104 protein-coding genes and 3 pseudogenes (2 of these 107 cut by a window edge) are annotated in these 115,343 nt (G+C 68.3%); 45 read left to right on the top strand and 62 right to left on the bottom strand.

Annotation, left to right across the window (positions count from 1 at the left end):
• The 4 genes in view from ASD37_RS24630 to ASD37_RS24615 are tightly spaced (at most 14 nt apart) and all read right to left on the bottom strand, a layout consistent with a single transcriptional unit that may run on beyond the window.
• Window positions 1–502, bottom strand: the 5' portion of a protein-coding gene (locus ASD37_RS24630; protein WP_056557851.1) for an ABC transporter ATP-binding protein. It extends 326 nt beyond the left edge of the window; only the first 502 of its 828 coding nucleotides appear in the window; the start codon lies at window positions 500–502; the stop codon falls past the left edge of the window.
• Window positions 503–516: 14 nt separating this feature from the next.
• The gene (locus ASD37_RS24625) at window positions 517–1,575 is read right to left on the bottom strand and encodes an iron chelate uptake ABC transporter family permease subunit (protein ID WP_056557849.1); all 1,059 of its coding nucleotides are present in this window, start codon (window positions 1,573–1,575) and stop codon (window positions 517–519) included.
• On the bottom strand, window positions 1,572–2,615 hold the full coding sequence (locus ASD37_RS24620) for an iron chelate uptake ABC transporter family permease subunit (protein ID WP_235568539.1): 1,044 nt from the start codon (window positions 2,613–2,615) through the stop codon (window positions 1,572–1,574). Before ASD37_RS24620 ends, ASD37_RS24625 begins: the two co-directional genes overlap by 4 nt.
• A 3-nt stretch (window positions 2,616–2,618) precedes the next feature.
• Entirely contained in the window at window positions 2,619–3,428 is an 810-nt protein-coding gene (locus ASD37_RS24615) for a siderophore-interacting protein (protein ID WP_056557847.1), read from the bottom strand.
• Between the two features lie 168 nt (window positions 3,429–3,596).
• Here ASD37_RS24615 and ASD37_RS24610 point away from each other — a divergent pair, with 168 nt between their 5' ends.
• The 4 genes and pseudogenes from ASD37_RS24610 (at window position 3,597) to ASD37_RS24595 (ending at window position 7,482) form a co-directional block, all read left to right on the top strand.
• A complete protein-coding gene (locus ASD37_RS24610) occupies window positions 3,597–4,448 on the top strand; it encodes an NADP-dependent oxidoreductase (protein WP_255354936.1) in 852 nt (283 codons plus the stop codon).
• A 52-nt stretch (window positions 4,449–4,500) separates the two neighbouring features.
• On the top strand, window positions 4,501–5,685 hold the full coding sequence (locus ASD37_RS24605; RefSeq protein WP_200959990.1) for an FAD-dependent monooxygenase: 1,185 nt from the start codon (window positions 4,501–4,503) through the stop codon (window positions 5,683–5,685).
• Window positions 5,686–6,146: 461 nt separating this feature from the next.
• Window positions 6,147–6,694: pseudogene (locus ASD37_RS32410) on the top strand (DUF222 domain-containing protein); the annotation flags it as partial.
• A 44-nt stretch (window positions 6,695–6,738) separates the two neighbouring features.
• A complete protein-coding gene (locus ASD37_RS24595) occupies window positions 6,739–7,482 on the top strand; it encodes an HNH endonuclease signature motif containing protein (RefSeq protein ID WP_082570395.1) in 744 nt (247 codons plus the stop codon).
• 32 nt (window positions 7,483–7,514) lie between these two features.
• Here ASD37_RS24595 and ASD37_RS24590 read toward each other — a convergent pair whose 3' ends face one another.
• Genes ASD37_RS24590 through ASD37_RS24560 form a run of 7 tightly spaced genes read right to left on the bottom strand, consistent with a single transcriptional unit; the run spans window position 7,515 to window position 14,665 of the window.
• Window positions 7,515–8,696, bottom strand: coding sequence for an acyl-CoA dehydrogenase family protein (locus ASD37_RS24590; protein WP_056557836.1), 1,182 nt, complete (start codon window positions 8,694–8,696; stop codon window positions 7,515–7,517).
• 58 nt (window positions 8,697–8,754) lie between these two features.
• A complete protein-coding gene (locus tag ASD37_RS24585) occupies window positions 8,755–9,528 on the bottom strand; it encodes a TauD/TfdA family dioxygenase (protein WP_056557835.1) in 774 nt (257 codons plus the stop codon).
• Window positions 9,507–10,553: a D-alanine--D-alanine ligase gene (locus ASD37_RS24580; RefSeq protein ID WP_056557833.1), complete on the bottom strand. Its 1,047-nt coding sequence runs from the start codon at window positions 10,551–10,553 to the stop codon at window positions 9,507–9,509. The genes ASD37_RS24585 and ASD37_RS24580 overlap by 22 nt, the downstream gene beginning before the upstream one ends.
• Window positions 10,554–11,891 (bottom strand): ATP-grasp enzyme, encoded by a 1,338-nt coding sequence (locus ASD37_RS24575; protein WP_235568538.1) that lies wholly within the window; start codon window positions 11,889–11,891, stop codon window positions 10,554–10,556.
• Complete coding sequence (locus ASD37_RS24570) at window positions 11,888–12,733, bottom strand: O-methyltransferase (protein WP_235568537.1); 846 nt, start codon at window positions 12,731–12,733, stop codon at window positions 11,888–11,890. The genes ASD37_RS24575 and ASD37_RS24570 overlap by 4 nt, the downstream gene beginning before the upstream one ends.
• Window positions 12,730–13,953 (bottom strand): sedoheptulose 7-phosphate cyclase, encoded by a 1,224-nt coding sequence (locus ASD37_RS24565; RefSeq protein WP_056557831.1) that lies wholly within the window; start codon window positions 13,951–13,953, stop codon window positions 12,730–12,732. Before ASD37_RS24565 ends, ASD37_RS24570 begins: the two co-directional genes overlap by 4 nt.
• 34 nt (window positions 13,954–13,987) lie before the next feature.
• Window positions 13,988–14,665, bottom strand: a complete 678-nt coding sequence (locus tag ASD37_RS24560; protein WP_056557829.1) for an HAD family phosphatase — start codon at window positions 14,663–14,665, stop codon at window positions 13,988–13,990.
• Window positions 14,666–14,873: 208 nt separating this feature from the next.
• Here ASD37_RS24560 and ASD37_RS24555 point away from each other — a divergent pair, with 208 nt between their 5' ends.
• Complete coding sequence (locus ASD37_RS24555; protein ID WP_056557826.1) at window positions 14,874–15,467, top strand: TetR/AcrR family transcriptional regulator; 594 nt, start codon at window positions 14,874–14,876, stop codon at window positions 15,465–15,467.
• Between the two features lie 16 nt (window positions 15,468–15,483).
• Here ASD37_RS24555 and ASD37_RS31680 read toward each other — a convergent pair whose 3' ends face one another.
• Together ASD37_RS31680 and ASD37_RS24550 are read right to left on the bottom strand one after the other, a co-directional pair.
• Window positions 15,484–15,627, bottom strand: coding sequence for a hypothetical protein (locus ASD37_RS31680; RefSeq protein WP_156721075.1), 144 nt, complete (start codon window positions 15,625–15,627; stop codon window positions 15,484–15,486).
• A 26-nt stretch (window positions 15,628–15,653) separates the two neighbouring features.
• Window positions 15,654–16,598, bottom strand: coding sequence for an ankyrin repeat domain-containing protein (locus ASD37_RS24550; RefSeq protein WP_056557824.1), 945 nt, complete (start codon window positions 16,596–16,598; stop codon window positions 15,654–15,656).
• Between the two features lie 46 nt (window positions 16,599–16,644).
• Here ASD37_RS24550 and ASD37_RS24545 point away from each other — a divergent pair, with 46 nt between their 5' ends.
• Window positions 16,645–17,010, top strand: a complete 366-nt coding sequence (locus tag ASD37_RS24545; protein WP_056557822.1) for a hypothetical protein — start codon at window positions 16,645–16,647, stop codon at window positions 17,008–17,010.
• On the opposite strand, the gene ASD37_RS24540 is transcribed toward ASD37_RS24545, so the two are convergent.
• A complete protein-coding gene (locus tag ASD37_RS24540) occupies window positions 17,007–17,738 on the bottom strand; it encodes a TrkA family potassium uptake protein (protein ID WP_056557820.1) in 732 nt (243 codons plus the stop codon). The two genes, ASD37_RS24545 and ASD37_RS24540, sit on opposite strands and share 4 nt — an antisense overlap.
• A gap of 128 nt (window positions 17,739–17,866) precedes the next feature.
• Here ASD37_RS24540 and ASD37_RS24535 point away from each other — a divergent pair, with 128 nt between their 5' ends.
• Both ASD37_RS24535 and ASD37_RS24530 read left to right on the top strand, forming a co-directional pair.
• The gene (locus tag ASD37_RS24535) at window positions 17,867–19,363 is read left to right on the top strand and encodes a potassium/proton antiporter (RefSeq protein WP_056557818.1); all 1,497 of its coding nucleotides are present in this window, start codon (window positions 17,867–17,869) and stop codon (window positions 19,361–19,363) included.
• Window positions 19,364–19,477: 114 nt separating this feature from the next.
• The gene (locus ASD37_RS24530; RefSeq protein WP_056558258.1) at window positions 19,478–20,491 is read left to right on the top strand and encodes an alpha/beta fold hydrolase; all 1,014 of its coding nucleotides are present in this window, start codon (window positions 19,478–19,480) and stop codon (window positions 20,489–20,491) included.
• On the opposite strand, the gene ASD37_RS24525 is transcribed toward ASD37_RS24530, so the two are convergent.
• Window positions 20,488–21,057, bottom strand: a complete 570-nt coding sequence (locus ASD37_RS24525; RefSeq protein ID WP_156721074.1) for a sigma-70 family RNA polymerase sigma factor — start codon at window positions 21,055–21,057, stop codon at window positions 20,488–20,490. The two genes, ASD37_RS24530 and ASD37_RS24525, sit on opposite strands and share 4 nt — an antisense overlap.
• 140 nt (window positions 21,058–21,197) lie before the next feature.
• Here ASD37_RS24525 and ASD37_RS24520 point away from each other — a divergent pair, with 140 nt between their 5' ends.
• The gene (locus ASD37_RS24520) at window positions 21,198–22,124 is read left to right on the top strand and encodes an alpha/beta hydrolase (protein WP_056557816.1); all 927 of its coding nucleotides are present in this window, start codon (window positions 21,198–21,200) and stop codon (window positions 22,122–22,124) included.
• A gap of 32 nt (window positions 22,125–22,156) precedes the next feature.
• Window positions 22,157–23,050 carry a LysR family transcriptional regulator gene (locus tag ASD37_RS24515; protein ID WP_056558253.1) on the top strand — a complete coding sequence of 298 codons (894 nt, stop codon included), beginning with the start codon at window positions 22,157–22,159 and terminating at the stop codon, window positions 23,048–23,050.
• Window positions 23,051–23,053: 3 nt separating this feature from the next.
• Here the strand turns inward: ASD37_RS24515 and ASD37_RS24510 are convergent, their stop codons facing one another.
• Entirely contained in the window at window positions 23,054–23,824 is a 771-nt protein-coding gene (locus tag ASD37_RS24510) for a CDP-diacylglycerol diphosphatase (RefSeq protein WP_235568536.1), read from the bottom strand.
• Window positions 23,825–23,837: 13 nt separating this feature from the next.
• Window positions 23,838–24,455 carry a DJ-1/PfpI family protein gene (locus ASD37_RS24505; protein WP_056557814.1) on the bottom strand — a complete coding sequence of 206 codons (618 nt, stop codon included), beginning with the start codon at window positions 24,453–24,455 and terminating at the stop codon, window positions 23,838–23,840.
• Between the two features lie 62 nt (window positions 24,456–24,517).
• Here ASD37_RS24505 and ASD37_RS24500 point away from each other — a divergent pair, with 62 nt between their 5' ends.
• Both ASD37_RS24500 and ASD37_RS24495 read left to right on the top strand, forming a co-directional pair.
• Window positions 24,518–25,852 (top strand): PLP-dependent aminotransferase family protein, encoded by a 1,335-nt coding sequence (locus ASD37_RS24500; protein WP_056557812.1) that lies wholly within the window; start codon window positions 24,518–24,520, stop codon window positions 25,850–25,852.
• A 34-nt stretch (window positions 25,853–25,886) separates the two neighbouring features.
• Complete coding sequence (locus ASD37_RS24495) at window positions 25,887–26,309, top strand: nitroreductase family deazaflavin-dependent oxidoreductase (protein WP_056557810.1); 423 nt, start codon at window positions 25,887–25,889, stop codon at window positions 26,307–26,309.
• 1 nt (window position 26,310) lies between these two features.
• On the opposite strand, the gene ASD37_RS24490 is transcribed toward ASD37_RS24495, so the two are convergent.
• Complete coding sequence (locus ASD37_RS24490; RefSeq protein WP_056558248.1) at window positions 26,311–27,465, bottom strand: Rieske 2Fe-2S domain-containing protein; 1,155 nt, start codon at window positions 27,463–27,465, stop codon at window positions 26,311–26,313.
• An 83-nt stretch (window positions 27,466–27,548) separates the two neighbouring features.
• Between ASD37_RS24490 and ASD37_RS24485 the strand changes: the two genes are divergently transcribed.
• Window positions 27,549–28,148 carry a TetR/AcrR family transcriptional regulator gene (locus ASD37_RS24485; RefSeq protein ID WP_056557807.1) on the top strand — a complete coding sequence of 200 codons (600 nt, stop codon included), beginning with the start codon at window positions 27,549–27,551 and terminating at the stop codon, window positions 28,146–28,148.
• A gap of 15 nt (window positions 28,149–28,163) precedes the next feature.
• A complete protein-coding gene (locus tag ASD37_RS24480) occupies window positions 28,164–28,616 on the top strand; it encodes a hypothetical protein (protein ID WP_056557806.1) in 453 nt (150 codons plus the stop codon).
• 3 nt (window positions 28,617–28,619) lie between these two features.
• On the opposite strand, the gene ASD37_RS24475 is transcribed toward ASD37_RS24480, so the two are convergent.
• Window positions 28,620–29,645: an alcohol dehydrogenase catalytic domain-containing protein gene (locus ASD37_RS24475; protein WP_056557804.1), complete on the bottom strand. Its 1,026-nt coding sequence runs from the start codon at window positions 29,643–29,645 to the stop codon at window positions 28,620–28,622.
• Window positions 29,646–29,729: 84 nt separating this feature from the next.
• Here ASD37_RS24475 and ASD37_RS24470 point away from each other — a divergent pair, with 84 nt between their 5' ends.
• Window positions 29,730–30,017, top strand: coding sequence for a YiaA/YiaB family inner membrane protein (locus ASD37_RS24470; protein ID WP_056557802.1), 288 nt, complete (start codon window positions 29,730–29,732; stop codon window positions 30,015–30,017).
• Window positions 30,018–30,023: 6 nt separating this feature from the next.
• On the opposite strand, the gene ASD37_RS24465 is transcribed toward ASD37_RS24470, so the two are convergent.
• The gene (locus ASD37_RS24465; RefSeq protein WP_056558244.1) at window positions 30,024–30,812 is read right to left on the bottom strand and encodes a metalloregulator ArsR/SmtB family transcription factor; all 789 of its coding nucleotides are present in this window, start codon (window positions 30,810–30,812) and stop codon (window positions 30,024–30,026) included.
• 170 nt (window positions 30,813–30,982) lie between these two features.
• On the opposite strand from ASD37_RS24465, the gene ASD37_RS24460 reads away from it, so the two are divergent.
• The 3 genes from ASD37_RS24460 to ASD37_RS24450 all read left to right on the top strand — a co-directional run bounded on the left by ASD37_RS24460 (window position 30,983) and on the right by ASD37_RS24450 (window position 34,326).
• Window positions 30,983–31,960 (top strand): aldo/keto reductase, encoded by a 978-nt coding sequence (locus tag ASD37_RS24460; protein WP_056557800.1) that lies wholly within the window; start codon window positions 30,983–30,985, stop codon window positions 31,958–31,960.
• 25 nt (window positions 31,961–31,985) lie between these two features.
• Window positions 31,986–33,449, top strand: coding sequence for a YdiU family protein (locus ASD37_RS24455; protein WP_056557798.1), 1,464 nt, complete (start codon window positions 31,986–31,988; stop codon window positions 33,447–33,449).
• Window positions 33,450–33,519: 70 nt separating this feature from the next.
• Entirely contained in the window at window positions 33,520–34,326 is an 807-nt protein-coding gene (locus ASD37_RS24450) for a cutinase family protein (RefSeq protein ID WP_082570394.1), read from the top strand.
• A 13-nt stretch (window positions 34,327–34,339) separates the two neighbouring features.
• On the opposite strand, the gene ASD37_RS24445 is transcribed toward ASD37_RS24450, so the two are convergent.
• Together ASD37_RS24445 and ASD37_RS24440 are read right to left on the bottom strand one after the other, a co-directional pair.
• On the bottom strand, window positions 34,340–34,924 hold the full coding sequence (locus tag ASD37_RS24445) for a DUF998 domain-containing protein (protein ID WP_056557795.1): 585 nt from the start codon (window positions 34,922–34,924) through the stop codon (window positions 34,340–34,342).
• Complete coding sequence (locus ASD37_RS24440) at window positions 34,921–36,129, bottom strand: CdaR family transcriptional regulator (protein WP_056557793.1); 1,209 nt, start codon at window positions 36,127–36,129, stop codon at window positions 34,921–34,923. Before ASD37_RS24440 ends, ASD37_RS24445 begins: the two co-directional genes overlap by 4 nt.
• Window positions 36,130–36,214: 85 nt before the next feature.
• Between ASD37_RS24440 and ASD37_RS24435 the strand changes: the two genes are divergently transcribed.
• The 6 genes from ASD37_RS24435 (at window position 36,215) to ASD37_RS24410 (ending at window position 42,211) form a co-directional block, all read left to right on the top strand.
• The gene (locus ASD37_RS24435; protein WP_056557791.1) at window positions 36,215–37,300 is read left to right on the top strand and encodes a ferredoxin reductase; all 1,086 of its coding nucleotides are present in this window, start codon (window positions 36,215–36,217) and stop codon (window positions 37,298–37,300) included.
• Window positions 37,301–37,319: 19 nt separating this feature from the next.
• A complete protein-coding gene (locus ASD37_RS24430; RefSeq protein WP_056557789.1) occupies window positions 37,320–38,486 on the top strand; it encodes an acyl-CoA desaturase in 1,167 nt (388 codons plus the stop codon).
• Between the two features lie 100 nt (window positions 38,487–38,586).
• Window positions 38,587–40,371 (top strand): amidohydrolase family protein, encoded by a 1,785-nt coding sequence (locus ASD37_RS24425; RefSeq protein ID WP_056558241.1) that lies wholly within the window; start codon window positions 38,587–38,589, stop codon window positions 40,369–40,371.
• Complete coding sequence (locus tag ASD37_RS24420; RefSeq protein WP_056557786.1) at window positions 40,371–40,973, top strand: TetR/AcrR family transcriptional regulator; 603 nt, start codon at window positions 40,371–40,373, stop codon at window positions 40,971–40,973. The genes ASD37_RS24425 and ASD37_RS24420 overlap by 1 nt, the downstream gene beginning before the upstream one ends.
• A complete protein-coding gene (locus ASD37_RS24415; RefSeq protein ID WP_056557784.1) occupies window positions 40,966–41,793 on the top strand; it encodes an alpha/beta fold hydrolase in 828 nt (275 codons plus the stop codon). Before ASD37_RS24420 ends, ASD37_RS24415 begins: the two co-directional genes overlap by 8 nt.
• A gap of 58 nt (window positions 41,794–41,851) precedes the next feature.
• Entirely contained in the window at window positions 41,852–42,211 is a 360-nt protein-coding gene (locus ASD37_RS24410; protein WP_056557782.1) for a hypothetical protein, read from the top strand.
• Window positions 42,212–42,215: 4 nt separating this feature from the next.
• Here ASD37_RS24410 and ASD37_RS24405 read toward each other — a convergent pair whose 3' ends face one another.
• Together ASD37_RS24405 and ASD37_RS24400 are read right to left on the bottom strand one after the other, a co-directional pair.
• Window positions 42,216–43,526, bottom strand: coding sequence for an NtaA/DmoA family FMN-dependent monooxygenase (locus tag ASD37_RS24405; protein WP_056557781.1), 1,311 nt, complete (start codon window positions 43,524–43,526; stop codon window positions 42,216–42,218).
• A gap of 11 nt (window positions 43,527–43,537) precedes the next feature.
• Complete coding sequence (locus ASD37_RS24400; protein WP_156721072.1) at window positions 43,538–43,927, bottom strand: hypothetical protein; 390 nt, start codon at window positions 43,925–43,927, stop codon at window positions 43,538–43,540.
• A 101-nt stretch (window positions 43,928–44,028) separates the two neighbouring features.
• Between ASD37_RS24400 and ASD37_RS24395 the strand changes: the two genes are divergently transcribed.
• The 3 genes from ASD37_RS24395 to ASD37_RS24385 all read left to right on the top strand — a co-directional run bounded on the left by ASD37_RS24395 (window position 44,029) and on the right by ASD37_RS24385 (window position 46,359).
• Entirely contained in the window at window positions 44,029–45,186 is a 1,158-nt protein-coding gene (locus ASD37_RS24395) for an acyl-CoA dehydrogenase family protein (protein ID WP_056557776.1), read from the top strand.
• Between the two features lie 10 nt (window positions 45,187–45,196).
• The gene (locus ASD37_RS24390) at window positions 45,197–45,949 is read left to right on the top strand and encodes an SDR family NAD(P)-dependent oxidoreductase (protein ID WP_370073093.1); all 753 of its coding nucleotides are present in this window, start codon (window positions 45,197–45,199) and stop codon (window positions 45,947–45,949) included.
• 128 nt (window positions 45,950–46,077) lie between these two features.
• Window positions 46,078–46,359 carry a GlsB/YeaQ/YmgE family stress response membrane protein gene (locus tag ASD37_RS24385; RefSeq protein WP_056557772.1) on the top strand — a complete coding sequence of 94 codons (282 nt, stop codon included), beginning with the start codon at window positions 46,078–46,080 and terminating at the stop codon, window positions 46,357–46,359.
• Between the two features lie 98 nt (window positions 46,360–46,457).
• Here ASD37_RS24385 and ASD37_RS24380 read toward each other — a convergent pair whose 3' ends face one another.
• The 9 genes from ASD37_RS24380 to ASD37_RS24340 all read right to left on the bottom strand — a co-directional run bounded on the left by ASD37_RS24380 (window position 46,458) and on the right by ASD37_RS24340 (window position 56,718).
• Window positions 46,458–47,693 (bottom strand): fatty acid desaturase, encoded by a 1,236-nt coding sequence (locus ASD37_RS24380; protein WP_056557770.1) that lies wholly within the window; start codon window positions 47,691–47,693, stop codon window positions 46,458–46,460.
• An 8-nt stretch (window positions 47,694–47,701) separates the two neighbouring features.
• A complete protein-coding gene (locus ASD37_RS24375; RefSeq protein WP_056557768.1) occupies window positions 47,702–48,838 on the bottom strand; it encodes a ferredoxin reductase in 1,137 nt (378 codons plus the stop codon).
• A 109-nt stretch (window positions 48,839–48,947) separates the two neighbouring features.
• Complete coding sequence (locus ASD37_RS24370; protein WP_056557767.1) at window positions 48,948–49,853, bottom strand: alpha/beta fold hydrolase; 906 nt, start codon at window positions 49,851–49,853, stop codon at window positions 48,948–48,950.
• A gap of 98 nt (window positions 49,854–49,951) precedes the next feature.
• Window positions 49,952–50,653 (bottom strand): Crp/Fnr family transcriptional regulator, encoded by a 702-nt coding sequence (locus tag ASD37_RS24365; RefSeq protein WP_056557765.1) that lies wholly within the window; start codon window positions 50,651–50,653, stop codon window positions 49,952–49,954.
• Between the two features lie 172 nt (window positions 50,654–50,825).
• Entirely contained in the window at window positions 50,826–51,119 is a 294-nt protein-coding gene (locus ASD37_RS24360; RefSeq protein WP_056557763.1) for a putative quinol monooxygenase, read from the bottom strand.
• A 37-nt stretch (window positions 51,120–51,156) separates the two neighbouring features.
• Entirely contained in the window at window positions 51,157–52,392 is a 1,236-nt protein-coding gene (locus ASD37_RS24355; protein ID WP_056557761.1) for an NAD(P)/FAD-dependent oxidoreductase, read from the bottom strand.
• Window positions 52,389–53,774 carry an NAD(P)/FAD-dependent oxidoreductase gene (locus ASD37_RS24350; protein WP_056558237.1) on the bottom strand — a complete coding sequence of 462 codons (1,386 nt, stop codon included), beginning with the start codon at window positions 53,772–53,774 and terminating at the stop codon, window positions 52,389–52,391. The genes ASD37_RS24355 and ASD37_RS24350 overlap by 4 nt, the downstream gene beginning before the upstream one ends.
• Complete coding sequence (locus tag ASD37_RS24345) at window positions 53,768–55,207, bottom strand: FGGY family carbohydrate kinase (RefSeq protein WP_056557759.1); 1,440 nt, start codon at window positions 55,205–55,207, stop codon at window positions 53,768–53,770. The genes ASD37_RS24350 and ASD37_RS24345 overlap by 7 nt, the downstream gene beginning before the upstream one ends.
• On the bottom strand, window positions 55,204–56,718 hold the full coding sequence (locus tag ASD37_RS24340; protein ID WP_056557757.1) for an APC family permease: 1,515 nt from the start codon (window positions 56,716–56,718) through the stop codon (window positions 55,204–55,206). Before ASD37_RS24340 ends, ASD37_RS24345 begins: the two co-directional genes overlap by 4 nt.
• Before the next feature lie 151 nt (window positions 56,719–56,869).
• Between ASD37_RS24340 and ASD37_RS24335 the strand changes: the two genes are divergently transcribed.
• Window positions 56,870–57,601, top strand: coding sequence for a GntR family transcriptional regulator (locus ASD37_RS24335; protein WP_056557755.1), 732 nt, complete (start codon window positions 56,870–56,872; stop codon window positions 57,599–57,601).
• 66 nt (window positions 57,602–57,667) lie between these two features.
• On the opposite strand, the gene ASD37_RS24330 is transcribed toward ASD37_RS24335, so the two are convergent.
• From ASD37_RS24330 to ASD37_RS24305, 6 genes are all read right to left on the bottom strand, one after another.
• Entirely contained in the window at window positions 57,668–59,011 is a 1,344-nt protein-coding gene (locus ASD37_RS24330) for an FAD-dependent oxidoreductase (RefSeq protein WP_056557754.1), read from the bottom strand.
• A 59-nt stretch (window positions 59,012–59,070) separates the two neighbouring features.
• Window positions 59,071–60,666, bottom strand: coding sequence for an AMP-binding protein (locus tag ASD37_RS24325; RefSeq protein WP_056558234.1), 1,596 nt, complete (start codon window positions 60,664–60,666; stop codon window positions 59,071–59,073).
• Window positions 60,667–60,701: 35 nt separating this feature from the next.
• The gene (locus ASD37_RS24320) at window positions 60,702–62,405 is read right to left on the bottom strand and encodes an AMP-binding protein (RefSeq protein WP_056557752.1); all 1,704 of its coding nucleotides are present in this window, start codon (window positions 62,403–62,405) and stop codon (window positions 60,702–60,704) included.
• A gap of 115 nt (window positions 62,406–62,520) precedes the next feature.
• Window positions 62,521–64,449 (bottom strand): primary-amine oxidase, encoded by a 1,929-nt coding sequence (locus tag ASD37_RS24315; protein WP_056557750.1) that lies wholly within the window; start codon window positions 64,447–64,449, stop codon window positions 62,521–62,523.
• Window positions 64,446–65,915: an APC family permease gene (locus ASD37_RS24310; protein ID WP_056557748.1), complete on the bottom strand. Its 1,470-nt coding sequence runs from the start codon at window positions 65,913–65,915 to the stop codon at window positions 64,446–64,448. The genes ASD37_RS24315 and ASD37_RS24310 overlap by 4 nt, the downstream gene beginning before the upstream one ends.
• 30 nt (window positions 65,916–65,945) lie before the next feature.
• Complete coding sequence (locus ASD37_RS24305) at window positions 65,946–67,451, bottom strand: aldehyde dehydrogenase family protein (RefSeq protein WP_056557746.1); 1,506 nt, start codon at window positions 67,449–67,451, stop codon at window positions 65,946–65,948.
• A gap of 360 nt (window positions 67,452–67,811) precedes the next feature.
• Between ASD37_RS24305 and ASD37_RS24300 the strand changes: the two genes are divergently transcribed.
• Together ASD37_RS24300 and ASD37_RS24295 are read left to right on the top strand one after the other, a co-directional pair.
• A complete protein-coding gene (locus ASD37_RS24300; RefSeq protein ID WP_056557744.1) occupies window positions 67,812–69,281 on the top strand; it encodes an APC family permease in 1,470 nt (489 codons plus the stop codon).
• Window positions 69,278–70,027: an IclR family transcriptional regulator gene (locus ASD37_RS24295; RefSeq protein ID WP_056558231.1), complete on the top strand. Its 750-nt coding sequence runs from the start codon at window positions 69,278–69,280 to the stop codon at window positions 70,025–70,027. Before ASD37_RS24300 ends, ASD37_RS24295 begins: the two co-directional genes overlap by 4 nt.
• Here the strand turns inward: ASD37_RS24295 and ASD37_RS24290 are convergent.
• Complete coding sequence (locus ASD37_RS24290) at window positions 70,008–72,782, bottom strand: AAA family ATPase (RefSeq protein ID WP_056557742.1); 2,775 nt, start codon at window positions 72,780–72,782, stop codon at window positions 70,008–70,010. The genes ASD37_RS24295 and ASD37_RS24290 overlap by 20 nt on opposite strands.
• Before the next feature lie 425 nt (window positions 72,783–73,207).
• Between ASD37_RS24290 and ASD37_RS24285 the strand changes: the two genes are divergently transcribed.
• Window positions 73,208–74,653, top strand: coding sequence for a hypothetical protein (locus ASD37_RS24285; protein ID WP_056557740.1), 1,446 nt, complete (start codon window positions 73,208–73,210; stop codon window positions 74,651–74,653).
• 73 nt (window positions 74,654–74,726) lie between these two features.
• Here ASD37_RS24285 and ASD37_RS24280 read toward each other — a convergent pair whose 3' ends face one another.
• Window positions 74,727–75,902 (bottom strand): alpha/beta fold hydrolase, encoded by a 1,176-nt coding sequence (locus ASD37_RS24280; protein WP_056557738.1) that lies wholly within the window; start codon window positions 75,900–75,902, stop codon window positions 74,727–74,729.
• Between the two features lie 99 nt (window positions 75,903–76,001).
• On the opposite strand from ASD37_RS24280, the gene ASD37_RS24275 reads away from it, so the two are divergent.
• Window positions 76,002–77,663 carry an acetolactate synthase large subunit gene (locus ASD37_RS24275; RefSeq protein WP_056557736.1) on the top strand — a complete coding sequence of 554 codons (1,662 nt, stop codon included), beginning with the start codon at window positions 76,002–76,004 and terminating at the stop codon, window positions 77,661–77,663.
• Here ASD37_RS24275 and ASD37_RS24270 read toward each other — a convergent pair.
• The 3 genes from ASD37_RS24270 to ASD37_RS24260 form a co-directional block, all read right to left on the bottom strand.
• Window positions 77,623–78,126: a hypothetical protein gene (locus tag ASD37_RS24270; RefSeq protein WP_056557734.1), complete on the bottom strand. Its 504-nt coding sequence runs from the start codon at window positions 78,124–78,126 to the stop codon at window positions 77,623–77,625. The two genes, ASD37_RS24275 and ASD37_RS24270, sit on opposite strands and share 41 nt — an antisense overlap.
• Entirely contained in the window at window positions 78,126–79,388 is a 1,263-nt protein-coding gene (locus ASD37_RS24265; RefSeq protein ID WP_235568552.1) for a molybdopterin-dependent oxidoreductase, read from the bottom strand. Before ASD37_RS24265 ends, ASD37_RS24270 begins: the two co-directional genes overlap by 1 nt.
• Before the next feature lie 168 nt (window positions 79,389–79,556).
• Window positions 79,557–80,450, bottom strand: coding sequence for a LysR family transcriptional regulator (locus ASD37_RS24260; RefSeq protein ID WP_056557732.1), 894 nt, complete (start codon window positions 80,448–80,450; stop codon window positions 79,557–79,559).
• A gap of 71 nt (window positions 80,451–80,521) precedes the next feature.
• Between ASD37_RS24260 and ASD37_RS24255 the strand changes: the two are divergent.
• Window positions 80,522–81,370 (top strand): annotated as a pseudogene (locus tag ASD37_RS24255) (DMT family transporter); the annotation flags it as partial.
• Between the two features lie 29 nt (window positions 81,371–81,399).
• On the opposite strand, the gene ASD37_RS32405 reads toward ASD37_RS24255, so the two are convergent.
• The 3 genes from ASD37_RS32405 to car form a co-directional block, all read right to left on the bottom strand.
• A complete protein-coding gene (locus ASD37_RS32405; RefSeq protein WP_056557730.1) occupies window positions 81,400–81,912 on the bottom strand; it encodes a TIGR02444 family protein in 513 nt (170 codons plus the stop codon).
• Window positions 81,913–81,914: 2 nt separating this feature from the next.
• Window positions 81,915–83,144 carry a hypothetical protein gene (locus ASD37_RS24245; RefSeq protein WP_056557727.1) on the bottom strand — a complete coding sequence of 410 codons (1,230 nt, stop codon included), beginning with the start codon at window positions 83,142–83,144 and terminating at the stop codon, window positions 81,915–81,917.
• An 88-nt stretch (window positions 83,145–83,232) separates the two neighbouring features.
• Complete coding sequence (car, locus tag ASD37_RS24240; RefSeq protein WP_056557725.1) at window positions 83,233–86,763, bottom strand: carboxylic acid reductase; 3,531 nt, start codon at window positions 86,761–86,763, stop codon at window positions 83,233–83,235.
• Between the two features lie 117 nt (window positions 86,764–86,880).
• Here car and ASD37_RS24235 point away from each other — a divergent pair, with 117 nt between their 5' ends.
• Entirely contained in the window at window positions 86,881–87,360 is a 480-nt protein-coding gene (locus tag ASD37_RS24235; protein WP_056557723.1) for a helix-turn-helix domain-containing protein, read from the top strand.
• A gap of 1,047 nt (window positions 87,361–88,407) precedes the next feature.
• Here ASD37_RS24235 and ASD37_RS24230 read toward each other — a convergent pair.
• Complete coding sequence (locus tag ASD37_RS24230; protein WP_056557721.1) at window positions 88,408–88,818, bottom strand: helix-turn-helix domain-containing protein; 411 nt, start codon at window positions 88,816–88,818, stop codon at window positions 88,408–88,410.
• A 484-nt stretch (window positions 88,819–89,302) separates the two neighbouring features.
• Between ASD37_RS24230 and ASD37_RS32560 the strand changes: the two genes are divergently transcribed.
• The 3 genes from ASD37_RS32560 to ASD37_RS24215 all read left to right on the top strand — a co-directional run bounded on the left by ASD37_RS32560 (window position 89,303) and on the right by ASD37_RS24215 (window position 92,101).
• Entirely contained in the window at window positions 89,303–90,997 is a 1,695-nt protein-coding gene (locus tag ASD37_RS32560; RefSeq protein WP_056557719.1) for a PGRS repeat-containing protein, read from the top strand.
• 105 nt (window positions 90,998–91,102) lie between these two features.
• Complete coding sequence (locus tag ASD37_RS24220; protein ID WP_056557717.1) at window positions 91,103–91,672, top strand: chorismate mutase; 570 nt, start codon at window positions 91,103–91,105, stop codon at window positions 91,670–91,672.
• 201 nt (window positions 91,673–91,873) lie between these two features.
• Window positions 91,874–92,101, top strand: coding sequence for a hypothetical protein (locus ASD37_RS24215; protein ID WP_056558225.1), 228 nt, complete (start codon window positions 91,874–91,876; stop codon window positions 92,099–92,101).
• Window positions 92,102–92,137: 36 nt separating this feature from the next.
• Here ASD37_RS24215 and ASD37_RS24210 read toward each other — a convergent pair.
• From ASD37_RS24210 to ASD37_RS24190, 5 genes and pseudogenes are all read right to left on the bottom strand, one after another.
• Window positions 92,138–93,489 (bottom strand): annotated as a pseudogene (locus ASD37_RS24210) (HNH endonuclease signature motif containing protein).
• A gap of 39 nt (window positions 93,490–93,528) precedes the next feature.
• On the bottom strand, window positions 93,529–94,779 hold the full coding sequence (locus ASD37_RS24205) for a threonine/serine exporter family protein (RefSeq protein WP_056557715.1): 1,251 nt from the start codon (window positions 94,777–94,779) through the stop codon (window positions 93,529–93,531).
• On the bottom strand, window positions 94,779–96,242 hold the full coding sequence (gene fumC / locus ASD37_RS24200) for a class II fumarate hydratase (protein ID WP_056557713.1): 1,464 nt from the start codon (window positions 96,240–96,242) through the stop codon (window positions 94,779–94,781). The genes ASD37_RS24205 and fumC overlap by 1 nt, the downstream gene beginning before the upstream one ends.
• Window positions 96,243–96,262: 20 nt before the next feature.
• A complete protein-coding gene (locus ASD37_RS24195; RefSeq protein ID WP_056557711.1) occupies window positions 96,263–96,949 on the bottom strand; it encodes a YoaK family protein in 687 nt (228 codons plus the stop codon).
• Window positions 96,950–97,012: 63 nt separating this feature from the next.
• The gene (locus ASD37_RS24190) at window positions 97,013–98,830 is read right to left on the bottom strand and encodes a bifunctional sugar phosphate isomerase/epimerase/4-hydroxyphenylpyruvate dioxygenase family protein (protein ID WP_056557709.1); all 1,818 of its coding nucleotides are present in this window, start codon (window positions 98,828–98,830) and stop codon (window positions 97,013–97,015) included.
• A gap of 95 nt (window positions 98,831–98,925) precedes the next feature.
• Here ASD37_RS24190 and ASD37_RS24185 point away from each other — a divergent pair, with 95 nt between their 5' ends.
• From ASD37_RS24185 to pcaC, 7 genes are all read left to right on the top strand, one after another.
• Window positions 98,926–99,573, top strand: coding sequence for a TetR/AcrR family transcriptional regulator (locus tag ASD37_RS24185; protein WP_200959997.1), 648 nt, complete (start codon window positions 98,926–98,928; stop codon window positions 99,571–99,573).
• A gap of 97 nt (window positions 99,574–99,670) precedes the next feature.
• Window positions 99,671–100,540 carry a shikimate dehydrogenase gene (locus ASD37_RS24180; RefSeq protein WP_056557705.1) on the top strand — a complete coding sequence of 290 codons (870 nt, stop codon included), beginning with the start codon at window positions 99,671–99,673 and terminating at the stop codon, window positions 100,538–100,540.
• A 46-nt stretch (window positions 100,541–100,586) separates the two neighbouring features.
• Complete coding sequence (locus ASD37_RS24175) at window positions 100,587–101,945, top strand: MFS transporter (RefSeq protein ID WP_056557703.1); 1,359 nt, start codon at window positions 100,587–100,589, stop codon at window positions 101,943–101,945.
• 18 nt (window positions 101,946–101,963) lie between these two features.
• Window positions 101,964–102,764, top strand: coding sequence for a protocatechuate 3,4-dioxygenase subunit beta (gene pcaH, locus ASD37_RS24170; protein WP_056557700.1), 801 nt, complete (start codon window positions 101,964–101,966; stop codon window positions 102,762–102,764).
• Entirely contained in the window at window positions 102,764–103,324 is a 561-nt protein-coding gene (gene pcaG, locus ASD37_RS24165; RefSeq protein WP_056557698.1) for a protocatechuate 3,4-dioxygenase subunit alpha, read from the top strand. The genes pcaH and pcaG overlap by 1 nt, the downstream gene beginning before the upstream one ends.
• Complete coding sequence (locus ASD37_RS24160; protein WP_056557696.1) at window positions 103,321–104,517, top strand: lyase family protein; 1,197 nt, start codon at window positions 103,321–103,323, stop codon at window positions 104,515–104,517. Before pcaG ends, ASD37_RS24160 begins: the two co-directional genes overlap by 4 nt.
• Complete coding sequence (gene pcaC, locus ASD37_RS24155; protein WP_056557694.1) at window positions 104,514–105,671, top strand: 4-carboxymuconolactone decarboxylase; 1,158 nt, start codon at window positions 104,514–104,516, stop codon at window positions 105,669–105,671. The genes ASD37_RS24160 and pcaC overlap by 4 nt, the downstream gene beginning before the upstream one ends.
• Before the next feature lie 6 nt (window positions 105,672–105,677).
• On the opposite strand, the gene ASD37_RS24150 is transcribed toward pcaC, so the two are convergent.
• Both ASD37_RS24150 and ASD37_RS24145 read right to left on the bottom strand, forming a co-directional pair.
• Window positions 105,678–106,127, bottom strand: coding sequence for a nitroreductase/quinone reductase family protein (locus ASD37_RS24150; RefSeq protein ID WP_056557691.1), 450 nt, complete (start codon window positions 106,125–106,127; stop codon window positions 105,678–105,680).
• Between the two features lie 23 nt (window positions 106,128–106,150).
• Complete coding sequence (locus ASD37_RS24145) at window positions 106,151–106,774, bottom strand: DUF3159 domain-containing protein (protein ID WP_056557690.1); 624 nt, start codon at window positions 106,772–106,774, stop codon at window positions 106,151–106,153.
• A gap of 36 nt (window positions 106,775–106,810) precedes the next feature.
• Between ASD37_RS24145 and ASD37_RS24140 the strand changes: the two genes are divergently transcribed.
• Window positions 106,811–107,824, top strand: coding sequence for a GTP-binding protein (locus tag ASD37_RS24140; RefSeq protein ID WP_056557688.1), 1,014 nt, complete (start codon window positions 106,811–106,813; stop codon window positions 107,822–107,824).
• Here the strand turns inward: ASD37_RS24140 and ASD37_RS24135 are convergent.
• From ASD37_RS24135 to ASD37_RS24105, 7 genes are all read right to left on the bottom strand, one after another.
• The gene (locus ASD37_RS24135; RefSeq protein WP_082570392.1) at window positions 107,821–108,672 is read right to left on the bottom strand and encodes an endonuclease/exonuclease/phosphatase family protein; all 852 of its coding nucleotides are present in this window, start codon (window positions 108,670–108,672) and stop codon (window positions 107,821–107,823) included. The genes ASD37_RS24140 and ASD37_RS24135 overlap by 4 nt on opposite strands.
• Before the next feature lie 17 nt (window positions 108,673–108,689).
• Window positions 108,690–109,871, bottom strand: a complete 1,182-nt coding sequence (locus tag ASD37_RS24130; protein WP_056557685.1) for a metallophosphoesterase — start codon at window positions 109,869–109,871, stop codon at window positions 108,690–108,692.
• Window positions 109,872–109,940: 69 nt separating this feature from the next.
• Window positions 109,941–111,653, bottom strand: a complete 1,713-nt coding sequence (locus ASD37_RS24125; RefSeq protein ID WP_056557683.1) for a BCCT family transporter — start codon at window positions 111,651–111,653, stop codon at window positions 109,941–109,943.
• 178 nt (window positions 111,654–111,831) lie between these two features.
• Complete coding sequence (locus tag ASD37_RS24120; RefSeq protein ID WP_235568534.1) at window positions 111,832–112,233, bottom strand: nuclear transport factor 2 family protein; 402 nt, start codon at window positions 112,231–112,233, stop codon at window positions 111,832–111,834.
• A 108-nt stretch (window positions 112,234–112,341) separates the two neighbouring features.
• Window positions 112,342–113,787: an aminotransferase class I/II-fold pyridoxal phosphate-dependent enzyme gene (locus tag ASD37_RS32615; protein WP_056557681.1), complete on the bottom strand. Its 1,446-nt coding sequence runs from the start codon at window positions 113,785–113,787 to the stop codon at window positions 112,342–112,344.
• Window positions 113,784–114,959 carry an amidohydrolase family protein gene (locus ASD37_RS24110; protein WP_056557679.1) on the bottom strand — a complete coding sequence of 392 codons (1,176 nt, stop codon included), beginning with the start codon at window positions 114,957–114,959 and terminating at the stop codon, window positions 113,784–113,786. The genes ASD37_RS32615 and ASD37_RS24110 overlap by 4 nt, the downstream gene beginning before the upstream one ends.
• Window positions 114,946–115,343, bottom strand: the 3' portion of a protein-coding gene (locus ASD37_RS24105) for an aspartate aminotransferase family protein (RefSeq protein WP_056557677.1). Its footprint extends 910 nt past the window's final position; the window shows 398 of its 1,308 coding nt (coding positions 911–1,308); its start codon lies off the right edge, out of view — the gene reads right to left on this strand; the stop codon is at window positions 114,946–114,948. The genes ASD37_RS24110 and ASD37_RS24105 overlap by 14 nt, the downstream gene beginning before the upstream one ends.

Here is a 115,343-nt window from a genome sequence, read left to right as displayed (position 1 = left end):
CGTCGAGCAGGATCAGCGGTGTCTGCTGAGCCAGCACCATCGCGATCCAGACCCGTTGCCGTTGGCCGCCCGACAACTGGTCGACGGGACGGCCGGCTATGGCGGTCACACCGGTGGCCGCCATCGCGTCGGCGACGGCCTGCTGATCGGTGCGGCTGAACTGCCGCAGCATCGTCTGATGGGGAAAGCGCCCGCGCGTCACCAGGTCTGCCACCGTGATGCCCTCCGGGGCGATCGACGACTGCGGCAGCAGGCCGAGCCTCTTGGCGACGTCCTTGGTCCGCAGACGACTGATGTCGGATCCGTCCAGGATCACCTGTCCCGCAGCAGGGCTCATCAACCGGGCCAGCCCGCGAAGGAGCGTCGACTTGCCGCAGGCGTTCGGCCCGACGATCGCGGTGACGGCCCCCGGGGCGACGTCGACGGTGAGACCCTCGACGATCGGTGCCGCACCGTATCCGAGCGACAAATCACGAGCACCGAGGCGTACTTCATCGGTCATGTGCGTCCCACTCCCTATCGACGACGAGCCTGGACGACGAGAAGGTAGACGAGGTACAGCCCACCCAGGGTCACGGTCACCGCGCCCACCGGCAACTCCGCCGGCGCGAAGATCTTCAAGGCGATCAGGTCGCTGCCCAACAGCAAGAAGGCGCCCATCGCGGCGGCCGACACCAGGCCGACGCCGGGGGCGCCGGTGAGACGCCGCGCCAACTGAGGTGCCGCCAGCGCCACGAACGATATCGGCCCCGCCGCCGCGGCGGCCACCGCGATCAAGAGAACACCAATCCCGAAGTAAGCCAGGCGGACCCGGCCGGGGCGGATCCCGAGGGCGCCTGCCGCGTCGTCACCCATCTGCAGGATGGGAAGCTGCGGGCCGACGACCATCAGCATCACGACGCCGACCGCGAGCCCGCCGAGGACGGGGTAGACCTGCGCCCACTCCAGGCCGTTGAGTGACCCCTGCTGCCAGACGGACGCCGTAATCGCCTGATGAAGCCGGATCTTCAGGATGATCCACTGGCAGACCGAGCTCAGCACCGCGCTGACGGCGATCCCGACGATGATCAGCCGGAAGCCCGCCAGACCGTTCTTGTAGGACAGCAGGTAGACGACGACGGCCGTGGCCAGGCCACCGATCACCGCACTGATGGACGTCGTGTAGTAGCCACCGCCGAGCGCCGCGATGGCGATCAGCGCGCCGGTGTATGCGCCGAAGTCGAAGCCGATCACGTCGGGACTACCAAGCGGGTTGCGGGTCAGCGCCTGAAAGATCGCACCAGAGACGCCAAGGGCCGCACCGATCAACAATGCCAACAGGATTCGCGGCATCCGCCACTCGAGAACCAGCACGCTCGCAAACGACGTGTCCTGGCCGAGCAGGATGGCGACCACCTGCCCTGGCGGCACGGGATACTGCCCGACGCCGAGCGCCAGCACGGCAAGCACCAGGGCGGCCACCCCGAGAATGGACAGCACCACGACGCTGCGCCACGCCGCCCGCAGCGCGAGTCCCGGCTCGCGGCGGACGATCAACTGACGGTGACCGAAGTCGACCGTGTCGACGGGGCTCACAGGGCCGCCGCGTCTCTGCGCCGCACCAGCCAGATCAGGACCGGGGCGCCGACGAATGCCGTCACGATGCCGGCGGGCAGCTCGCCCGGTTTCACGACCACCCGGCCGACGACGTCGGCGGTCAGCAACAACGCGGGTGCGAGGAAGACCGAGTAGGCGCAGATCCACCGCCAGTCCGGACCGGTGAACCACCGCACCGCGTGCGGCACCATCAAACCGACGAATCCGATCGGCCCGGCACCCGCGGTGGCGGCACCGGCCAGCAGGGTGACGGCAAGCAAGCCGACCACCCGGGTTCGAACGACGTTGCCGCCCATGGCGACGGCCAACTCGTCGCCGAGCGCGACGGCGTTGAGCCCCCGGCTGACGTAGAGGCACATCGCCGCCCCGAGCACGACGAACGGGGCGACCGCGCCGACGACGGCCAGCGTGTGACCGTCCAACGCGCCGGCGTCCCAGTACCGCATCGAGTCGAACGCCCGCGGGTTGCGCAGGCGGATGCCATAGGAGAGGCCCTCCATCACGGCGCCCGCCGCGACGCCGGCGAGCAGCATCCGCACCGGGGTGGCGATGGCGCGTCCCGTCATGCCGATCAGATACACCAACGCCATCGCGACGAAGGCTCCGATGAAGGCGAACCACACGTACGACCACACGGAGCGGAGCCCGAGGAAGGCGATCGCCGCGACGACGAACAGGCCCGCACCGGAATTGATGCCGAGAATTTGGGCGTCGGCCAACGGGTTTCGCGTCACACCCTGGATCAGGGCCCCGCTGAGTCCGAGGGCGATTCCGACGACGATGCCGAGAAGGGTGCGCGGGATCCTCAGCTCGTACACGATCCACTGGTTGCCGGTGTCGGTGTAGTCGACGATCGCGTGCCACACCGTGGACAGGCCCACGTTCTCGGTGCCGACCGCGAGGCTGAGCACACACGTGAGAGCCAGCACGGCCGCGGCGCCCAGCAGGCCGATGGCGTGGCGCCGACCCTCCGACGCGTGGTCGGTGTGGGTCTCTTCGTCCAGCGCGGCGACGTTCAACGTCTAGAGCCCGATGCTCTCGAGGGCGAGGTCGAACTCCTCGGCGGCGACCTTGTCGCTCTTGCCGTCGGCAAGCGCCTTCTCGTAGACGGCGATCATCTCGTCGCTCACCTCCTCGAACTTGCGGTCCCAGGTCTCGGAGTCGAACCGCCAGTAGCCGACGATGTCGTACTGGTTGGCGATCCAGCCGTGGGTGGCGCGCAGATACTTGCGGACCTCGCGGGTGGTTTGGGCCTCGCCGGCGAACCAGCAGTAGCCGCGGCCGTCGGCATGGGTGTGTGCCTTGGCGAGCTCGGTGAGACGGCTTGCGGCGTAACCATTTCCGGTTCCGACCGACGTCACGACCGGGATACCGGGCGGCACGGTCAGGTAGTCGAGATCGGACTCGTCGGCGACCTCGACGATGACCGAGGCCTTGGTGTCGTCGGGCAGCTCGTCGAGGATGCGCGCCAGAGCGGGCAGTCCGGAGAGGTCGGCGATCAGCAGTTGCCAGTCGCTGGCGGCCTCCGGCCGGTACCAGCTGCGGGCGTGATCGAGCATGACGCGGTCGCCGACGGTCGCCCGCCGCGCCCAGCCGCTCGCGACGCCCCTCTCGTGCAAGACGAAGTCGCACGTCAGCTGGTGGTCGCCGGGACCGCGGCGCCGGACGGTGTAGTTGCGACCCTCGTCGTCGCCTGGAACGTAGAGACCAACGGCCTCGTCGCCCACCCCTGGCATGGTCAGCGCGGCCAACTGCGGAACGTCGAAGACCACGCGCCGCATGCGGGGTCCGGCGTCGACCACCTCGGCGACGAATGCCTCCACCGAGCCCATGTCGTCATCCACGCAGTGCAGGCTAACCTAATCGGCATTCGCGACGCGACCTCACGTCCGGCTGCGGTTTACCCGCCCACGCCCACCGGGTAAGCCCCGTCAATGGTCAAAGCATTTGGATACCGCAGCAATGGTGGGCCCGAGGTTCAAGAATTTCTCGATCTCGACATGCCGACGCCGATGCCCGGCGAATTGCTGGTCGAAGTCCGAGCCGCCGGGGTCAACCCCGTCGACTGGAAGATTCGCTCCGGCATGTTCGGCAACGCGAGCGAGGGTGATCTGCCCGCGGTCCTGGGCAGCGAGGTGTCCGGTGTGGTGCGCGGCGTCGGCAAGGACGTCGACGGCTTCGCCGAGAACGACGAGATCTTCGGCTCCGTTGCGCCCGGTTCCGGCGCCTTTGCCGAGTACACCCTGGTGACCGCCGGGGCTGCCGCGCGCAAACCGCCGCAGGTGTCGTTCAACGACGCCGCGACCCTGCCCGTGGCCGCTGCCACCGCCTACGACGGTGTCACGCAGCTCGGCCTCAAGGAGGGCCAGACGTTGCTGATCAACGGCATCGGTGGTGGCGTCGGAGTGGCGGCCGCCCAGATCGCCAGGGATCTCGGCATGAACGTCATCGGCACCGGCAGCGAGGACAAGCGCGCCATGGTGGAAACCCTCGGTGCCACCCTGATTCCGTCGGGTGACGGCATCGCCGACCGAATCCGCCAGATCATGCCCGACGGCGTCGACGCCATCTTCGACCTCGCCGGGGGCGACGCGCTCCGTTCCGTCGCCGAACTCGTCTCGGACAAGACCAAACTCATCAGCGCAGGCGACTTCTCAGTCGACGAGCTAGGCGGTCACGTGATCGAGCGGGACCGCACCAGCCGTGTTCTCGAGATCGTGGTGGGCCTCGTCGCCGACGGCAAGCTCGACCCTCATGTGGAGGACGTCCGGCCGTTAGACGAGGCCGCCGACGCCGTGGCCGCCGTCGAAATCGGCCATGCCAGAGGCAAAGTGGTCGTCGAGGTCAGCTGACTAGACTGAGCCCACCTTCCCACCTCAGGAGTCCTTCATCACCGAACGAACCGTGCTGATCAGCGGGGCTGGCATCGCAGGACCCGTGCTTGCGTATTGGCTGAAGCGACACGGTCTTTCGTCGATGCTCGTCGAACGCGCCCCGCAGCTGCGTGACAGCGGCCATAAGGTCGACGTGCGCGGAATCGGTCGCGAGGTGCTGCACCGGATGGGCCTGGTGGATCGGGTGCGGGCGTCGGGCACCGGTGAGGTCGGTTTGCGCTTCGTCGACGACAGCGGCCGCTCTCTCGGCGAGTTCCCCGTTGGCGACTCTGCCACCGGGGACGGCCCCACCGCCGAGCTGGAGATCCTGCGGAGCGAGCTGTCGCGCCTGCTGGTCGACGAAGCCGGCGACGCGGAGTACTTGTTCGGTGAGCGCATCGTGTCGGTCGCCCAAGACGAGAGCGGAGTCGACGTCACCTTCGCCGGGGCGGGCACCCGCCGCTTCGATCTGCTGATCGTGGCGGAGGGCATCCGCTCGACGACGCGCAACATGGTCTTCGGCGCCGAACCGGACTATCGCGACCTCGGTTTCTACACCGCGTACTGCACCATCCCGAGAACCGCCGACGACGACCAGTGGTGGCGCTGGTACACCACCACCGGCGGACGATCCGTTCAGCTTCGTCCCGACAACGTCGGCTCCACCAGGGCGAGCCTCAACTTTCGTTGTCCGCCAACGGGTTTGGACTACCAGGACCGCGACAGCCAGGTACGGCGGCTGCAGGAGGTGTTCGCCGACGTCGGCAATGCCGCGCCGCGCGTCCTCGAGGCACTGGCCGACGACCCGTCGAGCCTGTATCTCGACAGGATCGCCCAGGTTCGGTTGCCTTCGTGGTCAACGGGCCGCGTCGTGGTGGTCGGTGACGCCGCCTACTGCGCGACCCCGGTCAGCGGGATGGGTACCAGCCTGGCTCTCGCCGGCGCATATCTCCTGGCGGGAGCGATCGGCACCAACGCCGACCACGTGGAGGCCTTCGCGGCCTACGAGCGCGAGATGCGGCCGTTCGTCGCCGAAGCGCAGAAACTGCCGCCCGGGGTGCCGCGGATCGCCAACCCGACGAGCCGAGTCGGGGTGCGCGTCTTCCGCACCGCCGTGAAGGTGGCCGCCAGCGCGCCCGTCCGTGCGCTGACGTCGCGGCTGGCGTCGTCGTCGACCGCCACCGCGCCCACCTTGCCGGAGTATCAGACGTCCTGACCCGGCGGCACCCCGCGCTAGGGGCCCCCTGCCCCCGGCGTGAGCGTGCGTGTCTGCGGGCGACGGGCCGGGTGGACGTCGGAGTTTGTGCACGCTCGCGCGGTGGTCAAATCCTTTATGCCAACCGGGGAAGCTCTCCGCCGGGGAGTGCGAGTGCCCGCCTCTGAGCGAATTGGGGACGGCCCCAATCCTCTTGTGTACCTTTGGTTTCAGGTGTCACAGATCCGAATGTCCTGTCGGTGGGTCGCACTAGTATTCGGGTATGAGTTCGGATCGGGTCACCGCAGCAGTTGCGGGGATCCGTGCTGCCGTTGCCGAACTCGTCGACCTGGATTGTGACCAGTTCACCCACCTCGAGTTGGTGGAGTTGTTGGGGGAACTGGAAACGGTGACGTGGCAGCTGCCGGCGGTGGGGCATCAGGTGATCGCCCGGTTGCAACGNGTTCACCCACCTCGAGTTGGTGGAGTTGTTGGGGGAACTGGAAACGGTGACGTGGCAGCTGCCGGCGGTGGGGCATCAGGTGATCGCCCGGTTGCAACGCGAAGCCTCCCCGGTGGAGTTGGGCGCGAAGTCCTTGGGCAGCGTGCTGACCCAACGGTTGCGGATCTCGGGCAAGGAGGTCCGCCGACGGATCTGCGACGCGGAGGATCTCGGACCGCGGACCACGCTGCACGGGCAACCGTTGGACCCCAAGCTGGCACCCACCGCGAGCGCGCAAGCCCGCGGAGCGTTGGGGCCCGAGCACGTCACCGAGATCCGGTCGTTCCTCGACACACTGCCTACCTGGGTGGACCCGGAGGTCCGGGAGCTCTCGGAGAAGGCGTTGGTGCAGATCGGGTCCGGGACCGGGCCGGAGGAGTTGGCCAAGGCGGCCAAGGAACTGGCCACGGCGATCGACCAGGACGGCCCCAAGCCCGACGACGTGGAGCGGGCCCGCAAACGCTACGCCCGGATGGGTCCGCAGCAGGCCGACGGCATGACCACACTGACCGCACTGCTCGATCCCGANCAAGCCCGACGACGTGGAGCGGGCCCGCAAACGCTACGCCCGGATGGGTCCGCAGCAGGCCGACGGCATGACCACACTGACCGCACTGCTCGATCCCGAGGCGCGGGCGATCGTCGAACCAATCCTCGCCAAGTACGCAGCGCCGGGGATGTGCAACCCGGAGGACTGCGAACCGCGAACGTCGGGGACACCGCCGCAGGAGCAGATCGACGCCGATGACCGCACCGTCGGGCAACGCAACCACGACGCGCTCATCGCCATCGGACGGTCCGTCCTGGCCTCGGGTGAACTGGGGCAGCACAACGGGTTACCGGTCACCGTCATCGTCACCACCACCCTGCAAGACCTGGAAGCCGCCCGCGGGTCAGGTGTCACCGGCGGTGGATCACTGCTCCCGATGGCGGATGTGATCCGAATGGCGTCCCACGCTCACCACTACCTGGCGGTGTTCGACAAGCACACCAACGAAGCCCTCTATCTCGGCCGGTCGAAGAGGTTGGCGTCGGTGGGGCAGCGGATCATGCTCCACGCCCGCGACCGCGGGTGCACCAAACCCGGGTGCACCGTCCCCGGCTACGGCACCCAGGTGCATCACACCAACGGCTGGGCGGTCTTCGCCTGCGGAGGCGACAACCGCCTCGCCGAAGAAGGCTGGACCGTCACCGTCGGCCCCGACGGCGTCCAATGGATACCCCCACCGGCCATCGACGTCGGCCAAGCCCGGCTGAACTACCTCCACCACCCCGAACGACTCCTCGTCGAACCGGGGGACGAGAGCGCGGCGTAACCGCTTGGCGCCCAGGCAACCTCGGCCCGCTCCTACAGCGAGAAGTGGTCGTCGACGATGCCGAGCCACACCTGCGCCGAGTCGATCGCGACCTTCTCGCTGATGAACGCGTGCTGGGTTCCGGTGTACACGTCACGGAACGCCCGCTCGAGCCTGCTGCCCTCGCGGATCGAGGTGGTGCCCGCGGCCAGATGCGCCCACTGCGCACACTCCCGCGCCACGTCGGTGGCGTAGACCGCGGCGACGCGCATGTCGACCCGCAGCGTCGGAGTCAGGTCGTCACCCGCCGCGACCGCCGCCTCGGCGGTCGTGAAGGCGTCGAGCACCAGCAGGCGCGCGGCCCGCCACGCGGCGACGTGATGGGCCAGATCCTTCTGGAAGGTGGGCCGACTGGCGAGCGACGCCATGTCGCTCATCCGGTACTTGGCCGCAGCCAGGTCCTGCAGATCGTCGAGCATGCTCTTGGCGACGCCGAGCGCCCACGCGGCGTGGCCCGCCGCGGTCACCGGCATCATGCCCATTCGGCCAGCCGGGGACGACCCGCGCAGCGGCGTGGTGGTGAACAGCCGAAAGGTGCGACGTTCCGGCACGAACACGTCCGCGACGTCGTAGTCATACGATCCGGTTCCCTTGAGCCCCTGCACGTTCCAGCCGTCGGTGAAGTTCACCTCGTCGCGTGGCACCAGTGCGATCATCAGTTCGGGGATGCCCTCGCTGATCCAGCGCATCTCGCCGCCGTCCATCGGGATGAACCCGGCCGCGACGTACTGCGAGTGACCGGTGCCCGACCCGAAGCTCCAGGACCCGGTCAGCCGGTAGCCGCCCTCGACCACGACCCCTTGTCCGTTGGGTGCGAACTGCCCACCCATGGTGACGTGGTTGTCGTTGGCGGTGAACACCTCCGCAAAACCCTCGTCGGGAAGGTAGGAGGCAGCGGCGAACGACGACGGCAGATTCGCGATTCCGGTCCAGCCGAACGAGCCGTCCTGCCAAGCCATTTCGATCCAGGTCTCGATCATCTCGGCGAACGACGGCTCGACGCCGCCGGCCTCCACCGGATTGAAGGCCGACATCAGGCCGCAATCCCACATCGCCTCCACGATGGGCGCCGACATCGTGCGCAGCCGCTCCGACTCGACGGCCTCGCCGCGCACCAGGTCGCGCAGCCCGCGCGCCGTCGTCTCCAAGTCCTCCACCTGCATCTGCGTGGTCATGTCGGCACGCTACCGCCGCCGAAAGCGGTGGTGGACAGTTTTGGAAAACTGTTCACAATCAGGGCTGAGCGGCGACCATTCCGCGATGCAGCACGCGATCGCCGACCACGCCGTCGTGGTCGGCACGGTGCAGGACGCAGCGGTTGTCCCACATCACGACGTCACCGGGCGACCAGGCGTGCCGGTAGACGTTGGCGTTGCGGGTCGAATGCTCGAACAGGTACTTGACGGTGATGGCGGCGAGTTCCGGCGTCATCCCGCTGACCTCCACGCAGCGCTCGGGCGTCGACAGGTAGAGCGCGGTCCGGCCCGACACCGGGTGCACCAGGAAGATCGGGTGCGTCGCCGCGGATTCCTGCGTCCCGTCGGGCGTCACCCCCGTGACGACGTGGGTGATCGTGCGCCCCTCGAGGAACGTACGGAGGCGCTCCGGCAACGACTCGTAGGCCGCGTACTGGTTGGTGAACAGGGTCTGCCCACCCCGTTCGGGAACGGTGACCGCGCGCAACGCCGTGTAGGCAGGCGGATTCCGGATGTAACTGGTGTCGGTGTGGAAGCTGGACCTGGGCGGACGGGTGCGCCCGACGTTGGTGACGACGTTGAGCTCCGGCCGGTCGGGGACGGGCGTCTCCCCGACCGTGAAGACGGTCTCGCCGAACCGGCCGATGAAGCGCAGGAACGCGTCGTCGTCGACCTTCTGGCCGGGCATGACGACCACACCGTGGGTCGCCAAAGCGGTTCGGAGATCGTCGATCTCGGCGTCGTCGAGGTGGTCGACCGCGATGTCGGTGAGCCTGACCCCGACGGGTGTCAGCGGGATGAACGCAGGCATGGCGTCCCCTCGTCGTCGAGTTCGGTGAGTGCGGTCGCGAACAATTCGGTGACGTCCATGCCGGCCGCGGCTGCCATCACGGCGATCACGCTGGTCGGGGCGAACGAGCAGTAGGGCCCCGCTTCCAGGAACCACGGCATGCCGTCCGGGTCGATCCGGAAGTCGAACAGGCTGTAGTGCCGACATCCCAGCGCGACGTGGCACTGGCGCGCGGCCTCCCAGACGCGTTCGGTGATCGGGTCGTCGGTCGGCACGATCCAGGCCCTGGCCGCGTCCTTGGCCACCAGGTACAGCTCTCCGTCGGCGGTGCGGTCGAGTTTGTCGTCACCGAGCCGGACCGGCTTGGCCGCGCTGACGGCGTACTCCTCCAGCGGTAGGCAGACCAGCTCACCGTCGACGACGACGATGCCGCACCGCACTTCGCGACCAAGTTCGACGTAGGACTCGACGAGGGCGGCGCGGCCCCGAGAACACGCGAGGTCGATGGCGGCGTCCAGCTCGCCGGCCTCGTGCACCAGGGTCACCCCCGCCGAGTTGTCGGCGTCGACCGGTTTGACGACCACCGGCAGCGCGAGCGTCGACCGCTCGCCGGCCGCCAACACCTCCCCGGCGGGCACCGCGACACCGGCGGCGGCGACGATCGCCCTCGCCTTCGCCTTGTCGGCGGCGATCGCCATCACCTCGGGCGGGTTGCCGACATACGGGATGCCGAGCACGTCGAACAGCGCACGGTAGGCGGTCATGCCTGGGAGACAAAACATTTGGGGAACGACCACGTCCGCGGCAGCGGCCTGCAGATGGTCGATCGCCTCGGCGAGCGTCATCGGAGTGGCCGCGGCCAGCGAGCCGGCGTCGAGTCCGTGGGGGAATCGCCAGCAGCCGTCGGGTGCCACGTAGGCCACCCGCATGTCGTACCGCTCGTCACCGGCGAGGGCGGCGAGGCACGCGCCCGCGTACAGCCGCGAGAGCTCGGCGTGGAACTCGTCGACCACGGAGCCGACGAGGTGCAGGACCGTCCGCGTCATTCAGTCACCCCCTGGTTCGACGAGCTTGCCGATGTTGAAGTCGATTCGGCTCCACCCGCGGCGGGCCCGAAGGTTGGCCACCAGCAGCGACGGGATCTGCAGATGGTGGACCATGAAGTACGGCAACGGATCCCACCACGCGAAGATGGCGTCCGTGCCGCGAAGGATCGTCGCGAGCCTGGCCGCCCTCTTCGGTTGGGTCAGCAGCCGCCAGACCTCGTGGTAGATCCAGTAGGTCGGGCGGGCCTCGGGACGCGGGGTGATCACCGGGTGCCCCTCGTCGAGATAGGCCGCAGCCACGTCGGGGTGGTCGTAGAACATCGTGATGGCCGAGTGGGTGCGGGGATTGCATTCGATCGCGTACGGGTGCCCGTCGGCACCCTCGATGAAGTCGAAGGAGGCCTGCCCGGTGATGTCGAGTGCGGCGACGAACGCCTCGACCCACGAAAGGATTTCGGGCTTGTCGACGTGTGCGTAGTTGATCTGAAAGGCCGACGACTCGCAGCAGCCGTACACCTGAAGCCGACCGTCGCGGACGGTGCCGTGCGTGCAATATTCCTGACCCTCGACGAATTCCTGGAGGATCCACGGGTCGTCAGGGGAAATCCGCAGCGAGCGTGCAACGGTGGCGTTGTGCTCGGGCGTCTCAGCGGACAGCGGCACGAGGTCCATCCGACCGACGGGGTTGTAGGCCAGCCGCTTGAGGATGTAGATGCGGCCCGGCGGGAAGTCGAAGTCCACGACCTGTTGCGCGTCGGTGATGCGGCGAAAGTCGGGTACGCGCAGGCCGAGCGAGGCTGCGGTGGTGGAGAACTCGGTCTTGTCGTCCAGCATGCGCACCGTGGCGGCGTCGACGTGCACGACGTCGCAGAACTCGCGGAGTAGGTCGCCGGCGCGGGCGTCGTGGACGCTGCCCGCCGGGCTCGAGACGGGGACGAACACGTCGACGCGTTCGACGACGGCGACGTCTCGAAGCGCTTCCGCGTAGCCGGGAGCGGTGGGCTCGGGTACGCAGTGAAACGCGTCCACCGCGCGGGAGAATCGATGCCCGGTGAAGCGGTACTTCCTCGATTCGACGAGCACCACCCGATGTCCGGCCGAGTGAAACGACCTGGCCAGCTGCAACGCCTTGGTCATCTTGCCACCGGTGATCAGCACCGTCCGCGGAGGACCGTCATCGCTGTGCGCCAAAGGATTTGGCCGTCGCATCGCCAGCGCCACCGCGACCAGGGCCAGGTCGACGGGGAGCGTGAGCAGCAGGGCGCCTAGGGTGGCGACGGTCCTGCCGGCGTTCGCTCTCGCGCCGGTGGGTGCTCCGAGGTCGAGCAGTGCCGTCACGGCACTCGCCGGATCAGAGTCAGTCCGTCCCGCAGTGGTATCAACACCTGCTCGACGCGCGGATCGTAGGTCAGGGCCGCGTTGAACCCGGCGATCGCCGCCCCGTTCACCGAAAGCTCGGTGTCGGCGTACGGCTGCCCCTGCATCAACGTGTTGTCGACGGCGATCACCGCCCGCGGCGTGAGCAGGTCACTGGTCAGAAGGAACTCGACGTAGTCCAGGTATCCCGACTTGTCGGCGTCGACGAACACGAAGTCGAACTTCGCCTCCGTCGACCGTTCCGCCAGCCGTCGCAGCGAGTCGATCGCCGGCCCGACCTCGACGGTGATCTTGTGACCGGCCGCCGACTGGTCGAAGCACTCCCTCGCGAATGTCGCGACGCCCTGGTCTATTTCGCAGGCCACCACCTCGCCGTCGTCCGGCAGCGCCTCGGCCATCGCCAACGCCGAATAGCCGGTGAACATGCCGATCTCCAGTACCCGTCGGGCGTCGGCGAGGTGCAGCAGGAACTTCAGCGTCTGACCCTCGACGTGGCCGGACAGCATTTCCTGCTCCAGCCGGCCGCTGCCGGCCTCCGGTGCCGCCCAGTCGGTGCCGCGGGTGCGGCGGGCCAACTCGGTCAGCGCCGGCGACTCCGGGGTGGTGCACTGGTCGAGATAGGGATCGAGACCCGCCGCCAGATCCCTGGCGCGTCGAAGCCGGTCAAGCGTCACCCCGTCGACCCCGCCTGCCTCGGCGAGTTGGCGGCACAACTCGTCGAGTTCACGGGCCAGGATGGTCGACGGCGTCACCGGCCGCGCCGTCGACGCAGCGCTGTCGTCAAGCACCGCAGCGTCGTTCACGACTCGTCACGCGGGTCGGCCAAGGTGAACACGTCGACGCCCTCGCCGCCCCGCGGATAGTCGAGGCAGACCTTCTTGTGCAGCGTCAACGTGTCGGCGAGCTCGGCGACCGTGAGGTCGTTGACGAAGCTGCACCGACCGATCGGCGTGGGAATCGCCGCCCGCAGCAGACCGTCGCGGGTCTTGAGGATCGACGCCGTCGCCTGCTCCAGCAGCTCGGGAGTCAGGTACTTGCTGTCCAGCGACAGCCCGAGCCCGCTCATCACGCCAAGAATCCGGTCGCGATCCTCGACCGACAGGTGGCCGCGCTGCTCGGCGAGTGTCGTCGACAAGGCCATGTCGACGTTGATGGCATGACCGTGGAAGAACGGCACCGGTGGAGTGAGTTCCAGTGTCGGACTCCAGGTGTGACCGAATGCGATCACACGGTCGAGGTCGATCTCGTGCAAGTTGGGCGCTTCGAGCTCCAGCATCGTGGCAATGGCCTGATGCGTCAGTCGGTCGGCGGCGTCGCGCAATTCGGCGGTGCCGTCGAGGTATCCGAACCGGGTGGCGAGCAACTCGGGACCGTACTTCTCCATCAGACCGAAGATCTCGGCGTTGCCGACGACGGCGATCTTGATCAGCTCGGCCATGCCGTTGCGAACCTGGTCCTCCGGCAACGTCTTCAGAAACGAGAAGTCGAGCAGCACCTTCTGAGACGCGTGGTAGGCGCCCAGCCGGTTCTTGTGCTTGCCGTAGTTGACGGCCACCTTGATCGACACGCTGGCGTCGATCAAGCCGATCAGGGTGGTCGGGATTCGGATGTAGGGAGTGTTGCGCCGATAGCTGGCACAGGCAAATCCGGCGACGTCGGTGGTCAGTCCACCGCCGACCACCAACACGGGTTCGGTTCGGACGAGCCCGAATTCGTCGAACCGGCCGACGATCATCTCGAAGGTCTCCAGCGACTTCGCCGTTTCACGGATCTGCACGGGGACGACCGTCAGTGCGATGCCGTAGTGGTCGAAGTACGTCTGGATCGCGTCACCGTAGATCTCGTGCACCGACTCGTCGACGACCATCAATGCGCGGCCGTACTGACGATAGCTGTCCGCCAGCTCTGGGTTGTCGACGGCGAATACGCCGTCGACGTACACCAGGTCGTACTCGATCTTTTCGTAGCCCTTGACGTGAAAGGTCCGGTCGCTCACCGTCACCGAGGCCTGCATGTTGCTCATCGTGTTACTCCGCTGTCGAAGGAAATGGACGGGATCAGGATCGCGAGTCGGGGGCGCTCAATCCGAGGATCTTGGTGGCGTCGAGGGAGTCGACGGTTTCGTCGGCGGCGCTGAAGTCACCGCCCGAGGTGTTCTCGTTCGGGAAGGCGACGCACGGAATCCCGGCCGCCCGCGCCGCGCTGACCCCGCCGACGTTGTCCTCGATCGCGACGGCGTCACTCGCGTCGGCCCCCAGCGTCTGCAAGGCGAACTTGTACACCTCGGGATCCGGCTTGGGGCTGGATACCGAATCGCGGTTGACGATGAGGTCGAACATCTCGGCGCTGATGTGCGGTTGCAGCGCAGCCAGCAGTGCGTCGATGTTTCCCTGCGAGGTCGTCGTGACGAAGCCCAGTCCGTGGCCGCCGCGCTTTGCCTCTTCGACGACGTCCACCACACCCGGCCGCGGTGAGACCGAGGACGATCCGAGGAGCTCCTGGAAGATCTGCGACTTCTTGGCGTGCACCGCCGCGGCGTCCACGTCGAGCCCGCGGGACGCGGCGTACTCCTCGATGCGCTGGGCGCCCCCGTTGGAGCCGAGCATCCCCGCGTAGTCCTCGCGGGACCACTCCCAGTCGAGACCATAGGCCTGGAAGGCGTCGTTGAAGGCTTGACGCTGAAGTTCTGAGGTGTCGGCGAGGGTGCTGATCGAGCCGAACAGGATCGTTGCCATGGGATTCCTTCTTGCCTCTGGAGTGGGGAGACACCGCGCCGGTAATGGGTTGCCGGCCGTCGAGATGTCAAATTCCCAGTACACTAGTGGTCTAAACGTTCAATAGTGGAAGGCAAGACCAATACTGGATTGGGAGTGCATAAGTTAACTTCTCGTTCAGGTCCACCGGCGACGGTGGCCAGACACTCAGAGAAAGTGACGGACTCCGATGGCATCCGGCGACGGCAGCAAGGCAGGCGACAGCGGCGAGGACGCCAGGGTCTCGCGCACGCGTGCCGATGTCGCGCGCGCCGCACTCGAGGTGCTCACGACCGACGGGTCAGACGCGGTCACCCATGCGCGCGTCGCCGAAATCGCCGGCTACTCCAAGACCACGCTCTACACCCACTGGCCCGCGCGCATCGACCTCATCGCCATGGCGATCGAGAGCCTCGGCGACATGCCACACCACGAGCGCACGGGCGTGCTGCGCGACGACCTGATCGGGGAACTCAAGGTCTTCCGGGCCGGTGTCCTGGAGATGCGGCTGGATCGCGTGCTGTCCGGGATGGCGGAATGGGCGTCGGTCGAGCAGATGGCGCGCATCAGGAACAAGGTCAACACCGACGGGCAGCACCAGATGTACGAGATTCTCGGAGAACTCTTCTCCGGCGCCGCGTTGGACGCGGCGGTCTCGATGCTCACCGGTGTCGTCGCGTGCCCGGCGATCATGTTCGGGACCGTCCCCGACGACGCGGTCATCGAGGCGGCGGTCGACGTCGTCCTCCAAGGATCAGCGGGTGCAAGTCAGCCTCGGAGTTGACGTTTCGCGGCGCGCGCTATTCCGGCGGCGACGCCGCGTCCTGATCGGGTGGCGGCGGGGGCGGCGCCTTGCCAAGCCATTCCTTGAGGCGGACGAGCTGACTGACGACGAGACCCGCTCCGAGAAGCAGTGCGATCGAGATGACGATGACGGCAGTCAACGGGCCCTCCTAGATTCCCTCTCAGCCTAGGCACCCACGGCGTCGACGACGGCGGAAACGCCCGCCTCGTTCGCGAGCTCCCGGTCGCGCGCGGTGACCACGGCCCCGCCGGCCCGCAGGATCTCGACGACGCGGACGACCTCGCCCGCCCGATAGCCGGCCCAGCGCACGTTCGTCACCCACCACGTCAGCAGTGCCGTCAAGGCCATGGCCGGTTCGGCCCCACGCTCGAGCAGCGCCGCCACGGTCGCCGGCAGCAGCTGCCGGGCCGCCTCCTCGATCGGTCGCGCGCCGCTCGGAGTTTCGGCGTCGACGTCGGCTCCGGCGTCGTGCAGAAGCCCGACCAGTTCGGGGTTGAGGTGGTCGGACCGCTCGTCGAGACGGTGCATGGGCGTCGCGCCGTCCGAGTCGACGAGTGAGGGGTTCGCCCCGGCGGCCAGCGCGCGCCGCAGTCCCTCGGTGCGGCCCAGCAGCACGATCTCGTGCAGGATCGTCGTGAACCGATCACCCCGCGCCGACAGGTCGACGCGCCGGCCAGCGTCCGCGCCTGCATCGATCAGCACCAGTGCGGCGTGGTGGTCGAGCGCACGCACCGCGTACCAGAGCGGCGTCGCCCCGCATGGGTCGAGCACGTCGGGGTCGAGCCCCTCGAGCCGATCGACGACCGACGCCCAGCCGTTTCGGGCGGTGTCGAAGAGCGCGAGCACCCCGGGTGCGAGCGGCTCCGTCCACGGCTGAGACCCGGCCCCGAGCGCGTCGAGAACCATCAGCGCACCCTCGCGGCGTTCGCCAAGGTCGAACCACGGCCACGGCCCCTGGCCCCGCGCGACGAAGTCGGCGACCGGCATCCGGGTCTCGTCGACGATCGAGCGTCCGTTGTCGTCGAAGTCCGACCGGATCACCAGATCGTTGCCATCGCGGTGGACGACGATCTCGGTGTAGGGCTCCCGGTAGGAGACGAGTCGCTGCATTCGGTCATCCTCCCCGCCGCCGACGGTCCCCGTGGATACTCGACGGGTGCCGGTCGTGGACGTCGTTGCGCTCGTCCTCGGCGGCGGCATCGCCTTGGCCGTCGGCGCGATGGCGTCGACCGTCGCCGATTCGCCCGATCAGTCGATGCGCTGGGAGGGCGGCGTCGCCGTCGGCTTCACGGGCATGGTCCTGCTCGGGCCGTTCTGGCTCGCCCAAATCGTGCTGACCGTCGTCGCCACGTTCGGCGACGGAGGCATCGCGCCCGGCTGGCTGTGGGCGTGGGTGTTCCTCGCCCCCGCGATCGGGGCCTCACCGCTGGTCACCGCGCCCATGCGGCTACTCAAGCGGCTCACGCGGCTCACGCCGATGCGCCGACTCACGCGGCGACGGCCCACCACCCCGCCGCACTAGAAGCCGTACAAACCCTTCAACGCCCGAATCGGCTCGGCGCCGTGGATCGCCGCGCGCATCGAGCTCTCGATCGAACTGTCCGAAACGAACAACATCTCGTCACCCGCCTGGAGCACCTCGTCTGGCGTCGGCACACGGACGCTGCCGTCGCGGACCAGGGTGACCATGGCGGTGTTCTCGGGCAGGTCCAGATCGCCGATGCGCTTGCCCACCAGCGGGTTGTCCTGTGGCAGAGTGAGTTTCGCCAAGTCGGCCTGGCCCTCGCGCAGGCCCATCAAGCGCACCAGGTGCCCGACGTCGATGGCGCCCTCGACGCCCGCGACCATCGCGCCGGGAGTCGAGACGGCGACGTCGATCCCCCACGCCTTGGTGAACAGCCACTCGTTGCTGATCTCGTTGATGCGGGCCACGACCCGCGGCACGCCGAACTCGGACTTGGCCAAGAGCCCGACGACCAGGTTGGCCTTGTCGTCACCGGTCGCCGCGATCAGGACGTCACAGGTCTCGGCACCCGCCTCCTCCAACGTCGCCACCTCGCAGGCGTCGGCGAACAACCAGTCGGCCTCCGGCACGACGTGCGGTTCGAACTTGCGGCGTTCGCGTTCGATCAGCAGCACCTTGTGACCGCTGTCGAGGAGTTCCTGCGCCACCGAGCGACCGACGTTGCCCGCGCCGGCGATCCCAATGCGTGTCTTTCGCTCCCCCGCCACCCGTCCATCTTCGTCCATCCGGGGCCTCGGCGTCGCCAGCACGCACGACGATCCACTGTCCTACTGAAATACTGGCCGCACCGCCCGTTCCCCGCAACGGGTCGGCGTCCCTCTCCCGAGCCCGTCCCACGTCCGAACGGAACCCATTGAGCCTGCACGAGCTGTACCTGGCATTGCTGATCGGCGGCTTCGTGCTGCTCGCCAGCATCGTCGGTACCCGGGTGGCGACGAGGGTCGGCTTCCCAAGCCTGCTGCTGTTCCTTCTGGTCGGCGTCGCCATCGGTGAAGACGGCTTCGGGTTGCAGTTCGACGACGTCGAACTCGCGCGCAACGTCGGGACCGCCGCCTTGGCGGTCATCCTGGTCGAGGGCGGTCTGACGACGCGCTTCGCCGACATTCGCAAGGTGATCGCGCCCGCCGGTGCGCTCGCCACTCTCGGCGTGGTGATCAGCATGATGGTGACCGCCGCGGGCGCGCATCTGCTGCTGCGGATGGACTGGCAGCTCGCGCTTCTCCTCGGCGCCATCGTGTCGTCGACGGACGCGGCGGCGGTGTTCTCCGTGCTGCGCGTGCTGCCGCTGCCACGGCGGGTGGCCGGTCTGCTGGAAGCAGAGTCGGGCTTCAACGACGCGCCTGCGGTCATCTTCGTGCTGATGTTCAGCGCCGTGCCGTTCGTGTTCGAGCCGGAGACCGCGGTCGCCAGTCTGGTGTACGAGTTGCTGGCCGGTTCGGGCATCGGGCTGGGGTGCGGATACCTCGGGGCGCTGCTGCTGCGCCGGGTCGCCCTGCCCGCGTCGGGGCTGTACCCCATCGGAACGTTCGGGCTGGGCATCGTGGCGTTCGCCGCGGCCGGTGCCGTGCATGCCTCCGGTTTCATCGCCGCTTACCTCGCCGCGGTGGTGCTGGCCAACTCCGGACTGCCGCACCGCTCGGCGACCCGGTCGTTCGCCGAGGGGCTCGGCTGGTTGGCGCAGATCGGCCTCTTCGTCCTGCTCGGCCTGCTGGTGGATCCGAGTGCGCTCGCCGCGGACATCGTCCCCGCGATCGTCGTCGGACTGGTGCTGCTGCTCGTCGCGCGGCCGCTGTCGGTGATCGGCTCGCTGGCGGGGTTCAACGTTCCGCTGCGCGAGAAGGTGTTCCTGTCGTGGGCGGGTCTGCGCGGCGCGGTGCCGATCGTCTTGGCGACGTTCCCGATCGTCGCGGGCGTTCCCGACAGCGACCGTCTGCTCAACATCGTCTTCGTCCTGGTGCTGGTGTTCACCCTGGTGCAGGGCCCCAGCCTGCGGCCGTTGGCGCACGCGTTGCGGCTGATCCCCCGCGACTCCCCTCGCGAGATCTACGTCGAGGCCGCGCCGCTGGACGTGCTCGAAGCGGAACTGCTGACGCTGACCGTGCGACCCACCTCGCGGCTGCACAACGTGACGGTCCTCGAGCTGCGACTGCCCGACCCCAGCGTCATCACCCTGATCATCAGGGACGGCCACACCTTCGTCCCGCTTCCGGACACCCGCATCGAAGCAGGCGACGAGCTGCTGATCGTCACCACGACCAAGACCCGCGCCTCGGCCGAGCGCAGGCTCCGCGCGGTCAGTCGCCGCGGCAAGCTGGCGTACTGGTTCGACGAGTACGGCGAGCCGGACTAGCACCGCGCGCGTCGTCGACTCTGCGGCCACTGCGCAAAAGTGCGAGAAGCCACCACGGTGAACGCAGAGTCGCGCGCAGAGAATTCGGCAGACCCGCGCGGCGTTCCACCGGGCATGATCAACAGACGCCAATTCTCCGTGCTGGCCGGCGTGGCGGCAGCCGGGACCGCCGTCGCCGCCTGCGCACCAGCGGCCACGTCGGCGCCGTCGACCCCAACTCCGACCGGTCACACCACCTTTCGGAACTTCGCCCAGGTCGACGCCGGCCTGCTGAACGTCGGGTACGCGGAGGACGGTCCGGCCGACGGTCCGCCGGTCATCCTGCTGCACGGCTGGCCGTACGACGTGCACAGCTACGTCGACGTTGCGCCGCTGCTGGCCGCCCGCGGCTTTCGCGTCATCGTGCCGTTCTTGCGGGGCTTCGGCAGCACCCGATTCCTTTCGGACGCGACGTTCCGCAATGGCCAGCAAGCCGCGGTCGCCGAGGACGTGATCGCGTTGATGGATGCGCTCGACATCCCGAAAGCCGTTGTCGCGGGCTTTGATTGGGGTGCCCGGTCTGCCGACGTGGTCGCGGCGCTATGGCCGCAGCGGTGCCGGGCGCTGGTGTCGGTGAGCGGGTACATCGTCGTCGACCTGGTGGCCAACCGCGCGCCCCTGCCGCCGCGGGCTGAGTACGGCTGGTGGTACCAGTACTACTTCGCCACCGACCGGGGCGAGGCGGGCTACCGCCAGAACACCCACGACTTCAACAAGCTGATTTGGACGAACGCCTCACCGACGTGGGCCTTCGACGACGCCACCTACGACCGCAGCGCCGCGTCCTTCACCAATCCAGACCACGTGGACGTCGTGATCCACAACTACCGGTGGCGCCAGGGCCTGGCTCCCGGCGAACCCCGTTACGACGACCTCGAGCGCCGCCTTGCCGCCAAACCCGCCATCACCGTTCCGGCGATCACCATCTCCAGCGACTTCGACGGGCCCGCGAAGGACGGCGCCACGTACCGGCACCTGTTCACCGGCAAGTACGCGCACCGCGTGCTGGACGGCATAGGGCACAACGTGCCGCAGGAGGCTCCCCGCCAGTTCGCCGACGCCGTCGTCGAGGTGGCGGGTTGGAGTTAGGCCGCGCAGGGGTCGGCGTCGGACCGCAGTGCCGCGCGCAGCTGCCGACGAGCCCGATGCAGCCGGGACATGACGGTACCCACCGGAATTCGCTCCAGGTCGGCGATTTCCTGGTACGCGAGCTGACACACGTAGGCGTAGAAGACCGCCGACTGCAACGATTCGGGCAGCGACTGGAACGCACGCGCGAGGTCGCCGTTGGGAAGCAACTGCAGGGCTTGGGCTTCCGCGGACGGCGCGGTGTGAAGGCGTCCGCTCTCCGCCATCAACTGGGCGTCGGTGATCGAGTCGGTCAGCGTCTCCTGGGGGCGACGTTGCGAGCGGCGATGCGCACTGATCCAGGTGTTCACCATGATGCGGAACATCCACGCCCGAAGGTTCGAGCCGGGCTGGAAGGAGTCGAACCCCGCCCACGCCCGAATGTAGGTCTCCTGCACCAAATCCTCGGCGTCGTGGACGTTGGCGGTGTACCGGCGGGCGGCACGGCCGAGCTCGTCGCGCAGCGCGAGCGCGTCACGCTCGAAGCGACTCACCCGCGACGGGTTGGATTCGGTGTTGCTGGTCATGCCGCCATCAGACCGCCGTCGACGCATCAAGTCCAACGATCGTTTTCGATGGTTGTCATCGTCGTTCGAGATGACCGAGTTGAATGCGGTCGCAGGTTCCTGCGTTGCACCGAGAGGGCAACGATTCGAGAGGAGCACCAATGTCGATACTGTCCTGGCGACCAGTGGCCGACGTGCTGGCACGCGTGTTCGCCGCAGGCGTCGACCCGACCCCCAAGCCGGGGGTTCGATTCGCCGAGATCACCGGGCGCACAACGGTCGTCGCCATCCCCACCCGGCACGGTGACGTCGCCGCGACGATCTATCACCCAGCACGGCCGACGACGCGTCCTGCGGTGTACGTGAACGTGCACGGCGGCGGCTTCGTCGTCGGCCACCGCGAGCAGGACGACCCGTGGTGCCGCTACCTCGCCGCCAACGCCGACGTCGTGGTCGTCAACACCGACTATGTGCTCGCGCCAAGACGACGGTTCCCCGCCCCCGCCGAGCAGGTCTACGACGTGCTGCGGTGGGCCTCGTCGGACGACCGCGACTGGGACGGCTCCCGGTTGTGCGTCGGCGGTCAGAGCGCAGGCGGAAACCTCGCCGCGGCGGCCTCGCGCCTGGCCCTGGAACAAGGAGGGCCGAACATCGCCCTTCAGGTGCTCCACTACGCACCGCTGGACCTCGTCACCCCCGGTAAGGCCAAGGGCTCGCCGCTGGGGTCGCGCGCCATCCTGCGGCCGTGGATGAGCGAGATCTTCGACACCGCCTACGTTCCCGACGTCGACCGTCGACGGAACCGGTTGGCGTCACCGGCCTGGGGCACCAACGGGACCGGTTTGCGCGGCATCGCGCCTGCGCTCGTCGTCACCGCCGAGTACGACCGGCTTCGCGACGAAGGCGCTTCCTACGCAGCCGATCTCGACGCGGTCGGGTCTCTGGTGGAACATCATGACGTGGCCGGAGTCGACCACGGGTACAACATCATGAGCGACGCCACCGACGTTACCGAGCGGATGTACGACTTGATCGCAGGCCACGTGAGACGCCGCACGCCGATGCCGGACGTCGATCGACACGCGTGAGCCGCATCGATGCCGGTGATAGCTTCGTCGGGATGGAACTGCGGCAGCTCGAGTACTTCGTCGCGGTGGCCGACGAACTGAGCTTCACCCGGGCCGCCGCACGGGTGCACGTCGTCCAGTCCGCGCTGTCGACGTCGATCAAGAAGCTCGAAGACGAGTTGGCGGTCGAACTGTTCGACCGATCCCGCCAGCAGATCCGCCTGACGCCGGCAGGCGAACGGCTTCGCGAGCACGCCCGCCACCTCATCCGCTCCGCGCGCCTGGCCAAGGATTCGCTCAGCGACCTCCGCGGGCATCTGACGGGAACGGTCGACTTCGGGTCGCTTGTCACCTTCGGCCAACTGGACGTCGCGCGGGTACTCGGCCAATTCCACGCGGCCCACCCGTCGGTTCGAATCAGGCTGCGGCTCAGCCAATCCGGCTCGTCGGCCTACCTGTCGTCGATTGCCGACGGGACCATCGACCTGGCGCTGGTGTCGGCACCCGACCGCCGCCAGCCCGGGGTGGACATGCACGTGATCGCCGAGGAGCCCATGACGTTCGTCTGTCGCTCCGACCATCGGCTCGCCGACGCGGGGCGAGTCCCGATCGCCGACCTCGACACCGAAGACCTCGTCGGCTTCCCCCTTGGGTTCGGCATCCGACGGATGCTCGACGACGCGTTCGCAGCCGCGGGCACCCTTGGGCGGACGACGTACGAGGTGCCCGCGGACTTCACCGTCGCAGCAGCACTCATCCGCAACGGCCTCGGCACGGCGTTCATGCCGGCCAGCGAGGCCGCGCGGTTCCCCGACCTGACGGCCGTCGAGCTGACCGTGCCCGTCATCTGGCAGATCCATCTGGCCACCCCGCAACCGCAGCACACCAGCCCGGCGGCGGCATTGCTGGCGACCATGTTCCGCGAGGCGGGCTCGGGCCTCCAGTGAGCGCTACTTGCCCGGCAGCGTGGCGGCGACGCGGGGGCAGAAGTCGTGGTCCTGCAACTCTTCTCCCTCGGCCAGGTCGCCGGTCGCCGCGTCGGCCCGATCGGTGAGGATCACGAAACCCGGTCGCCCACTTGTGTCTTCAGAGCCGACCACGACCAGCGTGCGAGAGGCCATGTCCTCGCGCGCGCCCGCCACCCCGTCGGCCAGCAGGTCAAACGGATTGGCCTGTCCCAGATCTTCTCCGGCGACCGACATGGCGTCGTACCGATGCCCCGCCAACTCCACGGGGAACGGCGCCCACGCCGGACCGACCGCGCTGCCGTACCGGGTCAGCGCGTCGTGCACGTCGGGGCGCACGCAGTCCACGTGGATGTGCAGCTGATTCTGCGACCGGGCGTAGGCCGAGTTGATCGCCAGGCTCATCCACTGCCGCGGAAGTTCGACACCTGCCCGCTCGTCGACGAAGGACTTCGCCCGCCACGCCGCCGCGAAGTAGTTCGGCGCCGCGGGGGCCAGGATCGCCGGATCGTCGATGCCAGAGGAACGTTCGGTGGGGATCAGCAGGAACTGCGTTTCGCCGACGAGGTCCTTGAGCACCGCGGAGCCCGCCCCGAGGTCGACGCTGGCGCACGGCGCTGGGTCGTCGTGCGCAACCTGGTTCGGGACGCACTGCCCAGCCACGATGTTCCACAGCGCGCTCGGGTCCGCGTGACCGGTTGCCGAGGTCGCCAACGCGACGACGAGTGACACCACCACCATCAGACCGGTTCTCACGCCTGCGATCCTGTCAGACGACCGCCGCGGGTCGAACGAGGTAGGGGTCGATGTTGCGCATGGCGCGGCGCACGTAGTCGTCCTTTTCGCCCACCGGGGCAACGTAGTGCAACGCGCTCTCGGCGGCCTCGACGTCCACCAGCCGGGCGATGAGCCACGCGGCGAGGTAGGGCGACGCGAGACAGCCGCCCGCGGTGGCGACGTCCCCCCTGGCGAAGAACGGTTGGGGTAGGACGTCCACCCCGGCTTCGCGCACCCACGGCTTCGTCGTCAGGTCGGTGCAGGCGGGCACCCCGTCGAGCAGACCGAGCTTGGCCAGCACCAGCGTTCCCGAACACTGGCCTGCCAGCAGTTGCCGGGACGGGTCCAGGCGCAGCCGTGCCATCAGCGCGTGGTCGGCGACGACCTCGCGGGTCTGCATTCCGCTGCCGACGATCACGGCGTCGGCGGAGCAGGCCTCCTCGATGGTGGCCATGGATTCGACGACAACGCCGTTCATCGACCGGACCCGCGGGGTCGGGCTGGCGATCGACACCCGCCAGCCGGGCAGCTTGACGCGGTTGAGGACGCCGAGGGCGATCAGCGAGTCGAGTTCGTTGAATCCCTCGAAGGTCAGGATGGCGATGTGCATGCGGCGATCGTATGGAGCCGCAAACGTGACAATCAAAGAATTGTCATGCATACAATCGCCGGGTGGCGCCGTCGAGGTACAAGGGTGTGGTCGACGCGATGGCGGCCGACATCCGGTCGGGACGGCTGGCGTCGGGAACCCGGCTGCCGACGCACCGCCAGCTTGCGGCCACCGAGGGACTCGCCGTCGTCACCGCCTCGCGGGTATACGCCGAGCTCGAGGCCATGGGACTGGTCAGTGGCGAGCGCGGCCGCGGCACCTTCGTCCGCGACACCACCCTGTCCCCGGGCCACGGCGTCGACCAGCAGTCACTCGGCGCCGACGTGGCCGACCTGAACTTCAACTACCCGTCGCTGCCCGGCCAGACCGAGCTCCTGCGACGGGCACTGCGCGACCTCGCCTCGGGCGGCGACCTCGCCGCCCTTCTGCGCTACCAGCCCCACGGCGGGAGAGCCCACGAAAGAGACTCGGCGGCAATCTATCTCGAGCAGCTCGGGCTGCGGGTGGGCGCGGACCGGGTGTTGCTGGTCAACGGGTCCCAGCACGGCCTGGCCGTCACGGCGATGGCATTGCTGCAACCGGGCGACGTCGTCGCGGTGGACGCCGTGACCTATCCGGGGTTCAAGGTCCTCGCCGAGACCCTGCGAATCGAGTTGGCGCCCCTACCCGTTGGAGATGACGGCACCGACCTGGACGCCCTCGACCGACTGTGCGCTTCCCGTCGCGTCCGCGCGGTGTACGCGATGCCCACCCTGCACAATCCGCTGGGCACGGTGACGACCGACGCCCACCGCGACCGCCTGGTCGAGATCGCGCGGCGACACGGGCTCCTGATCGTCGAGGACGCCGCCTACGCCTACCTCGCCGACCGGGCGCCGGCCCCGCTCGCGGCGCGGGCGCCGGAACTCACCGTCCACGTGACCGGTCTGTCCAAGAGCGTCGCCACCGGCCTTCGCGTCGGGTTCGTCTCGGCACCAAAGAATTTGGTGCCTCCGCTGGAACGGGCGATCCGCGCCACGACCTGGAACACGCCTGCGGTGATGACGGCGATCGCATGCCGCTGGCTGGACGACGGCACCGTCGCCAGGCTCGAAACCGCCAAGCGCACCGACGCGCGGGCCAGGCAGGCGATCGCCAGGGAGGTGCTGGCGGGCCTGCCGGTGGTCGGCCACCCGGCGTCGTACTTCCTGTGGCTGCCCCTGCCCGAGGAGGTGCGGGCCGACCGGGTCGCGGCCGACCTGGCAACCCAGCGGGTGTCGGTGGCCACCGCCGAACCCTTCGCCGTCGGCCACGTCCCGCAGGCGCTTCGACTGGCCCTCGGCTCCACCGAGCCGGACGTTCTGCGCGACGCCCTCGACACGGTCAGACGGGTCGTCGACCACCACGAAAATCTCTGATTGGTCCGGCTCGGCGAGGGGTACTTCTCCGCCCATGACAACGGCCAAGGATTTGCACGGAGATCCGCACGTCGAGCGGTATCTCGAGACGAACGGCGAAGACGGCTACCACTGGCGCAACGGGACCAAGATCCTCATCCTGTTCACCAAGGGCCGCAAGTCCGGCGAGGAACGCAGCCACGCCCTGATCTTCGAGGACTGGAACGACGACGCGCACCTCGTCGTCGCATCCAAGGGCGGCACCGACGCGCCGCCCGCCTGGTTCCTGAACCTGCAAGCCGACCCGACGGCCGAGATCCAGATCAAGGGTGACCGGTTCCCGGTGCGGGCGCGGGTGGCCACCGACGAGGAGAAGCCCGAGGCGTGGGCCAAGATGACCGCGGCGTGGCCGGACTACGACGACTACCAGAGCAAGACCGACCGGGTCATCCCGGTGGTCGTGCTCGAACGAGCCTGACCTACGCCAAAGCGTCTCGGCGCGAGAGGTTTTCCTCGACCTCCTGCTGCCACACACCATAGGCGTGGGTGGTGTCGACCTCGAGTTCGAAACGGTCGACCATGTCGTCGGTGACGTTGGCGACGTTGACGTAGAACTGCTCGTACCACCGCCGGTGTTGGTATACCGCGCCGTCCTCTTCGGTCAGCAGCGGGTTGTCGATGCGCGTCTTGTGCTTCCAGACCTCGACGTCGTCGAGGAAGCCCTCCCCGAAGTTCTTACTCAATGTCGCGGCCAAGCGGGCGGCCTTGTCCTCGGGCAGGCCGTCGATCTTTTGCACCGCGACGCCGTATTGCAGGACGAACGAGTTGTGCGTGACCGGGTAGTGGCAGTTGATCAGGGCCACCTCGAGGGTGAAGTCGGGGGCGACGTCGTTGTGCAGCCAGTTGATCATGTAGGCGGGTCCGAAGTAGGTGGCCTCCGACCTCAGATTCGTTCCCTCCCAAAGCTTGTCGTAGTTCTCCGTGGTGTCGGGGCGGGCCTTGGACTCCATGAACTGGCTGGCGGTCTGGCCCTCGATGACGTTCTTGAAGTACGTCGGATACGCGCGGTGAATGTAGAAGAAGTGAGCCATGTCGACGTTGTTGTCGACGATCTCCCGGCAATGGGAGCCCTCGATGAAGATCGTGTTCCAGGTCCACGGCGACCACTTGCCCTCGTCGTAGCCGTCGATGGTCGGCGGTGTCAGCTCGGCGGGCGGCGTGGATCCCTCCGGGTCGTGCCACACCAGGAGTTGCCCGTTCACCTCCTGACACAACCACTTTCGGGTGCGCGCCAGCCGGGGAGTGCGGCGGGCGTAGGGCACCTCGACACACCGGCCGGTCGAGCCCTGCCAGCGCCAGTCGTGGAACGGGCAGGCCACCGTGTCGCCCTTGAGCGTCCCCATCGAGAGGTCACCGCCCATGTGCCGGCAGTAGCCGTCGAGCGCGTGGATTTGGCCGTCGGGGTCGGCGAAGACGACGAGGCGCGTGCCGAAGGCGTTCACGCCATGCGGTTTGCCGTCGCGGAACGATTCGGCAAGACCGAGGCAGTGCCACCCTCTGGCGAACCGCGCCATGGGCGCACCCGCGTCGATCTCGCGGACGCCGCTCTCACGGGGGTGGTCAACAGCAGTCATCATTCATCCTTCCGGCGGGCTGGCCGACACCCGAGTTAAGCACATGCGCTTAATCGGTGTCGAGGAACGCCTAGGATCGACCCGTGGATCGTGGAACCCGGTCGAAGGACGCGCTGCTCGACGCCGCCGAGCGGCTCATCGCCGAGCACGGCTTCGAGGTGCCGCTGCGCGACATCGCCAAGGCGGCCGGCCAACGCAACAACTCCGCGGTCAACTATCACTTCCGCAGCAGACAGGACCTGGTCGACGCCGTGGTGGCCCGTCGCCTGCTGCCGATGGAGCTGGAACGCGAACGCATGCTCGACGAACTCGACGCCGACGACCCTGCCGACGCCCACGCGCTCATGCGGGTACTCGTCGTGCCGCTGCTGCGCCTGGACAGCACGCACTACGCCCGCTTCCTGCAGGTCGTCGGCCCTCGATTACGCACGGAGCCAATGAATTCCGCCGAGACCGCCTGGCCGCGGGTGCTCGACGCGCTGTCCAACGCGGTGCCCGCCACCGAGCGGGGTGCCCGCCACCGCCGGGTCGCCGCGGTCGCCACCGCGATGTTCGCGCTCGCGGCCGAGCACGAGCGGGCGACGCAGGACGGCAGTAGACCTGAGGAGGCACCCGACGATCCCGAGGAGATCGTGCACATGCTGGTGGCCATGCTCACGGCCACCGCCCCCAGGCTGGTGTGACGCTAGAGTGCGTCGATGAACCAGGAGCCGTTGGTACCGGACGACTTCGACGTGCCGCGCGTGCTTCAATCGGCGCGGTTCCGCCTCGAACCCCTCGGCCCGCAACACAACGCCGCAGACCTGAACGCGTGGACGACGAGCGTCGACCACATCAGGGCCACTCCCGGGTTCGAGGGCCGCAGCTGGCCGCCGGACGGCGGGCTGTCCGCCGAGGGCAACCTGGTCGACCTCGTCCGTCACGCCGACGAATTCGACCGACGGGTCGCGTTCGCGTACACGGTGCTGCGGCCCGAGGACGACGACGTGATCGGGTGCCTCTACCTCGACCCCGGCCCTCGGCCGGGAAGCGTGGACGTGCGGTCGTGGGTTCGCGCCGACATCGCCGACCTCGATCCCGTCCTGAGACGTGAAGTGCGCCAATGGCTGACAGAGCTCTGGCCGTTCGACGAGGTGGCCTACGCCGGCTGACGGTCAGGGCGTCAGGATCACCTTCACGCACTCCGGGCTGCGCGCCGCCACCGCGGCGTAGGCGTCGGCCGCCGCGTCCAGCGGGAAGCGGTGCGTGAAGATGCCGTCGGTGCGCAGCGACCCTCCGGTCACCAGCGGAAGCAGGTCGACCCACGTCTGCTGAATCGGGGCGGTCGTCATGCGCAGCGTGAGGTTGCGGATCAGCGCCATCAGGATGGGCAGCGGGTAGGGGTCGAGGTCGTGCACGCCAAGGACGGACACGGTGCCGTCGGCGCGCACGCACGCCAGCGCGTCGTTCAGGGTGGCGTCGAGGGCAACGGTGTCGATGACGCTGTCGGCTCCGCGGCCGCCGGTGTGCTCGAGGACCGCCGCGACGGTCGACCCCTCCAGCGCGGTTGCCCCCGAATCCACTGCCAGCGCGCGGCGGCCCGCGACGGGGTCGGCGGCCAGCACGGTGCCCGCGCCCTGGGCGAACGCCGCGCGCACCGCACAGAGCCCGACGGCGCCGAGGCCGATGACGACGACCGTCCCACCCGGCGGGATGTCGGCCTTCTTCGCCCCGATCCACCCGGTCGACAGATTGTCCGTCAGCAACAGCGCGGCCTCGTCGTCGACGCCGTCGGGAATCCGCAGGAGCTGAAAGTTGGCGTTGGGCACCGCCACTGCAGTGGCCTGTCCCCCACCGAGCACGCCGGAGCCGAAGATCTGCATGCCCTGCACACACGTCACCGGGTTGCCCGTCGCGCACCCGGCACACTTCCCGCACCCGGTGACCGATGCTGTGAGGACCCGGTCACCGACGCGCACGTTCGACACCTCCGGCCCCACTTCCAGGACCGTGCCGATGAATTCGTGGCCGACGGCCACCCCGTCGCCGACCGGCAGATCACCGTCGTAGAAGTGCAGATCGGATCCGCAGATCGCCGTCGACTCGACACCGACCACCGCTCCGTCGGCTCCCGGCGGGACCGGGTCGGGGGCGTCGCGGACTTCGACGGAACCTGGACCGGTGATGACGACGTTGCGCATCGGGCAGACGCTACCGCCGGGCTGTCAGATCGTCCCTGAATTCGAGTAGATCTACCTAGACGATGCTGGGGCAGAGTGATTTCCATGAACGCATTCAACGAGATCTCCAAGAGCACGGCCGCATTCTTCGTCCAGGCGGGTGCGTCATTCGGCGTGAGTTTCCTCGGAGCGATCGGCGGGATCTACTTTCTCCCGCTGGACCCTTGGCAGAGACTGTTCCTCGGCATGACTGTGCTGTTCCTCGTCGCCAGCTCATTCACCCTGGCAAAGGTCATCCGCGATCAGCAGGAAGCCTCGACCATCCGCGTGCGTCTCGACGAGGCGCGGATGGAAAAGCTCATCGCAGAACACAATCCGTTTAGTGCGGCATGACGCGATTCACGCGTTGACGTTGGCCACGTCCCAGGGCGCCTGCGGAAGTACGTCACCGGTCTCGAGCAGCGACTTGAGGTTGGCGAGGACGGCTGGCCATCCATTCGAAATACCCTGATACATAGCCCTATTCGCCAGGTTCTCATGGCTGACCGTCAGTCGGACGATGTCTTGATGCGGCTGGACCAGGAACGTGACGACCGACGGTCCGCCGGGCTTGTCCTCGTCGGGCGCGTCTTCGAAGGTGATCACCAGGCGCGTCGGGGGCTCGGCTTCGAGCACCTTGCCGACGACGTCGGCACGTTCCGATCCATCGGTCCGTCGGTGCTCCCAGGGCGAGCCGGGCCGCCAGTCCGAGATGTTGGCGTGTCCCCAGTACTTGGCCGTCAGATCGGCATCGGTCAGCGCGTTCCATACCTGCTCTGCGGTCGCGCGGATATATGTGACGTAGACGTAACTAGGTACAGCGGTGTCTTTTTCGGTCATGGCGTACTCCTCGGCTCGGTTTCTGATGTCGCTCAGCATCTGCAAGCGCGGTTTCTCGAAGCCCGAGATCCAGCGCTCCTCGACCTCGTGTATGGGCACGGGATTGAGGTAGTGAAGGCGTTCACGACCGCGGCGTACGACGGCCACGAGGTTGGCCTTCACCAAGACGTCGAGATGCTGGGTGGCCGACTGGCGTTTCATGTCCAGGGGATCGCACAATTCACTCAGGGTCTGGCCATTGTGGTCGCGCAGTCGGTCGAGCAGCATCCGCCGGGTGGGGTCCGCGAGCGCCTTGAAAACCGAGTCGATCTCGTGGGTCTCCTCGGTCACGACAAAAGTATGCAGGTATTTACCTGCATATGTCAACGGCAATTCGGGAAGCGATGGACTGCGGGCAGACACTCCCGCCGGTCCGGCGTCCGGAGGCAGGTAATGACAGACCCTCGCACTCGGCGACGTCCAGTCGTACCGTCGATGAAATGAAGCACATCACCCTCGGAGATCTGGACGTCGCACGCATCGGCCTCGGTGCCATGGGCATGTCGGCCGCCTACACCGGCGCAGGCACCGACGACGCGGAATCCATTCGCACCATCCAGCGGGCCCTCGACCTCGGCGTCACCCTCGTCGACACCGCCGAGATCTACGGCCCGTACGTCAACGAGGAACTGGTGGGCCGCGCCATCAAGGGGCGCCGCGACGAGGTGGTGCTCGCCACCAAGTTCGGCATGGTCTCCCACGCGGGAGATGGTCCCGGCCACCTCGACAGCAGCCCGGCGAACGTCCGCGCCGCCGTGGAGGGATCGCTGAAGCGGCTCGACACCGATTGGATCGACCTCTACTACCAGCACCGCGTCGACCCCGCGACACCGATCGAGGACACCGTCGGCGCACTGGCAGAGCTGTTGTCCGAGGGCAAGATTCGGCACATCGGACTGTCCGAGGCCGGCGTCGACAACATCCGGCGCGCGCACGCCGTGCACCCGATCACCGCACTGCAGTCGGAGTACTCGCTGTGGACCCGCGACCCGGAGCCCGACGTGCTGCCGCTGCTGCGCGAACTCGGGATCGGGTTCGTCGCGTACTCGCCGCTGGGGCGCGGCTTCCTGACCGGGCAGATCACGTCGACCGCCGACTTCGACGACTCCGACAACCGCAAGACCAACCCCCGCTTCGAGGGCGAGAACTTCGAGCAGAACCTGCGCGCGGTCGCCGAGGTCGAGGCGATCGCCGCCGACGTCGGCGCCACCCCGGCTCAGGTCGCGTTGGCCTGGCTGCTGGCTCAGGGCGACCACATCGCGCCGATCCCCGGCACCAAGCGTGTGTCGCGGCTCGAGGAGAACGTCGCGGCCGACGGCGTCGAGCTGACCGAGGAGCAGCTCCGGAAGCTGACCGAGGTGTCCCCCGCGGTGGGCGAGCACCACAACGAGCAGCAGATGAAGTGGATCGACCGTTGAGTCCGCGCTCCGTACGCTGGACGAGGTGAGCGCAGCACAGTCGACCACCGTCCTCAGGGACAGCCAGTTCGCGCGGGACCTGCCGGAGATGGCCGTCGCGTGGCGGGCCGCCGAGGCACCCGAACCCCGCCTGCTGGCCCTCAACGAACCGTTGGCCGCCCAACTGGGCCTCGATGCGACGTGGCTCGCGAGCCCCGCGGGTTTGCGGCTGTTGGTCGGAGCCGAGGTCCCCGATGGTGTGACGCCGGTGGCCCAGGCCTACTCCGGGCACCAATTCGGCGGGTACACACCGCGTCTCGGCGACGGTCGCGCGCTGTTGCTCGGCGAACTCACCGACTCCGACGGCCGACGACGCGACCTCCACCTCAAGGGCTCGGGACGCACCCCCTTCGCCCGCGGCGGCGACGGACTGGCGGCGGTCGGCCCGATGCTGCGCGAGTACGTCGTCAGCGAGTCCATGCACGCACTCGGCATCCCGACGACGCGGGCACTCGCCGTCGTCGCGACCGGGGCCGAGGTGTGGCGCGAGACGGCGTTGCCGGGTGCCGTCCTGGCCCGCGTCGCCAGCAGCCACCTGCGCGTCGGCAGCTTTCAGTACGCGGCCGCCTCAGGAGACCTCGACCTGGTGCGCCGCCTCGCCGACCACGCGATCGCGAGGCACTACCCCGCCGCCGCCGACGCCGAGCAGCCCTATCTGGCGCTGTTCGACGCGGTGGTTGCCGCGCAGGCGGCCCTGGTGGCGCGATGGATGCTCGTCGGCTTCATCCACGGGGTGATGAACACCGACAACATGACAATCTCGGGCGAGACGATCGACTACGGGCCCTGCGCCTTCATGGAGGCCTACGACCCCGCGACGGTCTACAGCTCGATCGACCACGCGGGGCGCTACGCATATGCCAATCAGCCGATCGTGGCGCAATGGAACCTGGCCCGTTTCGCGGAAACCCTTCTGCCGCTGATCTCCGACGACCAACAGCGCGCAGTGGAGCTCGCGGTGGAGTCGCTCGGCACGTTCACCGCCGCCTACGACGCCGCGCGGGCGTCGGGCATGCGCGCCAAGCTCGGCGTGGCCGCGGACGTCGACGACGCGACGGTGACGTCCCTCGCCGACGACCTGTTGGGCCACCTGACCCAAAGCCGGGTGGACTACACGTCGTTCTTCCGCAGCCTGGCTGCGGCAGCCCGCGGGGACGCCGAACCCGCCCGCGGGTTGTTCGTCGACCTCGCCGGCTTCGACACCTGGCTCACTCGGTGGCGGGCCCTCGACCCGGACGCCGACGCGATGGACCGCGTGAATCCGGTGTACATCCCGCGCAACCACCTCGTCGAAGAAGCCCTGGCCGCAGCCACTTCCGGTGACGTCGAACCCCTGAATCGGCTACTCGAGGCCATTGCGTCGCCGTACGACGAACGCCCCGAACTCGAGCGGTACGCCGCCCCGGCCCCAGACGACTTCGGGCCGTATCAGACGTTCTGCGGGACCTGACGGTTCGACGTCGCGGAGATCACTTTGATTCGGGTGGTTTGCGTTCGCGAAAATTAGGCAAACTAGCAGCATGACCTTGCGCTCCCTCACCCCAGTCCTTGGTGTCGCGGCCACTCTGACGTGGGCTTTGGTGGGCGGCGCCGCTCCCGGCGCGTCCGCCGAGCCCCTGCCGAATGCGTCCAACCCGGTATGCCCCGACGTCGAGGCGGTGTTCGCCCGCGGCACCGGCGAGCCAGCGGGCGTCGGCTATGTCGGACAGGCCTTCGTCGACGCGCTGCAGTCCAAGGTCGGCAACAAGTCGGTCAGCGTCTACGCGGTGAATTACCCTGCCACCATTGAGTTCCCGCGCGCAGTCGACGGGATCAACGATGCCGCCGCCCACATTCAGGCCACCGCGGTGAACTGCCCGAAGACCAAGATCGTGCTCGGCGGGTTCTCCCAGGGGGCCGCCGTCGCGGGCTTCGTCACCGCCGACGTGGTCCCGCCGGGCGCCGCGGACTCCGGTGTGACGGGGCCGCTGCCGCCGGCCATCGCCGACCACGTCGCCGCGGTGACTCTGTTCGGCAAGCCGTCGGAGCGCTTCATGAGCTTCGTCAACGAACCGGCGATCGTCATCGGCCCGAAGTACGCGGGCAAGACCCTTGACTCGTGCGTGCCGGGAGATCCGATCTGCTCCGACGGTGGCGACTTCGGCCTGCACAACGCCTACGTCTCCGACGGGCTGGTCGACCAGGCGGCCAACTACGCCGTCGGCAAGCTGGGATACCCCATTGCAGCACCGCCGCCACCACCACCGGCTCCCGATGCCCTGGCCGCCCCCGCCCCGGTTCCAGCTCCGGGCCCTGCACCGGGACCCCCGGTCGCCGCGCCTGCTTGAGCCGCAACGACTTTCAGCGACGCGAGAGCCGCAATGCAGACAGCAGCTGCCAGCCGATGATGGTGTAGACGCAGGTCCGTTCCCACACTGCGCCGGGGAGCACGATGGTCGACGCGGTGACCGCCCCGACGGCAAGCACGCTGAACGCCAAGAAGCCCAGCGCCGCCAGCCCGACGGACGTCAGCCGGTACCAACGAGATTCGCTCACCATCCGGTGCCCGGCAAGGATGGCCGCGTTACCTCCGACGATCGCCACCGCCGCGGCCGACACGTGCACCCAGGCGATCCCCGCGCCACCGCTCGGGACCATCGCGACGACGACGTTGCCGACGGCGTTGGCCGCCGCGCACGCCACGAAGACGCCGATGTGGCTGCGCCTCGCGCGCGTCAATGCCACCGACGCCGCGAAGAACAGCGTGCCCTGCACGACGAAGGCGGTGTTCATCAGATGACTCAGCGGTGAATCGGGTCTGCCGAGATCGCTGATGAAGTTCGTCGCGTAGCGGTACCCCGGATGAGCTGCGGCGGCCGCCGCCTCGAGCCCGAGGTACGCCACGCCGGCCACCGTCCAACACGCGGCGGCAATCCTGGCGTTCACGGCGAAACCCCTAAGGCCACAGTCAGTTCCAGGATGATCCGCGGGTCGTCGAGACGGTCCCCGTACAGCTCACGCAGCTGCGTCATACGGTACCGGACCGTCTGCGGGTGCACGAACAGGTCGGCCGCGATCGCCTCGCGCTGGCCCTGATGCAGAAGCCACGACCGCAGTGTCTCGGCCAGGCGGTCGGCGGTATTGGGTCGCAGGTCCGCCAACGGCGCCAGGGCGTGGCGGCGAAGATCGGCGACGGCGTCGCGGTCGGCGGTGAGGACCAACTCGACGAGGTGTTCCTCGGTGTCGACGATCTCCTCGTCGACCTGCAGCTGCCTGGCCCGCAGGGCGCGTCGGTAGGACGACTCCACCAGTGCCCACGGTCGTGCCGGGCCGACCAAGGCGCGTCGGCCCTGCAGTGCCGACCGCAGCTGCCCTCGGTGCCTGCCGTCCAGGTCGGGGACGAGCAGCACCGCAAGGGACTCCGAGGGGTCGACACCCGGCAGGTCCTCGCTCAGCTGCAACGTCGCCTGGCCGAATCTGGCCGCCAGTCCTCGGGTCTGCGCCTCGGCCACCAGGACCGCCGTCAACGTCTCCGGTGGGTGCCAGTCCGCCTCCTCGGCGCTGGCCTTCAGCGTCTCGACGGGCTCGCCGGCGATCAACTGCTTGGCCAACCTGTCCAGGTATCGCTGGCGGACCCGGCCCGTGGTCGCCAGCTCGTCGGTGTGTCCCGCGACGCTGGCGGCCGACAGCTCGTCGATGAACGCGAACACCAACTCCGCGAAGCGGGCGACGGTCTCGGCGGCCAGCCCGGCGGCCACGGCCGTCGACGACAACTCCCGCCATGCGACCCGGGCACCAACGCGGTACGCCGAGAGCAGCGCATCCATGGACCGCCCCTGTCGGGCCTCACCACGGCCGAGTTCGTAGGCGCCGTCGAGGGCAGGTGAGAGAGTCGCACTCGGATCGGAGTCGTGCGATCGCACGGCAAGCCGCAGGAATGCCCCGAGCGCCATCTGCACGGCGTTCTCGATGGTCTGGCCCATCCGGCCGCTGAAGGCGCGCGCATAGCTCGGGACCTCGAGCGTCACCGCGGTCACCGTGTTCTCCGCCATCCGCGGCAGGACGGCCTGAAGGGCCTCGACCACGTCGTCGGACAGGTCGAGGCTGGTGAGGCGGCCCTCAGGGCCTGAAGCCCCCGCTGATTCCGGCAAAACTATTCCCTACGAACAAATTCATACAGGACATTCACGCCTGACATCCAAGACTTTATACCCTCAACTCAGCCAGAGTGGAACCATGACGACGACAGCACCCCGGCCGACGACCGTCGGCGCGCTGCGGGCACGGGTCATCAGGTTCGCCGAACGCGTGACGACACCCCTGGTGCCCGCCGACTACCTCGACGTCATCGACCCCCTCCGCTCGAGTGCCGACCTCCGCGGCCGCATCGTCGCCCTCCATCCCGAGACGCGCGACGCCGTCAGCGTGGTCATCAAGCCCGGCCGCGGATGGCGGGGCCACACCCCTGGCCAGTACGTGCGCATCGGGGTCGACGTCGACGGAATCCGCCAATGGCGGGCGTACTCGCTGACCTCCAAGACCACCGACGACACCATCGCCGTCACCGTCAAGGCCATTCCGGACGGGAAGGTGAGCAATCACCTCGTCCGCCGCGCCACCGTCGGAACAATCGTTCAACTCGACCAGGCCGCAGGCGATTTCACCCTCGGCGTCCAGTCGCCCCCGAAGATCCTCTTCCTCACCGCGGGCAGCGGCGTCACACCGGCGATGGGAATGCTGCGCAACCTGACTGATGCGGGCTCGGACGTGGTCGTCGTGCACTCCGCCCCCACCGCCGACGACGTCATCTTCGGCGGCGAACTCCGCATGATGGCCCGCGAGGGCCGAATCCGTCTGGTGGAGAAGCACACCGACACCGACGGCATGCTCGACGTCGCCACGCTCGACGACCTGGTCGACGATCTCGCCGACCGCCAGACGTGGGCATGTGGCCCCGCCGGAATGCTGGATGCACTCGAAATGCGCTGGGCAGCCGACGGCATCGCCGATCGGCTGCACACCGAACGGTTCCGCCCCACCGTCATCACCGCTGGCGACGGCGGCTCGGTCAGCTTCACCAAGACCGGCACGGTCGTCGAGGCGACCGGTGCCGAAACACTTCTCGACGCCGGCGAAGCCGCCGGCGTTCTGATGCCGTCGGGCTGCCGGATGGGCGTCTGCTTCGGCTGCGTCGTCCCGCTGCGCCAGGGCGCCGTCCGCGACCTGCGTACCGGCGACGTCACCACCGCCACTCCAGGCGACAACGTCCAAATCCAGACCTGCGTCTCTGCCGCCGCGGGTTCGTGCGACATCGATCTCTGACCCCTTAGGGAGCGCCATCATGACCACTTCAATCAAAACCGTTCACGCCGACCAGAACCCGACCACCGCACACCTCACGGCCGAGGACGTCGAGAACCTTGGCCGCGAGCTCGACGCCATCCGCGAGCAGGTCGTCGCAAGCCGCGGCGAACGCGACGCCGCCTACATCCGCAAGGTGATCGACGGTCAGCGCAAGCTCGAACTGGGCAGCCGCGCCGTCCTGCTGTTCTCGTTGTTCCCGCCCGCGTGGGTCGTCGGCACCGTCGGATTGTCGATCTCCAAGATCGTCGAGAACATGGAGATCGGCCACAACGTCATGCACGGCCAGTGGGACTGGATGCGCGACAGCAAGATTCACTCCACCACGTGGGAGTGGGACAATGCCTCCCCCGCCGAGATGTGGAAGCACTCGCACAACGAGGTCCACCACACCTACACCAACGTGCGCGGCAAGGACCACGACCTCGGCTACGGCATCATGCGCGTCGACGAGAACCAGAAGTGGGTGCCGTTCTACCTCGCGCAGCCGCTGTGGAACTTCATCAACGCCTGCGTCTTCGAATACGGCATCGCGGCGTACGACCTGCAGATCGGCAAGTACCTCAAGGGCCGGACCGACAAGGCCGAGTTCCAGGCCAGGGGCAAGAGGGTGCTCGCCAAGATCCGCAAGCAGGCCACGCGCGACTACCTGCTGCACCCGTTGCTGTCCGGCCCGTCTGCAGTCAGCACGCTGACGGCCAACCTGACCGCCAACCTCGTCCGCAACGTGTGGACGCACTCGGTCATCATGTGCGGTCACTTCCCCGAGGGCGTTCAGACCTTCGAGAAGAACTCGATCGACGGCGAGACCCGCGGCGAGTGGTATCTGCGTCAGATGCTGGGCTCGGCCAACATCTCCGGAAGTAAGTTGCTGCACTTCATGTCCGGCAACCTGTCGTTCCAGATCGAGCATCACCTGTTCCCCGATCTGCCCAGCAATCGGTACCAGGAGATCGCGCCCAAGATCCAGGACGTGTTCGAGCGCTACGGCCTGACCTACACCACCGGTTCGCTGCCGCGCCAAGTTGGCTCGGCCTGGAAGACGGTCTTCAAGCTGTCGCTGCCGAACGACTTCAAGGTCGGCAACCTGTTGCACCGTCGTCGGCCCACCGCCGCCGCCGAGCGCCCGGCACTCAAGGCCGCTTAGCGCGATTTCGGCGCGCAAACGTTCGGTGAGCGAACGTTTGCGCGCCGAAGCCGTGAAAGAATGATTGTGATCACTCGCAATCTTATGTAGCGTGCATCACATGCCCTATGACGTGATCGTGCGCAACGGCTCGTGGTTCGACGGCACGGGCGCCCCGCCGCGGGTGAAGACCCTCGGCATTCGCGACGGCGTCGTGGTCTCGGTGTCCGACGAACCGCTCGACGAAACCGGGTGCCCCGACGTCGTCGACGCCGAGGGCAAGTGGGTCGTGCCCGGCTTCGTCGACGTGCACACCCACTACGACGCCGAGGTGCTCCTCGACCCGGGGCTGCGCGAATCCGTCCGCCACGGCGTGACGACGGTCCTGCTCGGCAACTGCTCGCTGTCTGCGGTGTACGCGAACAACGAGGACGCCGCCGACCTCTTCAGCCGGGTCGAGGCCGTGCCGCGCGAGTTCGTCCTCGGCGCGCTCAACGACAAGAAGACCTGGACGACCGCCGCCGAATACGTGGCCGCCCTCGACGCCCTGCCACTGGGCCCCAATGTGAGCTCCCTGCTTGGCCATTCGGACCTGCGCACGTCCGTACTCGGCCTCGACCGCGCCACCGACGACACCACCCGGCCGACGCCCGCGGAACTCGACGCGATGACCGCCAAGCTCGCCGAGGCGCTCGACGCCGGCCTGCTCGGCATGTCCGGCATGGATTCGGCGATCGACAAGCTCGACGGCGACCGCTACCGCTCCCGTGGGTTGCCGTCGACCTTCGCGACCTGGCGGGAACGCCGCGCGCTCATCGCGGTACTTCGCAAGCGGCGCAGAATGTTACAGAGCGCACCCGACGTGGCCCGCCCGTGGACGGCGCTGCTGTTCTTCCTGTCCAGCAGCCGGATGTTCGGTCGTCGCCACGGCGTGCGGATGAGTCTGCTGGTTTCCGCGGACTCGAAGGCCGCGCCGGGGGCGGTCAGCGTGTTCGGGCCCGGCACCCGACTGCTCAACCGGGTACTGGGCGCCAGCGTCCGCTTTCAGCACCTACCCGTCCCGTTCGAGCTGTACTCCGACGGCATCGACCTGCCGGTGTTCGAGGAGTTCGGCGCGGGCACCGCGGCGCTGCACCTACGCGATCAGCTGCAGCGCAATGAACTGCTCGCCGACACCGAATACCGCCGCGAATTCCGGCGCGAGTTCGACCGCCGCAAGCTCGGACCGACGTTGTGGCACCGCGACTTCCACGACGCGGTCATCGTCGAATGCCCCGACGAGACGTTGATCGGCAAGAGCTTCGGGCGGATCGCCGAGATGCGTGGGCTTCATCCGTTGGACGCCTTCCTCGACGTGCTCGTCGAGAACGGCGAGCGCAACGTCCGCTGGACCACCACCGTCGCCAACCACCGCCAGCGCCAACTCGACAAGCTCGCCACCGAGCCGACGGTCCACATGGGCTTCTCCGACGCAGGCGCACACCTCCGCAACATGGCGTTCTACAACTATGCGCTCCGACTGCTCAAGCGCGCACTCGTAGCCGAGCGAGCGGGCCGACCCTTCATGACCGTCGAACACGCGGTGCACCGCCTGACCGCGGAGGTCGCCGACTGGTTCGGCGTCGACGCAGGCAGGCTGCGCGAGGGCGACGCCGCCAACTTCGTCGTCATCGATCCGGCCGGTCTCGACGACGCGGTCGACGGCTATCACGAAGCGCCGGTGTCGTTCTACGGCGGACTGAGCCGCATGGTAAACCGGAACGACGCTGCCGTCGTGGTCACGGCCGTCAACGGCGAGATCGTCTACCGCAACGGCGAATTCCGCGACGGCTATGGCGTCACCGGCAAGTCAGGTCGCTTCCTGCGCGCGGCGGAGACGTCCCGTCCCACCGCCGTGCGCGCCTGATGGCGAGGACTCAACAGGAACGTCGCGAGGAGACCGTCGCGCGGCTTCTCGACGCGAGCATCGCCACGATCGTCGACGTCGGTTACGCCAGGGCGTCGGCGGCCGTCATCACCAAGCGCGCCGGGCTGTCCGGCGGGGCGCTGTTTCGCCACTTCGACACCATGGGCGACTTCATGGCGGCCACGGCGAGAGAGGTGATGCGCCGCCAGCTCGACCTGTTCGGCAAGAAGATCGCCGAGATCCCAGCCGCGCAGCCCGCCCTCGAGGGGGTTCTGCACGCGATGCGCGACGTCACCCGCAACGACACCAACGTGGTGATGTACGAACTTTTGATCGCCGCGCGCACCGACGAAAAGCTCAGGGCCACACTGCAGGAGGTGTTGAAGGACTACAGCGCGCGGATCTTCGACACCGCCACCACCCTGCCCATGGCCGACCAGTATCCCGCCGGGGCGATCGCGGCCCTCGCCGCGCTGCTGACCAACTCCTTCGACGGCGCGGCCATCATCCACCACGTCCTGCCCCAGCCCGAGATCGAAGCGGGGCGCATCCCGCTGCTGCTCGCGCTGCTCGCCCCCGGCGAATCGAGGAACGATGACTGAACGGATCCGCCAGTTCGCCAACGACGGCCTTACCTTCGCCGTCACCGACGAAGGACCGGTGGACGGTGACGTCGTCGTCCTGCTGCACGGGTTTCCGCAGACCTCCAGCTCGTGGGGCGCGGTGTGCGAACGACTGCACGCGAGCGGGTACCGCACGTTGACGTTCGACCAGCGCGGCTACGCGCCCACCGCCCGGCCGCGGGGCCGTCGCGCCTACCGGATGAGCCGCCTGGTCTCCGACGTGGCGGCCCTCGCCGAGGCGACGGGCGGCCCGGTCCACCTGGTCGGCCACGACTGGGGAGCGGCCGTGGCGTGGTCGACGGCGGCCGGCCGGCCCGACGTGGTCCGGACTCTGACGGCGGTCTCGGTGCCGCATCCGAAGGCGTTCCTCGGCTCGATGCTGATCAGCAGCCAGATCCTGCGCTCGTACTACATCGGACTGTTTCAGCTTCCGCTGTTGCCGGAGTGGATGTTTCGTCAGCCACGGCTCGTCGACCGAATCCTTGGCACGACCGGGATGACGCCGCAACAGATCGCCACGGTGCACACCGAGATCGTCGCTTCCGGATCGTTGTCGTCGGCCGTCAACTGGTATCGCGCGATGCCATTCGCGAGCCCGAGGTATATCAGGAAGGTCGCCGCCCCCACGACGTACGTGTGGAGCACCGGCGACACCGCGCTGGGCAGGCGCGGCGCCACGATGTGCGCGCGCAACGTGTCGGGCCCCTACCGCTTCGAGATCACCGACGGTTCGCACTGGCTTCCCGAGGAGCAACCGGACCTGCTTCACGACCTGATCGTCGACCGGGTCGCGGCCTGACGGATCCCCGTCTCATGTAAACCTCGTGTTACGTCCGTGTTGCGGATAGAGTGTGCACATGGACGACAAGTTGGTGTTCTCTGAGGTCGAGGCGCTGCGCGCAGACAAGACGCGTGCGGTTCTCTCACCCGAGTCCCTCGAGGTTCACGTTCGGGTGGTCGACCACCTCGCCCACACCAGCAGCGCGAACTACGTCCCCGACGAAATCCTCGACACCCTGGTCCACGGCAGGGTCAGCACCATCGCCGCGATCGAGCTGAGCTTGGCCGGGTGGTGGCGCCGACTGGACGGTGGCTACGTGATCGTCGACCAGGAACTGATCGACGCGATGTCCCACACCCCGACGCGGCGGCGGCTCGGTGCGGCGTGCCGGCGGATGTGGCGCTTCCTCAACAGCGAGTCGGTCATCCCGCTGTAGCCCGTCACCGGGCGCTGGGCCTCGACAACCCCAGATGCCCCCGCAGCGTAGTACCGGCGTATTCGGTGCGAAACCGGTTGCGGCGCTGCAAGATCGGTATGACGTGGTCGACGAACGCCGCCAACTCGTGCGGAAGCGTCGACCCCATGATGGTGAAGCCGTCGACCGCGCCGGCGTCCTGCCAGGTGGCGATGTAGTCGGCGAGTTGCTCGGGCGTGCCGACGAAGTGCGAGTGGCCGGCGCCGCCCCTGACCTCCTGCGCCACCTCACGCAACGGCGCATCGGGACGGGCGCGGGCTGCGGCGAAGAGCTGGTCGGTCCGGGTGGACGGCGACGGCACCTCCCACAGCGACGCCGGAAGTGGGGCGTCGGGATCGAACCCGTCGGGATCCAATCCGGCCGTGTAAAGCGCGTTCTGCCAACGAAATTCACTGCTGGACAGGTCCTCCAGCCGTTGCGCCCGGGAACGGGCCTCGGCTTCGGTGCCCCCGAGGGTCACCATCAGTGCGGGCAGCACCAGCACCTGGTCGGGATCACGACCGAGGGCGGCGGCCTGCGCGTGCAGATCGGCGCGGAACGCCACCGCCGCCTCCAGCGACGGCGGTCCGGAGAACGCCATCTCGGCGTGCCGGGCGGCCAACCGCACCCCGGCCCCCGATTGCCCGGCCAGGACCATCACGGGACGCCCCTGCGGCGAGCGCGGAAACGGCTGGACGCCCTCGACGTCGTAGAACCGGCCGTGAAAGCGCGGGGCCCTCAGTTTGCTGCGGTCGGCCCAGACACCGCCATCGCGGTCGCCGACGATCGCGTCGTCGGCCCAGCTGTCCCACAGCCGGGTGGCCACCTCGACGAACTCGTCCGCACGCGCATACCGGTCGGCGTGATCGGGATGGCTGCGGTCGCCAAAGTTGGCTGCGGCCAACGGCGTCACGGTCGTGACGATGTTCCAGCCGGCACGACCACCGCTGATATGGTCCAGCGTGGCAAACCGCCGAGCCAGCTCATACGGCTCGTTGTAGGTCGTCGAACCCGTGCCGATCAGCCCGATGTGCTCGGTGGTCGCGGCCAAGGCCGACAGCACCGCGATGGGGTCGAACTGGACCTGAGGGAGGTGCGTGGCGCGGTACTCGGCGATCGCGATGTTGTCGGCAAGGAAGATCGAGTCCAGCAACCCCCGCTCGGCGGTGCGGGCGATGTCGGCGTAGTACGACAACCCGAGCACGTTCCTGACGTCGTCCTCGGCGAGACGCCAGGCAGATTCGTGGTACCCGTTGGGCCAGATGAAGGCGTTGAAGTGCAGCGGTCGTGAGCTCATCGAGCCTGACGCTAGGCGAATGCCGCGCCGGAGGGCAAGCTCGCCGGTTGATCGATTCGCTTGCCCAGCAGTGCAATCCACGCTTGCAGACCGTCGACTACGCCACGTGCTGCACCCGTGGCGGCGCCCTGCCGCGTCTCCAACAGCTCGACCACGCGCCTACATCTGGCGATCTCATCGGCAAGTTCGACGTCGGGAACCGACGCCAACCGGTCTTCCGGCCAGCGACTGTAGAAGGCTGCCGACTGGTTCAACAGCACGACGAGCTCGGGCGTGGATCTGCGGAGCAGCCGGCGCCCCGTCCGCATCGCGACACCTGCGGCAAGAAACGCCAGGATCGACGCGATGGTGAACACCCAGCCGCCAGCCCCGACCCCACTCATCGGTACCGGCGGTTGCATGATCGGAGTTTACTGCCAAACGCCGACGTCGCACGGGCTTTCTCGCGATGACTTCGGAAGGCGGATTCGGTGGTGAGCAGCGGAGAGGGTAGAAATCAACCATGCTCAGAACCGTCTACGACGACGACCACGAAGCGTTCCGGAAGACCATCAGGGACTTCATCGAATCCGAAGTCGTGCCGGTGTACGACGACTGGTGTACCGCAGGCATCGTGCCCCGTGAGTTCTACAACAAGCTCGGCGAGCTTGGCGTCTTCGGCATCGAGGTCGCCGAGGAGTACGGCGGGGCGGGCATCGAGTCCTACAAGTTCCAGGCCGTCCTGTCCGAGGAGACCAACCGCGCCGCCGTGGCGTTCGGCGCCTCCGGCGCTCACGTCACCCTGTGCCTTCCCTACCTCCAGTCCTACGCCACGGAGGAGCAGAAGCAGCGCTGGCTACCCGGATTCGTCAGCGGCGACCTGATGTTCGCCATCGCGATGACCGAGCCGGGAACGGGATCCGACCTTGCCGGCATGCGCACCACCGCCAAGCTGACCGACGACGGCAAGCACTACGTGCTCAACGGCGCCAAGACGTTCATCACCGGCGGTGTGCACGCCGACCGCATGATCGTGGCGGCGCGCACCGCACCGCCGCGCGACGACGACCGCCGCCACGGCCTGTCCCTGCTGATCGTCGACACGACGCTCCCGGGCTACTCGGTGGGCCGCAAACTCGACAAGCTCGGGCTGAAGGTGTCCGACACGGCCGAGCTGAACTTCACCGACGTCATGGTGCCGGTCGAGGATTTGCTCGGCGAGGAGAACCGCGGCTTCTCCTACCTCGGCAACAACCTGCCGAGGGAGCGGCTCGGAATCGCCGTCAACGCGTACGCCCAGGCGAAGGCCGCCGTGCAGTTCGCGAAGAGGTACACCCAGGACCGCACGGTGTTCAACCAGCCGGTCGCCAGCTTTCAGAACACCAAGTTCGAGCTGGCCGCGTGCCAGGCCGACGTCGACGCGAGCGAGGCCGTGGTCGACCGCGCGCTCGAGGCCATCGACAGGGATGAACTGACCGCCGCCGACGCCGCCTCCGCCAAGCTGTTCTGCACCGAGATCGCCTCCCGCGTGATCGACCGCTGCCTCCAATTGCACGGCGGCTACGGCTATATCACCGAATACCCCGTCGCCCGGCTGTACGCCGACAGCCGGGTCAACCGTATCTACGGCGGCACCAGCGAAGTGATGAAGTTGATCATCGCCAAGAACATGGGACTCTGACGTGAACCTGATGGAAATGTTCAGCCTCGAGGGCAAGGTCGCGATCGTCACCGGCGCATCGTCGGGACTCGGGGTCGCGTTCGCGCAGGCGTGCGCCCAGGCCGGGGCCGACGTGGTGCTGGCCGCGAGGCGTACCGAAAAGCTCGGCGCCACAGCCGACTTGGTGACTGCGGCGGGGAGGCGGGCGGTGACGGTTCAGACCGACGTCACCGATCCCGAGCAATGCCAGGCAATGGTCGACCGCGCCATGGCGGAGTTCGGCCGCGTCGACGTGCTGGTGAACAACGCGGGCATCGGCACTGCGGTACCCGCCACCCGCGAGACACCCGAGGAGTTCCGGGCCGTCGTCGACGTCAACCTGCACGGCTCGTACTGGGCGGCTCAGGCGTGCGGCAGGGTCATGGAGCCGGGCAGTTCGATCGTCAACATCGCGAGCATCCTCGGACTGACGACCGCCGGTCTCCCGCAGGCCGCCTACAGTGCGAGCAAGGCGGCAATCGTCGGGTTGACCCGAGACTTGGCCCAGCAGTGGGGATCTCGCAAGGGCATCAGGGTCAACGCCATTGCGCCGGGCTTCTTCAAGTCGGAGATGACCGACGAGTACAAGCCCGGCTATCTCGAGTCGTTGAGTGCCAGGTTCGTGCTGCCGCGGATGGGCGACCCCGCGGAGCTGGCCGCGACGCTGGTCTGGTTGGCGTCACCGGCCGCGGGTTACGTCACCGGGCAGACGATCGTCGTCGACGGCGGCGTCACCATCACCTAGCGGTGGAATTACCTCCCTAGGGGTGTGGTGGAGGAGCCCTAGGGGGAGTGAACTGGTGTCAGCGTCGAGCAATCGCCCGACCTCCCGGTAACGGGTGCCGCAAGGCACCAATCGGAAAGGCTCACACCATGCTTGGACTCATCGTCAGCATCATCGTCGTCGGACTCATCGCCGGAGCCGTTGCCCGGCTGCTCATCCCCGGCAAGCAGAGCATGTCCGTCGTCATGACCATCGTTCTCGGCATCGTCGGCTCGTTCGTCGGCGGCTTCCTCGGCTACCTGCTCTTCGGCAAGGACGCCGCCCAGGGCTTCCTGCAGCCCGCCGGAATCATCGGGTCGATCATCGGCGCGGTCATCGTGATCCTGGTCTGGAGCCGGGTCGGCAACCGCAGTTCCACCCGCACCCGGTAGTACCCCCCGACACGACGATCGACCCCGGCAGCGTCGCCGGGGCCGATCGTCGTCGTTGTCGGTGTCGGGACTAAGCCGCCACCTCATCCATTCGTGGCTTAGGCCGCCACCGTGTCCTTCTGCATCTCGCGCAGCGCCGTCCGCAGGCCACGCCGCCGGCCGGTCTCCGGATCGATCCCGAAGGTGTCGCGCATGCCTCCGCGAATCCGGAACTTCAACTCGGAGTTGGTCTCCGGGGCGTCGTCGGGCGTGCCCTTCAGGAACCTGTTGGGCAGTGCGAGTTTCAGGATCGTCCAGAACGACTGGCCGTACTGCCGCAACAGCGGACCGGTCGTATAGGGCAGGTCGTACTTCTCACACAGCGCCTGAACTCGTTCGGAGATCTCCGCGTACCGGTTGCTGGGCAGATCGGGGAACATGTGGTGCTCGATCTGGTAGCAGAGGTTGCCGCTCATGAAGGCCATCACCGGACCGGCCTTGAAGTTCGCCGACCCGAGCATCTGGCGCAGGTACCACTCGGCCTGCGTCTCGTTCTCGTACTCCTCCTGCGTGAACTTCTCTGCGCCGTCGGGGAAGTGGCCGCAGAAGATCACCATGTACGACCAGTAGTTGCGGATCAGGTTCGCCACCGCGTTGGCGCCGAGGGTGTGCTTCCACGCCGGCCCGGTCAGCGCCGGGAACACGACGTAGTCCTTGCCGACCTGCTTGCCGACCTTCTTGCCGATGATCTTGAGGTCCTTGCGCACCTCGGCCATCGACTTCTCGCCCTTGCGCCACTTGGTCGTCTCGACCCCGTGCAGCGCCACGCCCCACTCGAAGAGCGTTCCCAGCAGAATGTTGTAGATCGGGTTGCCGATCATCCACTTCTCCCAGCGCTGATCGCGCGTGAGACGCATGATGCCGTAACCGATGTCGTCGTCCAGGCCGACGATGTTGGTGTACTTGTGGTGGATGAAGTTGTGCGACTTCTTCCAATGCTGAGTGGGCGAGGTGGTGTCCCACTCCCATTCGGTGGAGTGAATCTCCGGGTCGTTCATCCAATCCCACTGCCCGTGGGTGATGTTGTGGCCCAACTCCATGTTCTCGATGATCTTCGCGGTGGCGAGCGCGGCGGTGCCCGCGGTCCAGGCGAGCTTGTCGCGGCTCGCGAAGAGTGCGATTCGGCCGAACGCGGCCAATCCTCGCTGCAGCTGGATGGTCTTGCGGATGTACTGGGCGTCGCGTGCGCCGCGCGACTCCTCGATGTCGGCCCTGATCGCGTCGAGCTCGCGTCCGAGTTCTTCGACGTCCTCGGGGCTGAGGTGGGCGTATTCCTTGATGTCGCTGATTGCCATGTCGACTCCTAGATGTTGAGGGTGCAGTCGCCGGATGCCGCGGAGATGCACGTCTGAATTCGATCGCCCTCGCCGTGTTCACTACCCGACCGGAAGTCGCGGACGTGCCCGGATTCCAGTGGCAGGACACAGGTTTGGCAGATGCCCATCCGACAGCCGAACGGCATCTGAATGCCGAGCTTCTCGCCGGCCTCCAAAAGCGAGGTGGCGCCGTCGACTTCGATCGTCTTGTCGGAGATCGCGAAGGTCACCGTGCCGCCCTCGCCACCCTTGTCGGTGCGCGCGATGACGAACCGTTCCATGTGCAGGCGGTCTTCCGGCACTCCGCCGTCGGCCCACACCTTCTCGAGCGTGTCGAGCATCGCGGGTGGCCCGCATGCCCAGGTGGGTCGGTCCTTCCAGTCCGGAACCAGCCGCTCGAGCTCGGCCTCGAAGTCGAGGTGACCCATGTCCGCGGTGAGCTGGAGCAGCAACTCGTACGGCCACTCACCGCGGTTCAGTTCTTGCAGTTCGTCGTGGAAGATGACGTCCTTTGCCGAGGGGGCCGAGTGGATGTGGACGACGTCGGAGGTCTGCCCTCGCTGGTTCATGGACCGCAGCATCGCCATGACGGGGGTGATCCCGCTGCCCGCGGTCACCAGCAGCATCTTCGCCGGCGGCGGATCCGGCAGGGCGAAGTCGCCCTTGGGTGACGCCAGGCGAACGATCGTTCCGGGTTGCACACCGTTCACCAAGTGCGTCGACAGAAACCCCTCCGGCGTGGCCTTGACCGTGATGGAGATGAGCTTCTTGTCGCGGACCGGAACCGACGTCAACGAGTAGGACCGCCAGTGCCATTTGCCGTCGATGCTCAGGCCGATGCCGACGTACTGACCGGGTTGGTACTCGCCGGAGAAGCCCCAGCCCGGCCTGATGGACACGGTCGCGGTGTCCTCGGTTTCCTTCTGCACGTCAACGACTTCACCGCGGAGCTCTCGCGCCGACCACAGCGGGTTGAGCAGCGTCAGGTAGTCGTCGGGCAGCAGCGGTGTCGTCGCCCGCGCCGCGAGGCCGCGGAGTAGGTTCGTCGGCGACCCGGTGCCCGCCTCCACGTTGCGGGCGGGCTTTTCGGTCCAGCGGACCAGGTCGCGCAAACTCGGGCTCATCGTGCACCTCGGGATCCGTTGACGGGAGAGCGGCGCTCAATTGGTGAACACATGTACACCCAATACCCACCGGTAACCAAAGTCAACCCGACTGAGGCGAACTAGGGGGCTATTTGCCGGAATCCGTAATAGTCGGCGGAGTCACGGCCTCGACCTCCACCTCCACGCCCGTGTCGTGCTTCGTCGACCGCATGAAGTCGTCGATGATCTCGGCCACTTCGTTCGGCGCCTCGACGTGCGCGAAGTGCCCGACGCCGGGCAACACCTCGAGCCGACCACCGGGACGGGCCGCCATGGCCGCGTGGCCGTGCTCGACGGGGATGATCTGGTCGTCCTCGCCCCAGATGGCCAGCGTCGGCAGTTCGGACCGGACGTGCAGGCGGTTGATCGCGCTGACCGCCTGGCCGCGGTAGTCGACGACCGACCGCAGGGTGCGCAGGAAGGCGTCGCGCGTCGGGCGATCCGAGAACGACGAGTAGGCCCGCCAGATCTCACTCGCCCGCGGGTTCTTCATCCCGGCAGAGGTGAACCACGACCCGATCTTGTTGCCCACCTTGAGAACTGGCGTCGGCGCGATGACGGGCAGCACGAACTCCGCTCCCGGCGCCGACAGCAGCCGCAGAATGAAGCCGACGTCCGTGCCCAGCCCACCGCTGCTGATCAGGATGAGGCGTTCGCAGTAGTCGGGATGCTGATACAGGAACTGCATCGCCACTCCGCCGCCGAGGGAATGGCCGACGATCGTCGCCTGGGCGATGCCCAGCTCGTCGAGGAGGTCGCGCAGCGACACGGCGAACGCGCCGAGGGAGTAGTCGCCGCGGGGTTTCGCCGTCTGCCCGTGGCCGAGCATGTCGGGCGCCACCACGCGATAGTGCTTGGACAGGCGCGGAATCAGTTCGCGCCAGGCGTCGGAGCTGCCTGCCATGCCGTGGATCAGGAGCAGGACCTCGCCGCTGCCCTCGTCTCGGTAGGCAACTCGTTCGCCGTGCAGGTCGAGGAACTTGACGTCATTCATGGTCGATCTCTCCGTCTCGGTTCGATCTCTGGGTTCTGGACACTACTCACCAGTAACTTCGAGCATGGCCGATCGAGACGAAGCCGTCAACGCTCCAGTTAGCGGGCGCGCTTGGCGAGACGCTCAGGATCGAGGATCAGGACGCTCTTGCCCTCCACGCGGATCCACCCGCGTTGGCTGAAATCGGCGAGCGCCTTGTTGACGGTCTCGCGCGACGCCCCGACCAGTTGGGCGATCTCCTCCTGAGTCAGGTCGTGGGTGACGCGCAGTGCGTTGCCCTCCTGCGCTCCGAAGCGCTGCACCAGCTGCAGGAGTTGCTTGGCGACGCGGCCGGGCACGTCGGTGAAGATGAGGTCACCGAGGTTGTTGTTGGTGCGGCGCAGGCGTCGGGCCAACACGCGCAGCAGTTGCTCGGCGATCTCGGGGCGGCCCGAGATCCAGGTCCGCAGCGCTTCGCGGTCCATCGAGACCGCACGCACCTGCGTGACCGTGGTGACGCTGGAGGTCCGCGGGCCGGGATCGAAGATCGCCAACTCGCCGAACATGTCCGACGGACCGAGGATGGTGAGCAGATTCTCGCGGCCGTCGGGCGCACTGCGGACGATCTTCACCTTGCCCGAGACGATGATGTACAGCCGGTCACCGGGCTCGCCCTCGACGAAGATCGTGTGACCCCGCGGGAAGTCGACCGGCTGCAGTTGGCTGGCCAGGGCGGCGACCGCGGCGGGCTCGACTCCCTGGACGATTCCGGAGCGGGCGAGGACGTCCTCGACGTTGCCGGGGTCGACAGTCGACTTCATGCCTGCCCCGGGCGACGGCCGTTGCATCTCTCGGATTGCGCGCACATGCCTGTGAGCGTGGCGGTGCCGATCGGGTTTGTAAAGCACCAAGCGGTGAGTCGACGCGCCGAGTGGCCACTTACGACACGCAGGGGGCAAGAAAGCGTGCGACAAGTGGCCACTCGCGCGCGACTCAGACGTCGGTGGTGATGTAGCGGGTCTTGACCGGCGGAGCGGCCAGCAGCGGCGGAAGGTCGGTGATCTTGCCGTCGCCGGCGCGGAACGCTCGGTAGGCCTCGTCGTCGGCGACGGTCTCCCAGACTTCGTAGATGATCCAGTGCGCCTCGTCGTCCTCGTCGACGAGCACGTCGATGACATTTGCCCCCTTGAACCCGCGGGTCTTGGCCAGTTCGCGGACGAACACCTCGCGCGCTTCGGCGACCGATTCGGGCTTGAATCGCAGCTCGAGCATGACGGTGACGGACATGGGATCTCCTGACGTGTGTGGGTCGTCGTCAACCTTGTCAGACGGCCAGCTCGACGACCACGTCGCCACCCGCTGGGTCGGCACCGGCCACCAACGACCACGGCGCCCGGTAGATCCGCCCAGGTGCCGCTGGCCACGCCGTCCGTTTGCTGCCGATGACGCGGCCGTCCTGTACTGCCCGCAGGCGCGGGGCGCGGTAGTACTCGTCGACCCAGAACAACAGGTCACCGCGCGGCGCGACCCCACCGTCGGAGGTGACGAGTTGCGGTGTCACCCAACGCAAGGGCGCGCTGGCCCGAACCCGGATGCCCGCCGCCGCCACCCGTCCGCCGGCGAGCCACTCTTGGACCCGGGGCGCGACGTGTCGACCGTCGAGGGCGGCTGCGTCGGCGGTGTCGACCGGATGCACCAGGTTTCCCACCGCGAACACCCCCGGCGTGCTGGTGCGCAGGCTGGCGTCGACGACGGGCCCGCGGGTCGCGGAGTCCATTGCCAGACCGGCGGTCCTGGCGAGCTCGTGGTCGGGTATCCAGTCGCCGGTCATCACGACGGTGTCGCACTCGACTGTCGAGCGCGCGCCGGTGTCGACGTTCTCCACCGTCACCGACCTGACCCGCTGCTTGCCGTCGACGCTCACCACGCGGCTGCGCGTCAACACCGGCCCGCGCAGCAGCGCGCGGCCGGGGATGCGAAAGGCCGCGTAGGACTCCGAACGGGGATGAGAACTCACCATTGCGACCGTGGCGCAACCGGATTCGCGCAGCGTCAGCACGGCCGACCAGCTGACCAGCTCGGCTCCGACGACGACGGCGCGGCTGCCCACCGCCGCGTGCTGAACGTGGACGAGGTTCTGCAGCTGCCCGGTGGTGTAGATCCCGTCGGGCCGGTCCCCGGGGATCAGCCGGGCGGGACGGGGACGCTCGCGCGCCCCGGTGGCCAGGACGACGGCGTCCGCCTCGACGATGCGACGACCGCGCGGCGACGTGATTTCCAGGGTGCGCTCGCCACTCCATCCGGTGACCATCGCCTCGGTCTCCAGGCGCGCGCCGGCGTCCCGCGCGGCCTCGGTGAGCGTGCGGGCGTAGGTCGGGCCGGAGACGAAGCGCTTGAGGTCCCTCATCCCGTAGCCGAGATGGTCGCTGTGCCTGGGGATTCCACCGGTGTGAGCCTCGCGTTCGAGCACCAGCACCTCGCCCTCGACGAGCGGGGCGAGGGCTGCCGCCGCGGTCAGCCCTGACGGTCCACCGCCGATGACGGCGACCGCGACCCTCACAGCGACGCCTCGAGCAGCGACTGGGTGTGGGCGCCGCAGTAGAAGCCTTGGCAGCGGCCGTTCAACACCCGGGTGCGACGACGGAGCCCGTCGAGGTCGCGGGGTGGGATGGTCGAGGCGAACGCGTCGCGGATCTCGCCTGCGGTCACTCGCTCGCAGAAGCACACGATGCGGCCGTACTCGGGGTCGGCGGCGATGCGCTCGGCGTCCTGATAGGGCCGCGTCGTGGCTTCGCCGATGTTCGGCATCCGGGGCGCGGGCGGCAAGGCAGCGCGTGGGGTCAGGTCGAGGTCTGAGTCGGCGAGCAGTTCCAGAAGGTGTTCTGCCAGAGACATTCCCGCAGTCAGGCCGGTCGAGCGGATGCCGCCGACGAGCACGTACCGTTGGTCGCGGTCGACGTCGACGAGGTAGTCGTCCCGGTCGATTGCCGCCCGCAGACCCGCGTAGGCGGCGGTCACCTCCTCGTCGAACAGGGTCGGCATCAACGCGCGCCCCTTGCTCAGCAGGAACTCGAACCCCTCCTCCGAGGTGCCGGTGGCGGTGCGGTCGGTCAGGTTCTCCGACGTCGGTCCCACCATCACGTTGCCGTAGATGGTCGGGCTGACGAGCACGCCCTTGCCACGCGACGAGGGCACGGCCAGCACGATGCACGGCACCATCGGTCGGGTGAGCTTGTCGAACACCAGGAGTTCGCCGCGCCGCGGGGTGACGGTGAACCGGTCGTAGCCGAACCGTCCGTCGAGGTGATCCGCGCCGAGGCCGGCCGCGTTGATCACCCAGCGCGCCTTGACTTCTCCGGTCGTGGTGACGACGACGGTGTGGTCGTCGTGCCGGACGACGTCGGTGACCATGGCGCCACGGCGCAGGTCGACCCCGCGCTGGACGGCCTCCGTCGCCAGCGCCAGATTCGTGGTCCAGCTGCAGATGATCGACTCACCGGGCACGGTGAGGCCCGCCAGCGCGCCGGGTCCGAGGTCCGGCACGCGCCGATACACCTCGTCGCCCGTGACGATCTCGCATGCGTGGTAGCCGTTGCGTTCGGCCTTGTCCTTCAGCTTCGGCAGGGCGTAGCGCTCCTCCTCGGTCCACGCCACCAGCAAGGCGCCGGTGCGTTCCACCGGGATGCCGACCAGCTCGGCGTACTCGCCGAGCAGGTCGTAGCCGCGGGCGACCAGGCGGGACTCCAGCGTTCCCGGGGTGGCGTCGAAGCCGGTGTGCAGCAACGCGGTGTTGGCCTTGCTGGTGCCGTCCCCCACGTCGTCGCGCCCCTCGACGAGCGTCACCGTCAGCTCGGTGCCACCGAGCGCGCGGGCGATCGCGCTCCCGACGATGCCAGCACCGATGACGACGACGTCACGGATGTCTTGCTGCGCGTTCAGGATTGGTCCTCTCTGGGTGTCAGCGCCGCGGCGGCAGCACGCCGCCAGCGGGCCAGGTGCTCGCCAGCGCGGTCGTCGGACCACACCGGCTCGTAGGTGTGCTCGGGCGTCCAAGTGCCGACGACGTCGGCCGGACTCAGCTCGGGGTCGAGCGCGAGCCGTGCACACGCCGCTGCGCCAAGTGGGGTGGCGTGCGCCGACGGGTAGACCTCGACGGGGATTCGGGCGAGGTCGGCTTGGGCTTGCATCAGGACGTCCGAACGCGTCAGCCCGCCGTCCACCCGAAGCCGCGTCAACGGTTGCCCCAAGTCCTGGCCGACCAGTTCCGCAAGGCACGCGACCTGCGCGGCGATGCCCTCCGCCACGGCCCGAACCAGCTGTCCGCGGCCACTGCTCAACGTCATGCCCGTGAACGAGGCGGTGGCCTGGGCGTCCCACCACGGGGCGGCCAGTCCGGCCAGCGCGGGCACGCAGAGGACGCCGGCGGAGTCGGCCGCCGACACGGCGTCGAGTTGGTCGGCGGCCGGGATCAGACCGAGGTCGACGGCCCACCGGACGGCCGAGGCCGCGGTGTACACCTGCCCGTCCGCACAGTAGGAGGTGCGATCGCGAAGCGTCCACGCCACAGAGGTGGTCAGCCCCGCCGCCGATCGTGCGGCGTTGCCGCCGAGCTGGGCGAGCAGGAAAGCACCGGTGCCGTACGTGCACTTGGCCGCGCCGGGGTCCAGGCAGGCTTCGGCGAGCAGCGCGGCCTGCTGGTCCACGATCAGGCCGGCGACGGGAATCGACTTCTCGCCGAAAACCTTTGTCTCGCCGACGATCTGATCGCAGGCGACGATGCCGGGCAGCGGCTCGTCGGCCAGGCCGAACAGCTCGAGCAGATCGCCTCGCCAGGTCGCCGAATCCAGATCGAGCAGCAGTGACCGGCTGGCCGTCGAGACGTCGGTGACGAAGGCGCCGCACAACCGGTGCACCAACCACGTGTCGGTCGTGGTGACGACGCCGTCACGGGTCAGGTTGGCCCGGATCCACGCCATCTTCGGGGCGGAGAAGTACGGGTCGAGCACCAGGCCGGTATGTCTGGCGACGTCGGCCGCCGACCCGGCGAGGTCCGCGCAGATGGTCTCGGCGCGGCGGTCCTGCCAGACGATCGCCGGGCTCAGCGGCCGGCCCGTCGTGCGGTCCCAGGCGAGCACGGTCTCACCCTGGTTGGCCAGCGCCACCGCGGTGACGGGCACCCCCGCTTCGGCGAGGGCACGTCGTCCGGCGTCGACCACCGAATCCCAGAGCGCCTCGGGGTCCTGCTCGACGCCTCCCCCCGGCAGATACCGGGGGCGCAGCGCGACCTCCGCGATCGACACCACCCGACCGGTGTCGTCGACGACGATCGCCTTGGTGCCCGAGGTGCCCTGGTCGACGGCCAACACGTGGCTCATGGCTGGTGTGCGCCCGCTTCGTGGTCGAGGACCGCGTCGATCGAGTGCTGATCGGGCATGGCCAGGCCGTCCCGCCCGCGGCGGGCGAGCAGATAGCCGAGGTACGCCGCACCGATCACGACCATCACGATGACATAGAGCCAGGCATCCTTGAAGCTGGCGTCACGGAAGAGCGCGAGTTCGAAGACCAACCAGACCACGGCGACGACCAGGATCGGCTTCTCCCAGGCGCCCAGGTCGAACTTGCCGTTCACGGGGAGTTCCTTGCGCTTGACCAGATACAGCACCACGGTGGCGGCGTAGATGATCGCGGGCAACAGCGTTGCGGCGCCGAACAACGTGAACAGGGCGTCTTCGGACTGGGAGAAGATGGCGAGGATCAGCTCGGCGAGGAGGACGAACAGCACCGTCGCCTTGAACGGCGTGTGGAAACGCGGCGATATGTGACTCCACTGCTGCCAGCCTGGGAAACGCTCGTCGCGAGACATGGCCCACGTCAAGCGAACTCCGGTCATCATGATGACCAGCCCGCACGCGAAGATGGCGATGACGACCATGAGGAGAAGCAGGGTGCTGACCACCGACCCGAGGGTGTCGTGGATGACGTCGGCGATCGGGGTTCCCGACTCGGCGAGGGCGACGGGATCTCCCGCGGCCAGCGTCACGGCGACGAGGAAGACGAAACCCAGCACACCGGAGGCGATGACGGCCTGACACATGGCTCGCGGCACCACGCGCTCCGGATCGTTGGTCTCCTCGGCGAGGTTGGCCGCGGACTCGAACCCGACGATCGTGAAGGCGCCGAGCAAGAAGCCCAGCATCCACGGGCCGGCCGACGTCCAGTCGCCGAAGCTCCAGAACCCCTCTGGCGCAACGGCTCCCTTGCTGAACAGATTGGCCCCGTCCATATCGCCGCGGACGGCCGCGACCACCAGCAGCAGCACCGTCAGCGTGACCATGCCGACGAGCTCGAGGGAGACCGCGCCGTTGTTCACCCGCTCGGTCCACTTGGTGGACAACGCCAGCAGCACCGCCTGCAGCAGAAGCACCAACGCGGTCACCCCCCAGGTGACGGCCGCCGTGCCCTCGTAGCTCAGCAGTACCGGAAGCACGGTCGAGGCGATCGTGTAGTCGACCGCGACGACGACGATGGCCAGGAAGGTGAAGGAGATCCATCCGATGATCCAACCCAGGATCGGGTTGGCCAGCCGCGACATCCATTGGTAGGCATAGCCGGTCACGGGCATCCGCGAGGCAATGGTGCCAAGGACGAACGCCACGGCGAGCTGGCCCACCACGGCGATGGGCCACGTCCAGATTCCGACGGGACCCGAGGAGTTGAGCACCGCCCCGTAGGTGGTGAAGATGCCGGTCGCGATGGAGACGAAGGCGAACGCCACCGCGAAGGACGCGAACTTGCCGGTGTGACGCTCCATCGACTGCTTGTAGCCGAACTGCGCCAGCTCGGCCTCGTCACCCCCGCCTCGGAGGGCGGGCTGCGGATCACTCATGGGGGCTCCTCCAAGGTGGTATAGACCATGCGGTTGAACCAAAGTATGGGAGTGGGTCCGCGTGCCGTCAACCCCGGACATCGACTGTTAACACGCCGGTGGACTAGACCAAGCGGTCACCCGGCCCGTGGCCCGGAGATACCCTGCATGGGTGACGGCGTCGAGGAGCGGGCGGAAGCCGTCGACGACCCCGCGCTACATCGCGATCGCCGCTCAGGTTCGGGACCGAATCCTCGTCGACCAGCTTGGACCTCACACCCTGCTGCCGTCGGAACGCGAGCTCGCGGAACTACATCAGGTCAGCCGGATGACCGCGCGGCAGGCGTTGTCACTGCTGGAGAACGAAGGCGTGGTCTACCGCCGGCCGCCGCGTGGCACGTTCGTCGCCGAACCCCGCGTGCGGTTCCACATCGGCAGTTTCTCCGAGGAGGTGTCCCGGCTGGGGCGTCACCCGGCGGCGAAACTTCTGTGGGCCGAACACCAGGAGCCGACGCCGTCGGTCCGGCTGGCCCTCGAACTCGACGACGGGGCGGCGGTGCACGTGTTTCACCGCCTTCGCACCGTCGACGACGTTCCGTTCGCGCTCGAGACGACGTTCCTACCGGCCGACCTGACCCCGGGCATTCTCGATCTCGCCGACGAAGGGTCCCTCTGGGCGACGCTGCGGGACCGGTACGGCATCGAACTCAGCCGCTCGACGGCCGTGCTGGAATCGATCGTCCTCGACGATTCCTCGAGTGCACAGCTCAACGTCCGGCCTGGCTCGGCGGGCACCCTGCTGACCAGGACGACGTTCGGCGCGGGCGACCGACGGGTGGAGTTCGCCCGCGACGTCTACCGCGCCGACCGGGCGTCCTTCGAGGTGTCGGTCGACCTGTCCTAACCCGCGATTCGTGCACCCGCGGTTGCGGCTCGCGCAACTCAGCGTGCACGAATCCCGCGGGTGGGGTCAGGCGGGGCGACCGCCGTTGATCATGTCCTCGCGCGGCACGACCTTCACGCGCTCGCGGCCCTGCTCCGCCCCGAGGGCGATCTCGTAGGCGTCGAGCTGCTCCCACTCGGCCCACGTCGTGTAGTCGACGCCCCGGCCGGAGAGATGGGCCAGGATCGCGTCGGGATCGGAGACCTCGGCGGTCGCAATGCCCGGCAGATCCGCCAGCAGACTCGTCACGGTTTCCGCGGCATCGGACTTGGTGTGCCCGATGAGGCCGATCGGCCCGCGCTTGATCCACCCGGTGACGTACGTGCCCTCCATCATCACACCGTCCATGTCGAGTACCCGGCCCTTGTCGTGCGGCACCACGCCTGCGCCGTGGTCGAAGGGCAGGTCGGCGAGATGCGACGACATGTACCCCACCGCGCGGTACACCGCGTCCACCGGGGTGTCGACGAATTCGCCAGTGCCCCGGACGGTTCCGTCACCGATCAGCTCGGTGCGCTCGGTCCGCAACCCCTCGACGCGGTCCGTGCCCAGAATCGCCACCGGCGCCTGGCAGAGGTGGATGTGAATACGGTGCGGCGCGCCGGTCGGCTCCTTCTCCATGTAGCGCATCAACGTGTCGACCACGAGCTTGGTCGACTTGCTCTTGCTTATCGCGGCCTGGCTGGCCTCGTCGATCTCGAAGCCCTCGGGGTGCACGATGACGTCGACGCTCGGCGAATGCGACAGCTCACGGAATTCCATTGGGGTGAACTTGATTTGGGCCGGACCACGGCGGGCGAACACGTGGACGTCGGTGGCCCGGTTGAGGGCCAGACCGCGATACACGTTGCCGGGAATCTCGGTTGTCAGCTGCTCGTCGGCGGGTTTCGCGAGCACCCTGGCGATGTCGAGTGCGACGTTGCCCGCCCCGAGGACGGCGACGTTCTTCGCCGTCAACGGCCAGTCCCGCGGAACGTCGGGATGGCCGTCGTACCAGGACACGAAGTCCGCGGCGCCGTGACTACCGGGAAGGTCGACGCCTGGGATGTCCAGCTCCCGGTCGGCGCGCGCACCGGTGGAGAAGATGACCGCGTCGTAGAAGTGCCGCAGATCCGACAGCTTGACGTCCGTGCCGTAGTGGACGTTTCCGAGGAAGCGGATGCCGTCGCGGGAGAGCACCCGGCGCAGCGCCTTGATGATCTCCTTGATGCGCGGATGATCCGGGGCGACGCCGTAGCGCACCAGGCCGTACGGGGCCGGGAGCCGGTCGAACACGTCCACCTGCGCGCCCGGGTGATCGTTGACCAGGGTGTCCGCGGCGTAGATGCCCGCCGGTCCTGCACCGATGACCGCGACTCGAATACGCCTCATGACCCACCTTTCAAATTTAGGTAAGCCAAGCCTAAATATGAATGGCGGGCGTGTCAGACCTACGTCCCGAGATCCCCGTCACGTCGAGATTCCGTCGGGGCGAGCAAGTCGACGGCCATCTCCCGCAGTTCCACCTTGCGCACCTTTCCCGTGACGGTCATCGGGAACTGCTCGATGCTGCGGACGTAACGCGGAATCTTCTGGCGCGCAAGCTTGTCCGCGGCGAAGGCGCGCACGTCGTCCGCCGACAACTCTGGTGCTCCGTCCCGAAGGACGACCCACGCCATCAGTTCTTCCCCGTACTTCTCGTCGGGCACACCGATCACCTGGGCGTCCAGCACGTCGGGATGGGTGTAGAGGAACTCCTCCACCTCGCGGGGGTAGACGTTCTCCCCGCCACGGATCACCATGTCCTTGCTGCGGCCGGTGATCTGCACGTAGCCGGCGTCGTCCATGATCGCCAGGTCCCCGGTGTGCATCCAGCCGTCGGCGTCGACGACCTCGGCGGTCTTCTCGGGCTCGTCCCAGTAGCCGAGCATCACGCTGTAACCGCGGGTGCACAGCTCGCCAATCTCACCGCGGTCGACCGAGTCACCCGACGCATCGACGATCTTGATCTCGAGATGCGGCCCCACTCGGCCCACGGTGCCGACACGACGTTCGATCGGATCGTCGGTACGCGTCTGGGTCGACACCGGTGAAGTCTCGGTCATGCCGTAACAGATCGACACCTGGTCCATGTGCATCCGCGAAACAACCTGTCGCATTACGTGTTCGGGGCACGGCGAACCGGCCATGATCCCCGTCCGCAGCGACGACAGGTCGAACGATTCGAAGTTCTCGAGGGCAAGTTCGGCGATGAACATCGTCGGCACCCCGTAGAGGCTCGTGCAGGACTCGGCGTCGACGGCCGCCAGCGTCGCCTCGGGGTCGAAACTCGGGGCGGGGATCACCATCGCCGCGCCGTGGGTGAGGCACGCGAGATTGCCCATCACCATTCCGAAGCAGTGGTAGAACGGCACGGGTATGCAGACCCGATCGGCTTCGGTGTAGGCCAAGAGCTCGCCGACGAAGTAGCCATTGTTGAGAATGTTGCCGTGCGACAACGTCGCGCCCTTCGGCCGACCCGTCGTTCCCGACGTGTACTGCACGTTGACGGCGTCGCCGGCACTGAGCGTCGCGGCGACGGCGTCGACCCCACGGTCGTCGTCGGCGAAGAGTTCCGAAAACGCCTCGGTGCCGAACAGCACGACCCGCTCCAGGCCGGGGCACGACGGTGCCACCTCCGCGAGGATGCGCGCGTAGTCGGAGTCCTTGAACGTCTGCGCCGCGAACACCCACCGCAGGCCCGCCTGGTTGACCACGAACTCGAGCTCGTGAGCGCGATAGGCCGGGTTTATCGTGACGAGGACGACGCCGATCTCGGCGGTGGCGAACTGCACCAGCGTCCACTCCCAGCGGTTCGGCGACCAGACGCCCACCCGGTCCCCCGGACGCAAGCCCGCCGCCAGTAGTCCCGCCGCCAGGCGCCGAACATCCTCGCGCAGTTCCGAATACGTCCACCGCCGACCCGCCGGGAGGTCCACCAGCGCTTCGCGATCCGGCCACGTTTCCGTCGTCCGTCGCAGTGCCTGCCCGATCGTGTCCGTCAGCATCGCCGGGTGGGACTCACCGCGGGTGTACGACGGCGTCACGAGGTGACGCCGATGGTCAGCGCATCGTCGCGCCACTCGGAGGCGATCGCCTGCCCACTGTCCGCGGCCGCTTGCTCCCTGGCTCGGAGTTCGACGCGACGAATCTTCCCGGAGATCGTCTTCGGCAACTCGTAGAACTCGACCCGTCGCACCCGCAGGTACGGCGGCAGGTGCTCGCGGGCGTGCCGGAGAATCTGGAATGCCGTGTCCTCGTTGGCCTCCCACCCGGCGGCCAGGGCCACGTAGGCCTTGGGCACCGCGAGGCGCGTCGCATCGGGTGCGGGCACCACCGCCGCCTCGGCCACCGCGGGATGCTCGATGAGCACGCTCTCGAGTTCGAACGGGGAGACCTTGTAGTCCGAGGACTTGAACACGTCGTCGGTGCGGCCGATGTAGGTGATGTGCCCGTCCGCGTCGCGGCTGGCGACGTCGCCGGTGTGGTAGTAACCGCCGGCGGTGACGGCCAGGTTCTTCTCGTCGTCGTCGACGTAGCCCGTCATCAGATTCACTGGCGTGGCAGTCAGGTCGAGGCAGATCTCCCCCTCGTCGGCGAGCTCGCCGGTCAACGGGTCCACGATGACCACGGGGACACCGGGCAGCGGCCGGCCCATCGAGCCCGCCTTGAGCGGAGCGCCGGCCGTGTTGGCAACCAACGCAGTCGTTTCCGTCTGACCAAACCCGTCACGGATCGTCAGCCCCCACTCCCGCCGAACGTGACCGATCACCTCCGGATTGAGCGGCTCACCCGCGCCGATCGCCTCCCGCAGCTTGCCCCCGCCACCGCTGAGATCGGCTTGGATCAACATCCGCCACACGGTCGGTGGAGCACAGAACGTGGTCACTTCGGCGCGACGCAGCTGGTTCAGGAGACCGACCGCGTCGAACCGCGAGTAGTTGTAGACGAAGATCGTCGCCTCGGCGATCCACGGCGCGAAGAAGCAACTCCAGGCGTGTTTGGCCCAGCCTGGCGAGCTGATGTTCAGGTGCAGGTCACCCGGCCGGAGTCCGAGGAAGTACATCGTCGTCAGGTGCCCAAGCGGATACGAAACCTGGTTGTGCTGCACCAACTTTGGCTTGCTGGTCGTGCCGGAGGTGAAGTACCACAGGAGCGGGTCGGTCGCCGCCGTCGTCGTCGTGAACGCGGTCGGACGGTCGACGGCATACGCCTCCCGATAGTCCAACCACCCGGCTGCGCCGTCGACGCAGATCCGCAAGAACTCGCCAGGGACGTCGTCGAACTTCGCGACGTCGGCGGCATTGGCGATGACGGCCTTGGCGCGCCCCCGGCTGATGCGGTCGGCCAGGTCGGCCGTGCCTGCCGCAGTGGTGGTCGGCATCAGGATTGCGCCGATCTTCATCACCGCCAACATCGACTCCCACAGCTCGACCTGGTTGCCGAGCATCAGCAGCACCGGGTCGCCCTTGCCGATTCCGAGCGACTCCAGCCACCTCCCCACCTGGTCCGAGCGGTGGGCCATCTCGTCGAAGCGGTACTTCGCCTCGGAGCCGTCCTCCTCCACGATCCACAGCGCGGTGTCGCGATTCCCCCGAGCGATCACGTCGAACCAGTCGACCGCCCAGTTGAACGACTCTCCCAGCTCGGGCCACGTGAACTGGGCGCACGCGCCGTCGTGGTCGCCGTAGCGCTCGAGCAACAGGTCGCGAGCCTCGCGGTATGCGCGATGCGCAGCGCCGGGCATGGGGCTTCTCCCTTCTGAGGCCCCGTGACGACGAGGCACGAAACAATCGGCGATTCCCACGCTAGTGGTGGCGACGGGTGCCATGGTGGCGATCGCGGCCACCGCCGCGACTGCGTCATTCCGGGCAGCAGTGCTTCGGTGTGCTGGCAGGCGCGTTCAACGAAGGGTTGCGATCGAAGAATCCGACGGGTTTGAGCGTGAATCCCGCATAGTCGACGGGCATTACCGGCCAGTCCTCGGGACGCGGAAAGTGTGTCAAACCAAAGGTGTGCCACAGCACCACGTCTTCGCCGTCGAGGTCGCGGTTCTTCGCGACGAAGGCAGGCAGGCCCGCCTGGCCCGGGTTCTGGTTGACGAAGTCGCCGGCCGGGTAGCGTTCGTCCTTGTCGTACCGGGTCACCCACAGATGCTTGGTCGAGAACGCCGCGCGCTGCGCAACCGAGCTGGACGGATCGGCGAGCAGAACCGGCTGCCCCTCGGGATGCAGCGCATACCCCACGTCTTGTCCGAGCCGATTCTTCTTGTCGGGGTTGGTCACGTGCCAAACCCGCGCCTTCGAATTGTCGGCCAGGCGTTGACCGTCGGCCTCGCGGGTGATCGTCGTCTTATTGGGCCGGAACGCGTTGCCCCACGGATTGTCGGGGCCCATCGGCATCGGCACCGCGTCAACCTCGGTCACGACGTTGTGGCTGCCGTCGACCTCCATGTCCAACCGTGCCGAGAACAGGTGCTGATGGAACGGCGCCCCGAGGCCGGGTGCGATCTCGGTCGAGTACCCATCGGACCCTCGGTACGCCGAGGGGAACACGATCCCGGTGGCCTTTGCCTCGAATTCGATGGTGCCGTCGAGATACAAGTACCAGTAGAAGCCGTAGTCGTAGTTGCCGATGGTCAGGAAGAACGAGATGACGAGGCGTCGCGAGCGACGCGTCGCGGCCATGCCGTTGAACATGTCGGTGTGCTTCCACAGCACCCCGTAGTCCTCCTCGTGGAGGCAGATGGCGTTCTTCATGACCCGAGGGTGGCCCGACTCATCGGCGATCGTGGCGTCGAAGTATTGAATCTCGCCGAGACAGTCGCAGCCCAGCTCGAGCGAATTGGTGTAACGCCCGAACAGGTACTCGCCCTGGTCGAAGTAGTTCTGCCAGTATCGGACCGGCGACGGGTCGGCATAGGGCACCACCATCTCGGCGATCGAGGCACGGTAGACCACGGGTCGCCGCACACCGTTGTCGGTGAACGACAGCTGGTGCAGGGTCAACCCCTCACGGACGTCGAACCCGAAACGGAAACTCCAGTCGGCCCAGCTGATTTCGTTCCCGTCGACGGTGAAGCTGGCGCCCTCGGGCTGGGTGATCTCGATGGGCTTGAGGTCAGTGCGCTCGGGCACGGCGTGGGGAGCCGCATCCCATTGGCCGCGCTCGGCCGGCACGGGCAGCACCATCTCGTCGATCACGCGGACGACGCGGCGTTCGGTGAGGTCGACGTAGGCGACGACGCCGTCGATCGGGTGTGCCCACGGCAGGTCCGCCTCGTCCTCCTGGTAGAAGGCGAGCACCCGGACCATGCGATGGCCCACCTCGTCCTCGTGCCCGAAGACCCCGGCAGACAGTGGCACGGCACGGACTTTGGACGGGTTGATGGTTCGCGTGCGCATCGCGGCTAGCCAGTCGTCGCTGGCGAGCAGGAACGACTCGATGTCCTCGAACTCCGCGTCGAGAATCGGGACGTGTCCCTCACGGCTTGCGTCCACCGTCCGCGAAGAGACGATGGTGTTGCCGGTGACCGACACGACGACGTCGGATCCCGTCCCCGTGCGGCGGTCGAGCAACAGGACTCGGACCCGTCGCTCCACCTCGTCGCCCGCCGCGAAGGCATGCACCACCGACTTGTCGGGTTCGTCGAGCCCCACGTAGACGAAACGGGTGTCGGCACTGACCAGCCCGGCGTCGACGACGACGTCGCGGGCGGTGTCGATCTCCTCAGCGTTGAGCGGGCTCAGCGGATGTTCGGCGGTGGTGCGCCGGGCAGGTGCAATGGTCATCGGGCAATCCCCTCGTTGGTGGCGGACGTGTCGGTTGTGGACGTGGTGTGTGGACGTAAGACGGCGACGGCGACGCCGGCCAGGAAGACACCGACTAGCAGGAGGCCGATGACGACTGCCAACGTGGTCGACCCGCCGACTAGCAACGGCAGCTTGGCAATGGTCATGACGAGCAGGATGGCCAGCCCGACGAGTCCGAGGGCGGGCGCCACCAGGGTGTTCCACGACCTGCGGTCCACCGAATGTCGGCGGAAGTAGACCAGGACGGCGACCGACGTCAAGGTCATCAGGGCGATGATCCCAACCGAGGACAGGCCGACGAACCAGGCGAAGACTTGGCTTACGGGATCGAGCCCGGCCAGTGCCGACACCACGACGAGCACCAGCGCTGAAACCGTCTGCACCACCGATGCGACGTACGGCGAGGAGTGCTTGGCGTGCGCCCGACCGCAGCTCGCCGGCAGCGCCGAACCGTTCCCGAGCGAGAAGATGTACCGCGACAGCACGTTGTGAAAGGCGAGCAAAGCGGCGAACAGACTGGAGATCAACAGGATCTGGACCAGATCGCCCGCGACGGCGCCGACATACTTCTTGGCGGTCTCGGTGATCATGCCCTCGGGGTTCTCGGTGGCCAGCGCGACGGCGCCGTCGTCGCCCCACGCGCTGACCATCACCCAACTCGACAGTGCGTAGAACCCACCGATCAGGAGCAGTGCGATGTACGTCGCCCGAGGAATGGTGCGCTCCGGATCCCTTGCCTCATCCCGGAATACCGCGGTCGCCTCGAAGCCGATGTACCCGGCGAGCGCGAAGATCAGTGCGATACCGGGTGCCCCGGCGAAGAACTGACCCGGGCTGAACGCATCGGAGGAGAACCCCGACTCCCCACCACCCCGGACGATCACCGCGGCGTCGATCACCAAGACGATTCCGACCTCACACAGCAGCAGAACTCCGAGCACCTTCCCCGACAGTTCGATGTGGCGATAGCCGAGCACGGCTACGACGGCCATGACCGCGACGGCCCAGAGATACCAGGGAATCTCGGGTCCGCCATGGGTGGTGACGAGATCGTTGATCGCCGCCCCGAGATATCCGTACACGCCGCCCTGGACCGCCGTGTAGGACAGCAGCGCCAGGAAGGCCGCGCCGAGGCCCCAGTGTCTGCCGAGTCCCTCGGTGATGTAGGTGTAGAACGCACCGGCACCCGGTACGTGCTTGGCCATCGCGGTGAACCCGACGGCGAAGAACAGCAGGACCACGGTGCACACGACGTAGGTCGCCGGGAAGGCGGCGCCGTTGCCTGCGGCGATGCCGATCGGTACCGTTCCCGCGATCACGGTCAGCGGGGCCGCCGCCGCGACGACCATGAACACGATGGCGCCTGGTCCTAGTCGGCCAGCCAATGTGTTCGACGCACCGCTGACGTTGGTGCCCGGCGAGGGCGGTGGAGCCTTGATGCTCATGATTCCTGACTTTCGGCTTGGTCGTCGGATTTACAGGGCGATGTTGACGGACTTCGATTGGGTGTAGTCGGCGATGGCGCCCTCCCCGAGTTCTCGGCCCCAGCCCGACTGCTTGTAACCACCGAACGGCAGCGCCGTGTCAAAGGCGTTGTGGCAGTTGACCCATACAGTGCCTGCCTTGATCTGCGCGGCGACGTCGTGCGCCCTTGAGACGTCGCGCGTCCACACGCTGGCGGCAAGTCCATAGGGCGTGTCGTTGGCTGCGGCCTTGACGCCGTCGGCCCGTGAGAACGGCACCGCCACTGCCACCGGTCCGAAGATCTCCTCCTGGTAGACGCCGAAGTCGCTCCTCACGTCGACCAGCAGCGTCGGCTCGACGTAGAAGCCTTCGTCGCCGTGTCGAGACCCACCGGCCAGAGCCGTTGCACCATCGGCGATTCCGGCGTCGATGTAGCCGGTGACGCGGCCAAGTTGCTCGGCCGAGATCAACGGCCCGATGTCGTTGGTCGGGTCGAGGCCGGGTCCGATCTTCTGTGATCGCGCGAAATCCGCCAACTCCGACGTGAATTCGTCGAAAATGATGTCCTCGATCAGCAACCGGGTGCCAGCCGTGCAGGCCTGACCGTGGTTGAAGAGGAAGCCCGATGCCACCCCTGGCACCGCACTCTCGAGGTCGGCGTCGGCGAACACCACCTGTGGGCTCTTGCCGCCGAGCTCCAGCGACACCTTCTTGAGATTGCCCGCGGCCGCCGCGACGATCTTCTTGCCGACCTCGGTCGAACCGGTGAAGGCCACCTTGTCGACGCCGTCGTGGGCGGACAGCGCGGCTCCCACGTCACCGAAACCGGTGAGCACGTTGACCACGCCGTCGGGCAGGCCGACCTCGGCGATGACCTCTGCCAACATCAACGCCGTCAGCGGGGTCTGCTCGGCGGGCTTGAGAATCAACGTGTTCGCGCATGCCAGGGCCGGCGCCAACTTGAAGGCTGCCATCACGAGGGGAAAGTTCCAGGGCACGATCTGCGCGCAGACTCCGACCGGCTCACGCAGCGTGAACGCGTGGAACCGCCCACCGGGCGCCCACGGCACGGACACCGGAATGGTCCGGCCCTCGATCTTCGTCGCCCAGCCCGCGTAGTAGAAGAAGATCTCGGCGGCCCAGGTCACGTCGACCGCCCTGGCAACTGCGACCGACTTGCCGTTGTCGACCGATTCCAGCTGCGCGAACTGGTCAGCGCGGGCGAGGATGCCCTCGCCGATTCGCCACAGCAATCGCTGCCGCTGAGCAGGCGTGATGGTGCGCCACGGGCCGTCGTCGAAGGCTCGGCGCGCGGCGGAGATCGCGCGCTCCACGTCCTCGATACCGGCCCGCGGTACGGATGTGATCACGCGACCGGTCGCCGGGTCGACGGTGTCGAACGAGCGACCCGACGCCGCCCCGACCCACTGGCCGTCGACGAACATCTGCTTGGCCGTCGAAACGAATTCGACGACGGCTGGATCGAGACTGACGAGCGAACTTTCGATCGTGGTCATGGTGCCCCTACCTAAGAGGTGAATTACGCAGTGCCACTGCTCTTTCCGGAGCATTGGCGTGCACCTGTCGGCGCTGGCCTCGGGCATGACGTTAGGACGCGAACGTGGTCGATGTCACTGCGAAAATCGAATGGATATTCCCGGCGCGGCGATTCTCATTCGGCTCGATCAGCGCATTCTCATTTGACCGTCGACTTCCACCCCACGTCGGGGCACGTTCGCCGGACGTGGCGCCCCCATGACAGGGCCGGACCGTCAGTCGATTCTCATTTGGGATGACTGGATGTTCACGAAATCCTGGCCACGGTGTGCGCTCGGGCGGGCTACGGTGCTCTACGCGCTGGTGAAACGAGGTGAGTCGTGTCGAAGAACCTGAACGTCAGGGCGAGTTCGCCCGTCGCCGGCCTCGGCCGGGGTCGACTCACGTTCGTCCAAGTACTCGCTCAATCGGTGTCGGCCGTAGCGCCGTCGGCAGTCATGGTGACGCTTCCCGCGCTCGTCATCCCCGCCGCTGGCCGGGCGACCATCGGCGTGTTCGTCGCCGCTGCCGTGCTCATGACGCTCGTCGGGTATTGCGTGGCGCAGTTCGCCACGCGAATGGTCGCCGTCAGCGGCCTCTACTCCTATATCGCCAAGGGCCTCGGTCCGCGGCCGGGCTTCGCAGGCGGGTGGTCGCTGGTCATCGGCTACGCCTGCGCGGCGATGGCGAGCGTCCTCGGGGCAGCAAGCTATTCGGCTGCGCTGCTTGGCCGCATCGGGGTGCCGTCGACGACAGCATTGGTCGCGGTGTGCGCTGTGGTCGTCGGAGGTGTCGCGCTCGCGCTGATGATTCGTGGTGTCCAGGTGTCCTCGCGCATCACCCTCGTGGTCGAAGCGTTCGCGATCGTCGTCGCCTCCGCCGTGCTCGTCGTGGCCTTCGTCCAGTCGTGGCACACCGAGCAACGACCTCGGGTCCTCGACGACCCACCCTGGACCAGTTCGACCGTCGCCTTCGCCTTGCTGATCGCGATCACGTCGTACGTCGGTTTCGAAAGCGCCAGCACCGTTGCGCGAGAGGCACGCAATCCGCTGACGGCAGTGCCCAGGGCGGTCAAGTGGACCCCTCTGGTGCTCGGCGCGCTCTATGCCGGGGCCGCCTATCTACAACTGGCCGGACCAGTCCACCAAAGCGATTCGCTGACGATCGTGCTCGCCCTGCCACCAGAAGCAGGGGGGATGTCGAGTGAGGTGGCCTCGGCGCTGTCGGTGCTCGTCGAATTCGGCATCCTTGCGTCCTGGCTGGCGTGCGTGATGGGTTCGGTGACCGCGCTGTCCCGGACCCTGTTCGCGATGGGTCGGGAAGGTGTCCTCCCCGCCGCACTTGGTCGCGCGCACAGCCGATTCCAGACGCCCTACGTTGCCCTTCTCGTCGCGGTTCCCGTCGTCGTCGCCGTGCCGATCGGGTACCTGAGCATGTCGGGATCGCCGCACGACGTCTTGATGGGACTGCTTGCAGTGTCGGCGCACGGCTACGTCATCGCCTACGTCCTGGTCTGCATCGCGACGCCGGCATTCCTGCGCCGCATCGGTGAATTGACCGTGATGCCGCTCGTCTTCGGCCCGCTGTCCGCGGCCGTCATGACGGCGCTCGTCGTGTGGGCCGCGTTGTCGCACACGTTCTTCGCAGGCGCCGCGACCGCGGTGTACTTCGCCCTGATGGTGGTGGGCGCGGCTGTCTTCCTGGTCCGCGTGGCGCGCTCGCGCAGCCGACTCCAAAACGTCGGTGTCTACGACGAACCGGTGGCCGACGACCTGCTGATGACCTACCAGCCGTGGGAGGTGCGTCGATGACCAGCGCCGTGAACTCCTTCTCGGGACGACAACCCAAGGCGGTGCAGAGCGCGCTTCGCGTGCTGGAGCAGGTGGCCCGCGCCGGTGCCGGCGTGACGGCAAAGGAGGTCTCCGCGACGCTGGATCTGCCGTCCGCCACCACCTATCGTCTTCTCAACATCCTCGTCGGTGAGGGCTACCTGGTGCGGCTGCCAGACCTCACCGGGTTCGCCCTCGGGCACAAGATCGGAGTGCTCATCGACGCCGCGGTGGCACCGACCGTGCCTGCCGCGGCCCGCGAGGTGCTCACGGACCTTCGCCTCACCATGCGGTTCGGGGTCCACCTCGCCTACTTCACCAACGCCGCAGTGCGACTGGCCGACGTCGACTCGGAATACCCTCCGCCGCACGACGAACCGTTCCTCAACAAGAACTTGCATGCGTGCGCGCTCGGCAAACTGCTGCTGGCCGAGAAGGACGCTCCGAGCTCGCTGCTGTCCCCCGCCGCGGCGACGTCGGTGCGGCCGATCCCCGCGGACGCGGTTCTGCGGACCGAGTTGGCCACGGTCCGCGCGGATGGTTTGGCAACGCAGGCAGGCGAACTGGATGCGACGTCGGCGTGCGTCGCCGTGCCGATCCGGTCGGCGACCGGATCGCTCATTGCCGGGCTAGCGCTGTCAGGCGACGTCGAACACGCCCCTGCGATGAGCCGTTGTGTGCCAGCACTGCGAGAGTGCGCAGAAAAGCTCACGCCCCTGGTGGGTTGACCTCGTGGTCTGACCGACTGCGCCAGGCGATGGTCAGCTGGACCCGGGACTTCACGCCAAGCTTGCGGAACACTGCCCGCAGGTGGGTGTTCACCGTGTTGGCCGACACGCTCAACGCCTCCGCGGCCCTGCGGTTGGTGTAACCCGTGCTGATCAACTCCACCACCCGGAGCTCCGTGGGCGTCAACGACGCCCACCCGGTGTGCGGACGGGGCGCAGAATGACTCACCCGACTGCCCTTGATGCCATGACTACGAAGCAGATTCGACATCGTCCGACTGGCCGCGGTGGCGCCGACCCGCTGATAGATCTCGGCGGCCTCGACGAGGGCGTCGACGGCTTCGGCGGATCTCTCGCGGCGCAACAGGGCCGATCCAAAGTCCTTGAGGGCATCGGCCAACAACATCGGCCGAGGCGACTCCCGGAGCGCACCGACTGCGCCGGCGAGCACCTCGGGATCGTCCGCCAGTAGACCGCGGACGTGTAGCGCGACGCCGTCCAGACTCGCAACCCCGGGATTTCGCACCGCCGCGGCGTCCGCGAGGCGCGACGCCACGCCGGCCAACTCGCGATTGCCCGCGGCGAGGCCGATGTCGGCGAGGATGCGCATCCAGGGCGGCGTCCACGGCCACGGGTCGCGGACGTCCTCCGCACGTTCCAGGAGTGGGCCCAGCACCGCCATCGCGCCTGCCATGTCGCCGGCACTGGCCTTCACCCAGCCGCGCATCAGTCGCGCGCGCGGCGATCGGTCCCCGTCGGACAAGCGGCAATCGTTCTCGACGGGCACCAGTAGTTCTGTGGCCCTGCTGATTTCACCCCGATAGCTCGCGATTGCCGCGAGCACCATCCGCGCGTTGAGCCGGTAGCCGTGGTTCTCGGTTTCGTCGGCGAGCCTCAACAAGGTGCGCGCACCCGCCTCCGCGGCGTCGAACCTGGCGAGATTGTGGTCCTGCCACATCTGGGCGTAAAGCATTGAGGGAAGCAGCTTGTCGACGTCCTCGTGAGCCTCGCGAATCTTCCCAAGCAGGGCTTCGGCGTCGTCGTAGGCATCCAGGTGCTGAAGGGTACGGATCTCCTCGGCCTCGTAGGCGGTGTCCGACAGCCGTCGCAGGTCGGCGAAGCGGTCCAGCGCGAGGCGGTGTCGCCCCTCGTTGCGGGCGGCCTCGATCAACGCGATCACCGCCAGGCGCTGCGAGTACTCGTCCCCCACCCGGCGTCCCTCTGCGAGTGCGGCATTGGCCATGGACTCCGCCTGCGGCGCCGACACGGTTCGGGACGCGGCCAACGCCTGCGCCGAGGACAGCTGAGCGCGCAACGTCAACGAGACGTCGACCCGAGCCAAGGCCGCAGCGGCCCGTCGCTCCATCTCGACGCAATCACCGAGGCACCACAGCGCGCGACACGCCTGAATCTCGATCCGCGCGAAGGCATCCGGCTCCGCGGCGACGTCGAGCAGCCGATCGGCGATGGTCAGCGCCTGTCCCTCACGCCCCACGTTGACCAGCGTCTCGACGGTCCGAGTGCCGGTGACCAGCCACTGCGGATGCGATGGCGACGTCAGCGCAAAGGCCTGCTGCGCCAGCTCGGCAGCCTGCCCAGGCATCGACACCAGGCATTCGCTGGCCGCCCGTTCCAGCGCAAGGATGGCTTCTTCGTCGTTCTGCGCGGCGCTGGCGCGATAGTGGGTCGCCGCGGCGAGAGCCGGCCGACCCTCACCGACGAGATAGCGGGCGCAGGCGCGGTGCAAAGCACGGCGATCACCGGGTGCGATGTCGGCGTACACCGCGTCCCCGACGAGGTCGTGGGGTAGGAACACCTCGTCGTCGGCGGTGCCGAGCAACCCGTCGTCGACCCCTTCCCTGACGAGCAAGCCGACCTGCCCCTCCGACAGGTTGCCCAGCAGGCGGCCGGCGTCGGCGGCGTCGAGGGACCGCCCCCACACCGCCGTGAGCCGCACCAGGGCCGCGGCCTGTTCCGACAGCTCGCCCATCCGCTCGCGCACGCCCGCCGACAGTTCGCCGGACAGGTCGCCGACCCCTTGGCCGCGCTCGCGTCGCCGGGCCAACCCGTCGAGCACCTGGACCGCCCAAAAAGGGTTTCCGCCAACACCATTCAGAAGTGTCTTGACGTGATCCGAGGGTTCCGCGCCCAGTCGATCCGACGCGAGGCTCTCGATGTCTCCGGGGCCCAACGGCCCCAGTGAAATACGCGTGATGGCGGTGACGTCGTCGGTGCCCGCGATGACCTCCTGAAGGGGTCCGGTCGGCGCCCATCGACTGGTGAGCACCCACACCACCGGTGACCCGGCCAGCCGAGAGGGCAGCACGCGGAGTGCGAACCTGGTCAACCGGTCAGCCCACTGCACGTCGTCGACGGCGATCAGGACGGGCGCACTCAGGGCGATCTCCTCGAGGAGGGAACTGATCCGGTCGACCAGCCACAGCGGCTTGTCGTACAGCGGCGCAAGGCTGGCGAACGCCTCACCGGGCAGAAGCGGCTGACGCCCCGACCGCAGCGCTACCAGCAGCGGTGCGCCGGGCGCGATCTGATCGCCCTGCTCGGCCTTGCCGCTGCCGACGACGAATCCGGACCTCGACGCCTGTTCGACGACCTCGCGCATCACGGCCGACTTGCCGATGCCAGGCTCGCCGCTGATCACGACCAGGGAGCCCTGACCCGTGCTGGCGGCCCGGCGCAGCGCGGTCAGCGCGCGCGACATCGCGTCGCTGCGGCCCCTCAGCACTGTCTGAGCCATGTCGTTCCGTCCCGTCCACCGGCCTCCACGAGGGCCCGCCTTGCAGAACGCCGAATCCCGGGAAAAATTTCCACGGCTCGGGCACCGGACACGGCGCCTCCTCACTCGTTTGGATGATATTGACGACGACGTGGCGCCCGCGGAGGTTCCGCCGAGGCCGCGGTTACCGGTTCGAGGCCCACGAGCGGGTGACTTGCGGGAAGACGTCCCGACGGGCGACGACGCCCGCGCCGGGCATACCAGCTGCCACGTGCCGGAACCCGGATTCCCAGATGAGCTGGGCAAACGCGGCCGGCGGCGGCGTCAAGATCATCAGTTCGAGCGATGTGCGCGCGACTGCCCGCGTGGTTGAGTCATCCAGTTCGTGATGTTACTCGCAAGTAGGTTCCGCTGTGTCGGAGCTCACATCCAGCCAAGGAGTTCCCATGCAAGCTGCCGCCGTCCGTCGCCCCCACTTCGCGGCCGGAGTCGCGTTCGTCGGAGCGAGTGTCATCGCCGCCGCCGCCGTCACCCCGATGCCCGAGATCCACCTGCCCGACGTCCAGCTGCCCTCGATTCACGTCGCAGACGTCGACCTCGCCGCGCTGGCGAATCCGATCGAGCTGTACACCCAGGTGTTCCAGACCGCGCTCGCCAACACGAACACGCTGATCGAGAACACCGTTCCTGGCCAGCTGCTGAACCAGATCCTGCAGAACCAGGTCAGGAGCGGCGCGGCGCTTCTCAGCGGGCTGTCGACCGCGGGCGGCGGAATCGCCGCCGCGGCCACGCAGGTGCCTGCGGCGCTGGTGACGGCCGTCAACCAGCTCACGGCGGGCAACGTCGAGGGCGCGGTGAACACGCTGCTCGGAGTCCCCCTCGCGGTCGCAGCGCCCGCCTTGAACCTGTTGCCCGTGCTGGGGACCGTGCTCACCCAGCCGCTGACCAACCTCGTCAACGTGGTCAACGCGTTCACCAGGGACCCGCTGGCGACCCTGTTGGCCGTCAGCGGTTTCGTCGCACCCTTGATCAGTGCCCCCGCCGCCGCGGTGGCTGCCGTGCAGAACGTCATCAACGCCGTCGGCACGGGAAACCTGGGGGCGGTGGCGAATGCCATCGTGTCCGCGCCAGCGACGATCGCCGACGGCATTCTCAACGGCGGTTACGGGCCCAATCTCGGACCGATTGCCGGCATCCCGGCGGGGTCCGGAATCGTCGTCAAGGCCGGCGGTCTGTTGGCTTCCAGCTCGTCCTCCTTCGACGCCGACGGCAACTTCGTCATCAACACCGGAGGCCCCCTGTACGCGCTGCAGCAAGTGCTCAAGATGATCACCCAGGCGATCAAGCCCGTTGCGCCGACGGCCACCATCGCCAGCCTGCCAACGGCGGCCACGGCCACCATCACTCTGAGCACCGCCCCGGCGACGACGACCGACACCACCACTGCAACCGCGGGTGTTGCCTCCGCCGACAAGCCGGCCGTCACCGACAAGACCTCGAGCACGTCCGCCACCACCAAGGACGGCAGCGAATCTGCCAGCGCCCCAGCCGATTCGACGAAGGATACGTCTCCCGAGACGGCGACTGACACGTCGACAAAGACCTCGACGGGGACCCCGGCCAAGACCCCGGCCGAGACCCCGAGCAAGGCGTCCTCGCCCACCAAGCCGGCGAGCTCGGCACCCGACGTGACGACCGGCAACAAGGTCGAGCCGGGAACCACGGCCGGTGCTGACGCGCCGAAGTCGAATGGCTCGAGCGCCTCGACGACCGAGAAGGACGGAACACCGGCCGCGGGGTCGACGACGGCCGCCGCCGGCGGCGCGGAGAAGGGCGCGGGCGCCGCGTCGGGCAGCGAATCGAAGGGCGCCGCGAAGGGCAGCGCCGCTTAGGCACACGACCGCTTCGAAGGGGTCCCCGCCAGCACTTTGCCTGGAGGGGACCCCTTTTCGGCGATCGGTCGACCTAGCCGGCCCGAAGCGTCGCCGCCAGGAAGTCGAAGACCTTCTGGTGCAACGCATCGTCGGCGTCGCGCATCACCACGTACGTGACGGGTGCGGTCATCGCACGGGCGAAACTGGCCGCCTGCCCCGCACGTGACGCGTCGCCGGTGTTTTCGAGGACCAGGGTGGGGCTGGTGATGTGGCGGATGTCGTCTCTGGTCAACGTGTACTCGGCGGAGCTCCGGACGTAGTCGACCGCGGTCGCGCCACCGAATGCCCATTTACCGGTCCGAAGGTCCCGGCGCGCCCTGGCACTCTCCTTCATCACGACGTCGAGCAGCGCGACCGCCTCGTCGTCGCGCTCGTCTTCGACGAGGCTGAGGATCGGTTCCGGAATCGGCGGGGACGACGCGTAGAACGTCGTCATGCCGTCGTTGCAGACGATGGCGGCCGGCCGCCCGCCGTGCGCGGCATACCGAGCAACCAGGTAGCCGCCGAGGCCGTGGCCGAAGTGCACGATCGCGTCGGCGTCGACTTCCGGAATCCCCGAGGCGAAGTCGACGACGGGGCCGAGAACGTTCTCCCAATCGGGGCGCATCGTCACCTTCTGCTCGCGCAGCATCGCGCCCTGCCCCGGACCGTCGTAGGCCAGGAAGTTGTAGCCGCGTCGCAACGCAGCCGCCCCGACGACGAGGTAGCCCTCTTCGCACGACGCGCCAAAACCGTTGGTGTATATGATCGTTGGTCGCGGCTTCCCGCCGTCGTCGACGAGGAACAGGTGCCCCGGCATGGTGCCACCCTCGTACGGGATGCGCACGGTGGCGAACCGCGCGTCCGCCATCCCCGCGGCGCGCTCGAAGTACCCGCGTGAACAGCGCGCGAGGCTCATCGCGCCGAGGTCATCGCCCGGATCGTCCCCGCAGAAGAAGTCGGCAAGACGAAAGTAGTTCGAGGCCCGCAGGAACGCCTCCCGCGCACTGACGACGTCACCGAGGTCGAGCGACGCCTGACCGTGCCGCGCCACACGCTGCGCCGTCATGCGCCATGTGGTCTGCCACGCGTCGTCGTCGCCGTCCGGGATTCGCGCGGCCGTGGCGAGCATCTCGCCGACATCGGCTCCCCCGTCGCCCACGAACCCGGCCGCCCACAGCGTCTCGAGCGTCGCGGCCTGGTCGCGAGGGGTGAACTGTTCGGTCATGCCTTCGATCGTGTCCTGCCGGCCCGCCGGCGTCGACGACGCTTACCCCCAAACGGTCTACCGGCTACCCGGTATTGCCCCGGTGTCTAGGCTCGGGGAATGGCAGCACCCAGTCGCATCACAGCCGAGTTGATCGTCGAATGCTTGGAGAACGAGGGCGTCACCCACGTCTTCGGCATTCCCGGCGAGGAGAACATCAGGCTGGTCGACGCGCTCTCGAGATCGTCGATCGAATACGTGCTTACCCGGCACGAGCAGGGTGCGTCGTTCATGGCGGAGGTCTACGGCCGGCTCACGGGCCGGGCCGGGGTTTGCTCGGCGACCCTGGGTCCCGGTGCCATCAACCTGCTACTCGGCGTCGCCGACGCCACGACCAATTCGACTCCGGTGCTTGCCCTTTCCGCCCAAGTCGGGATGCGGCGCAGCTACAAGGAGTCGCATCAGGGCGTCGACCTGGTTGCGATGTTCGCGCCGGTCACCAAGTGGTCCGCGCTGGTCGCGACGCCCGGCGCCGTGCCCGAGATGGTGCGCAAGGCGTTCAAGCTCGCCCAAACGGAGCGCCCCGGCGCGGTGTACCTGGCCGTCCCGGAGGACGTCGAATCCGCCGACGCCCCCGAGGCGGCCGTCCCGCTGCGGGTCAACGTGCCGCGGCCCGACGACCCCTCGGCAACCCAGATCGCCCGCGCCGCCGAGATTCTCAGGACCGCCCGCAACCCCGTGGTGCTGGCCGGTCACGGCGCCGCCCGCACCGATGCCTCAGCCGCGGTGCGCCGCTTCGCCGAGACACTCGACATCCCGGTGGCCACCACGTTCCACGGCAAGGGCGTCATGCCCGACGACCATCTCCTGGCACTGGGCGCGGTCGGCTTCATGCGTCACGACTACGTGAACTTCGGGTTCGACCAGGCCGACGTGATCGTGGCGGCGGGCTACGAACTCCAGGAGTTCGACCCGGTCCGCATCAACCCCCGCGGCGACACGAAGATCATTCACATCCACCGCTTTCCGGCCGAAGTCGACGCGCACTACGACGTCGCCGTCGGCCTGCACGCCGACATCGGGCGCTGCCTCGACGAGCTGGCCGCCGCCGTGAAACGCGAACAGCCGCCGACGTCCGGGCAGGAGCGCATCAGGGAGCTGCTTACCCGGGAGCTCGACAACGGCCGCGACGACGACAGGTTCCCGCTCGCGCCGGCGCGCATCGTCGCCGACACCAGGGAAGCACTGGGACGCGACGACATCGTGCTCGTCGACACCGGGGCGTTGAAGATGTGGATGGCACGGCTCTACCCGACCTACGAACCCAACACGTGCCTGATCTCCAACGGCCTGTCCACCATGGCGTGGACGCTGCCCGGTGCGATCGCCGCGAAGATCGCCCGGCCCGAGGCCAAGGTCCTGGTGGCCACCGGCGACGGCTCGTTCCTGATGAACTCCCAGGAAATCGAGACGGCGCTGCGGGTCGGCACCCCCATCGTCATCCTGATCTGGGTCGACGACGCCTACGGATTGATCAGTTGGAAGATGGATCTGGAGATCGGCCACAACGTCGACACCCGGTTCACCAATCCCGACTTCGTCGCCTACGCAGAAAGTTTCGGCGCCAAGGGATACCGCATCGCCTCAGCCGACGAATTGCTGCCGACTCTGCGCGAGGCGCTGGCGGCCGACACGGTCAGCGTCATCGCCTGCCCGGTCGACTACAGCGTCAACAGCGCTCTCATCGAGTCGCTGGGTGAGCTGGACGAGTCCTGGTCATGAGGCTCCGCACCAGGTAACAGACGGCGCTGATCAGGTAGAAGCCCGCCACCAGCAGCAGCCACCGCGAGAGGTACGGCTCCTGGGTGAGGCCGGTCGCCGCGGTGTAGGTGAAGGCGCCCTGCTCGACGATGCCGGGCAGGAACATGGCGAACGTCAACGCCGTTGCGAGGGTGGGTAACCGGAGGTAGTTGAGGATCGGCACCCGCCGCGCCGTATCGGCGTCGGTACGTCGGCGCCCCTTGGGCAGCAACCGCTCGGCGAGCGCATACAGCGGGAACAGGATGAGGTCGTGGCCGATGACTGCCACGGCGAACCACACCGCGATCGACTGCCACCACACCCGGGGGTTGAACAACTGGTCGACCCCGAGCACCGAGATCGTGTAGGCGCCGAGAGCCAGTGCGGCCACCAGGACGATGAGGTGCAGGACGTGGTCTCCGTACAGACGCCTGAAGGCGGACATCAGGACTCCCGGAATTCGATGGAGGCCACCCACTTGGTGCAGTGCACACCGGGAAGCGCAGGCACGATGATCCTGGCCGGGTAGCCGTGGTCCGGTGACAGCTCCGCGCCGTTCACCCGAAATGCCAGTAGCGCATCGGGATTGAGCACTTGGTTGCGCTGCAGTCGGGCCCGGTTGAACGCCCCGAACCGCTCCAGGGAGGACACCACCGCCGACCCCGGTACCGGTCGCCCCGCCGCGGCGGCGAGGTCGGCGAGCCGCACGCCGGTCCACGTCTCGACGGTCGACCAGCCCTCGACGCAGGCGATCGGCAGGTCGACGGTGTGCTGCGGCATCGCGGCCAATGCGGCGCGGTCGAGGACGACCGGTCCCGGGCCGTCGAGCAGTTGCAGACGCCACCGGTCACCGGTCAACCCCGGGTCGATGCGCGCGCTGGCCGCGGTCCGGTTGACCTGGAAGTCGTTGGGTCCGCCGCCGTAACTGCGGCCCCGCGGCAACAGGATCGCGAATTGGCGGGTCCAGCCGCCGATGGTCTGGCCTACGGTCAACACCGCCACCAACAGCGCGCCACCGCCGACGACCGCCAGAATCCCCCGGCGGCTCAGCGTTGGCGGATCCGGATCGGGCGCCACCAACCCGTCCTCGTCGAGCGGTTCGGGCACGGTGTCGGCCCGCGAGGTCCGCAGCACGGTGATGAATGAGCGAGACCGCAGACTGCGAATCATCGTGGGCAGCTTGATCGCGACGTGAGAGACGAAACCCGCGATGAACACCCACGCGCCGAAGTAGTGCGCGGTGTAAAAACTGAACCCGAAGATGTAGTCGTACTGGATGTTCAGCACACCGGTGACGATCTCGAAGAGCACGCCGCCGACGATCATCAACAGCGAGATGCGCTCGAGCACGCTGGCCAGCGACCGGGCCGGTGGCCAGGTGAAGAGCCGAGGGATCACCGACCAGAGCTTGGCGAGCACCAGCGGGACCATGATCAACCCAAGGCCGACGTGCAGCCCCTGGTTCAGTCGGTACAGCCAACTGGGGTTGCTCGGCCAGTCGAACGACGGCAGCTTGAGCCACCCCACGTCGAACGGAATGGCCTGGCCGAACTTCGGCCCGTACGCAATGTAGGACAGCAGGCCGGTGACGATGACGATCGGCAGCACGACGAGCAGCGCGGAGGCGAAGACCGACGTCAGCCACGGACCGCGCAGCGGACTGCGCCATCGGATCCGAGACAGCCCTGGTGGCGGGTGTTCCTCCAGCGCCCGCCAGAGGCCGGCGGGAAACCCGCGGCGTGGGGGTCGGTCGTGATCGTCCACGTGTACCCATTCGTTGCCGTTGTCGGAGCGGATGTCGACGCTGACTCCGTACCTCAGTGTCACCTCGTCGGCGACGCGTTACACGGCAATGGGAAATGGTTTGGCCGACGACTACCGCGCGACGTCAGCGGCCAACTCCACCAGGATCTCGACGACGGCCGCAACGGCCGGACGGGTGGCCGCACCGGTGCGGGTCACGGCCTCGATGCGACGGGCGGCCCGCACCCCGCCGAGCGGCTTGCGCACCAGGTCGCGAACCCCCATGGAGTAGCGCGGCATCAGCGCTATCCCGACCCCGGCGAGCACCAACTCCTCGACGACGCGGAAGTCGTTGACCCGTTGCACGATTCGTGGTTGCACTTCCGACACCGCGGCCAGCGACCGCATCACGTCGTCGAGGACGAGGCCGCCCTCGACGCCCACCCACGACTCCTCGGCCAGATCCCGCAGTGCCACCTCGTCCTGGCCTGCGAGGCGGTGGCCGGGAGGTAGCAGCACGTCGAAGGGTTCCCTCAGCAGCACGGTGGTGTCCAGCCGCGGGCTCAGTTGCGTCGTGTCGCGCGCGTCGCGGTGCACCACCACGACGTCGGCGTCGGCCAGCAGTGCGGGCGCGTTCGCCGCGGGCTGGTCGACGTCGCGGCCGAGCACCTCCACGCCCAACTCGGCCGCGCGAGTGATGAGGCCCGCCAACAGCATTGCCGCACCCGACGGGAACATCACCACCCGGACGGTGCCGCGGGGCGTGGTCCGGTAGCCATCCATGTCCGCGTGGGCGCGATCCAGCGCGGCGAGCACCTCGTCGGTCCGCGCGACCAGGGTGCGGCCCGCGTCGGTGAGCCGGACCCGCCGCCCGTCGGGCTCGAGCAGTGGCACCCCCGCCTCGCGCTGCAGGATCTTGAGCTGCTGGGACACCGCGGACGGAGTCAGCGACATCGCCCGGGCCACGGCGTTCACGGTGCCGCGTTCGGCGAGTTCTCGCAGCAGCCGCAGCCGCTCGACATCCATGTAGAAATCCTACTCATTATCGGAAGTTAGTTTCGCTTGTCTACCGATACCTCCCCGCTCACGATTGACCCGTGACACCCACCACGAACCCGCGCACCGTCGACCTCGCCTTGCTCGCGGTCGCCGTTGCGTGGGGATCGAGCTACCTCGCCGCCAAGGACGCCGTCACCGGTGACGGCGTATTCGGCTTCCTGGCAATCAGATTCGGCCTTGCCGTGATCGGCCTCGCCCTCGTCGTGGCACCGCGGCTGCGCGGGCTCGTGCGCGCCGAGGTGGCATGGGGTTCGGTGTTCGGCACGATCCTCAGCGTGATCCTGGCGCTCGAGACCTTCGGGGTCACCAAGACCTCCGCCGCCAACGCCGGTCTCATCATCTCGTTGACGATCGTCATCACGCCACTGCTCGACCGACGCGTCGGCGTCCCCCGCCTGCCGGCCACGTTCTACGGCGCCGTCGCCATGGCGGTGGCCGGCGTCGGCCTCCTGACCCAGAACGGCGGCTTTGCCGTGCCGAGCCTCGGTGACGTCCTGATGCTGCTTGCAGCCGCGGCACGTTCGGTGCACGTGATCGTGATCTCGCGGGCGTCCGCGGGCCGGGAGCTCGACCCCGCGCGGACGACACTCGTCCAATTCGTGGTCGCACTAGCGGTTTTCGTCGTTCTTTCGGTGACGACCGAACGCGGTGTGGTCGAGGTCGCCGCCCATCTGACCGCGCACTCGTGGGTCCTGGTGCTCCACTTGGCGCTGACGTGCACGGTCTTCGCGTTCGTCGTCCAGATGTGGGCCGCGCGCCGCACGTCTGCCGCCAGGGTGAGCGTGCTGCTGGGCACCGAGCCACTGTGGGCGGCCGCGATCGGAGTCATGGTGGGAGGCGATCCGGTGACGATCGTCGGCGTGGTCGGTGCCGTGCTGATCCTGGCGGGCACCTACCTGGCCAGAAACGCCGAGGGTCAGGCCGACCGGGCCGCCCACGACGCAGCCGCCGAGGCGATGACTCCTACCGCGGCGCGCAGCTCGGCGTCGAGTTCGTCGCCGACCACCGTGCCCATCGCCTCGGTCGCGCGTTCGGCCGCCGTCCCGGACGCAACGGGCTGAAACCCCGTGGCTGCCAATGCACCGAGCTCGGCGAGTTCGACCATTTCCGCGTCGATCTCCAGCCGTTGGACGTCCGCGCGCAACTGAGCGGCAGCCGTCGCGGTCGGTGCCTCGGCCGGGTGGGCCTTGAGCCGCCGCCGGACGGACCGCAACGGTTGCACCACCTCGCGATGCCAATCGCCGACGCGGTCCAGCGCGGCGACGAGCCCTGCGGCGCTGAGGCTTTCGGCACGCACCGCGCCGAGATACGCGGCGAACAACACCACGTTCACGTCGACGTCGAGGCGGTCCTGCAGGGTCAGGCACGCACCGGACACACCGTCGGCGGCGTAGACCGCCAACGCGAAGTCGTTCAGGGAGTCCGACACGCCTACTTGGCCGTGAGCATGACGTACTGGGCGGACAGCTGCTGGTGCACGTCGGCAAGCTGCGCGCTACGCGCCTCGATCGCGTACCGGCCTGCAGGCGCCACGCAGTAGAACGCCTGCGTCAGCGCGTAGCAGTGGCTGTCGGGCAGGGCCGTGACCGTGTCGGCGATCGCCATCCCGTCCGACGTCATCTCCTGGCTGAACGCGTTGGTGATCATGACCGCGGCACCGTCGTCCTTGGTCTGGTAGACGTTCGTGCTGCCCATCGCGACCTGGGTGGTTCCGGTGTCGGAGAACAGCGTCTCAGAGGCAACCGGGTTGCTCTGGAAGTGCTCCGCTCCCCTCGTCGCGTACACCGCATTCTTCGCGGCCTCGTCCACGCCGGCGGGCAGGGTCTTGGCCAACAGCCCGGTCGGGTCGAGCGGGACTGCGGCGAGGTCACCTGCGGGCACGAACTCGTCGATCGCAGGCCCCTGGGCGTCGACCGCCTTGGCCACCAGGCTCGTCGCACGGTCGACGCCGTCGACGGACTGGACGAAGTGCATGAACACGTACGGACCATGGGGTGTGAACGAACGCACGGTGGCCCTGGGCTGAGCGGTGCCGCTCGGCGTGAACGGATAGGTCGAGGCGACGGAGTCGGGATGGCCGGGGATGGTCACCACCGTCGGGGTGACGCCCTTGACGGGTTGCCTGGCCGCGGCCTCACCCATCGCGGTGCTGGCTGCCACCGCCGCCGCCGGATTCGGGAAGCGCAGCACGGCGTTCACCATCGCCTCGCGGCCGGCGTCCTGGTCGGCCGCTTCGGCCTGAATCTGCCGGGCTGAGGCGAATCCGTTGATCATCCCGGCCTGGCCCGCCGCAGTCGCCACTCCCTCTGGACCCAACTGCTTCAAGCCGTCGGCCGAATTCAGCACGTAGTAGCTGTTGAGATAGGTGCCGACGAGCTTGTCGTCGACCTCCCATGGGCCGATCACGAAGTCGGCCATGTGCTGGGCGTCGGCCACCGCCCCGGTGGCCGGATTACCCGCGACGCCGAGCGGTGGGCGCGGCGAGGTCGGGTAGGCGCCCGCGTCGAGCACCGACGGGCTGATGACGGGCCGCGGCGCCGCGGTGCTGCTCGCCGAACTGGGGCTCTGCGCTGCAGCCTGTTCGTTGCCGCCCGAGCCACCACAGCCGACGAGCATCAGCGCACATGCGCCGACGGCGCCGAACGTCGTGCCGCGTCCCATGGTGGTCCCCTGTCGTCGCCGGAAGACACCAACCTAGTTCGCCACCCCCGTCACCGCCGCCTTGGCGCCCCGAAACGCCGCGCGCCGGTTACGAAGTCAGGACGTCGAGCAGTCGCAAGTCCGATACGTACTTGCCGATGAAGTCCTGGGTCAGGTGCGGAACGTCCTGGTCCACACCGATCTTCGCGGCGCGCACGGCCGCCTGGAACGCCTCGGCCGGTGCCAGCGAACCCTGGACGGGTGCCTCGGGCCGGCGGTAGGCATGCAGCAGCGGCAGCACCGACTGCTGCCGCTGGTGCTCGGGCAAGGCGCGAAGAGCGGTCTCGAAGCGCCGGAACCACTCGTCGTAGTCGTCGATGCGGGCGATGCGACGACCCGACTCGACCAGCCAGTCGACGAACACGTCAAGCGAGATCCCGTCGTCGTGGGGGTTCATCACGTCCAGGGACCGGAACCCGGTCTTCGTCTCGGCCCCGAGTGTCGTGATCGCCTCGGCGACGAAGTCCACCGGCAGACCGTCGTAGTGCGAACGCTGCCGGTGCCCGTCGGCGTCCCTCGCGTAGAACGACGTCGGCGCCAGACCGGTGGCCAGCACGCTGAAGATCAAGCGGGTGAACATGTCTGGGACGTTGAGCTGACCCGCATAGCTGCGGTGGGCGAGGATCATGCCCGACCGGAAGACCGTCACGGGCAGGCCGCAGAGGTCGTGGGCCTCCCTGAGCAGAACCTCGCCCGCCCACTTGCTGTTGCCGTAGCCGTTGGCGTAGGAGTCGTCGACTGGGCGCTCGGCGCTGACCGTCCTGATGTCGCCGTCCTCCTCGAAGCGAGCCGGGTCGACGGTCATCGCGACCGACACGGTGGACACGTAGGCGACGGGTTTGCGCCGCGAGGTGATCGCCAGCCGGATCACCTCCGCGGTGCCGACGACGTTGGGGCCGAACAGCTGTGAGTAGGGCAGCACGTGGTTCACCAGCGCCGCCGGGTGCACGACGAGGTCCACGTTGTCCGCCAACCGCTGCCACGCACCCTCGTCGAGACCGAACCGGGGCTGGGCCACGTCACCGACGATCACCACCAGATGCTTCTCGGCGAGCCGACGGAATTGGTCGAGCAGCGCCGGGTCCTCGCCATCGAACACCGCCTCCAGGCGGGCTCGCGCCGACGGTACGTCGTCGCCGCGAACCAGGCAGACCAGCGTCCCGCCAACGCCCGACAGCCGCTGCAACCAATCCAGGGCGAGGAACTTGCCCAGGTAGCCGTTGGCTCCCGTGAGCAGGACGTTCCGCGGTTCGTCGGCCGAAACCGGCGGTAGTGCAACGGCATTGGACAGCAGATCCGCCGGCAGGAACTTGTCGAGCGTCAGATCCGAGGCACGGACCACAGTGGCGCCGACACCGTGGGCGCTGCCGAAGGTTGCACCAGCCGACTCCCCTGAGCGTTCGCGCTCCACGTACGCCGCGATGTCGGCCAGCGTCGTCGTCGGGCCGATGATCACGCCCACCGGCATCTCGACGCCGAAGACGTCCTGCAGCAGATTGGAGAACGTCAACGCCGACAACGAATCGCCGCCGAGGTCGAGGAACTTGTCCGTGGGCTCCGGTCCGCTGCCCGAGATGCCCAGCAGTGCCTGAGCGGCCTGCACGACGGAGTCGACGACGGGCTGGCTGGCGGCAGCGTCGAGCAGCGCACGCAGCTCGTCGGCCCTGGCACCGTCGAGGTCGGCGTACGTCTGCTCAAGCGCGGCGCCGTAGTGATCCTTGAGCTTGGGCCGCAACAGCTTTCCCACCCCCGACAGCAGCCCGTTGGCGGCGCTGAACGGGGTCTCCTCGACCAGGATGTCGGCGGGCAGCTCGTAGGATTGCAGCTCCGCCTCGCGCGCGGTCTGCGACAGCGTCTGCAGCAGCGCCGCCTTCAGCCCGGCGGAATCGCCGTCGAACCGCACCAGCGCATCCTCGGTCGGGACGACGACCGCCAGCAGCGCGGCGCGTTCACTGTTGCCGTAGAGGAAGATCTGGCGCACCAGGGGGGCACCGGCATAGACGGCTTCGAGGTTCGCAACCGCGACGAACTCACCCTGAGACAGCTTGATGACGTTGTTGCGCCGGTCCACGTAGACGAGGTGGTCCGGGGCGATCTCCGCCATCACGTCACCCGTGCGGTAGTACCCGTCGGCGTCGAAGACCTCCGCCGTCACCTCTGGCCGCTTGTAGTACCCGGGCGTGGCGCCGTTGCTCTTCACCAGCAGCTCGCCACGTGGATACGGCCGGTCCGTGTTGAAGTAACCGAGCTCCGGCACGTCGACGAGTTTGTAGTCGATCACCAAGGGCCGCACGATGATTCCGTCGGACGTGACGGCACCGATCTCGGTGAGCCCATAGGCGTCGGTCAGGGTGGCGTCGAGGCAGGACTCGATGAACGTCTTCATCTCCGCGGAAAGCGGTGCGGTGCTGACGAATCCGCCGACGACGCGGCCACCGAAGACGTGTTCGCGCAGTTCGGCTTTGGCGAGGGTGTCGGCCGTCGCCTCGTCGACCCCGTGGGACACCAGCCGCTCCACGCCATGCTGGTAGCGCTGGAACAGCATGTCCACCACGCGGGGCACCAGACCGACGTCGGTGGGCCGCACCAGGGACCAGTCCTCGAACAGCGTCGACAGATCGCTCTCGGGCACGAAGTAGCTCGTGCCGCCCGCCTGGAAGGCCGAGGACAGCGGGATCCGTCCGCCCAGGTGATTCAGCGGGAGGAAGTTGACGTTGACCACCGGAGCGTCCGGCGCCTTGAGCGGCAACGTCCACAGGGTGGCGACCATCTTCTCGGTCCACATGGCGCCCTTCGGCGCACCCGTGCTGCCCGAGGTGTACAGAATCATCGCGAGCCGGTCCAGGTCACCGCCGGTGTAGGGGGGCGTCTGCGGCAGGGCGCGTCCCCGCTCAGCCGCGGCGCCGAGCGTTTCCACGACGACGTCCATGCCTTCGGCGGCGAGCCGAGCCGTTGCGGCCTCGAGCCGGTCGCGGTCGTCGTCGACGTCGGCTGAGTAGTCGAAGACGACCAACCGCCGCAGCGACGGGCTGCCCAGGGCCGATTCCACCGCCAGGTCGAGGTAGGCGGCGCTGACGGCGAGGACCACAGGCTCGGTTTCGGCGAGGATCGGTTGCAGCCGCGACACCGGCGCGTTGTGCTGCAGCGGCACGGCGACCAAGCCGAGGTAGCCGCAGACGAGGTCGACAGTCAGGTAGTCCCCACTCGCGAAGCCGATGGTGGCGACGAAGTCCCCCGCTCGGACGGGCGCATCCGAGGCCTGGCTCCACGCATTCGCGACGGCGGTGACGTCGGACCACAACTCGCGGTAGGAGGTGGTGTCGAACTCGGGCCGTAGGAGGGCCACGCGACGGCCCGTCCCGGGATCGGTGACGACGGAGCGGGCCCGACTGCCGATCGCCGGCCGGTCCCCGTACCCGTCGACGAAGGTGGCGAGTACCTCGGCGAGACGCAGACCCGGCGCGCGGGCGGCCGCGACGACGTCGGGCTTCGGGGCGGCGCGCTGGATCTGCGGATCCTTCGCGAGGAGTGCGGCGGTGCGGTCGACTGCCGCGGCCTGGGGGGATACGTCGATCGTCATTGCCACCTCGCGTCTGGTGGGTCGCCTGCATGCTGACTGCGCCCCGGGTAAGTCAGACCCTACGACGCTGACTTTACCTCTGGCAAGTCAGCATGGCATCATGACACTGTGAGTTCGATGACGCTGAAGGGTGCGCTCGCCGATCGTGACGGCTGGTCGGCAGCCAATTGCACGATGGCCGCCGCCCTCGACGTCGTGGGGCGACGCGCCAGCATGCTGTTGCTGCGAGAGGCGTTCTACGGCGCCCACCGCTTCGACGAGTTCGTCCGTCGGGCTCAGGTGAGCGAACGAATCACCGCGGCGCGCCTCAAGGAGCTCGTCGACGAGGGCTTGCTCGAACGGCGGCCCTATCACGTTGCCGGACAACGGAGCCGTGAGGACTACCACCTCACGCCCAAGGGTGAGGAGCTGCTTCCGGCCCTGCTCGCCCTGATGCAGTGGGGCAATCGCTGGACGCGGTCCGATGGCGGTCGCATCGCCATGACCCATGACGACTGCGGGAGCCCGATCGTCGTCGACGTGCGTTGCGAGGACGGGCACGTCGTCACCGCCGCAGGCATCGAGGCGTCCGTGCGGCGCCGCGACCGCACGACCTGAGCCGAGCGTTTGCCGAGAGGTCACCGCTTGGCTAGGACGACGTCGACGCGTGTCCAAGAATCGCCGTTTTCAGCGGCGACCGACGATCACGGTGTCTGCCGCGCACTCGGCCGACGACGGACACGTCTGCATGACGACCCGCGAGTGCGTTTGCGTCTCCCAATCTTCGATGTGACCGGCGCGCCCGAACCCGCCTCGACACCGGCGGCCATGGCGTCATCGGCGCCGACATCCGACGACGATCCGCGCGCAGGTCGCCGCCACTCCCACCTTCACGCTGCGCCGCACCACGACTCCCGTGAACCGACGCAAACGGTCGCGTCAACCCAACGGACCTCCGCGCCGACGGGCTGGCATCGCCGCGCACATTGCCGGTCCACGGCTGCGCCCCACTAACGGAACGACCGGCCCGTTTTCAAGATCGTTTCACATGTCGTTCGCTGCAGGCCTTGCGAGAGCCGTCATCCGACAGCCGGATGCGTAGCTCTGGGCAACGTGTCCGAGGCGTCGCAGCCCACACCGAAACGCCGCTTACCAATTGGTGACGCCCTTCGGCCAGCCGGACGCATGGGCGTGGCCGCATGGCCGGCGACGACCCCACCAGCCACGCGGCACCCAGCTTCACCTGCAATTTTTGATGAAATGCCAGGTGCACGACGGTCCTGACGACACACGACTTTGAGCTCGACGGGGATGCCTTGCAGGCTTCATGCACCGCGGCGAGCCCAGCCGCACCGGCGCTCGAACTAACATCGGCTAACGATGTGAGCGCCAATTTGTCGCAAACGCAGAATCCGTCACCGTGTTTGCTTGTGGATATCGTTCGAAGGGTGCACGATTGGAACCGTCGCCCGTACACGAGTCCACTCGTGGTTCGGCGACATGGGTCGGCCCAATCCCTGCCGCCCTCCATATGAACTCAGCGAGCAGGGCATTTCGAAGGTAGGCGACCACATCAATGCGAACCCGAGCACCACGCGGTCAGAACATCCTCACGTGCGGTGGGAGCTTGAGCAGGTGATGACCCGGGTGCGACCCGAGGACCTGTCAGCGACCGAGATCGCCGCCCTCTTGGCGATATTGCGACCCGCCCATGCTCGAGTCGTCGGCGGCCCAGCCAGCCGGCCAGGACTGCGAATCCTGAGATCCGAGCACCCGGCGCCGAAGCTCGCTTAGCAGTGAGTCAACCGACACCCTGCTGAGATCACCGGTGAGCGTCGTCAGTTCCACGACACCGAGCTCGTCGCGCTCGAGGTAGCCGGCGGCAACCAACGCCTCGACCGGCGAGCGTCCGTAGGCCCGAGCCAGGGCGACGACCGCCTCAGCCCGCGGCGTAGTGGTACCGCGTTGCCAGCGAGAAATGCTGGATTGATCGATTCCCGCGGTCTCGGCGATGTCCTTTTGTGCGGCACCGCCGGTGACGGTGAGCACGTACTGCCACCACGTCGACTCCGCCATCGGGTCAATCTATCCCCTACGCCGCCCATACGACCCCCCGGCAAACGAATTGATGACGAAACTCGTTAGCTCCGTCACTTCTTTCTCTTGCAGGCACGCACGCATATCGGTATGCTGACATGCAGAAGCACTCGGCGAAAAGAGACGACACAGTGTTTGCGACACCGGTCGCGACCGCCATCAGGGATGACGCGTCACCCGCAGAAAAGCCAAGATCACGGCTCGATCGAGCCGCCCAAAGGGGAGAATTCACGTGAAGAAGAGCTCGCAGTACTCAATAGCCACAAGTATCGCCATCGCCGGCGCCGGCGCCGCACTTGCCTGCGGATCCGGTCTCGCGCAGGCTGCGCCTGTGCTAAGTCAGTCACCATCTCCGGCTATCAGCACGGGATGCCCCGTCCTGCCGGCACAGTGTGCGCCCACGGGCGACACCTTGTTCGGCGCAAGGACCCTTCTGACGACGAACCTTCCCACGTCCCCCGGGATGGCGGCTGCGTTCATCGGACCGGTTCAGTTCACCCCGCTGTATCAGGTCATCAACCTGGTCGGCTTGGTCCCGATCGTCAACATCTTCGTGCACAACGGCACCAACGGCGGAGTCGGGACCGGGGTCAACGGCGGTAACGCCGGATTGCTCTTCGGTTACGGCGGCACCGGCGGGTCGGGCGCGGTCGGTCAGGCCGGCGGCACCGGCGGCAAGGGCGGTCTGTTCTTCGGTTCGGGCGGCTCCGGCGGCACCGGTGGCCTCGGCGCAGTGGGCGGCAACGGCGGTAACGCCGGAACGTTCGTCATCTTCGGAAACGGCGGCTCGGGCGGCGCCGGTGGCGCGGGAGCGGCAGGCGGCAACGGCGGCAACGCCGGCGTCTTCGCACTACTGGGCAGCGGCGGCGCGGGTGGCGCGGGCGGCACCAGTGCGAATGGTGGCAACGGCGGCAACGCCGGACTGCTGGCCCTGTTCGGCCACGGCGGCGCGGGCGGCGTCGGCGGAGCCGGGACGGACGGCACAGCAGGGACCTCGGCGACCGGCGGCGCAGCAGCCAACGGGACCACTGGTCCGAACGGCACGACAATCGGATCGAACGGCGCGAACGGGGTCAACCCGGCACCTGCCGGCGCGGCCGGCGTAGCTGGCGCAGCTGGTGCGGCTGGAACGGTCACCGGCGGCGACGGTCTCCCCGGCAACACCGGAAATCCGGGCGGCGCGGGCGGTGCCGGCGGCGCGGTAGCGGGTACGGCACCCGTCGCCACCGGTGGTAATGGCGCGATAGGCGCCCCCGGGACCGACGGTGCCAACGGTGGCGCGGGCGGCGCAGGCGGCGCGGCGTCCACTACGGGTGTCAACGGCGTCGCGATCGGCGGCAACGGAGCCGACGGCGGCAACGGTGGAACCGGCGCGACTGACGGTGGCGCGGGAGGCAAGGGCGGCGCCGCTGTCAGCATCAGCGGCGGAGCAACGGGCGGAAGCGGCGGTGTCGGCGGCGACGGCGGAACCGGCGCGGCCGGCCAAGCTGGCGGTACGGGCAGCGCGGGCGGAGCCGGCACGGCAGGCTCCAACGGCACCACTGCAGGCGGTGCGGGAACGTCCGGAACCGCGGCAGGTACGGGCGGCAACGGCGGAAAGGGTGGTCTGTTCGGTAGCGGCGGTTCGGCTGGCAACGGCGGTACGGGCGGCAACGGTGGCAGCGGCGGAACCGGCCAGGCAGGCGGCAACGGCGGAACCGGCGGTACCGGTGCGACGGGCGGCAACGGCGGTAACGGGGCTGCCGGCGGCAACGGCGGCGCCGGTGGCGCGGGCGGCGCGGGCACGGGTGCAGGCGGAACCGGTGTGGGTGGCCAGGGCGGTGCCGGTGGATCCGGGGCCACCGGCGGCTCCGGCGGAGCTGCGGGTAGCGGCGGCGCAGGCGGAGCGGGTGGTGCCGGTGGAACGGGCGCCAGCGGTGGCGCAGGCGGCGGCGCAGGCTCGGGCGGCGGCGCGGGCACCGCGGGTAGCGGTGGCATCTTCGGCGGAACCGGGCACAGCGGAAGTACCGGTTCGAACGGTACCGCCGGCAGCACCGGAGCCACCGGAGCCACCGGTAGCACGGGCAGCACCGGAGCCACCGGAGGCGGCGGCACTGCCGGATCCAGTGGTGCAGGTGGCAACGCGGGAGCGAACGGGGCCAACGGAGCCTCTTCGTAATCACTGATGACCGCGGCGCATAGGCGCCGTGAACGCCTGGGGGCGTCGGCTACGGCCGACGTCCCCAGCCGTGTATCGACCCGTGGCTCTGGCTAGCGTGTCGACATGAACTTCTTTGCCTCACGCGTCGCGTCCACCGCTGTGGGCGTCGCGCTGGTTCTGACTGCCACCCCGGCACCGGCCACCGCCGACGTGCCGAGCCCCCTCTTCGCTCTCGTCGACGCCGCCGCGCAACGCCTTCAGATAGCCGACCCGGTGGCGGCCTCCAAGTGGACGACGGGCGGGTCGATCGAGGACCCCGCGCGTGAACAACAGGTAATCGACGCGGTGACCGCACAAGCCAGCCAGCACGGCGTCGACGACGGCTACGTGCAAAGGGTGTTCCGCGACCAGATCAGTGCAACGGTCGGCGTCGAATACGGCCGCTTCAGCGAGTGGAAGCTCGACCCCGCCACCGCTCCGACCGCCGCGCCGAACCTGTCGGAGTCTCGGACCACGATCGACGGGCTCAACCGCACTATGGTCGACGAGATTGCGGCGCAATGGAATTCACTGCACTCGCCCAGTTGCCTCGCCGATCTAGAGGCCGCCAGAAACGCCGTGGTCGGCGCCAGGGGCTTGGACCCGCTGTACCAGCGCGGGCTGATGTTTGCGACCGGGTCCTACTGCCAGTGAACCGTCCGATATCGGTGCGGTGAACGGTGCGTTGACCTCGGGCGACGGCGCATATCACGGTCGTCGACCGATTAGGCGTTCGGGGTGGCGACGGTCTACTGTTGCCCGCGGTCCGTCGTCCGACACAGGAAATCTCTCATGCCTCTTCAGCCCACCTTGCGGCGCGCACACACCCCTTTCGGCTCTCGTAGGCAGCACCACATCGCGCCTCGGGTCAACTGCCCCACCGTCGGACAGAGCTTCGACATCGAGATCGGCCGCGAGTTCGACGGCTGGTTGATCCAGATTCCCGAGATCGGCGGCGTGACGCGCGCGCGTCGGCGTGCGACGGTCGAGCTGGCCGCGCGGGAGTGCATCGCGGCGCTGACCGGCATTCCGATCGGCTACGTGTCCGTCTTCGTCACCCGCGAGAGCGTCGGCGCCGAGTAGTTCTCTTCCCGACCGCTCGTCACGTTCGTAGGACCATCAGTCTTCCGAGGGTGGTGGTTGCGGTTCGAATGGTGTGTACCACCACCATTCGGCGCGTTCCCCCAACGGGCCGCGGCACGGTTTCACCGATGGTCGGGGTTGAGTCGGTGGCCGCGCTAGCGATCCCGGGTGGAGGGTCTTGCCGTCGGCGTCGGTCACGACCAGCTGCCCGGCGGGGCCGGTGATGGTGATGCCCCCACTGTGATGCAGGCGGTGATGGAACGGGCACAGCAACACCAGGTTGTCGAGTTCGGTGGTGCCGCCGTCCTCCCAATGCTTGATGTGGTGGGCGTGTAGTCCGCGGGTCGCCCCGCAGCCGGGGACCACGCAGCAGCGGTCGCGGTGTTCGAGCGCGCGGCGCAGGCGGCGGCTGATCTGGCGGGTCGCCCGCCCGGAGCCGATCACCTGGCCGTGGCGTTCCAACCACACCTCGCAGTCCGCCTCACACATCAGATACCGACGGTCCTCCTCCGACAGGAACGACCCCAAATGAAGAGCAGCATTGCGGCTTTCGACGTCCAGATGCACGACCACGGTGGTGTGCTGCCCATGCGGGCGACGTACCACGTCACTGTCCCACCCGGCCTCCACCACACTCATCAACGCATCCACGGCGTTGGGGAACGGCGGCACCTGCACCGACGGGCCCTCGGGGTTCTCCCCGTGCCGAGCCCCGCCGTAGACCTCCCCGTACGCGCCGCCGGATTCGATATCGGATTCGATATCGCCGTCGTCGCCGGCGTGGTCACGCTTCCACTCCGCCACCAACGCATCACGATGAGAATCCATGGCGGCGTCGAATTTCGCGGCCTCCAGCTTCGGCAGCGTGATCCGATACGTCGTATGTGTCTCGCCGACAGTCTTTCTGACCGACCGCTCCGGTTCGGGCTTGCGGTCCGGTTTGGGACGGGGCTCCAGCTTGATCGCCATCCGCAGCTGGGTCACCGTGGCCACCGACGCCAACTGGGCGTAGTGCTCGTCGGAACCGACGCCAACTGGGCGTAGTGCTCGTCGGAACCCTTGCCAGCCCGCTCGGCAATGACAGCGACCTGATCCAACGACAACTGGCCCTCGCGCATCATCGCCGCACACCGCGGAAACTCGTCAAGACGGCGCGCCGCGGTCACGATCGTCTCCGCGCTATGCGGGCTGACGCCCAACTTCCAGGCCACCAACGCCGGCACCGACCGGCAGCCGGTCGCACCCCAGATCCCGTCACCCTCGATCTCCGCGGCGATCTCCACCAACCGGCTGTCGATCGCATTGCGCTGCCCAGCGAGTTCTTCCATCTCGGAGAACAACACGTCCAAGCGCTCCTTCGAGCTCAAAGACGCTGTCGCCGTGGACATGACACCATCATAGAAGCGGGGTCCGACAAGAAACCCGCGTCAGACCCGCGTCACCCGATTCGCCGTCGCGACGGCGTAGGCATGCATGGGCAACGCCAGCCCCGAAGCCAACCCCGCGATGATCAGCGCCGCCACCGCCCCGTCCGAAGCCAACGCCGTCAGGAGATCGGGTGTCGGCGCGTACGCGAATCTCACCAGTCCGCTGAGCATCCTGAACACGTAGACGCCCGGCACGAGCGCCACCACGGACGCAAAGCCGATGGCTGCGAACGGCATTCGCAGATGGTGCGCGATCGGCACCAAGAGGATGCCCGCAATCAGGGCGGACACGAACGCCGCGGTCGCGACGTCGACGTGCCACATCGCGAGCGCGAACCAGTGGGCGGCGTGCACCAGCATTCCGACCGCCACCGGCCACACGATCATCCGGTAGGGCATCGAGAAGAAGATCGGGTAGGAGCCCGCCGCGACACCCGCCGCCAGAACGTCGACGCCGACAGGCACCGGTGCGCCCGCCTGGCCAACCGCGATGTCGAGATCGCCGACGGCGAGCCCGAGAATGAGCCCGGTGGCGACCGCCGTCAGGACCAGCGCCGCGAAGCCAAGACGCGCCATGCCCAAGGACACCCGCAGTGACAGTAAGTCCAACGCGCCGTTGAGGATATGGGGACCTGGCACCAAGACCATCGCCGGGCAGAGGACCACGAGACCGGTGGCGTCGGCCACGTGCAGACGATCGGCGACGACACCGACGAGGCCCGCGATGAGCGCCGCGACGAACGCCTGGGTGAGCGCCTCGCCGTGCAGTTTCGCGACACCTCGCCGGGCGAGCCCGCCCAGTGCCGCACTGAGGGCGGCGACCAGCACCACGGTCGGATGCTGCGCCCCGAAGATCACCGCGAGGGCGCCCGCCCCGGTGGCACAGGCGAGGCTGAAGATCAGCGTGTTGGAAATGGGTTGTTTTCTGGCCGAAGCTAATTCGTCACGTACGGTACCGGCGTCGAGCGGACCGTCCTGGGCGCGGTCCACGACTGTCATCGTCGCGGCGACCCGCCTCATGTTCAGGCCGGTCGGTGAACCAGCGGCGACGCGAACCGCGCCGCGTGGGCCGACGAGCTGAAGCGACGGCCACGTGGGGACCAGCGTGCCCGTCGTACCGAGCCCCTCGTTCAACCGGTCGACGGCGGCCAGCGTCATCCCGGTGGACTGGCCGCTGGCGTACAGCACCGCCGCCGCGTCGAGCACGAGGCCCGGTGCGGGGTCCGTCGCATCGGCCCCGTCGGTCTGCATCAAGCGCCGCCCACCCCGTCACCGACCATGCTCTTCGGGTCCACGACCGAGTCGAACTGCTCGTCGGTCACGTGCCCGGACGCCACCGCGGCCTCGCGCAGGGTCGTGCCCTTGGCCAACGCGTCCTCGGCGATGTGCGCGGCGTTCTGGTAGCCGATGACGGGGCTGAGCGCGGTGACCAACATCAGGCTCTCGTCGACGTACTTGGTGATTCGCTCGTTGTTGAGAGTCGTTCCCTTGACCGAGAATTCGAGGAACTTCGCGCATCCGTCGCCCAGGATGCGGGCGGAGTGCAGGAAGTTGTTGATGATGACGGGCCGCATCGCGTTCAGCTCGAAGTTGCCCTGCGAGCCGGCCAGCGCCACCGCGGTGTCGTTGCCGATGACCTGGATGGAGATCATCACCAGCGCCTCGCACTGCGTGGGGTTGACCTTGCCGGGCATGATCGACGACCCGGGTTCGTTGGCGGGGAGTTGCAGTTCGCCGAGTCCGCAGCGCGGGCCGGACGCGAGCCAGCGCATGTCGTTGGCGATCTTCATCAGTGCGACGGCGAGACCGCGCAGCGCGGCGTGCGCACGGACCATCGCGTCCAACGATCCCAGGGCGGCGAACTTGTTTGGCGCCGTGACGTATTCCGCTCCCGTCAGGCTGGCGAGTTCGGCGGCGACGTCGACGCTGAACCCCGCCGGGGCGTTGAGGCCGGTGCCCACGGCCGTGCCGCCGACGGCCAACTCGAGCAGGCCCTCCCTGGCGTGGCGCAGTTCGGCGATGCAGGCGTCGAGCTGCGCCGCGTAGCCCGACCACTCTTGACCGACTGTCAGGGGCACCGCGTCTTCGAGATGGGTGCGGCCGATCTTGACGACGTCGGACCATTGCGTTGCCTTGTCGGCGATTTCGCGACTGAGCGCCTCGACGCTGGGAATCAGCCGGTCGTCGAGTTCGGTGACGGCTGCGACGTGCATCGCGGTGGGGAACGTGTCGTTGCTGCTCTGCCCCATGTTGACGTGGTCGTTGGGGCCGACGGGCTGCTGACTGCCGAGCTCACCACCCAGGAGTTGAATTGCCCTGTTGGACAACACTTCGTTGACGTTCATGTTGCTCTGGGTGCCCGAGCCGGTCTGCCAGACGAAGAGCGGGAACTCGTCGTCGAGCGTGCCGGCGATCGCCTCTTCGGCGGCCTGCACGATGACCTTGGACCGCCAATCCTCCAGTCGGCCGGCCCGCTCGTTGACCAGGGCGCAGGCCTTCTTCACCTGACCGTAGGCGCGGTACACCTCGATCGGCATGTGGTCGTTGCCGATCGAGAAGTGGATCAGGGAACGCTGCGTCTGCGCGCCCCAATAGCGGTCGGCGGGGACGTCCACGGAGCCGAGGCTGTCGAACTCGCTGCGCATCCCGGTGGCGTCGAGGCCGACCGGTACCTGGGTGTAGGTCGGGACGACCTCGGGGGTGGGGTTCTGCATGACGTTCTCCCTTCGACGATTCATTGTGAGACGTGGTGGACGGCATGGCGGTGACGCCACTCCGCGATGACGATGACGGTGACGACGGAGACCAGGCACCAAACCGGCGCGACGAGGGGCACGGTGGCGAGTGTCAGCCCACCGCAGGCGGCGCCGGCGACCGCGGCGACCAGCGCTGTCACCCCCGCGGCGTCGGCCCGCGACGGCTTCGACAGCATGCGGTTGGCGATCAACCCGGTCAGCGTGCCGGTCAGGTACGTGGTGGCCAGGGTGACGCCGAGACCACGCACCGCGGCCCCCTGCAGACCCATGCTCGCCGCTGCCGTTGCCAGCAGCGCCATTTGGATGCCGCCCACGGCATCGCCTCCGGTGAGGGCCCAGCCCACGGCCAGCACGCACTGCAGTGCCAGTTGGACGGCCAGGGCGGCGGTGACTCGGCGGGGCCACACCGGGTGGTCCGGCTCACGGGGTCCGGTGACCGCGCTGCCGACGGCGACGCCGACCACGTAACTGAGGACGGCGACGACGGTGTGGACGATCGTGGCGACGTCGGCGCGGGCCAGACCGAGCCCCATCAGCGCCAGGTTTCCCGTCATCACGCTGGCGAACACGCCGCCGAGTCGAGCCAGGACGAGCACGTCGAGGACGCCCGTGCCGAAGGTCAGCACCGCGGCGACGACGACCGCCATGCGTTGATCCCGATGCATGGCTCAAGTCTGGGTCACCGAACCGAGGATGTCGTCCCTGGTGGCGTCACCGCGCGATGGGGGCTATCCGGTAGCGCGCACCCGCTGGGCGGCCAACCGCACGGGGGCGTTGTCGGTGCCATAGCCGTCGTAATTACCTACGCGCTGGACGAATTCGAAGAACACCGACCCGACGGTGCGGGTGTAGAAGTGCACGAACGTGCCGTCGGGGCTGCGGTCGTAGAGCAGGTCGAGCTCGCGCAGTTCGGCGACCGTGTCGGCGTCGACGCCGAATCGGCCCGCCACGTAGTCGTAGTAGTTGTCCGGCACGGCCAGGAAGCGCATACCCCGTGCCCTGGCCGCGCGGGCGACGGCGACGACGTCGGTGCAGGCGAACGCGACGTGCTGCGGCATGTCGGCCGTCTCGAGCACCTGCGGTGCGACGTTGAGCGGCAAGCGAATCGAGCCGTCGGCGGTGCGCATGACCTGGCTGCGCACCAGCCCGCTCGGCCCCGCGACTTCGGTGGGTGCGTCGGCGGCGAGGCCGAACACACTGGTCAGGAAGAGCACGGCCTCGTCGGAGGTCTGCCACGGCACGGCGAGGTTGACGTGGTCGACCTGCCGAAGCAGCCCGTCGGACGCCGGCGGGAGTCCGTTCTCGAACTCGGCGACCCATGGCGGCGGAGCGCCGGCCGGCGGCGCGGTGACCCAGAAGAATTCGGTGCCGTCGGGCGCGACCGCCCCGCCGAGCGCTTGTTCGGCGGCGTAGGTCCTCCGGTAGGCCGCCGGTGCCATCAGGTCGGTGGCGCGGCGCGAGGTGGCGTCGGCGTCGGGTACCTGAAGGCCGATCGCGGCGACGTGGGGAGCGAGATCGCGGGCTTGGTGCTCGTTGAGCACGATGCGGACGTCGCCGGAGGTCCACAGCGACACCGGCTTGGTGCGGTGCCGACCGCTCGGCACGAAACCCAGTTGTTCGAGCAGGATTTCGACGTCGCTGGTGTCCTCGGCCTTGAGCTCGACGAAGTCGAAGCCGACGGGCGGCTTGGCGTCGGCAACCGGGGTCAGGCTCGCGCCACGCCCCACCCCGGGAAGGTCGGCGACCTTGTCCTGCAACCACACCAGCGAGCGCAGGGCGTGCACGGCGGTCCTGTCTGGGTCGGTCTGCCGGAAGGTGTCGTTGAAGACCTCCAGCGACAGGGGTCCGTCGAAACCCGTCTTCAGAACGTGGGCGACGAACGTCGCGAGGTCGAAGTCGCCTTCGCCGGGGAACAGCCGGTGGTGCCTGCTCCACGACAGCACGTCCATGGACAGCGCGGGGGCGTCGGCGAGTTGGAGGTAGAAGATCTTGTCGGCGGGGATGTCCTCGATGGCGGCCGGGTCGTGCCCGCGGGAGAGCACGTGAAAGCTGTCGAGGCAGACCCCGACCGACGGGTGGTCGGCCAGTTCGACGATGCGCCAGGCTCGCCGGTAGTCGTCGACGAAGCGTCCCCAGGCCAGCGCCTCGAAGGCGACCTTGACGTCATACCGGGCGGCGACGTCGCCGAGTCGGCGCAGCTGTTCCGCGGAGTGCTCGACGGAGTCGACCGTCGCGGTCGCCACGTTGCTGCAGACCAGGACGGTGCCGATGCCCAGGCGCTGGGCGGTGGCGAAGGTGGCCCCGGCGCGGCGCAGGTTCTCGACGAAGGTGGCTTCGTCGACGCCTTCGATGTCGCGCAGCGGCTGATACAGGTCAAGGGACAACCCCAGCCGACGGGCCAGGCCGCGGATCTCCTCGGGGCTGTGGTCGCTGGCGATCAGGTCGGGCTCGAAGATCTCGACACCGTCGAAACCCGCGCCGGCGCAGGCGTGCAATTTTTCGACAAGGGACCCGCTAATCGACACGGTGGCGATGGACGTCTTCATGGGTGTGCCTCCAATCACACTTTAATGTACTAAACAGTTCATACATTCGGAAGGGTGAAGGCGAAGGACGTCGCCGACGGCGCAGTAAGCTGCCGATCGTGACCGTCCCCGAGCCGAAGCGGGAACTGCAGCGCGACGCCGAGCGAACCCGCGCCGAGGTACTCGCCGTCGCCACCGAGGTCTTCTCCGAGTCGGGCTACTCCGGCGCCCGGGTGGACGAGATCGCGCAGCGCACCCGCACCACCAAGCGGATGATCTACTACTACTTCGGCGGCAAGGAAGGCCTCTATCTGGCCGTTCTGGAGAACGCCTACCGCGGCATCCGCGAAGCCGAACAGAAGCTGCAGGTCGACCACGTCGACCCGGTGGTGGCGATGCGCCGCCTGGCCGAGCTCACGTTCGACCACCACCTCGACCATCAGGCCTTCATCAGGCTGGTCTCCATCGAGAACATCCACCGCGGCGAATTCATCGGCCGGATCGACTCGTTGCGCACCATTTCCAGGCCGGCCACGTCGTTACTCGAGGAGATCCTCGCGCGGGGCCGCGACCAGGGCGCCTTCCGCGACGACGTCGACGCACTCGACGTCCACATCGTGATCAGCTCCTACTGCGTCTTCCAGGTAGCCAACAAGCACACGTTCGGCTTCCTCTTCGGCGTCGACTTCACCGAGCTGACGCAGCGCGCGCACATGCGCAGGATGATCGGCGACGTCGTCGTCGGCTGGCTCACCACCCGCTGACGCGAGACCCCGCTCACGAATCGAGGGTTGACGAGACCCACACCACACTGCTCTACTTCTTGTACGTACCAGTTAGTACATTAGAGAGCGGTGCACCGTGGCGGTCCAGCCAGCAACCAGACCCTTCCTCGTCGGGCTCGTCGGCGTCGGCGTCGGCCCATCCCTCACCCCGGCGTTGCACATGGCCGAGGCCAAGGCGCACGGCCTCGACTACCTCTACCGCACCGTCGACCTGCACGACATCGGCGTCGCTCCCGAGCAAATCGGCGAGGTGCTGAGCTGGGCCCGAGCCCTCGGCTTCAACGCTCTCAACGTCACCCATCCGTGCAAGCAGCTCGTCATTCCCCACCTCGACGACGTCGACGCCGCGGCCGCCACCCTCGGGGCGGTCAACACCGTCGTCTTCGACGGCACCCGGACCGTCGGCTACAACACCGACGCGCCCGGCTTCGCCACCGGCTTCGCCGAGGGACTGCCCGACGCCGCAACCGGTGACGTCGTCCAACTCGGCGCGGGCGGTGCGGGCACGGCCGTCGGACACGCCCTGCTCGACCTCGGGGCCGGCCACCTCACGGTCGTCGACGTCGACGTCGACCGCGCCACGGCGCTGGCGCGCGAATTGTCCGCCCGGCATCCCGAGGCTCGGGTCGACGCGGCGGACTTCGACAAGCTGGCGGTGCTGCTCCCGCACGCCGACGGCGTCGTCCACTGCACGCCCACCGGCATGGCAGACCACCCCGGGCTGCCGTTCGACGAGGGCCTCCTGCACTCGGGGCTCTGGGTCGCCGACATCGTCTACCGGCCGCTGGACACTGCGCTTCTCAGCGCCGCCCGCCGCGTCGGCTGCCGCACGCTCGACGGCGGACACATGGCCGTACACCAGGCCACCACCGCCTTCGAACTCATCACCGGCATCACCCCGGACGCCGCAAGGATGTCGCGGCACTTCCGAAGTCTCGTTTCGTGATTCACCCCCAAAGATCGTCAAACGCAGGGAACCTAGGAGGATTCCAATGACCGCAATCCACCAGAACACACCCGGCGGTACGCCGCCGGGTGGACCGGCGCGCACTCCGAAGCGGGCCGCCCTGGCCAGCTTCATGGGCAGCGCCGTGGAGTACTACGACTTCTTCCTCTTCGGTCAGGCCGCGGCGCTGATCTTCCCGAGAGTGTTCTTCCCCGAGGGCGGTGGACAGGCCGCTCTGCTGATGTCGTTCGCCACCTTCGGCGTCGCCTACTTCGCCCGCCCCGTCGGCGCGTTCGTGCTCGGCCACTTCGGCGACCGCATCGGCCGCCAGAAGGTGCTGATGTTCACCATCGTGCTGATGGGCGTCTCCACGTTCGCGATCGGCTGCCTGCCCACCTACGGCACGGCCGGCTACCTCGGGCTCAGCCTCCTCGTGCTCTGCCGTCTGCTGCAAGGCTTCTCGGCCGCGGGCGAGCAGGCCGGAGCCAGCTCGCTGACCCTCGAGCACGCCCCCGACGACAAGCGCGCGTTCTACACGTCGTGGACGTTGACCGGAACCCAGGGCGGCCTCATCCTCGCGTCGCTGGTGCTGATCCCGTTCGTCTCACTGTCCGACGAGGACGAGCTGTCCTGGGGCTGGCGAGTTCCGTTCTGGCTCAGCGCGGTCGTCGTCCTGGTGGCCTACTTCATCCGCCGCAAGCTGCACGAGACGCCGGAATTCGAAGAGGCCAAGGCCGCGGGCGACCTCGCCAAGATGCCACTGAAGCCGCTGGTGAAGGACCACTGGCGCGACGTGCTGCGAGTCTTCTTCTGCGCCTTCATCGCTGCCGTCTCGACGGTCTTCGGCACCCTGGCCATCGCCTACGGCAAGAAGGTCGGGCTGCCCGCCGACATCACCCTGTGGTTGGTGGTCGTGGCCAACGTCGTCGCGCTCGGCACCCAACCGCTGTTCGGCATGCTCGCCGACAAGATCGGCCGCAAGCCCGTATTCGTCTACGGCGCTTTGTCTTCCGCGGCTCTGATGCCCTTCTACATGCTCTCGATGAGCAACGCCGACCACACCCTGACCTTCGTGCTCGCCATCGCGACGTTCGCGTTCGGCTACGGCGCGGCCAACGCCGTGTGGCCGTCGTTCTACAACGAGATGTTCAGCACCAAGGTGCGCTTCTCCGGCGTGGCGATCGGCACCCAGCTCGGCTTCCTGGTGGCCGGCTTCGCGCCGACCATCGTCACCGCGCTCGGCGGCATCCGCGAAGGCGGCTGGGTCGTCATCGGCGCCTTCACCGCCGTCGTCTGCGTCATCGCGGCGGCATCGGCCCTGACCGCCCGCGAGACCAAGTCCGTGCCGACCCCGCTGCTGGGCGTCAACCCAGACGCGGCGGCGCGCAAACTGGTCAACCAGTAGAACGGAAGGGTGAACGCAATGTCCAGTGCGGCAACCAGTTCGGATCGTGCGGCGACCAGCCAGGCCGAGGTGAGCGCAGAGATCGAGGCGATCGAGTCCGCGTATCAGCGGGCCGGGGTCGAGGAGACCCAACCACGCCTGAACTATGCGCCGTACCGCAGCAGCGTGCTACGGCACCCCACCAAGGACCTGCACCACGCCGACCCCGAGGGCGTGGAACTCTGGACGCCGTGCTTCGGGCCGCGCGACGTCGGCACCCTGGAGGCCGATCTGACCATCGGGCAGGGCGGGGAGCCGATCGGCGAGCGGATGGTGGTCACCGGGCGCGTCGTCGACGGCGACGGCCGCCCGGTGCGCCGCCAGCTGGTCGAGATTTGGCAGGCCAACGCCGCGGGCCGCTACATCCATCAACGCGACCAACACCCCGCCCCGATCGACCCGAACTTCACCGGGACCGGGCGCTGCCTGACCGACGACGACGGGAACTACCGGTTCACCACCATCAAACCCGGACCGTACCCGTGGAAGAACCACCGAAATGCGTGGCGCCCGGCGCACATTCACTTCTCGCTGTTCGGCACCGAGTTCACCCAGCGGATGATCACCCAGATGTACTTCCCCGGCGATCCGCTGTTCGCGCTGGACCCGATCTACCAGGCGATCACCGACCGCAAGGCCCGCGACCGACTTGTCGCCGCCTACGACCACGACGTCACCACCCACGAGTGGGCCACGGGGTACCGCTGGGACATCGTGCTGACCGGCCCGACCCGCACCCCCATCCAGACCACTGCGGACACCCCGGAGGACGAGCACTGATGAGCACCCTGCTGACCGCCACGCCCGGCCAGACCGTCGGCCCGTTCTTCGGCTACGCCCTGCCCTTCGACCGCGGAGCCGACCTCGTGCCGCCCGGCTCCCCGGGTGCGATCCGGTTCCACGGTGTGGTCACCGACGGCGACGGCACCCCGGTTCCCGACGCGCTGTTGGAGATCTGGCAGGCCGACGCCGACGGCACCGTGCCCACCGCGACAGGGGCCCTACGCCGGGACGGGTGGACGTTCACCGGCTGGGGCCGCGCCGCCACCGACGACGAGGGCTACTACTCCTTCTCGACGGTGCCACCCGGTGCGGTCAATCCTGCTGCGGCACCGTTCATCCTGGTGACGATCTTCGCCAGGGGCCTGCTGAATCGGCTGTTCACCCGGGCGTACCTGCCCGGGGACCATCTGGCCGCCGACCCGCTGCTGGCCTCGCTGCCCGCCGACCGGCGCGACACCCTCATCGCCACCCCGGATCAGACCGGGCTGCGGTTCGACGTCAGCCTGCAAGGACCCGACGAGACGGTGTTCCTGCGCTACCCCGGCCACCGGGCGTGACCGACCTGTTCTGGCCCGGGGACCACCTCGCCGGCGACGCCATGAGCGACGCCGCCTTCCTGCGCGCCATGATCGCCGTCGAGCAGGCCTGGCTCGACGGCCTCGTCGACGCCAGGATCGCCCCTGCCGCAGCCGCATTCACCGTGCCCGTCGAGGTGGACGCCGAGCAGATCGCCCGCGCTGCCGACGCCGACGGCAACCCCGCCTCCGCGCTGGTCGCCCTGCTGCGCGAACGCACCCCCGAACCAACGTCACGGTGGCTGCACCGCGGGCTCACCAGCCAGGACGTCGTCGACACCGCGCTCATGCTGTGCCTACGTGACGTGCTGGACCGCTTGACCGACGAGGTCGCCACCCAGGTCGGCGCCTTGGTCACGCTGACCGAAACACACCGGCGCAGACCGATGCTGGCCCGCACCCTGACCCAGGCCGCACTGCCCAGCACCGTCGGGGCAAAGACAGCCGTCTGGCTGAACGGGCTGCTCGACGCGGCCGGTCCGCTCGCCGCCCTACGGGAGGGCCTGCCCGCCCAGCTGGGCGGGGCCGTCGGGACCCTGGCCGCGGTCGTCGAGTTGGCCGGCTCCGTCGACGGCGCGCTCGAGCTGACCGAGGGGGTCGCCGGGCGGCTCGGGTTGGCGGCCGTACCGCCGTGGCACACGACCCGGGCGCCCCTGACCCGCGTCGGGGACGCCCTGGCCGGGCTGTGCGACGCGTGGGGGCATGTCGCCGCCGACGTCGCCACCGCAAGCCGTACCGAGATCGGCGAATTCGCCGAGGGCAGCGGCGGTGGCTCGTCGACCATGCCGCACAAGAACAACCCGGTCCGCTCGGTGCTGATCCGCCGCGCCGCCCTGACCGCCGGTCCGCTGGCCGGCACGCTGCACACCGCCGCCGCGGTCAGCGTCGACGAACGCGCCGACGGCGGCTGGCACGCCGAGTGGGCCACCATCGCGACCCTGGCGCGGCGCACCGTGGTCGCCGCCGTCCACACCACCGAGCTGGTCACCGGCCTGCGGGTCCATCCCGACCGGGCCGCGGCCAATCTCGCCGCCGCGGGCGACCTCGGCGCCGAGCAGCGTACGATGGCGAAAATCGTTGACCGGCAACCCAACTCAACCTACCTCGGAGTGACCGACCGACTCGTCGACGCCACACTGGACCGCGCCGCCGACTACCTGAAGGATGCGCCATGACCGTGCCCCGCCTCGTCGGCACCGACGTCGGCGGCCCAACCGACGCCCCCGTCCTGCTGCTCGGGCCGTCACTGGGCACCTCCGCCGACACGTTGTGGGCACCAGCCGCCCGCCACCTGAGGACCCACCTGCGCGTCGTCGCCTGGGACCTCCCCGGCCACGGCCGCAGCCCCGCCGCCGAACCGTTCACCGTCGCCGACCTCGCCGCGGCCGTGCTGGAGTTGGCCGACCGGCTCGGCGCCGACACGTTCCACTACGCGGGCGACTCCGTCGGCGGCGCCGTCGGACTGCAACTGCTGCTGGACGCGCCGCACCGGGTCACCTCAGCCACGGTGCTGTGCAGCGGCGCGAAGATCGGCACCGCCGACGGCTGGCACGACCGCGCAGCCACCGTCCGCGCCGGCGGGACGGCCGCGGTGCTGGCCGGCTCGGCCGAGCGCTGGTTCGGACCCGGGTTCGTCGACCGCCAGCCCGACCGGGCCGCCGCCCTGCTCGCCGCCCTGCGCGACGCCGACGCCGAGAGCTACGCCCAGACGTGTGAGGCCCTGGCCGCCTTCGACGTCACCGACCGGCTCGCCGATATCGAGGCACCCGTCCTCGCCGTCGCCGGCTCCCACGACGTCCCGACACCACCGGAGTCGTTGCAGCGCATCGCCTCCGGAGTGCGCAACGGCCGGCTGGTGGTGCTCGACGGAGTCGGGCACCTGGCGCCCGCCGAGTCCCCTGCGGCGGTGGCCGACCTGATCGCCGCGCACTGTGGCGTCGACTCCACCCGCCCCGAGACCACCGCCGGGGTGCACGACGCGGGCATGGCCGTCCGCCGCGCGGTACTCGGGGACGCCCACGTCGACCGCGCAGTCGCCGCCACCACCGACTTCACCGCGGACTTTCAGCAGATGATCACCGAGTACGCCTGGGGTACCATCTGGACCCGCCCCGGCCTCGACCGACGCAGTCGCTCCATGATCACCCTGACCGCGCTCGTCGCCAGGGGACACCACGAGGAGCTGGCGATGCACGTGCGTGCCGCCCGCCGCAACGGCCTGACCGAGGACGAGATCAAGGAACTGCTCATGCAGACCGCGATCTACTGCGGGGTGCCCGACGCCAACACGGCGTTCCGGATCGCGTCGGCCGTGCTCGCGGAACCCTGACCTACGTCACTCGGTGAAGACGGGGATGGGGCGCTCCGCGCGCAGCATCACCACGGGAATGTGCCGCGTCGTCGACGTCTGGTAGCCAAGGTAGGGCGGATACAGGTGCGTCATGTACGCCCACACCTGGTGGCGCTCCTCGTATTCGGGCTCGCGCCAGGTGGCTTCGAACGCCTGCGTGGCGATCTGCACGCCGATCGTCTCGCTCTCGCGGATGTTGAGGTACCACTCGGGATCGGTGTCGGCGCCGCCCTTGGACGCGACGATCACGATCTCGCCGCCGACGTTGCCGTAGATGAGCGGCCGGACGTACGGCGTGCCGGACTTGCGCCCGACCACCTTGATCAAACAGTGGGTCGTGATGGCATGGCCGCCGGCGGAGCTCAGGTCCAGGATGTGGCCCTCCGCGCCGCCCGAGGCGAGGTACGCCTTGAGGTGCTCGTCCATGAAGCTCATGGGTAGATCCCTTCCGACTCGATCTAACCCGCCTCGGCCGAGCGCGGCAACGCCCGGATGGCGGTCCGGATGGCCAAGTAGATCAGGGTCGAGGTGACGATCCAGATGGGCCACCCCATCACGACGCGCGCCGCGGCCAGCAGCTCGGCCTGATCGGTCTCGTAGAGGTAGTACTGCACGCCGAATCGCGCCCAGGACGCGACCGCCATCATGACGGTGACCAGGTCGAAGGCGCGGCGGACGCGGCGCACCCGCCGCCAGGTGCCGTCCCGACCGGTGATCCACGCCCAGCCGACGCCGATGAGCGGTCGGCGGACGAGCACCGACACCGTGAACACCGTCCCCAGCAGGACGTACGTCACGATGCCCGGCAGGTAGAAGTCCTTGGCCCGGCCGGTCACGAAGGCCGCGCCCGCGCCGACCGCGACGGCGGCGAAGCCGAACAGCGCGGGCCGGACGGATTCCCGTCGGATCAGCTGCCAGACCATGATCAGGGCAGCGATGCCCAGCGCGATCCCCAACGCCCACTGCAGCGACACCACGACGTTGACCGCGCCGAAGGCCGTGACCGGAAGCGAGGTGTAGATCAAGCCCCGGATGCCGCCAGCCCGCACGAGCAGCGAGCTCAGGGGCGTCGGGGCATCCACTTCGCCGAGGGTACTGACTCCCCCTAGACTCCTCGGGTGCCCGCCATCCCCGTCATCGCGTTGACCGGGTACCTCGGTGCCGGCAAGACGAGCCTGCTCAACCACGTCCTCCGCGCGCCAGGTGCGCGAATCGGCGTCGTCATCAACGACTTCGGTGACGTCAACGTCGACGCCGCCCTGGTATCGGGCCAGGTCGACGAACCCGTGTCCATCGCCGGCGGCTGCGTCTGCTGCCTCGACGACGACAACGGGCTGGACGAGGCGCTGGAGAAGCTGTCCGACCCCCGGCTGGCGTTGGACGCCATCGTGGTCGAGGCCAGCGGCTTGGCCGATCCGGTCGCGGTGTCGCGGCTCATCCGGTTCAGCGGCGTCGAGCGGGTGCGGCCTGGCGGTGTCGTCGACGTCATCGACGCCGTCACGCACTTCGACGTCGTCGACCGCGGTGGCGGTCCGCTCGCCAGGTACGGGGCGGCGTCGCTGATCGTGGTGAACAAGCTCGACCAGCTCCCCGAGGACACCAGGGACGCCACGGTGGCCCGCATCGAAGCGCGTATCCGCGAGCGCAATCCGGATGCGCACGTGGTCGGGGCGGTCGGCGCCAGGATCGACCCGTCCCTGCTGTACGACGTGAGCGACGACGACGGCTCGGGTCAGCTGTCGATCCGCGACCTCCTCGTCGACGCGCACGCCGACCAGCCAGAGCACGTGCACGCCGCCTCGGTCACCGCGACCGGCGACGGCTGCGTCGACCCCGGCGTGCTGCTGGACCTCCTCGAGGCGCCGCCCGCGGGCGTCTATCGGCTCAAGGGCACCGTCGCCGTCCGCTCACGCGAACGGGTGCGTAGCTACGTCGTCAACGTGGTCGGGTCGTCCGTCCACGTCGCGACGGCACCGCCGAAGGCCCGCACCAACTGCCTGGTCGCCATCGGCACCCACTTCGACGTCGACGAGGTACGCACCCGGGTCGACGCCGCGTTGCGTCCACACGACGGCACCGTGTCCGCGGTGAGCATGCGACGGCTCCAGCGGTATCGGCGGCTCAGCTTCTAGCGGCGCCAAAATCTTTGCGGTCGTGCACTTTCGGTCACCGGTTGCGGCTTCAGCCGGCACAGTACGCCGAAGTGGTCGGAAGGGAACACCCTCGGCAGCGCGCTGGAGATCGGCTCCGTCCCCAGCAATTCGACGTCGGTCGCCGCCCAACCGCGACCCTTCAGGAGCACCCGGTCGAACCGGACGTGGCGTTGCTTGTTCTTGCTGTCGAGCCGCATGAGGTTGATCGTCGTGTCCTCCGTGAAGCCGTGCTCGTCCGGTCGCAGCATCGGCCAGACGTCGCGGTACGGCTCGCCGATGCGCCCGTTCTCGGAGTCGCGCATGTTGAAATCGCCGAGCACGACGGCATTCTCGGTTCGGCGAAGGGATCGGAAGATCTGGCCCAGCTGGCGCGATCGCAACCGTGCGGCCGCCTTTCCACTCTCGAGATGCAGTGCGACGACCGTCAGGGGCTGACCGCCGGTCTCGAGTTCCGCGGTCATGAAGCCACGGGCGAGATTGGTGGGAAGCGGCGTGTAGGTGACGTTCGCGATCGGCAATCGGGACAGCATCAGCATGCCGTAGTTGCCGAGGCTGCCACCGGTGACCTCGGCCCGCCGGTACCGCACCCGGACCCACGGCTCGGCGAGGAATACCGCCAACGCGGCCGGGGTGACCTCTTGAAAAACCATGACGTCCGGCATCTTTCGGGCCAGAACGTCGGCAATCGCGCGGAAGCGCGCCTCGGCGTGAAAGTCGTTGAACCAGACGTTGAACGTCGCCACCACCAGCTCGTCGCGGACCACCGGCGCGGCGCCACCGCCGTCGACCCACCGCTTCGACGCCACGTCGAACGAGGCAACGGGCACCCTCCGGCGTCGTGACCTCACGCTCGGCGCAGCGTCAGCACCGTGATCTCGCTCGATGCGAAGATTCGGAACGGCGGCCCCCAGAACCCGGTGCCGCGACCGGCGTAGAGCTGGGTGCGTTCGCCGTGGCGGCTCAGCCCGTGGACGACGGGTTGATCGAGCCGGACGAAGAAGTTGAACGGCCAGATCTGGCCGCCGTGGGTGTGCCCGGAGATCTGCAGGTCCACCCCCGCCGCGACGGCCGCCGGGATCTGTTTGGGCTGATGCGCCAGCAGAAGGACGGGCAGATTCGGGTCCGTCCCCGCCAGCGCAGCCGACAGGTCGGCCCCGTGACCGGCCACTCCGGAACCCGCGGCGGTCGCGTCGTCGACTCCTGCGACCACCAACCGGTCACCGCCGCGCTCGACCACGACGTGTCTGTTGTGCAGGACGTCCCAGCCGATGCCTGCCATGTAGTCGAGCCATCCCAGCGCCTCGCCGTAATACTCGTGGTTGCCGGTCACATAGACGCGAGCGAGGCTGGCGCGCATCGCCTTCAGCGGGGCGGCCTGCGGCTCACGCATCGCGACGGTGCCGTCGGCGATGTCGCCGACGTGGCAGACGAGGTCCGCGTCGAGCTCGTTGACGCGCTCGGTCACACCCGTCGACCACGTGCTCCGGTCGATGGGCCCGTAGTGGGTGTCGGTGACCATGACCACCCGCAGGCCGTCGAGCCCAGCGCCGAGCCGCGGGACGACGACGTCGAGCGACCTGACGCGCGGCACGCGCATCGCCTCGTAGTGACCCCAGGCGAGGACGGCCAGCGTCAGTGCGACGACGGTGATTGCGACGACGCGCGACCTCGTCGGGTCGTCGACCCCGACAGCGGCCAACGCGACCCGCAGCACCAGGGCCAACACCGAACAGGTGAACAGCACCCACACCGCCCCGAGGAGGGTGTCGGCGGTGACCGCCATCCAATCGGGGCGGCGGCCGCCGTGCCCGATGATCATCAGGGCGGGCAGCGCGACGAAGGCCGCCACGAACACCGCCGTGCCGACGAGCACGACGGCCGTCGGCCAGCGGGTCTGCGCCGCCAGCAGCGTCCACCACGGCACCGCGAGCAGGATCAGCGAGATGACGAAGGGGACCAGGCCCAGCCACCACCTACGCCGTTGGCGAGCGTGCGGCTCGGTCTGGGTCGACTGGTGGTCTGACATGGCGGAGCGCCTCGATCCGGGTCGGGGAGATTACCGCCGAGGCTACCCACACCGCCGCGTGTCGACCCCTTAGCGGACGACGACCACCTCGTCGGGGGCGTCGGGATCCTTCTCGATCGCGATGACGAAGTCGTCGCCGTGCTCGACGACACCGGCGATGACCGCGTCGTCGATCGCCTCGGCGGCGTAGCGCTGACGGATCATCATGGGATCGGTGCGGAGGTCCTTGACCAGGGCAACCGCCAAGCCCACCATCACCAACACGAACGGCAGCGCCGCCAGGATCGTCAACGACTGCAGCCCGGTCAGGGCGTCGTCACCGCCGACCAGCAGCATGACCGCCGCGACGGCTCCCGTTGCGGCGCCCCAGAACACGACCGTGCCGCGGGACGGCTCGATGGTCCCGCGTTCGGACAGCGAACCCATCACGATCGAGGCCGCGTCGGCGCCCGAGACGAAGAAGATGGCGACCAACACGATCACCACGATGCTGGCGACCGTCGCGAACGGGAACTGGTCAAGCAGCGTGAACAGCTGGCCTTCGGTGGTGCCCTCGCCGGCGAGGTCGACGCCGCTCTGCTGGATGCTGATCGCCGCGCCCCCGAAGATGGCGAACCAGATCAGCGACACCACGCTGGGAACCAGCAGCACACCGGTCACGAACTGACGGATGGTGCGGCCGCGGGAGATTCGCGCGATGAACATGCCGACGAACGGCGTCCAGGACAGCCACCACGCCCAGTAGAACACCGTCCAGCTCTGCAACCAGGTGTCCACCGCGGGTCCCTCGGCGCCGCTGCGCGCCGACATCATCGCCATGTCCTGCAGGTAGCTGCCCAGCGACGTCGGGATCACGTTGAGGATGAAGACCGTTGGGCCGACGATGAATACGAACACCGCGAGGCTCAGGGCGAGAACCATGTTGATGTTGGAGAGCCACTGAATGCCCTTGGCGACGCCAGACACCGCGGAGAAGATGAAGGCGACGGTGAGGACGGCGATGATGATGACCAGCACCGCGTTGCCCGTAGCACTGATACCGGCGACGATGTTGAGTCCACTGCGAATCTGCAACGCGCCCAAGCCAAGTGACGCGGCCGAGCCGAACAGCGTCGCGAAGATCGCGAGCATGTCGATGACCTTGCCGAGCGGTCCGTTGGCCTTGTCACCGATCAGGGGGGCGAAGGCGGCGCTGATGAGCTGCAGGCGGCCCTTGCGGTACACGCCGTAGGCGATGGCGAGACCGACGACGGCGTAGATGGCCCATGGGTGGAGGGTCCAGTGGAACAACGTGGTGGCCATCGCGGTCTGCATGGCTTCGGGATTTCCGGCTTCACCGGTGCCCGGCGGGGGCGTGACGAGGTGCGACAGCGGCTCGGCGACACCGTAGAACATCAGTCCGATGCCCATGCCTGCGCTGAACATCATCGCGATCCACGAGATCGTCTTGAACTCGGGCTCCTCGTCGTCACGGCCGAGCGGAATGGCACCAAACCTGCTGACGGCCAACCACAGCACGAACAGCACGAACGCCGACGACGTCACGACGAACAGCCATCCGGTGTTCTCCATCGTCCAGGTCAGCGCCGAGCCGGACACGCTCTTCAGCGACGGCGTGCTGAGGAACCCCCACACCAGGAAGCCCAACGCGATGACGGCGGTGACGCCGAACACCACCCAGTCGACGCCCCGGCTGCGGGCCTGTTCCTTCTCGTCGACTGGAACGTCGAGCGCGGGGTGCGGGATCACGCCACCGCGACCGGTTTGCAGCACGGACACCACACGGCGTCGTTTGCGGTGTTCGTCCGGCTGGTCGGATCGTTCAATGTCGGTTTTCGCGTCAGTCGTCACGTGAGCTGCCTTCGGTTAACGGTTCGCGAACGGGTCACGAACACACAACTCCCTCACAGGTGGTCAGTCAACCGCAGGAGATTCGACGACGGCGTCAACGCGGCCGGGATCAGGCGTCGTGGTCCAGCGAGAGATGTTCGTGGACGCCAAGCCAACGGCCGTCCGCACCACGCCGGAAGACGATCGTCTCCCGTTCGCGTTGCTCGTCGTCGACTCCGGCCAGGCGGGTCCGCACCGAATGTGTGAAGACCACCACATCGTCGGTGAGGACGTCCACGCGGGGGTTCAGCGACGCGCAGGACAGCACCCGGAACCCGTCGCGCTCCCAGCCCGCCCAGGCTGCCTCGTAGGCCGCCCGCGACGGCAGGATCTCCGGCTCGGCGTGGAACAGGAACGTCGCCTCGGGGGCAAACCCGGCGAAGTAGCGCTCGGTGTCGTGCCCGCCGAATGCCGCGACGACGTCGAGTGCCGCCTGCATGACCGCGGCGGACAGCTCATCGGAGTTCGGCACTCAAGCAGCCTAGTCGTCCGGCTTCCCCGTCACCCCCCCCGGCGAGCAGTCACAAATGTGCACGACACGCCGCAGATTCACGCAGGTTTGCGACTGCTCGCGGGGGTCTTAACGGACGACCTTCACCAACCCCATCGTCGGGTCGGACGCGCTGATCGGATTCCCGCCGTCGCGCAACGCCGTCAGCAATGCGAGAACCTCACCGTCGAGCCGCTCCCCCGGCATCACCAACGGAATTCCGGGTGGGTACGGCGTGATGGCCTCGGCGGCGATCCGGCCGGCGGCCTCCGCCAGCCGCACCGACTCCGCACCGGCGAAGAACGCCTCCCGCGGGGTGAGCACCGGCTCCGGCCGCACGGCCAGCACGTCGGCGACCATCCCGTGGCTCGCTTCCGGCCGCGTTCCGGCACGCCGGGCCACCTCGTCGAAACCGGCGACCAGACGGTCCATGTCCGCCTCGGTATTGCCAATCGTGCTGATGCACAGGACATGTCCGGTGCCGCTCAGCTCCGGCTGGACGCCGTGCACCGCGTTGAGCCGGGCGACCACGTCGCGCGCGTCCATGTCCAGGGTCGACGTCCCGACGAGCAGCTTCGTCTCGTCGAGCTGGTGCAGCCCGGTGCCGGGACCTGCAAGGTGATCCGGCCGCAGCACCGTCAACCCAGGGATGGCGGCCAACCGGTCCGCGGTGCGGCGGGCGCGATCCAGTGTCGCCTCGAGCATTTCTCGGCCGTCGGTCATCATTTGGCGCCGGGCGAGGTCGATCGACGCCATGATCGCGAAGTGCGGGCTGGTGGTCTGGATCAGCTGAAGGGCGCGGCGCACCGTCGCCGGGTCGAGCTGCGTCGGGTCGACGTGCAGCACGGCGGCCTGGCTCAGCCCGGACAGAATCTTGTGCACCGACTGGACGGTGGCCGACGCCCCGGACCGCTCGCCGGGAGTGGGAAGGTCGGGGTGGAAGGCGAAGTGTGGCGAATGCGCGCCGTCGACGAGGAGTTTCGCGTCGTGGCGGCGGCACAGCTCGGCCAATGCGGCGATGTCACCGGTAGTGCCGTAGTACGTCGGGTGCAACACCCACAGCGCCGTGGCGGCCGACTCGGCGAAGGCCCGCTCGACGACGTCGGCGTCGAGACCGTGTGCGACGCCATATCTTTCGTCCCACCGGGGTTCAAGCCAGACGGGCTTGGCCCCGACCTGGACCAGACCCGCGAGCACCGACTTGTGGGCGTTGCGCGCCACCAGCACTGGCTCGCCTGGACTCAGCGCCGACAGCGCGACGGCGATGTTTCCGCTCGTCGACCCCTGCACCAGGATGAAGCTCTTGCCGACGCCCCACGCATCGGCGACGAGCTCCTCGGCCTCGGCGATCGGCCCTTCGGGGCAGTGCAGCGTGTCGGTGTCGGGCAGATTGTTCAGGTCGACGTCGGCCAGGTGGTCGCGGAACCACGGGTCGAGGGTGCGGCCGCCCTTATGGCCGGGGCTGTAGAACGGCGCCTGGTCACGCTCGACGAACGCCCTCAGCGAGTCGAACAGCGGAGCGGTGTCATGCTTCAAAGTCCGTACACCCGTTGCGCATTGGCCACGCCGATGAGGTTGACGACGTGAATGGCGTCGTCGTCGGTGCAGTCCCCGGCACGGACCCATTCGCCGAGCACCACGCCCATGGCGCGACGCCAGAGCACCGATCCGAGGACGTGCAGTTCGGGTGGCCCAAACGCATCCGACGAGTACAGCTGCTTGGCGAAGGGCGCCGTTTCCATGGCCTCGGCGACCAGCCCCGTCGACCGCACCCCGAGGTAGTTGACCGCCAGGCCGACGTCGAAGTTGACGTGGTCGAACGCCTGGGCCAAGTAACCGGCCTGGCGCTGAAAGGGGTAGCAGTGCAACAGCAATACCGGGACGGGCGTCATCGTGCGGAGCAGGGGCAGTAGCAGCATCGGGTCGCTGCGGTGCAGGTCCATGTCCCGATCGCCGAAGCCGACGTGAACCTGAATCGGCAGCCCGTGCGCGGCGGCCTCGTGCACGCCGAATGCAATCAGAAGGGCGTCGTCGACGCGGAGCGGCCGGGAGCCGGCGAGGAAGTCCCTGGCGTGCGCGACGACGTCGGCGTCCGACGGGCGGGTCCAGTCCACGTCGAACCCGACGCGGTAGGCGGCAATGGTCTTGGTGCCGACCACCCCTGGGTCGTCGACCGCGGCCCGCAGCGCGGCCCGGAAGGCGTCGGGGAAGTCCTCGGCCGACGTGCCGGCCTCGAGCAGGTCTTCGGCGAGTCGCTCCAACCGCAGGATCTCCGAGGACGGCACGCCGCTGAGTTCGGTGAGTCGCTCGGGCGTGGTGATGAGGTCGCCCTTGAACCCGGTGTCGACGACCCAGCGCCCGACGCGCGCCGCGGGCAGCATGATCCGCGAGAGGTCGTCCGCTGAGAACTCGCTGCGTCGCGCCCAGTAATCCTCGGCGCTGGCCAGCGGCTCGAGTCCCAGCAGCGGCGCGCACCAACGCCGGATGGAAAGTCCGAGCGGCGAGTCGAATTGAGTCATGAAGCTCGGGACGGGATCGGTGGACCCCTCGTTGATCGAGGCCTCGAAGTCGGCCCGGTCAACGTCTTGGCTGAACGTGCCGTGCACGTGATGGTCGACCAGCTCGACGGTCTGCAGGTGCGCGGCCAGGGGCTCCGGCACGTCGCCGCGTACCCCTTCGAAGACGTCCGGCAATTCACCAGCCTGCATATCGAGCCACCTCCTCGGCGTTGACGCGTCCTGCGGCTGCATCGGCGATGGCCGCGCCCAGGATCTCGACCGCCCGGCCAGCCTCGGCTTCGGTGAGCACCAGCGGTGGCGTGATCTCCAGGACGTTGCCGCCGACGTAGTAGACGACCGCACCCAACTCCCACGCACGGTAGACCACCTGCGCGGCCAGCCGGGGGGCACGCTCCCCGGTGCCGGGGTCGACGAGCTCGAGACCGATCGCCAGACCACGGCCACGGACGTCGCCGATGTGATCGGCGCCCGGTGAGCCGGCCAGCGCCCGCAGCCCGTCGGCGAGCAGACCGCCGACCGTGGCCGCCCGCTCTGGCAGGTTGTCTCCGACGACGGTGGCCAGCACCGCGCGGC

This window comes from Mycobacterium sp. Root135 (assembly GCF_001426545.1).
GTDB lineage: Bacteria > Actinomycetota > Actinomycetes > Mycobacteriales > Mycobacteriaceae > Mycobacterium.
The sequence above is the reverse complement of the archived record's forward strand: the minus strand, read 5'-3'. Positions and strand labels throughout refer to the sequence as shown.

Bases quoted from the DNA above. Each gene is read 5' to 3' on its own strand.
- ASD37_RS24615 (WP_056557847.1), bottom strand. From the start codon at position 3,428: ATGGGCTCGGTGGAGGCATTCGTCGCCGAGGTGGTCGACGCCGGACCC.
- ASD37_RS24610 (WP_255354936.1), top strand. From the start codon at position 3,597: ATGCCGACGCCGATGCCCGGCGAATTGCTGGTCGAAGTCCGAGCCGCC.
- ASD37_RS24595 (WP_082570395.1), top strand. From the start codon at position 6,739: ATGGGTCCGCAGCAGGCCGACGGCATGACCACACTGACCGCACTGCTC.
- ASD37_RS24590 (WP_056557836.1), bottom strand. From the start codon at position 8,696: ATGACCACGCAGATGCAGGTGGAGGACTTGGAGACGACGGCGCGCGGG.
- ASD37_RS24585 (WP_056557835.1), bottom strand. From the start codon at position 9,528: ATGCCTGCGTTCATCCCGCTGACACCCGTCGGGGTCAGGCTCACCGAC.
- ASD37_RS24580 (WP_056557833.1), bottom strand. From the start codon at position 10,553: ATGACGCGGACGGTCCTGCACCTCGTCGGCTCCGTGGTCGACGAGTTC.
- ASD37_RS24565 (WP_056557831.1), bottom strand. From the start codon at position 13,953: ATGAGCAACATGCAGGCCTCGGTGACGGTGAGCGACCGGACCTTTCAC.
- ASD37_RS24560 (WP_056557829.1), bottom strand. From the start codon at position 14,665: ATGGCAACGATCCTGTTCGGCTCGATCAGCACCCTCGCCGACACCTCA.
- ASD37_RS24555 (WP_056557826.1), top strand. From the start codon at position 14,874: ATGGCATCCGGCGACGGCAGCAAGGCAGGCGACAGCGGCGAGGACGCC.
- ASD37_RS24550 (WP_056557824.1), bottom strand. From the start codon at position 16,598: ATGCAGCGACTCGTCTCCTACCGGGAGCCCTACACCGAGATCGTCGTC.
- ASD37_RS24540 (WP_056557820.1), bottom strand. From the start codon at position 17,738: ATGGACGAAGATGGACGGGTGGCGGGGGAGCGAAAGACACGCATTGGG.
- ASD37_RS24530 (WP_056558258.1), top strand. From the start codon at position 19,478: ATGATCAACAGACGCCAATTCTCCGTGCTGGCCGGCGTGGCGGCAGCC.
- ASD37_RS24525 (WP_156721074.1), bottom strand. From the start codon at position 21,057: ATGACCAGCAACACCGAATCCAACCCGTCGCGGGTGAGTCGCTTCGAG.
- ASD37_RS24520 (WP_056557816.1), top strand. From the start codon at position 21,198: ATGTCGATACTGTCCTGGCGACCAGTGGCCGACGTGCTGGCACGCGTG.
- ASD37_RS24515 (WP_056558253.1), top strand. From the start codon at position 22,157: ATGGAACTGCGGCAGCTCGAGTACTTCGTCGCGGTGGCCGACGAACTG.
- ASD37_RS24505 (WP_056557814.1), bottom strand. From the start codon at position 24,455: ATGCACATCGCCATCCTGACCTTCGAGGGATTCAACGAACTCGACTCG.
- ASD37_RS24495 (WP_056557810.1), top strand. From the start codon at position 25,887: ATGACAACGGCCAAGGATTTGCACGGAGATCCGCACGTCGAGCGGTAT.
- ASD37_RS24490 (WP_056558248.1), bottom strand. From the start codon at position 27,465: ATGACTGCTGTTGACCACCCCCGTGAGAGCGGCGTCCGCGAGATCGAC.
- ASD37_RS24480 (WP_056557806.1), top strand. From the start codon at position 28,164: ATGAACCAGGAGCCGTTGGTACCGGACGACTTCGACGTGCCGCGCGTG.
- ASD37_RS24475 (WP_056557804.1), bottom strand. From the start codon at position 29,645: ATGCGCAACGTCGTCATCACCGGTCCAGGTTCCGTCGAAGTCCGCGAC.
- ASD37_RS24470 (WP_056557802.1), top strand. From the start codon at position 29,730: ATGAACGCATTCAACGAGATCTCCAAGAGCACGGCCGCATTCTTCGTC.
- ASD37_RS24460 (WP_056557800.1), top strand. From the start codon at position 30,983: ATGAAGCACATCACCCTCGGAGATCTGGACGTCGCACGCATCGGCCTC.
- ASD37_RS24450 (WP_082570394.1), top strand. From the start codon at position 33,520: ATGACCTTGCGCTCCCTCACCCCAGTCCTTGGTGTCGCGGCCACTCTG.
- ASD37_RS24435 (WP_056557791.1), top strand. From the start codon at position 36,215: ATGACGACGACAGCACCCCGGCCGACGACCGTCGGCGCGCTGCGGGCA.
- ASD37_RS24430 (WP_056557789.1), top strand. From the start codon at position 37,320: ATGACCACTTCAATCAAAACCGTTCACGCCGACCAGAACCCGACCACC.
- ASD37_RS24425 (WP_056558241.1), top strand. From the start codon at position 38,587: ATGCCCTATGACGTGATCGTGCGCAACGGCTCGTGGTTCGACGGCACG.
- ASD37_RS24420 (WP_056557786.1), top strand. From the start codon at position 40,371: ATGGCGAGGACTCAACAGGAACGTCGCGAGGAGACCGTCGCGCGGCTT.
- ASD37_RS24415 (WP_056557784.1), top strand. From the start codon at position 40,966: ATGACTGAACGGATCCGCCAGTTCGCCAACGACGGCCTTACCTTCGCC.
- ASD37_RS24410 (WP_056557782.1), top strand. From the start codon at position 41,852: ATGGACGACAAGTTGGTGTTCTCTGAGGTCGAGGCGCTGCGCGCAGAC.
- ASD37_RS24405 (WP_056557781.1), bottom strand. From the start codon at position 43,526: ATGAGCTCACGACCGCTGCACTTCAACGCCTTCATCTGGCCCAACGGG.
- ASD37_RS24400 (WP_156721072.1), bottom strand. From the start codon at position 43,927: ATGCAACCGCCGGTACCGATGAGTGGGGTCGGGGCTGGCGGCTGGGTG.
- ASD37_RS24395 (WP_056557776.1), top strand. From the start codon at position 44,029: ATGCTCAGAACCGTCTACGACGACGACCACGAAGCGTTCCGGAAGACC.
- ASD37_RS24390 (WP_370073093.1), top strand. From the start codon at position 45,197: ATGGAAATGTTCAGCCTCGAGGGCAAGGTCGCGATCGTCACCGGCGCA.
- ASD37_RS24385 (WP_056557772.1), top strand. From the start codon at position 46,078: ATGCTTGGACTCATCGTCAGCATCATCGTCGTCGGACTCATCGCCGGA.
- ASD37_RS24380 (WP_056557770.1), bottom strand. From the start codon at position 47,693: ATGGCAATCAGCGACATCAAGGAATACGCCCACCTCAGCCCCGAGGAC.
- ASD37_RS24375 (WP_056557768.1), bottom strand. From the start codon at position 48,838: ATGAGCCCGAGTTTGCGCGACCTGGTCCGCTGGACCGAAAAGCCCGCC.
- ASD37_RS24370 (WP_056557767.1), bottom strand. From the start codon at position 49,853: ATGAATGACGTCAAGTTCCTCGACCTGCACGGCGAACGAGTTGCCTAC.
- ASD37_RS24365 (WP_056557765.1), bottom strand. From the start codon at position 50,653: ATGAAGTCGACTGTCGACCCCGGCAACGTCGAGGACGTCCTCGCCCGC.
- ASD37_RS24360 (WP_056557763.1), bottom strand. From the start codon at position 51,119: ATGTCCGTCACCGTCATGCTCGAGCTGCGATTCAAGCCCGAATCGGTC.
- ASD37_RS24345 (WP_056557759.1), bottom strand. From the start codon at position 55,207: ATGAGCCACGTGTTGGCCGTCGACCAGGGCACCTCGGGCACCAAGGCG.
- ASD37_RS24340 (WP_056557757.1), bottom strand. From the start codon at position 56,718: ATGAGTGATCCGCAGCCCGCCCTCCGAGGCGGGGGTGACGAGGCCGAG.
- ASD37_RS24330 (WP_056557754.1), bottom strand. From the start codon at position 59,011: ATGAGGCGTATTCGAGTCGCGGTCATCGGTGCAGGACCGGCGGGCATC.
- ASD37_RS24325 (WP_056558234.1), bottom strand. From the start codon at position 60,666: ATGCTGACGGACACGATCGGGCAGGCACTGCGACGGACGACGGAAACG.
- ASD37_RS24320 (WP_056557752.1), bottom strand. From the start codon at position 62,405: ATGCCCGGCGCTGCGCATCGCGCATACCGCGAGGCTCGCGACCTGTTG.
- ASD37_RS24315 (WP_056557750.1), bottom strand. From the start codon at position 64,449: ATGACCATTGCACCTGCCCGGCGCACCACCGCCGAACATCCGCTGAGC.
- ASD37_RS24310 (WP_056557748.1), bottom strand. From the start codon at position 65,915: ATGAGCATCAAGGCTCCACCGCCCTCGCCGGGCACCAACGTCAGCGGT.
- ASD37_RS24305 (WP_056557746.1), bottom strand. From the start codon at position 67,451: ATGACCACGATCGAAAGTTCGCTCGTCAGTCTCGATCCAGCCGTCGTC.
- ASD37_RS24295 (WP_056558231.1), top strand. From the start codon at position 69,278: ATGACCAGCGCCGTGAACTCCTTCTCGGGACGACAACCCAAGGCGGTG.
- ASD37_RS24290 (WP_056557742.1), bottom strand. From the start codon at position 72,782: ATGGCTCAGACAGTGCTGAGGGGCCGCAGCGACGCGATGTCGCGCGCG.
- ASD37_RS24285 (WP_056557740.1), top strand. From the start codon at position 73,208: ATGCAAGCTGCCGCCGTCCGTCGCCCCCACTTCGCGGCCGGAGTCGCG.
- ASD37_RS24280 (WP_056557738.1), bottom strand. From the start codon at position 75,902: ATGACCGAACAGTTCACCCCTCGCGACCAGGCCGCGACGCTCGAGACG.
- ASD37_RS24275 (WP_056557736.1), top strand. From the start codon at position 76,002: ATGGCAGCACCCAGTCGCATCACAGCCGAGTTGATCGTCGAATGCTTG.
- ASD37_RS24270 (WP_056557734.1), bottom strand. From the start codon at position 78,126: ATGTCCGCCTTCAGGCGTCTGTACGGAGACCACGTCCTGCACCTCATC.
- ASD37_RS24260 (WP_056557732.1), bottom strand. From the start codon at position 80,450: ATGGATGTCGAGCGGCTGCGGCTGCTGCGAGAACTCGCCGAACGCGGC.
- ASD37_RS24245 (WP_056557727.1), bottom strand. From the start codon at position 83,144: ATGGGACGCGGCACGACGTTCGGCGCCGTCGGCGCATGTGCGCTGATG.
- car (WP_056557725.1), bottom strand. From the start codon at position 86,763: ATGACGATCGACGTATCCCCCCAGGCCGCGGCAGTCGACCGCACCGCC.
- ASD37_RS24235 (WP_056557723.1), top strand. From the start codon at position 86,881: ATGACGCTGAAGGGTGCGCTCGCCGATCGTGACGGCTGGTCGGCAGCC.
- ASD37_RS24230 (WP_056557721.1), bottom strand. From the start codon at position 88,818: ATGGCGGAGTCGACGTGGTGGCAGTACGTGCTCACCGTCACCGGCGGT.
- ASD37_RS32560 (WP_056557719.1), top strand. From the start codon at position 89,303: ATGGCGGCTGCGTTCATCGGACCGGTTCAGTTCACCCCGCTGTATCAG.
- ASD37_RS24220 (WP_056557717.1), top strand. From the start codon at position 91,103: ATGAACTTCTTTGCCTCACGCGTCGCGTCCACCGCTGTGGGCGTCGCG.
- ASD37_RS24205 (WP_056557715.1), bottom strand. From the start codon at position 94,779: ATGCAGACCGACGGGGCCGATGCGACGGACCCCGCACCGGGCCTCGTG.
- fumC (WP_056557713.1), bottom strand. From the start codon at position 96,242: ATGCAGAACCCCACCCCCGAGGTCGTCCCGACCTACACCCAGGTACCG.
- ASD37_RS24195 (WP_056557711.1), bottom strand. From the start codon at position 96,949: ATGCATCGGGATCAACGCATGGCGGTCGTCGTCGCCGCGGTGCTGACC.
- ASD37_RS24190 (WP_056557709.1), bottom strand. From the start codon at position 98,830: ATGAAGACGTCCATCGCCACCGTGTCGATTAGCGGGTCCCTTGTCGAA.
- ASD37_RS24175 (WP_056557703.1), top strand. From the start codon at position 100,587: ATGACCGCAATCCACCAGAACACACCCGGCGGTACGCCGCCGGGTGGA.
- pcaH (WP_056557700.1), top strand. From the start codon at position 101,964: ATGTCCAGTGCGGCAACCAGTTCGGATCGTGCGGCGACCAGCCAGGCC.
- pcaG (WP_056557698.1), top strand. From the start codon at position 102,764: ATGAGCACCCTGCTGACCGCCACGCCCGGCCAGACCGTCGGCCCGTTC.
- pcaC (WP_056557694.1), top strand. From the start codon at position 104,514: ATGACCGTGCCCCGCCTCGTCGGCACCGACGTCGGCGGCCCAACCGAC.
- ASD37_RS24150 (WP_056557691.1), bottom strand. From the start codon at position 106,127: ATGAGCTTCATGGACGAGCACCTCAAGGCGTACCTCGCCTCGGGCGGC.
- ASD37_RS24130 (WP_056557685.1), bottom strand. From the start codon at position 109,871: ATGTCAGACCACCAGTCGACCCAGACCGAGCCGCACGCTCGCCAACGG.
- ASD37_RS24110 (WP_056557679.1), bottom strand. From the start codon at position 114,959: ATGCAGGCTGGTGAATTGCCGGACGTCTTCGAAGGGGTACGCGGCGAC.